This is a genomic window from Hymenobacter aerophilus DSM 13606 (assembly GCF_000382225.1).
Taxonomy (GTDB): domain Bacteria; phylum Bacteroidota; class Bacteroidia; order Cytophagales; family Hymenobacteraceae; genus Hymenobacter; species Hymenobacter aerophilus.
Map to the genome: position 1 here is coordinate 1 of NZ_KB907808.1, position 115,343 is coordinate 115,343.

The 115,343-nt window shown below is 60.5% G+C and carries 93 protein-coding genes, 2 tRNA genes and 3 pseudogenes (1 of these 98 running past the window's edge); 46 read left to right on the forward strand and 52 right to left on the reverse strand.

Annotation, left to right across the window (positions count from 1 at the left end):
* A pseudogene (locus tag H145_RS24055) lies at nucleotides 1-192 on the reverse strand (IS982 family transposase); the annotation flags it as partial.
* 175 nt (nucleotides 193-367) lie between these two features.
* On the opposite strand from H145_RS24055, the gene H145_RS20515 reads away from it, so the two are divergent.
* Nucleotides 368-1,528: an efflux RND transporter periplasmic adaptor subunit gene (locus H145_RS20515; RefSeq protein ID WP_019947666.1), complete on the forward strand. Its 1,161-nt coding sequence runs from the start codon at nucleotides 368-370 to the stop codon at nucleotides 1,526-1,528.
* Between the two features lie 131 nt (nucleotides 1,529-1,659).
* On the opposite strand, the gene H145_RS20520 is transcribed toward H145_RS20515, so the two are convergent.
* From H145_RS20520 to mltG, 7 genes are all read right to left on the reverse strand, one after another.
* Nucleotides 1,660-2,538: a PAS domain-containing protein gene (locus H145_RS20520; protein WP_019947667.1), complete on the reverse strand. Its 879-nt coding sequence runs from the start codon at nucleotides 2,536-2,538 to the stop codon at nucleotides 1,660-1,662.
* A gap of 29 nt (nucleotides 2,539-2,567) precedes the next feature.
* Nucleotides 2,568-2,927: a hypothetical protein gene (locus H145_RS0108250; RefSeq protein WP_019947668.1), complete on the reverse strand. Its 360-nt coding sequence runs from the start codon at nucleotides 2,925-2,927 to the stop codon at nucleotides 2,568-2,570.
* Between the two features lie 217 nt (nucleotides 2,928-3,144).
* Nucleotides 3,145-3,229, reverse strand: a tRNA-Ser gene (locus tag H145_RS0108255).
* A 127-nt stretch (nucleotides 3,230-3,356) separates the two neighbouring features.
* Nucleotides 3,357-3,443, reverse strand: a tRNA-Ser gene (locus H145_RS0108265).
* A 108-nt stretch (nucleotides 3,444-3,551) separates the two neighbouring features.
* The gene (locus tag H145_RS0108270) at nucleotides 3,552-4,541 is read right to left on the reverse strand and encodes a YihY/virulence factor BrkB family protein (RefSeq protein ID WP_019947669.1); all 990 of its coding nucleotides are present in this window, start codon (nucleotides 4,539-4,541) and stop codon (nucleotides 3,552-3,554) included.
* Nucleotides 4,542-4,610: 69 nt separating this feature from the next.
* Complete coding sequence (locus tag H145_RS0108275) at nucleotides 4,611-5,096, reverse strand: acyl-CoA thioesterase (protein ID WP_019947670.1); 486 nt, start codon at nucleotides 5,094-5,096, stop codon at nucleotides 4,611-4,613.
* Between the two features lie 93 nt (nucleotides 5,097-5,189).
* Nucleotides 5,190-6,275, reverse strand: a complete 1,086-nt coding sequence (mltG, locus tag H145_RS0108280) for an endolytic transglycosylase MltG (RefSeq protein WP_019947671.1) — start codon at nucleotides 6,273-6,275, stop codon at nucleotides 5,190-5,192.
* 782 nt (nucleotides 6,276-7,057) lie between these two features.
* Between mltG and H145_RS24470 the strand changes: the two genes are divergently transcribed.
* Together H145_RS24470 and H145_RS0108290 are read left to right on the forward strand one after the other, a co-directional pair.
* Nucleotides 7,058-7,402, forward strand: coding sequence for a T9SS type A sorting domain-containing protein (locus tag H145_RS24470; protein WP_169513175.1), 345 nt, complete (start codon nucleotides 7,058-7,060; stop codon nucleotides 7,400-7,402).
* Nucleotides 7,403-7,645: 243 nt separating this feature from the next.
* Entirely contained in the window at nucleotides 7,646-8,278 is a 633-nt protein-coding gene (locus H145_RS0108290) for an L-threonylcarbamoyladenylate synthase (RefSeq protein WP_019947673.1), read from the forward strand.
* An 86-nt stretch (nucleotides 8,279-8,364) separates the two neighbouring features.
* Here H145_RS0108290 and H145_RS0108295 read toward each other — a convergent pair whose 3' ends face one another.
* Nucleotides 8,365-9,258 (reverse strand): lysophospholipid acyltransferase family protein, encoded by an 894-nt coding sequence (locus H145_RS0108295; protein ID WP_051102989.1) that lies wholly within the window; start codon nucleotides 9,256-9,258, stop codon nucleotides 8,365-8,367.
* 21 nt (nucleotides 9,259-9,279) lie between these two features.
* Nucleotides 9,280-10,164 carry a hypothetical protein gene (locus tag H145_RS20525; RefSeq protein WP_019947675.1) on the reverse strand — a complete coding sequence of 295 codons (885 nt, stop codon included), beginning with the start codon at nucleotides 10,162-10,164 and terminating at the stop codon, nucleotides 9,280-9,282.
* 144 nt (nucleotides 10,165-10,308) lie between these two features.
* Here H145_RS20525 and H145_RS0108305 point away from each other — a divergent pair, with 144 nt between their 5' ends.
* The 3 genes from H145_RS0108305 (at nucleotide 10,309) to H145_RS24060 (ending at nucleotide 14,191) form a co-directional block, all read left to right on the forward strand.
* A complete protein-coding gene (locus H145_RS0108305) occupies nucleotides 10,309-10,959 on the forward strand; it encodes a WbqC family protein (protein ID WP_019947676.1) in 651 nt (216 codons plus the stop codon).
* Nucleotides 10,960-11,078: 119 nt separating this feature from the next.
* Nucleotides 11,079-13,712 (forward strand): ATP-dependent Clp protease ATP-binding subunit, encoded by a 2,634-nt coding sequence (locus H145_RS0108310; RefSeq protein ID WP_019947677.1) that lies wholly within the window; start codon nucleotides 11,079-11,081, stop codon nucleotides 13,710-13,712.
* A gap of 143 nt (nucleotides 13,713-13,855) precedes the next feature.
* On the forward strand, nucleotides 13,856-14,191 hold the full coding sequence (locus tag H145_RS24060; protein ID WP_157541379.1) for a hypothetical protein: 336 nt from the start codon (nucleotides 13,856-13,858) through the stop codon (nucleotides 14,189-14,191).
* Between the two features lie 220 nt (nucleotides 14,192-14,411).
* Here the strand turns inward: H145_RS24060 and H145_RS0108315 are convergent, their stop codons facing one another.
* From H145_RS0108315 to H145_RS22695, 4 genes are all read right to left on the reverse strand, one after another.
* Nucleotides 14,412-15,962 carry an MFS transporter gene (locus H145_RS0108315; RefSeq protein WP_019947678.1) on the reverse strand — a complete coding sequence of 517 codons (1,551 nt, stop codon included), beginning with the start codon at nucleotides 15,960-15,962 and terminating at the stop codon, nucleotides 14,412-14,414.
* A gap of 9 nt (nucleotides 15,963-15,971) precedes the next feature.
* Entirely contained in the window at nucleotides 15,972-17,147 is a 1,176-nt protein-coding gene (locus H145_RS0108320) for an HlyD family secretion protein (RefSeq protein WP_019947679.1), read from the reverse strand.
* 46 nt (nucleotides 17,148-17,193) lie between these two features.
* Nucleotides 17,194-18,474, reverse strand: a complete 1,281-nt coding sequence (locus H145_RS0108325; protein ID WP_240471674.1) for a TolC family protein — start codon at nucleotides 18,472-18,474, stop codon at nucleotides 17,194-17,196.
* 116 nt (nucleotides 18,475-18,590) lie between these two features.
* Nucleotides 18,591-19,439: a helix-turn-helix domain-containing protein gene (locus H145_RS22695; RefSeq protein WP_019947681.1), complete on the reverse strand. Its 849-nt coding sequence runs from the start codon at nucleotides 19,437-19,439 to the stop codon at nucleotides 18,591-18,593.
* Nucleotides 19,440-19,547: 108 nt separating this feature from the next.
* Here H145_RS22695 and H145_RS0108335 point away from each other — a divergent pair, with 108 nt between their 5' ends.
* Complete coding sequence (locus tag H145_RS0108335) at nucleotides 19,548-19,979, forward strand: hypothetical protein (protein WP_019947682.1); 432 nt, start codon at nucleotides 19,548-19,550, stop codon at nucleotides 19,977-19,979.
* 166 nt (nucleotides 19,980-20,145) lie between these two features.
* On the opposite strand, the gene H145_RS0108340 is transcribed toward H145_RS0108335, so the two are convergent.
* A complete protein-coding gene (locus H145_RS0108340) occupies nucleotides 20,146-20,403 on the reverse strand; it encodes a hypothetical protein (RefSeq protein WP_019947683.1) in 258 nt (85 codons plus the stop codon).
* A 255-nt stretch (nucleotides 20,404-20,658) separates the two neighbouring features.
* Here H145_RS0108340 and H145_RS0108345 point away from each other — a divergent pair, with 255 nt between their 5' ends.
* From H145_RS0108345 to H145_RS0108360, 4 genes are all read left to right on the forward strand, one after another.
* Nucleotides 20,659-22,227 carry an acyl-CoA carboxylase subunit beta gene (locus H145_RS0108345; protein WP_019947684.1) on the forward strand — a complete coding sequence of 523 codons (1,569 nt, stop codon included), beginning with the start codon at nucleotides 20,659-20,661 and terminating at the stop codon, nucleotides 22,225-22,227.
* A gap of 128 nt (nucleotides 22,228-22,355) precedes the next feature.
* Entirely contained in the window at nucleotides 22,356-23,426 is a 1,071-nt protein-coding gene (locus H145_RS0108350) for a M42 family metallopeptidase (RefSeq protein ID WP_019947685.1), read from the forward strand.
* A gap of 277 nt (nucleotides 23,427-23,703) precedes the next feature.
* Nucleotides 23,704-24,249, forward strand: coding sequence for a hypothetical protein (locus H145_RS24935; RefSeq protein WP_019947686.1), 546 nt, complete (start codon nucleotides 23,704-23,706; stop codon nucleotides 24,247-24,249).
* 61 nt (nucleotides 24,250-24,310) lie between these two features.
* Nucleotides 24,311-25,123 (forward strand): helical backbone metal receptor, encoded by an 813-nt coding sequence (locus H145_RS0108360; RefSeq protein ID WP_019947687.1) that lies wholly within the window; start codon nucleotides 24,311-24,313, stop codon nucleotides 25,121-25,123.
* Nucleotides 25,124-25,152: 29 nt separating this feature from the next.
* On the opposite strand, the gene H145_RS0108365 is transcribed toward H145_RS0108360, so the two are convergent.
* Entirely contained in the window at nucleotides 25,153-26,373 is a 1,221-nt protein-coding gene (locus tag H145_RS0108365; RefSeq protein WP_019947688.1) for a 3-phosphoshikimate 1-carboxyvinyltransferase, read from the reverse strand.
* A gap of 104 nt (nucleotides 26,374-26,477) precedes the next feature.
* Nucleotides 26,478-27,527, reverse strand: coding sequence for a 3-dehydroquinate synthase (aroB, locus tag H145_RS0108370; protein WP_019947689.1), 1,050 nt, complete (start codon nucleotides 27,525-27,527; stop codon nucleotides 26,478-26,480).
* Between the two features lie 92 nt (nucleotides 27,528-27,619).
* On the opposite strand from aroB, the gene H145_RS0108375 reads away from it, so the two are divergent.
* The 7 genes from H145_RS0108375 to lysS all read left to right on the forward strand — a co-directional run bounded on the left by H145_RS0108375 (nucleotide 27,620) and on the right by lysS (nucleotide 36,627).
* The gene (locus H145_RS0108375) at nucleotides 27,620-28,105 is read left to right on the forward strand and encodes a hypothetical protein (RefSeq protein WP_019947690.1); all 486 of its coding nucleotides are present in this window, start codon (nucleotides 27,620-27,622) and stop codon (nucleotides 28,103-28,105) included.
* Between the two features lie 262 nt (nucleotides 28,106-28,367).
* Nucleotides 28,368-29,555 (forward strand): proline dehydrogenase family protein, encoded by a 1,188-nt coding sequence (locus H145_RS0108380; RefSeq protein WP_019947691.1) that lies wholly within the window; start codon nucleotides 28,368-28,370, stop codon nucleotides 29,553-29,555.
* A gap of 36 nt (nucleotides 29,556-29,591) precedes the next feature.
* The gene (locus H145_RS0108385) at nucleotides 29,592-30,038 is read left to right on the forward strand and encodes a hypothetical protein (protein ID WP_240471675.1); all 447 of its coding nucleotides are present in this window, start codon (nucleotides 29,592-29,594) and stop codon (nucleotides 30,036-30,038) included.
* A 184-nt stretch (nucleotides 30,039-30,222) separates the two neighbouring features.
* Nucleotides 30,223-31,068, forward strand: a complete 846-nt coding sequence (locus H145_RS25025; RefSeq protein ID WP_019947693.1) for a hypothetical protein — start codon at nucleotides 30,223-30,225, stop codon at nucleotides 31,066-31,068.
* Between the two features lie 307 nt (nucleotides 31,069-31,375).
* Entirely contained in the window at nucleotides 31,376-33,520 is a 2,145-nt protein-coding gene (locus H145_RS0108395) for a carboxy terminal-processing peptidase (protein ID WP_019947694.1), read from the forward strand.
* A 237-nt stretch (nucleotides 33,521-33,757) separates the two neighbouring features.
* Nucleotides 33,758-34,798 (forward strand): hypothetical protein, encoded by a 1,041-nt coding sequence (locus H145_RS0108400; RefSeq protein WP_026351365.1) that lies wholly within the window; start codon nucleotides 33,758-33,760, stop codon nucleotides 34,796-34,798.
* Nucleotides 34,799-35,070: 272 nt separating this feature from the next.
* The gene (gene lysS / locus H145_RS20540) at nucleotides 35,071-36,627 is read left to right on the forward strand and encodes a lysine--tRNA ligase (protein WP_019947696.1); all 1,557 of its coding nucleotides are present in this window, start codon (nucleotides 35,071-35,073) and stop codon (nucleotides 36,625-36,627) included.
* A gap of 375 nt (nucleotides 36,628-37,002) precedes the next feature.
* On the opposite strand, the gene H145_RS20545 is transcribed toward lysS, so the two are convergent.
* A complete protein-coding gene (locus tag H145_RS20545) occupies nucleotides 37,003-37,296 on the reverse strand; it encodes a YtxH domain-containing protein (RefSeq protein ID WP_019947697.1) in 294 nt (97 codons plus the stop codon).
* 134 nt (nucleotides 37,297-37,430) lie between these two features.
* On the reverse strand, nucleotides 37,431-37,865 hold the full coding sequence (locus tag H145_RS23235; RefSeq protein WP_019947698.1) for a YtxH domain-containing protein: 435 nt from the start codon (nucleotides 37,863-37,865) through the stop codon (nucleotides 37,431-37,433).
* Nucleotides 37,866-38,076: 211 nt separating this feature from the next.
* On the opposite strand from H145_RS23235, the gene H145_RS0108420 reads away from it, so the two are divergent.
* Nucleotides 38,077-38,313, forward strand: a complete 237-nt coding sequence (locus H145_RS0108420; protein ID WP_019947699.1) for a Kazal-type serine protease inhibitor domain-containing protein — start codon at nucleotides 38,077-38,079, stop codon at nucleotides 38,311-38,313.
* A 26-nt stretch (nucleotides 38,314-38,339) separates the two neighbouring features.
* Nucleotides 38,340-38,711, forward strand: coding sequence for a cupin domain-containing protein (locus H145_RS0108425; RefSeq protein WP_019947700.1), 372 nt, complete (start codon nucleotides 38,340-38,342; stop codon nucleotides 38,709-38,711).
* Between the two features lie 9 nt (nucleotides 38,712-38,720).
* Here the strand turns inward: H145_RS0108425 and H145_RS0108430 are convergent, their stop codons facing one another.
* The 3 genes from H145_RS0108430 to H145_RS20555 are packed head-to-tail and all read right to left on the reverse strand — an operon-like array spanning nucleotide 38,721 to nucleotide 41,407.
* Nucleotides 38,721-39,497 (reverse strand): LytR/AlgR family response regulator transcription factor, encoded by a 777-nt coding sequence (locus H145_RS0108430; protein WP_019947701.1) that lies wholly within the window; start codon nucleotides 39,495-39,497, stop codon nucleotides 38,721-38,723.
* 36 nt (nucleotides 39,498-39,533) lie between these two features.
* On the reverse strand, nucleotides 39,534-40,598 hold the full coding sequence (locus tag H145_RS22700) for a sensor histidine kinase (RefSeq protein ID WP_019947702.1): 1,065 nt from the start codon (nucleotides 40,596-40,598) through the stop codon (nucleotides 39,534-39,536).
* 29 nt (nucleotides 40,599-40,627) lie between these two features.
* Complete coding sequence (locus H145_RS20555) at nucleotides 40,628-41,407, reverse strand: hypothetical protein (protein WP_019947703.1); 780 nt, start codon at nucleotides 41,405-41,407, stop codon at nucleotides 40,628-40,630.
* 176 nt (nucleotides 41,408-41,583) lie between these two features.
* Between H145_RS20555 and H145_RS0108445 the strand changes: the two genes are divergently transcribed.
* The 6 genes and pseudogenes from H145_RS0108445 (at nucleotide 41,584) to H145_RS0108465 (ending at nucleotide 52,418) form a co-directional block, all read left to right on the forward strand.
* The gene (locus tag H145_RS0108445) at nucleotides 41,584-42,456 is read left to right on the forward strand and encodes a dienelactone hydrolase family protein (RefSeq protein WP_019947704.1); all 873 of its coding nucleotides are present in this window, start codon (nucleotides 41,584-41,586) and stop codon (nucleotides 42,454-42,456) included.
* A gap of 412 nt (nucleotides 42,457-42,868) precedes the next feature.
* Entirely contained in the window at nucleotides 42,869-43,273 is a 405-nt protein-coding gene (locus tag H145_RS22705) for a carboxypeptidase-like regulatory domain-containing protein (RefSeq protein WP_019947705.1), read from the forward strand.
* 21 nt (nucleotides 43,274-43,294) lie between these two features.
* Nucleotides 43,295-46,054: pseudogene (locus H145_RS22235) on the forward strand (SusC/RagA family TonB-linked outer membrane protein); the annotation flags it as partial.
* Between the two features lie 32 nt (nucleotides 46,055-46,086).
* Complete coding sequence (locus tag H145_RS0108455; RefSeq protein WP_019947707.1) at nucleotides 46,087-47,460, forward strand: RagB/SusD family nutrient uptake outer membrane protein; 1,374 nt, start codon at nucleotides 46,087-46,089, stop codon at nucleotides 47,458-47,460.
* Nucleotides 47,461-47,780: 320 nt separating this feature from the next.
* Nucleotides 47,781-50,897, forward strand: a complete 3,117-nt coding sequence (locus H145_RS0108460; protein WP_240471676.1) for a SusC/RagA family TonB-linked outer membrane protein — start codon at nucleotides 47,781-47,783, stop codon at nucleotides 50,895-50,897.
* A gap of 30 nt (nucleotides 50,898-50,927) precedes the next feature.
* A complete protein-coding gene (locus H145_RS0108465; RefSeq protein WP_071595149.1) occupies nucleotides 50,928-52,418 on the forward strand; it encodes a SusD/RagB family nutrient-binding outer membrane lipoprotein in 1,491 nt (496 codons plus the stop codon).
* Nucleotides 52,419-52,510: 92 nt separating this feature from the next.
* On the opposite strand, the gene H145_RS0108470 is transcribed toward H145_RS0108465, so the two are convergent.
* The 4 genes from H145_RS0108470 to lon all read right to left on the reverse strand — a co-directional run bounded on the left by H145_RS0108470 (nucleotide 52,511) and on the right by lon (nucleotide 58,735).
* Nucleotides 52,511-53,239, reverse strand: a complete 729-nt coding sequence (locus H145_RS0108470) for an SDR family NAD(P)-dependent oxidoreductase (protein ID WP_019947710.1) — start codon at nucleotides 53,237-53,239, stop codon at nucleotides 52,511-52,513.
* Nucleotides 53,240-53,423: 184 nt separating this feature from the next.
* On the reverse strand, nucleotides 53,424-54,833 hold the full coding sequence (hslU, locus tag H145_RS0108475) for an ATP-dependent protease ATPase subunit HslU (protein WP_019947711.1): 1,410 nt from the start codon (nucleotides 54,831-54,833) through the stop codon (nucleotides 53,424-53,426).
* Nucleotides 54,834-54,967: 134 nt separating this feature from the next.
* On the reverse strand, nucleotides 54,968-56,014 hold the full coding sequence (porQ, locus tag H145_RS0108480; RefSeq protein WP_019947712.1) for a type IX secretion system protein PorQ: 1,047 nt from the start codon (nucleotides 56,012-56,014) through the stop codon (nucleotides 54,968-54,970).
* A gap of 216 nt (nucleotides 56,015-56,230) precedes the next feature.
* The gene (gene lon / locus H145_RS0108485; RefSeq protein WP_051102990.1) at nucleotides 56,231-58,735 is read right to left on the reverse strand and encodes an endopeptidase La; all 2,505 of its coding nucleotides are present in this window, start codon (nucleotides 58,733-58,735) and stop codon (nucleotides 56,231-56,233) included.
* A 471-nt stretch (nucleotides 58,736-59,206) separates the two neighbouring features.
* On the opposite strand from lon, the gene H145_RS20565 reads away from it, so the two are divergent.
* Nucleotides 59,207-61,153 carry an OmpA family protein gene (locus H145_RS20565; RefSeq protein WP_019947714.1) on the forward strand — a complete coding sequence of 649 codons (1,947 nt, stop codon included), beginning with the start codon at nucleotides 59,207-59,209 and terminating at the stop codon, nucleotides 61,151-61,153.
* A gap of 119 nt (nucleotides 61,154-61,272) precedes the next feature.
* Here the strand turns inward: H145_RS20565 and H145_RS0108495 are convergent, their stop codons facing one another.
* From H145_RS0108495 to H145_RS0108510, 3 genes are all read right to left on the reverse strand, one after another.
* On the reverse strand, nucleotides 61,273-61,770 hold the full coding sequence (locus tag H145_RS0108495; RefSeq protein WP_157541383.1) for a DUF6702 family protein: 498 nt from the start codon (nucleotides 61,768-61,770) through the stop codon (nucleotides 61,273-61,275).
* A 194-nt stretch (nucleotides 61,771-61,964) separates the two neighbouring features.
* Nucleotides 61,965-63,311: an RIP metalloprotease RseP gene (rseP, locus tag H145_RS0108505; RefSeq protein WP_026351368.1), complete on the reverse strand. Its 1,347-nt coding sequence runs from the start codon at nucleotides 63,309-63,311 to the stop codon at nucleotides 61,965-61,967.
* A 226-nt stretch (nucleotides 63,312-63,537) separates the two neighbouring features.
* On the reverse strand, nucleotides 63,538-64,716 hold the full coding sequence (locus tag H145_RS0108510; protein ID WP_019947718.1) for a 1-deoxy-D-xylulose-5-phosphate reductoisomerase: 1,179 nt from the start codon (nucleotides 64,714-64,716) through the stop codon (nucleotides 63,538-63,540).
* Nucleotides 64,717-64,940: 224 nt separating this feature from the next.
* Between H145_RS0108510 and H145_RS24070 the strand changes: the two genes are divergently transcribed.
* Nucleotides 64,941-65,423: a hypothetical protein gene (locus tag H145_RS24070; protein WP_019947719.1), complete on the forward strand. Its 483-nt coding sequence runs from the start codon at nucleotides 64,941-64,943 to the stop codon at nucleotides 65,421-65,423.
* 101 nt (nucleotides 65,424-65,524) lie between these two features.
* Here the strand turns inward: H145_RS24070 and H145_RS0108520 are convergent, their stop codons facing one another.
* Nucleotides 65,525-65,989, reverse strand: a complete 465-nt coding sequence (locus tag H145_RS0108520; RefSeq protein ID WP_019947720.1) for a hypothetical protein — start codon at nucleotides 65,987-65,989, stop codon at nucleotides 65,525-65,527.
* A 170-nt stretch (nucleotides 65,990-66,159) separates the two neighbouring features.
* On the opposite strand from H145_RS0108520, the pseudogene H145_RS22240 reads away from it, so the two are divergent.
* Nucleotides 66,160-66,972 (forward strand): annotated as a pseudogene (locus H145_RS22240) (SDR family NAD(P)-dependent oxidoreductase).
* Nucleotides 66,973-67,389: 417 nt separating this feature from the next.
* On the opposite strand, the gene H145_RS0108530 reads toward H145_RS22240, so the two are convergent.
* Nucleotides 67,390-68,973: a M28 family metallopeptidase gene (locus H145_RS0108530; RefSeq protein WP_019947723.1), complete on the reverse strand. Its 1,584-nt coding sequence runs from the start codon at nucleotides 68,971-68,973 to the stop codon at nucleotides 67,390-67,392.
* 207 nt (nucleotides 68,974-69,180) lie between these two features.
* Between H145_RS0108530 and H145_RS0108535 the strand changes: the two genes are divergently transcribed.
* Nucleotides 69,181-70,992 carry an ABC transporter ATP-binding protein gene (locus H145_RS0108535; protein ID WP_019947724.1) on the forward strand — a complete coding sequence of 604 codons (1,812 nt, stop codon included), beginning with the start codon at nucleotides 69,181-69,183 and terminating at the stop codon, nucleotides 70,990-70,992.
* Between the two features lie 120 nt (nucleotides 70,993-71,112).
* On the opposite strand, the gene H145_RS23250 is transcribed toward H145_RS0108535, so the two are convergent.
* Nucleotides 71,113-71,712, reverse strand: coding sequence for an REP-associated tyrosine transposase (locus tag H145_RS23250; RefSeq protein WP_033426044.1), 600 nt, complete (start codon nucleotides 71,710-71,712; stop codon nucleotides 71,113-71,115).
* A gap of 206 nt (nucleotides 71,713-71,918) precedes the next feature.
* Between H145_RS23250 and H145_RS20580 the strand changes: the two genes are divergently transcribed.
* Both H145_RS20580 and H145_RS0108550 read left to right on the forward strand, forming a co-directional pair.
* Nucleotides 71,919-72,182, forward strand: a complete 264-nt coding sequence (locus tag H145_RS20580; protein ID WP_019947726.1) for a barstar family protein — start codon at nucleotides 71,919-71,921, stop codon at nucleotides 72,180-72,182.
* Between the two features lie 110 nt (nucleotides 72,183-72,292).
* The gene (locus H145_RS0108550; RefSeq protein WP_019947727.1) at nucleotides 72,293-73,363 is read left to right on the forward strand and encodes an SDR family oxidoreductase; all 1,071 of its coding nucleotides are present in this window, start codon (nucleotides 72,293-72,295) and stop codon (nucleotides 73,361-73,363) included.
* 222 nt (nucleotides 73,364-73,585) lie between these two features.
* Here H145_RS0108550 and H145_RS0108555 read toward each other — a convergent pair whose 3' ends face one another.
* Together H145_RS0108555 and H145_RS0108560 are read right to left on the reverse strand one after the other, a co-directional pair.
* Nucleotides 73,586-74,536, reverse strand: coding sequence for a pectinesterase family protein (locus tag H145_RS0108555; protein ID WP_026351369.1), 951 nt, complete (start codon nucleotides 74,534-74,536; stop codon nucleotides 73,586-73,588).
* 4 nt (nucleotides 74,537-74,540) lie between these two features.
* On the reverse strand, nucleotides 74,541-75,557 hold the full coding sequence (locus tag H145_RS0108560; protein ID WP_019947729.1) for a pectinesterase family protein: 1,017 nt from the start codon (nucleotides 75,555-75,557) through the stop codon (nucleotides 74,541-74,543).
* A 261-nt stretch (nucleotides 75,558-75,818) separates the two neighbouring features.
* Here H145_RS0108560 and H145_RS0108565 point away from each other — a divergent pair, with 261 nt between their 5' ends.
* The 3 genes from H145_RS0108565 (at nucleotide 75,819) to H145_RS0108575 (ending at nucleotide 78,556) form a co-directional block, all read left to right on the forward strand.
* Entirely contained in the window at nucleotides 75,819-76,829 is a 1,011-nt protein-coding gene (locus H145_RS0108565) for a hypothetical protein (protein ID WP_019947730.1), read from the forward strand.
* Between the two features lie 51 nt (nucleotides 76,830-76,880).
* Nucleotides 76,881-77,510 (forward strand): DUF3885 domain-containing protein, encoded by a 630-nt coding sequence (locus H145_RS0108570; RefSeq protein ID WP_019947731.1) that lies wholly within the window; start codon nucleotides 76,881-76,883, stop codon nucleotides 77,508-77,510.
* Between the two features lie 128 nt (nucleotides 77,511-77,638).
* Complete coding sequence (locus tag H145_RS0108575) at nucleotides 77,639-78,556, forward strand: carboxypeptidase-like regulatory domain-containing protein (RefSeq protein ID WP_019947732.1); 918 nt, start codon at nucleotides 77,639-77,641, stop codon at nucleotides 78,554-78,556.
* A gap of 56 nt (nucleotides 78,557-78,612) precedes the next feature.
* Here H145_RS0108575 and H145_RS0108580 read toward each other — a convergent pair whose 3' ends face one another.
* The 8 genes from H145_RS0108580 to H145_RS20585 form a co-directional block, all read right to left on the reverse strand.
* Nucleotides 78,613-79,452, reverse strand: a complete 840-nt coding sequence (locus H145_RS0108580) for an enoyl-ACP reductase FabI (protein ID WP_019947733.1) — start codon at nucleotides 79,450-79,452, stop codon at nucleotides 78,613-78,615.
* A gap of 202 nt (nucleotides 79,453-79,654) precedes the next feature.
* Nucleotides 79,655-81,328: a DNA repair protein RecN gene (gene recN, locus H145_RS0108585; protein WP_019947734.1), complete on the reverse strand. Its 1,674-nt coding sequence runs from the start codon at nucleotides 81,326-81,328 to the stop codon at nucleotides 79,655-79,657.
* A 280-nt stretch (nucleotides 81,329-81,608) separates the two neighbouring features.
* Complete coding sequence (gene porD, locus H145_RS0108590) at nucleotides 81,609-82,541, reverse strand: type IX secretion system protein PorD (RefSeq protein WP_019947735.1); 933 nt, start codon at nucleotides 82,539-82,541, stop codon at nucleotides 81,609-81,611.
* Nucleotides 82,531-83,187: a phosphopantothenoylcysteine decarboxylase domain-containing protein gene (locus H145_RS24940; RefSeq protein WP_019947736.1), complete on the reverse strand. Its 657-nt coding sequence runs from the start codon at nucleotides 83,185-83,187 to the stop codon at nucleotides 82,531-82,533. The genes porD and H145_RS24940 overlap by 11 nt, the downstream gene beginning before the upstream one ends.
* An 81-nt stretch (nucleotides 83,188-83,268) precedes the next feature.
* Complete coding sequence (locus tag H145_RS24945) at nucleotides 83,269-83,817, reverse strand: flavoprotein (protein ID WP_019947737.1); 549 nt, start codon at nucleotides 83,815-83,817, stop codon at nucleotides 83,269-83,271.
* Nucleotides 83,818-83,961: 144 nt separating this feature from the next.
* Entirely contained in the window at nucleotides 83,962-84,294 is a 333-nt protein-coding gene (locus H145_RS0108605) for a DNA-directed RNA polymerase subunit omega (RefSeq protein ID WP_019947738.1), read from the reverse strand.
* A gap of 44 nt (nucleotides 84,295-84,338) precedes the next feature.
* Nucleotides 84,339-85,163, reverse strand: coding sequence for an outer membrane protein assembly factor BamD (locus H145_RS0108610; protein WP_019947739.1), 825 nt, complete (start codon nucleotides 85,161-85,163; stop codon nucleotides 84,339-84,341).
* 149 nt (nucleotides 85,164-85,312) lie between these two features.
* The gene (locus H145_RS20585) at nucleotides 85,313-86,944 is read right to left on the reverse strand and encodes an OstA-like protein (RefSeq protein ID WP_019947740.1); all 1,632 of its coding nucleotides are present in this window, start codon (nucleotides 86,942-86,944) and stop codon (nucleotides 85,313-85,315) included.
* A 227-nt stretch (nucleotides 86,945-87,171) separates the two neighbouring features.
* Here H145_RS20585 and tilS point away from each other — a divergent pair, with 227 nt between their 5' ends.
* From tilS to mdh, 5 genes are all read left to right on the forward strand, one after another.
* Nucleotides 87,172-88,500 (forward strand): tRNA lysidine(34) synthetase TilS, encoded by a 1,329-nt coding sequence (gene tilS, locus H145_RS0108620; RefSeq protein ID WP_019947741.1) that lies wholly within the window; start codon nucleotides 87,172-87,174, stop codon nucleotides 88,498-88,500.
* Nucleotides 88,501-88,984: 484 nt separating this feature from the next.
* Nucleotides 88,985-89,794 (forward strand): GLPGLI family protein, encoded by an 810-nt coding sequence (locus H145_RS23260; RefSeq protein WP_071595152.1) that lies wholly within the window; start codon nucleotides 88,985-88,987, stop codon nucleotides 89,792-89,794.
* Between the two features lie 292 nt (nucleotides 89,795-90,086).
* Nucleotides 90,087-92,537 carry a porin family protein gene (locus tag H145_RS0108625; RefSeq protein ID WP_019947742.1) on the forward strand — a complete coding sequence of 817 codons (2,451 nt, stop codon included), beginning with the start codon at nucleotides 90,087-90,089 and terminating at the stop codon, nucleotides 92,535-92,537.
* A 210-nt stretch (nucleotides 92,538-92,747) separates the two neighbouring features.
* Nucleotides 92,748-93,221, forward strand: a complete 474-nt coding sequence (locus H145_RS0108630; RefSeq protein WP_026351371.1) for a hypothetical protein — start codon at nucleotides 92,748-92,750, stop codon at nucleotides 93,219-93,221.
* 90 nt (nucleotides 93,222-93,311) lie between these two features.
* Nucleotides 93,312-94,247 (forward strand): malate dehydrogenase, encoded by a 936-nt coding sequence (gene mdh / locus H145_RS0108635; RefSeq protein ID WP_019947744.1) that lies wholly within the window; start codon nucleotides 93,312-93,314, stop codon nucleotides 94,245-94,247.
* Between the two features lie 238 nt (nucleotides 94,248-94,485).
* Here the strand turns inward: mdh and H145_RS0108640 are convergent, their stop codons facing one another.
* From H145_RS0108640 to mutL, 3 genes are all read right to left on the reverse strand, one after another.
* Nucleotides 94,486-95,406: a rhomboid family intramembrane serine protease gene (locus H145_RS0108640; RefSeq protein ID WP_019947745.1), complete on the reverse strand. Its 921-nt coding sequence runs from the start codon at nucleotides 95,404-95,406 to the stop codon at nucleotides 94,486-94,488.
* Between the two features lie 118 nt (nucleotides 95,407-95,524).
* Entirely contained in the window at nucleotides 95,525-96,319 is a 795-nt protein-coding gene (locus tag H145_RS0108645; RefSeq protein ID WP_019947746.1) for a rhomboid family intramembrane serine protease, read from the reverse strand.
* A gap of 220 nt (nucleotides 96,320-96,539) precedes the next feature.
* Nucleotides 96,540-98,633: a DNA mismatch repair endonuclease MutL gene (gene mutL / locus H145_RS0108650; RefSeq protein WP_019947747.1), complete on the reverse strand. Its 2,094-nt coding sequence runs from the start codon at nucleotides 98,631-98,633 to the stop codon at nucleotides 96,540-96,542.
* A gap of 415 nt (nucleotides 98,634-99,048) precedes the next feature.
* On the opposite strand from mutL, the gene H145_RS0108655 reads away from it, so the two are divergent.
* Both H145_RS0108655 and bshA read left to right on the forward strand, forming a co-directional pair.
* Entirely contained in the window at nucleotides 99,049-101,973 is a 2,925-nt protein-coding gene (locus H145_RS0108655) for a glycoside hydrolase family 3 N-terminal domain-containing protein (protein ID WP_240471677.1), read from the forward strand.
* A 129-nt stretch (nucleotides 101,974-102,102) separates the two neighbouring features.
* Nucleotides 102,103-103,239, forward strand: coding sequence for an N-acetyl-alpha-D-glucosaminyl L-malate synthase BshA (gene bshA / locus H145_RS0108660; protein WP_019947749.1), 1,137 nt, complete (start codon nucleotides 102,103-102,105; stop codon nucleotides 103,237-103,239).
* Nucleotides 103,240-103,754: 515 nt separating this feature from the next.
* Here bshA and H145_RS0108665 read toward each other — a convergent pair.
* Nucleotides 103,755-104,294 carry a DUF7935 family protein gene (locus tag H145_RS0108665; RefSeq protein WP_019947750.1) on the reverse strand — a complete coding sequence of 180 codons (540 nt, stop codon included), beginning with the start codon at nucleotides 104,292-104,294 and terminating at the stop codon, nucleotides 103,755-103,757.
* A gap of 220 nt (nucleotides 104,295-104,514) precedes the next feature.
* On the opposite strand from H145_RS0108665, the gene H145_RS0108670 reads away from it, so the two are divergent.
* Both H145_RS0108670 and H145_RS0108675 read left to right on the forward strand, forming a co-directional pair.
* A complete protein-coding gene (locus H145_RS0108670; RefSeq protein ID WP_019947751.1) occupies nucleotides 104,515-104,868 on the forward strand; it encodes a HesB/IscA family protein in 354 nt (117 codons plus the stop codon).
* Nucleotides 104,869-104,955: 87 nt separating this feature from the next.
* Nucleotides 104,956-105,204 carry a hypothetical protein gene (locus H145_RS0108675; protein WP_019947752.1) on the forward strand — a complete coding sequence of 83 codons (249 nt, stop codon included), beginning with the start codon at nucleotides 104,956-104,958 and terminating at the stop codon, nucleotides 105,202-105,204.
* Between the two features lie 397 nt (nucleotides 105,205-105,601).
* Here the strand turns inward: H145_RS0108675 and H145_RS0108680 are convergent, their stop codons facing one another.
* The 3 genes from H145_RS0108680 to H145_RS20590 are packed head-to-tail and all read right to left on the reverse strand — an operon-like array spanning nucleotide 105,602 to nucleotide 108,477.
* Nucleotides 105,602-106,951: a DUF2254 domain-containing protein gene (locus H145_RS0108680; protein ID WP_019947753.1), complete on the reverse strand. Its 1,350-nt coding sequence runs from the start codon at nucleotides 106,949-106,951 to the stop codon at nucleotides 105,602-105,604.
* A complete protein-coding gene (locus H145_RS0108685) occupies nucleotides 106,948-107,499 on the reverse strand; it encodes a DUF421 domain-containing protein (protein ID WP_019947754.1) in 552 nt (183 codons plus the stop codon). Before H145_RS0108685 ends, H145_RS0108680 begins: the two co-directional genes overlap by 4 nt.
* 21 nt (nucleotides 107,500-107,520) lie before the next feature.
* Nucleotides 107,521-108,477 carry a mechanosensitive ion channel family protein gene (locus tag H145_RS20590; RefSeq protein ID WP_019947755.1) on the reverse strand — a complete coding sequence of 319 codons (957 nt, stop codon included), beginning with the start codon at nucleotides 108,475-108,477 and terminating at the stop codon, nucleotides 107,521-107,523.
* A gap of 77 nt (nucleotides 108,478-108,554) precedes the next feature.
* Here H145_RS20590 and H145_RS0108695 point away from each other — a divergent pair, with 77 nt between their 5' ends.
* On the forward strand, nucleotides 108,555-110,783 hold the full coding sequence (locus H145_RS0108695; protein ID WP_019947756.1) for a penicillin acylase family protein: 2,229 nt from the start codon (nucleotides 108,555-108,557) through the stop codon (nucleotides 110,781-110,783).
* 214 nt (nucleotides 110,784-110,997) lie between these two features.
* Entirely contained in the window at nucleotides 110,998-112,566 is a 1,569-nt protein-coding gene (locus tag H145_RS0108700) for a glycerol-3-phosphate dehydrogenase/oxidase (protein WP_019947757.1), read from the forward strand.
* Between the two features lie 25 nt (nucleotides 112,567-112,591).
* Here the strand turns inward: H145_RS0108700 and H145_RS0108705 are convergent, their stop codons facing one another.
* From H145_RS0108705 to H145_RS0108715, 3 genes are all read right to left on the reverse strand, one after another.
* A complete protein-coding gene (locus tag H145_RS0108705; RefSeq protein ID WP_019947758.1) occupies nucleotides 112,592-113,230 on the reverse strand; it encodes a hypothetical protein in 639 nt (212 codons plus the stop codon).
* Between the two features lie 138 nt (nucleotides 113,231-113,368).
* A complete protein-coding gene (locus H145_RS0108710) occupies nucleotides 113,369-114,241 on the reverse strand; it encodes a ChaN family lipoprotein (protein WP_019947759.1) in 873 nt (290 codons plus the stop codon).
* Between the two features lie 126 nt (nucleotides 114,242-114,367).
* On the reverse strand, nucleotides 114,368-115,343 hold the 3' portion of the coding sequence (locus H145_RS0108715; protein ID WP_019947760.1) for an ABC transporter permease. It continues 416 nt past the right edge of the window; the window shows 976 of its 1,392 coding nt (coding positions 417-1,392); its start codon lies off the right edge, out of view — the gene reads right to left on this strand; its stop codon occupies nucleotides 114,368-114,370.

A 115,343-nucleotide genomic window follows, 5' to 3' on the forward strand; every position in this document is an offset into this window, starting at 1 on the left:
CCAATGCTGCTCCATGTAGTGCTTGGCCACCACCAGGTTGCCGCCAAAAAAGCGGGCCGCTACCAGGGCCGTGGTCAGCACCTGCGCATCGGTCAAACGGCGGCCCGAAGCCGGTAGCGGGCTGCCGGCGGGACGCGTAAAACGAATCAAATCATCGAGAACACAGTACATTGCAACGGTCTGTTCGCGCATGGTCGGCAGGGCTTGAAGGGGTCGAATACTTCAAACCTAGGCTGTTCAAGCCGAACAGACCTTTTTTTTGGCCCCGCTATACCCCGCAACTTGGGTTAGCTAATGTTACCTTCTGTATAGGTCCTTCGCTCCGCTCAGGATGACAGCCAGCATAACGACCAATACTCTGCCTCCCATGAAATACGCCCCTCTCCTACTGTTGCTGCTGCTGACTGCCTGCGGATCCAACCAACCGGCCGAGCCTGCCGAAACGGCTGCTACCGCAACGCCCGCTGCGCCAGCCAGTCCCGACGAAGTGCGCCTCAGCCCGGCCCAACAAAAGGCGGCTGGGCTCGAATCGGGCGCTTTCGTCTGGAAAAATATGACTTCCGACGTGCAGGCCAATGGCGTCATCGACGTGCCGCCCCAGAACATGGCTTCCATTTCGGCCATCATGGGCGGCTACGTGCAGCGCGTGGCCGTGCTGCCCGGCCAGCGCGTGGCCAAAGGCGGCACCGTGGCCGTGCTGCGCCACCCCGACTATATCCAGCTCCAGCAGCAGTATTTGCAGAGCAAGGCGCGGGTGCAGTTTCTCACACAGGAGCTGGAGCGGCAGAAGATTCTGGACGCCGAGGACGTGGGCGCCAAACGCAAGCTCCAGCAGGCCCGCGCCGATTACGCCGCCGAGCAGGCCACGCTGCGCGCCACCTCGGCCCAACTGCAGCTGCTGGGCGTGCCGCTGGGCCGCCTCAACCAGGGCCATATCACGCCCACCGTGGCCCTCACGTCCCCCATCGGCGGCTACGTGAAATCGGTGAGCATCAACCCCGGCCAGTACGTGAGCCCCCAGGATGTGCTGGCAGAAGTAGTGAACCGCTCCGAGCTATACCTGGAGTTGAAGGTGTTTGAGCGCGATATTGCCAAGGTGAAAGTCGGCCAGCGCGTGCTGTTCAAAATCCCCAGCCGCGGCTCCAACGAAGACCTCGCCGCGCGGGTGTTTCTGGTGGGCAAGGCCTTCAACGACGGCCCCCAGCGCACGGTGAGCGTGCACGCCCGCCTCGAACCCGAGCGCGACGACGTGCTGCCCGGCCAGTACGTTTCGGCCCACATCCAGACCGCCGGCCGCCGCCAGCCCACGCTGCCCGAAGATGCCGTGGTGCAGGCCGGCGAGTTCAGCTACATCTTCAGCCAAACCAGCCCCGGCACCTACCGCCGCCACCGCGTGCAGACCGGCCCCGCCGAAAACGGCGACGTAGCCATAACGCTACTCGACGCCAACACCGACACTACCCGTCTCATCCGCCACGGCGCGTATTTCCTGGATGCCGAGATGAAAAAGGGCCAGGAGGAAGAATAGGTGACATGAGGGCTTATGGGGCTGGCAAAACCGCTGTCATCCTGAGCCCAGCGAAGGACCTGTACAGAAGGTAACATCAAGTAATAGCCTCTGTATAGGTCCTTCGCTGGGCTCAGGATGACGGTTGATTTTTACGATTCTGCTCCCAGCTTCTGGCGTAGCTCCTGCACTTCGCGCTCCAAATCCAGGGTGCGGAACATGACTTTGGCTTCGAGGTCGGAGTAGGCGCGCTCCAGTTGCTCCTGCAGCTCTTTTTGCCCGGTAATGTCGGTGTTGGTGCCGCACCAGCGCATAATGTTGCCCGCCTCGTCGTGCACGGGCAGGGCGCGGCTCAGAAACCAGCGGTACTCGCCGTCGTGGCGGCGTAGCGGGAAGGTGCCCTCATAGAGGCGATTTTCCTCCACCGCTTGCCGGAAGCTTTCGTTTACCTCAGCCCGATAATCGGGGTGGATGGTGTGGGCGTTTCCGCTCTGCATCTGCTCAAGGGTAGTGCCGGTAAAATCGAACCAGCGCTGGTTGTACCAGAACAGGTTGCCCTTCTCATCGGCCATCCAGGCCAACTGCGGAATGGCGTTGGCCAGCGTGATAAAGTCCTGCTCGCGCTTGCGCAGGGCCAGTTCCTGCATCTTCTGGTCGTGGATATCGGTGCAGGTGCCAAACCACTTGCTGATGCTGCTGCCGGCCTCGTCGCGCACGGGCAGGGCCTGGCCCAGAAACCAGCGGTACTCGCCTTCCTTGCTCTTAAATCGGTACTCGATTTCGTAGAACTCGCCGGTTTCCAGCGAGTGGCCCCAGCGCTGCCGGGCCCGCTGCCGGTCGTCGGGGTGCAGCAGGTTGTTCCACATATCGTCGCCCACACTGTCGGCCAGCGTGTAGCCGGTGTAGTCAATCCAGCGCTGGTTGAAGTAGGTGTGGTAGCCGTTGGGGTCGGTGGTCCAGACGAGCTGCGGAATTAGTTCGGCCAGAAAGCTGAAGTCGGCGGGCGTAGGGCGAAGCGTGGTGGGAGCCATAGTCAAACGGGCGAGGACAGACAAAAAACTTAGGCCTGGGTGAGCTGCATTTCCATACCAGACTGAAAATATAGGTCCAGCTGGCTCTGCGAGCCAGTACGCGAGCGGCGCATGCGTGTTATCAGCGCCCGGGTCTGCTCGCGGCTCAGCTCCAGCGCCAGGTAGGGCCGGTTTAGCAGCGCGTCGCGCTGCACCAGCCAGTTGCCCTGGTCGTGCTGGTCGGCGCAGTCGACCCGCACCTGGCCCGGCTCCAGGGCCACTTGCTCGGCGCAGGCCAGCAGGCTGGCCGGGTCGGTTTGGTTGAGCACCCGGCTGGCCACCCGCCACACGCCCGTCAGGAACTCGTCGGGCAACTGCTGCAGGTTCACGTCGAACAGGACTTGGGACATATAAGGCAGAAAAAGTGCAGCCGGCACGCTAGCAAATAAAAGGCCGCATTAGGCCAAAAATCGGCCGTAACACAAAGATAACTTTGGATAATACCCCAATCAACCTGAGCAGTAGGCGAATGAGCCTCACACAAAAAAAGCTCCCCGGCAGTAGTTGGCCGGGGAGCTTTTCTGGAAATCTGCGACCCGACCCAGGGGCTGGCGCAGCTTTTTTCTGCAGAGGAGGAGGGATTCGAACCCCCGGAGGTTTAACCCTCAACGGTTTTCAAGACCGCCGCAATCGACCACTCTGCCACTCCTCTGGAAGAGGTGAGATAGTGAGATGGTGAAATGGTGAGTTGACGTTCCGGGGGCCTGTCGGCGCAAGCGGGCAGCGAGGTCCCTGGAACATAAAACTCACCATTTCACCATCTCACTATCTCACCTGTGCAGAGAGGGGGGGATTCGAACCCCCGATACCGTTGCCGGTATAACGGTTTTCGAAACCGTCGCATTCGACCACTCTGCCACCTCTCTGTAAAGGTTTGAGTTGAGCGGTTTGGGATGGCAAAAGTAGAGACGATTTGGAAATGAACAAGGCGTAGCGCCGTTTTTTTCTTCGCCGGGCCCCTACCCGGCTCAAAATCAAGCCCTAATTGTTTTGATGACTGGCCGGCGCCGGCGCGTAAAGAAGCCCGGCCGGCTTTCGCCGCCCGTTACGGCGTCGATGCTCACGTTCACCTCGAAGCCCAGAATCAGGGTCATGCACACGAAATCGAGCCACACCATAAAGCCCACCAGCGTGCCCACCGAGCCATAAAAATGGTTGTAGCTGTCGAAAATCTTGACGTAAAGAATGAACAGGAACGACACCAGAAAGATGAGCAGCGTGGCCACAATGGCCCCCACCGACACGAACGGCCATTTGTCGTGCACGGGCGGCACGTAGTAATAAATCAGGCTGGTGGTGAGCAGGAACAGGAACACCACCGAGCCGTAGCGGAGCAGCGTCGTGAGCTGGTCGTTGAGAGCCTCGGGCACTATCTCCTTGTATACCAGCGTGTCAATAATATAGGTACCGAAGAAAATGCCCGTCACGGCAATCAGCAGCACTACCGTAAGCACCACCGTGAGCAGCGTGGCAATTACGCGCTTGCGCAGGTAGGTGCGCTTCTTGAAGCTCGGGTACTTTTTCTCGAAGGCATCGAGCAGGGCCATGATGCCGTTGGAGCTGAGCACCAGCGCCGTAGCGAAACCGAACGAGAGCAGCCCGCCGTGCTGAATGGTCACTACATCCTCAATCGTGCCCGAAATAGCCCGGTACATCTCCTTGGGAATCAGGTCGGAAAGGAACTGCAGGATATCTTCGTCGAGGTGCGGAACCGGAATCCAGGGGATGAGCGTGAACAGGAAGATGATGGTGGGAAAGATGGCGATGGTGAAGTTGAACGCCATGTAGCTGGCCCGCTTGGCAATGCCGTCGAGCTTGATTTCCTGCATCAGCTGCACCACCACATCGTACACCGAAGCCCGGCCGCGGGCAAAGCGCAGCTTCTTGAGCCACACGATGAGGCGCCGGTATGAACGACGGCGCTGCACATCGGGCAAATGGTAGCGGCGCACGGGGAACTGCATTTTCTAAATTAGAGGGTTTGGAAGCTGGGAAGTTACGGAAACGACCTATCATGCTCCCCTCCCCGCGCTCTAGCTCAGGAACGCGGCTGGGGCGGGTGCATCGGTGGGGGCGGTGGGCGGCGTGAGGGGGCCGGCGGTTTCGTCGTCGGAGAAGTAGGGGGCCAGTTTGGCGGCAATATCGGGCGGGATGGGCACGGGGCGGCCGGTGGCCATGCTCACGAACACCATCAGCGTGTGGCCCTCGGTGAGCAGCACCTGGGCCTCGTTGTAGATTTCGTACTCGAACAGAATGCGGGTGCCCTCGGGCGGCTGGCGCAGCAACAGGCGCACGGTCAGCAGGTCGTCGTAGCGGGCGGGGCGGCGGAAGCGGGTGCGGATTTCGCCCACCGGCATCCCTACGCCCTCAGCCTCCAGATCCTTGTAGCTGATGCCCAGCTGCCGGAATGCCTCGGTGCGGCACACCTCGAAATACGCCGCGTAGTTGCCGTGGTACACGTAGCCCATCTGGTCGGTTTCGGCGTACCGCACGCGAATGTGGGTGTCGGATTGATACATGCGTTTTAGCTGTTAGCTGATGGCTGTTAGCTGTTAGCACTGTGCAAGTAAATGAAAGCTAAGAGCTAGCAGCCATCAGCTAACAGCTAAAAATCACTTCATGATTCCGGCGCGGCTCAGGGCGGCCTGGTAGCGGCGGGCGTTTACGAGGTGCTCCTGCTCGTTGCGGGCAAAGGCGTGGTAGCCGCTAAAGTCTTCCTTGGCGCAGAAATACAGGTAGTCGTGCTCCTCGGGGTTGAGCACGGCATCGATGCTGGCAATACTGGGCAGGTTGATGGGGCCGGGCGGCAGGCCGGTGTACTTGTAGGTGTTGTAGGGCGAGTCGAGGGTCAGGTGCTTGTTGAGCACGCGCTTGATGGTGAAATCCTGGTTGGCGAATACCACCGTCGGGTCGGCCTGCAGCTTCATGCCGCGCTTGAGGCGGTTGAGGTACACGCCCGCCACGCGGGGCCGCTCGTCGGCGTGCTGCTGCTGCTCGGCTTCCACAATCGAAGCCAGCACGCTAACCTGGGCCCGGCTCAGGTTCAGGCCCAGAGCCTGGCGCCTGGCGTCGCGGGCGGGCGTCCAGAACTTCTCGTACTCCTTCTTCATGCGCTGCATGAGGTTGTCGGCCGAGGTGTTCCAGGCCAGATCGTAGGTGTTCGGAATGAACATCGTCAGGACGCTCAGCGTGTCGAAGCCCAGGCTTTTGGTGTAGGCGGGCGAGCTGAGCAGCGAATCGAACTTGGCGGCCGGCGCATCAATGGCCTGCCCCAGGCGTTTGGCCAGGTCCTGGCGCAGGCGCAGGCTCTGGAAGGTGAGGCGCAGCGGCAGGCGGTTGCGGCCGGTGCGTAAGTCACCGATGAGCTGGCGGTTGGTATAGCCGTTTTTGAGCTCGTAGCGGCCGGGCTTCACCAGCTCCTGGTACTTCATCAGCCGGGCCACAAAGTGCAGGCTTAGCCGGTCGACTACCACGCCGCTGGCGTCAATCGAGTCGAGCACCTGCTTGGCCGAGTAGCCGGGGCGCACCGTCACGTAAGTCGGCCGGCCCTTGGTGTCGATGTTGGCCTCGAAGAAAACCTGGTAGAAGTAATAGGAGAACGTGATGAGCAGCAAGCCGAAAATGCCGGTCAAGTAAGCAAAACGCTTGCGGCGCCGGTCGGCGGCGGCCTTGTACTCTTCGATGCGGGAGGTAGCCATGGGGGCAGCAAAGGGGTTAATGCAACGGTAACCTAGTTAAGCCCAATTAAGTATTGGAAACTTAGGCCCTGAACTGGTATCTTTAAGGCTCAAAAGTACGCTTTCTGTCTCTTCACCCCCTAACCCAACGTTCCATGCAACACGCCTACATTTCCTCCACCAAGTTTCGCTCGCTATTGGGCCTGGCCCTGGGTCTGGCTGCCACCGCCGCCACCGCCCAAACTGTTACGCCCATCAGCTTCGACGGCAAAACCGAATACAGCCAGGATTTCGACGGCATGGGTGCCGAAGGAACCACTTACCCAGCCGGCTGGGGCGGCGTACGCATTGCAGGCAGCAAGCCTGAATCGGACCCCATCAACCAACCCCTCATCCTAAAGCCTAGCGATGGTAATGATAATTCTGGATCTGTATACAACGTAGGCAGTAGTGGCGCAACTGATCGAGCACTGGCTTCCTTGGCTTCAGGCACAACGACACCCGTACTTGGCGCGGCTTTTACAAACGCTAGTAATGCAGCAGTTACCAACCTCAGTGTTGCCTTCCGAGCTGAACAATGGCGGTCAGGCTCGTCAAGCACGGTAAAGGAAGTGCTGGCCTTTGAATATAGCCTCGATGCTACTAGCTTATACACTGGCACTTGGACGGGTGTTCCCGCGTTGAATATAAATGAACTCAACAATGATGAGACGTCCAATGGTCCTCTTGATGGCAACGCCACTGCCAATTCGGCAAGTGTCACAGGAAGCATTGCGGATTTGAACTGGGCCGCTGGCACAACGATGTGGATTCGTTTTAAGGACAACAAGGATAGCGGGTCTAACGCAATGCTGGCCGTGGATGACTTCTCGCTGCGCACCGGCACTACTACCGGTATCAAATCGGCCCTCAAGGCCGGCAACGTGCTGGTATACCCCAACCCTACCGCCGACCAGGTAACCATTAAAGTGGCTGGCCGCGCTGGTAAAACGGCCGTAACGGTAACTGACCTGCTGGGCCGCACCGTGCTGAAAGGCTCGGCCGATGCCGCCGGTAACTTCAGCCTGCGCACCCTGCCCGCCGGCAACTACGTGGTGCTCGTGCAGGATGGCGATACGCTCACTTCGCACAAGGTGAGCAAGCAGTAATTCAGCTTTGGAGGTCAGCTGACTTTGCCAGCCGAACAGCCAAATTTTCTGAACGAGTCCCGGCAGGAAGCCGGGACTCGTTTTGCTTTGTGGGCAGCGGTAAACGTAGGGAGAGGCAACCAAACCCACGCTTTTCCCGAAAACAGTAGCACCTTACCGCTTCGGCGCTTACCTTGGCGAGTCCATTTGTCCAGCCTTTGGGGCCTGCCGTCCGTTTGTTTTTCACCTCTCTACTCCCTGCCTATGTCTGCCACGCTGCTCCGTATTCATCCCGCCAACCCGCCCCTCAACCGCATTCAGCAGGCGGTGGAAGTTATTCGTAAGGGCGGCGTCATCATCTACCCTACCGATACGGTGTACGGCATTGGGTGCGACATTCACAATGCCAAAGCAGTGGAACGGGTGTGCCGCATCAAGGGGCTGAATCCCGAAAAAGCCAACCTCAGCTTTATCTGCCACGATTTATCGCACATCAGCGACTATGCTCACGGCATTACCACGCCCGTTTATAAGGTACTGAAGCGCGCGTTACCGGGGCCGTTTACGTTTCTGTTTGAAGCCAGCGCCAAAGCCCCCCGCCAGGGCGGCAAGCAGCGCAAAACCGTGGGTATCCGCATCCCCGACAGCCCCATCATTTTGCAGCTGGTACGCGAGTTGGGTAACCCTATTATGAGCACCTCGGTACGCGAAGACGAGAATACGCTGGAAGAATACGTTACTGACCCCGACCTGATTTTCGAAAAGTACCGCTCCATGGTCGATCTGGTTATTGATGGCGGGTTCGGCGGCAATACCCCCAGCACCATCATCGACTGTACCAACGACGACTTTGAACTAATTCGCCAGGGTGCCGGCGACATCGAGCAATATCTGTAGGAAAGTAGCTGCAAGCCATAAGCCGCAAGCTCCAAGCTGATGTTGAACGTCAGCTTGGAGCTTGCGGCTTATGGCTTGCAGCTTATCTACCGTTTATGCTTCCAGCGGCGGTGGCTCCAGAGGTAATCGGGGGGCGAGGCGCGCATGTCGCGCTCCAGCAGGCGGGCGAAGGCCTCGGTGAGCTGGTGCTCTTCGGGCGGCAGCGTGGTCTGGCCGTCGTGCAGTTCGGTGAGGGTGATGCGGTAGTAGCCGCGCCGCACCCGCCGGATGCCCACGTACACGGCCGCGCAGCCCAGCTGGGCGGCCAGCTTATCGGCGCCGGTATAAAAAGGCGTATCCTGGTGCAGGAAATCGGTCCAGTACGGGTGGTCTTCGGGGCCGGCGGCCTGGTCGGAAAGCAGGCTGATGGAGCGGCCCTTGCCCCGGTTGCGCAGCAGGTTGCGCAGCGTGCTGAGCATGGGCACCATCTCGGCGCCCAGGCGGCTGCGCAGCTTCAGCATAAAGGTTTCGAAGAACGGGTTGGTGAGCGGCTTGTACACCCCGGCCGCCCGCCCCGGAAACGCCACCGCCCCGGCCGACAGAATCCACTCCCAGTTGCCGGCGTGCGAACCCAGCGTGAGCACCTGCTTGTTTTGGGCAAACAGCCGCTCCACCACCTCCGGGTTCTCAATCACCATCCGCCGCTGCAGCTCGGCCGCCGAAATCGTGCGCAGCTTCAGAATCTCGACGATAACCTGGGCGAAGTGCCAGTAGAACCCTTTGGCAATCCGCTCGATTTCAGCCGCCGACTTATCGGGGAATGAGTTGCGCAGATTTCCCAGCACCACCCGCCGCCGGTAGCGCACCACGTACGCCATCAGCCAGTACAGCAGCCGGGCCAAGCCGTAGAGCACCGCCAGCGGCAGGCTGGCCAGGCCCACCAACAGCCAGTTGAGGGGACGGAAATACCAGGGGGAAGCGGGGGCAGCGGTTGTGTTCATCGGGTACTGATGAGGGGGCGCCTAGCGGGGCATTACGGCTCCTGCCGGGGCGTAATCGGCGGTATTGCGGCTAACGGGCACTGTTTGGGTGGCCAGCACGCGGTTTTTGGCGTCGCGCACTTCCAGTGTCAGCGTATAGCTGCCGGCCGGTACTTTGCTCAGGTCCAGCTCGCCGGTGAGCACCGTGGGGCGGCCCTCGGCGCCCTGGGCCAGCGCCTTGCCGCCCACCGTGCCGGTTTTGCCCGCGGCCGGTTGCAGGCGGTACAGTACCACCAGCGGCTGGCCCGCCGTAGCGTTGTAGAACTCGGCGAAGAAAAACAGCTTGTCCTGCCCACGGGCGTAGAGGCCGCCGGGCGCCCGCGTCAGGCTCAGGCCCTGGCGAATGAAGTTGTTGGCCTCACTGCTGGTGCGGCTGGCGGGTTTGGCCAGCACCACCAGGTCGCTGAGCTGGGGCTTGGCCGGGCCGAACTCCACCACCAGCGGCCGTTCCACGATAATCGTCGAGGCGGCCCGGTTTTGGTCGCGCAACTGGCCGCGCAGCGTGTAGCGGCCGGCGGGCAGCAGCAGGCGCTTCTGAAAGCTGATGGGGTTTTTGATGGCCGCCGTAGTGTCGCGCAGCACCGGCGGCTTCAGGGTAATGGTTTCCTGGTAAGCGGCCGTGCCATCGGGCCGGATGGCTTCGAGCGTCACCAGCGCGGCGGCCTGAAACACCTTCGGGGCCCGCCGCTTATAAGTCAGGTGCTGGCCCGAAACGGTGGCGTACACCTCTACCACTCCGCCCTTCACCGCCACGTCGTCGTTGCGAAAGCGGGCGGCGTCGAGCAGCAACTGGGCCGCGGCCGGCGTGGCCGCCAGGGCCAGCAGCGGCAGCAGGGTCAGCAGAAAAAGGCGGAGGCGAACGGGCATTATGTCAGTTTGGCGGTACGGGCGGCGGAGTTGGCAGTGGGTTTGCGAAGGCAAAATTGCGACTTTTCTGACTGGGAGGTCGGAGCATTGCTGACAACAGAACGATGTAGAGACGCATAGTTGCGTCTCTACATCGTTCTTTCTATGCCCGACGTCCTCTTCGAAACCCAATATAACCCGCCCATTGCCTTTTTTGGCGCGCTGATAGGTGCCGGGGCGCTGTGGGTTGAGGCGCACGACCATTACCGCAAGCAAACCTACCGCAACCGCTGCCTCATCCTCACGGCCCAGGGCGTAAAACCGCTTACCGTGCCCGTAATCGATGGCAACCGGAGCGAGAAGGTGCTTTGCTCGCTCATCGAAATCGACTATCGGCAGAACTGGCGGCACCAGCACCTGCACACGCTGCAAACCGCCTACGGGGGCACCCCGTATTTTGAATACTACATCGACTACCTGCGCGACATCTACCAGCAGAAACCCGCCCGGCTCTTCGACCTGAACCTAGAGTTGCTGCGCTTCTACTTTCGATGCCTGCGCCTGCGCCTGCCCATTCACCTCACCAGCGAGTATCAACCAACACCCAACGGTAACCCGCCAAATCACCAAATCACCGAATCACCGCTCGATTTCCGGGATGTGCTGTCGCCCAAGAATCCGGTGCCGGTTGGCGGACCTGACAGAGCGTCGGGCCGGCCGTACGGGCAGCACTTTGGTAAAGATTTTGTACCCGGACTCAGCATCTTAGACCTGCTGTTTATGCAGGGCCCGGCCGCCGGTAGTTTTCTTGCGTAGTGCCTACCAGCGCCCGAACCAACGCCCGACCCAAGCTGTTTCAGTTTATATCGGCCACATCTGCTCCGTGAACCATCTTTATTGGGCAGCAATCCGTTTTTCTTTTCTACCTTATCTGCATGGAAGCTAAATTCTCAAACAGAGTCAAGGAGGTCATCTCCCTGAGCCGGGAGGAGGCCATCCGGCTGGGGCACGACTATATCGGGACCGAACACCTGCTGCTGGGCATGATCCGCGAGGGCGAAGGCACCGCGCTGGGCCTGCTCAAAAAGCTGGGCGTGTCCATCGACGAGCTGAAGTACGCGCTGGAGCAGGCCACCCGCAACACGGCCACCCAGGGCACCAGCATCACCGGCTCGATTCCCCTGACCAAACAGACCGAAAAGGTCCTCAAGATCACCTATCTGGAGGCCAAAATCTTCAAGAGCGAAGTTATCGGCACCGAGCATTTGCTGCTCTCGATCCTGCGCGATGAGGACAACATTTCGTCCCAAATTCTGAGCAAATTCAACGTGAACTACGAATCTGTGCGCGACTCGCTCGATTACCACGGTAACGCGGCGAATAACCCTACCTCCGGCCCCGAGGCCGACGACGACGACAACGACCGCCTCTTCGGAAGCGGCGGTTCGGGCCGCGGCGGCGCGGGCGCCACGCCCAAGAAGGGCAACGACAAGTCGCGCACGCCGGTGCTCGACAACTTCGGCCGCGACCTGACCAAGATGGCCGAGGACGACAAGCTCGACCCGATTGTGGGCCGCGAGAAGGAGATTGAGCGCGTGGCCCAGATCCTGAGCCGCCGCAAGAAGAACAACCCCATCCTCATCGGTGAGCCCGGCGTGGGCAAAACCGCCATTGCCGAGGGCCTGGCCCTGCGCATCGTGCAGAAGAAGGTGTCGCGGGTGCTGTTCGGCAAGCGCGTGGTTACCCTCGACCTCGCCTCGCTGGTGGCCGGCACCAAGTACCGCGGCCAGTTCGAGGAGCGCATGAAGGCCGTGATGAACGAGCTGGAAAAGTCGCCCGACGTGATTCTGTTCATTGACGAGCTGCACACGATTGTGGGCGCCGGCGGGGCTTCGGGCTCGCTCGATGCCAGCAACATGTTCAAGCCGGCCCTTTCGCGCGGCGAAATCCAGTGCATCGGTGCCACCACGCTCGACGAGTATCGCCAATACATTGAGAAGGACGGCGCGCTGGCCCGGCGTTTCCAGATGGTGATGGTGGACCCCACCACGCCCGAGGAGACGGTGGAAATCCTGAACAACATCAAGGACAAGTACCAGGACCACCACCACGTAGTGTACACCGACAAGGCCATCGAGGCCTGCGTAAAGCTGTCGGACCGCTATATGTCCGACCGGTTCCTGCCCGACAAGGCCATCGACATTCTCGACGAGGCCGGCGCCCGCGTGCACATCAACAACATCGTGGTGCCCGAGGATATTCTCAAGCTCGAAGAGCAGATTGAGAACATCAAAGGAGAGAAAAACCGCGTGGTGAAAAGCCAGAAGTACGAGGAAGCCGCCAAGCTCCGCGACACGGAAAAGAAGCTGATTGACCAACTTGACACGGCCAAAAAGGACTGGGAAGAGGAAACCAAGAAGAAGCGCTACACCGTGAAGGAGGAGAACGTTGCCGAGGTAATTGCCATGATGACCGGCATTCCAGTCTCGCGCGTGGCCCAGAAGGAAAGCGCCAAGCTGCTCAACATGGGCGAGGAGCTCAAGGGCAAGGTGATTGGCCAGGACAAGGCCATCCAGCAGCTCGTAAAGGCCATCCAGCGCACGCGGGTGGGCCTCAAGGACCCCAAGAAGCCCATCGGCTCGTTCGTGTTCCTGGGCCCGACCGGCGTGGGCAAGACGGAGCTGGCCAAGGTGCTGGCCTCGTACCTGTTCGACAAGGAAGATTCGCTCGTGCGGATTGACATGTCGGAATACATGGAGAAGTTCAGCATCTCGCGCCTCGTGGGCGCGCCTCCCGGCTACGTGGGCTACGAGGAGGGCGGCCAGCTGACGGAGAAAATCCGCCGCAAGCCGTACTCGGTGATTCTGCTCGACGAAATCGAGAAGGCCCACCCCGACGTGTACAACATCCTGCTCCAGGTGCTCGACGACGGTATTCTCACCGATGGCCTCGGCCGCAAGGTGGACTTCCGCAACACCATCATCATCATGACCTCCAACATCGGAGCGCGTGATTTGCAGGACTTCGGCGCCGGCATTGGCTTCGGCACCAAGTCGCGGCAGGAGAACATGGACGAGCTGACCAAGGGCACCATCACCAACGCCCTGAAGAAGACCTTCTCGCCCGAGTTCCTCAACCGCCTGGATGACGTGATTGTCTTCAACTCGCTGGAGAAGAAGGATATCCACAAGATCATCGACATCAGCCTGAGCAAGCTCCTGAACCGCATCCAGACGCTGGGCTACAAGGTGGAGCTGACCGAAGCCGCCAAGGACTTCGTGGCCGAGAAGGGCTACGACCCCAAGTACGGCGCGCGTCCGCTCAACCGGGCCATCCAGAAGTACATCGAGGACCCGATTGCCGAGGAAATCCTGAAGGCCGAGGTTGCCCAGGGCGACATCATCACCGCCGACTACACCGAAGGCGCGGAGGAACTCACCTTCTCGACCAGCAAAGGCAGCGGCATCGCCATCCCCCAGGCCAGCGACGAGCGGCCCGAGGAAGCTCCGGAAGAGGCCCCCGAAGCCTCCGACGACGAGCCCACCGATGCCAAGAGCAAGGGCGAGTAAGTAGCTTTGATTGCAAATAAGAACGGCCGGCTCCCACTGTGGGGGCCGGCCGTTCTTATTTGCAATATTTCAGCACCTTCCAATTGAATGTACAGATGAGGTTAGCTCTACTACGGCATGCATTACTGCCACTTGCATTGTTTATGCAGTGCTCTACTCCGAATTATCCCTACGACCCTGAACTAATTACTACACAAACTGAAATCAATCTGGCTTTTACTGAAAACAGAGGGATTTTGTCAGCTGAAGGGACTGTCTATTTTGTTCCTGATTCTGACCCGTCAACTATTGTTGCTTACCGCAACGGCACTGTATTGTGGCAAACAAATGTATCCCAAGAGTGTGGCCCCGATGTTTTTGATCAAGCTGTGCGCTACATCAAACTGACTCCTGCTAACCTGGAGGTTATATATAGCAAGCATAGCTACTTAACTATTGCGCGTACTACTGGACAGGTTACTTGTAAAGGAAGAGACTGAAATTTTTACGGGAGCTTATAGCCGCGCATGAGTCTGGAGCGTGGCTTTTCTGGCCTTAGGCCACTACTTCCGCCGTATTGTAAGTCACCAAAGCAACCCACCGCTACATAAGCTTTTAGGATAATCGACAACCAAAATGGCCGGCTCCCTGCACAGGGGGCCGGCCATTCTTGTTGCTGTTGCCAGCAACCTCACCCGGAATTGCCGGTACTAGCGCACCCTACGCCCTCACGAAGCGGTAGCCTTTGAGGCTGTTGCCGCGCACCAGCTTGCGGAAGAACACCACCCGGCGGAAGTTGAGCTGGCCGTAGGCGTGGGTGGCCACAAACAGGGCGATGGGCACGAACAGCAGACACAGGCAGCCCAGCACCACTTTGCTGGAAGCCATGATGGCGTTCAGTTGCAGGGTTTGGTAGAGGTTGCCGCTGGCCCCGGCACCCACGTCGAGCAGGCCGGCTATGTCGGAGAGGCTTTGCCACTGGCCGGCGTAGGTGGCCCAGCCGAGGGTGACGCTGGCCAGGGCGGTGGCGAAAAACGTCCGCACGATCAGCAGGATGGACGTGACGCCCAGGCTCTGGTCGGGGCTGAGGTTGATGGCCGCGTAGTACCAGATGACGATGAAGAGCAGGCCCATGCCCAGCCCCTTCAGCAACATCGGGAAGTAGAGGTACTCGATGTTGAGCTGGGGCTGAATCAGGAAATACAGGCCGGCCGTGTGCAGGAAAAAGGCGAAGAAGCCCAACAGAATAACATATTTCAGGTTCAGCTTTTTCCTGAACCCGTAGAAGGCAATGGCGCCGCCCAGCAGAATGCCGGGAATCATCCAGAGGTTGAGCTGGGCGTTGATGAGGTTGCTGTAGCCGAGGATGGCCATCGAATACTGCACGTAGATACCCGAGCTGGCCAGGTAGATGCCCAGAAACAGCAGCAGCACCAGGCTGTGCCACACGTGGTCCTTCTTCAGAAACAGGTCGAAGTGAAACAGCTTGCGCTTTAAGAACTGCTGGCGGTAGATGGTGAGGGCCAGCAGCAGCACCCCGGCCAGCAAAGCCACCACAATGCGGGAGGATTGCAGCCAGCCCTGCTGCTTCATGAAGCTCAGGCCGTAGTTGAACGACATGGCCGAGGCGCCCAGCAGAATAAGCGAGAGCCAGTCGAGCTGGTAGAGGGGCATTTTGCGGGCGAAGCGCTGGTTGTGCTGGAACACTAGGCCCAGGGCGGCAATGCCGAGCATCGCGGCCGCCATCAGAAAGTAGGGCGCCTGGTAGTTGGTGTGGTAGATGAGGTTGGCGAAGAAGTAGCCGGCCAGCTGGCTGACCACGATGATGATGGGGTAGAACAGCGAGTAGAACTGGCCCCGCTCGCCCTGGGGCGACAGAATGAACAGCACCGGCAGAATCATTTCCATCAGCGCGAACATCTTGAAGAAGCCGATGAGCAGGCTGCCCACAATCAGCACGTGCGGGTTGTCGGTGGTGCCGTTCAGCAGCAGCAGCAGCGCCACGATGATGGAGCAGCCCACCAGAATTTCCTTCGATCGGAACCGCATCTTCACACGCATAATAATGCTGATGGCCAGGCCCATGCCGATGGTGACAGCGTTGTTGGCCGCCGCAATGTAGTCGGTGTACACGCCCAGGGCGCTGGCCGTGTCGCTGATGTTGGTGGCGTACACGCCGCTGACAATGGCCAGCGGCGGCAGAATGAGCAGAATAAGCAGCAGCATCAGGGGCTTGGGCACCCAGCTGGCAAACGGACCTTGATTGTACATAGCGGCGGGTTATTGCAGGGTAACTTCCACGTTCATGCCGGCCCGGAGCAGGGCCAGCGCGGCGGGCTGGTTGTGGTCGGTGAATTCGATGCGCACCGGCAGGCGCTGCTGCACCTTCACGAAGTTGCCGGTCGAGTTATCCACCGGAATGGCGGCGTACTTGGCCCCGGTGGCGCCCGAAATGGCCGTTACCCGGCCCTCGAACGTCTTGCCGCCCAGCGCATCAACCTGGATGGTGGCCAGGCCCCCGATTTGCACGTTGGCCAGCTGGTTTTCGCGGTAGTTGGCCGACACCCAGATGTTGCGGCTATCGACAATGGTAGCCACCTGCTGGCTGGGGCTGAGCAGCTGCCCCACGTTCACGCTCCGGCGGCCCATAATGCCGTCGTGCGGAGCCCGGATGACGGTGTACGACACGTTGAGCTTCGCCATTTGCAGGGCGTTATCGGCCCGCATAATGTCGGCGTCGTTGAGGCCCAGGCGGGCCTGCACCTCGCCCACCGACAGCACGCTGGAGCCGCCCGTGTTGGTGGCGGCCCGGTACTGCGACTGGGCAGCTTCGAGCTGGGCGCGGCTGGCCTCGTACTCGGCCTTCACCTGGTCGAACTGCTGGCGGGTTACTGCCTCGTCGCGCAACAGGTTTTTGTAGCGCCGGATGTTCTGCTCGGTGTTCAGGAAGCGGGCCCAGGCGGCGGCCACGTTGGCTTTGGCGGCGGCGGCCGTGGCCTGGGCGGTGGCCACGTTGTTGGAAACCGTTTGCACCGCGCGCTGGGTGGCCTTTTTGGAAGCCAGCGCCGACTGGTAGGCGGCCTGGGCCTGGCCCAGCTGGGTGTTCAGCTCCCGGTCGTCGAGGATGAGCAGCGTGTCGCCCTTCTTCACGTACTGGTGCTCAATAAAGCGGATTTCCTTGATGTAGGCCGACACCCGCGTGTTGATGGGGTTGATGTAGGACTCGACCTGCGCCGAGTTGGTGTACCGGTCGTTGCCCACGTTGTAGTAGGCCGTAATTACCCAGTACAGGCCGCCCAGCACCAGCGCCAGCACCAGCCAGTTCAGGAGTTTGGGGCCAGCTTTTTTGGCTGGCTTCCCGCCGCCGTTGCGGGGGGCGGGCCGGGGTTGCGGCGGGGCCTGGGGCGCGGTGGTTTCGGTGGTTGGGGCCTGAGGGGTTTCTATAGCAGTTGCCATGATGCGGTCGGATTGCGGTGGGTTGAGAAGTACTGGCGGGCGCGGCTTACAGCTGGCCGCTTTCCTTCAGGAGTTTGTAGTAGGAGAAGACGATGTTCGCCTCGGCGTTGGTGTACTGCAGCTCGGCGTCGAGCTTGGCGTTGCTGGCGTCGAGCAAATCGAGCAGAATGGCCAGCTGATTGGTGTATTTGCTTTCCATGATGCGGTAGTTTTCCGCCGCCATTTTCTTCTGCACGCCGTAGGTGTTCTTCTGCGAAATGGCCTCCCGGTACTTAATGAAGGCCGTATTCACGCCCACTTCAATCTGCTGCCCGGTCTGCACCACCTGCGCCTCGGCCTGGTCCTGCTGCAGGCGGTTGAGCTTGAGCTTCTGCGACGTTTTGTAGAGCGCGTCCACGTTGAAGTTCAGCGAAAGACCCGTGCTCCAGCCGTTGCTGTAGGCATCCACGGCGGGCACGCTCGTTGTGAGGGGCCGTTGCAGCTTGTTGCCCGAAAACACCGTCAGCGAAGGCGAGCGGTCGGCCCGGATTACCTTGGCCGACACGTCGTACAAAGCCGCGTTCTGCCGGGCCAGCTGCAGCGCCGGATTCTGCCGGCCCGCCGCCTGAAACTCCTGCACCGACGTTACTTCGGCCACCGTCGCCAGCGCCTCTTCCGGAATAATCACCACTTCCTCGGGCAGGCCCAGGGCCACCGTCAGCTGCTTGTTGAGGATGGCGCGGTTGTCCTGGTTGACTTCCAGGGCCAGGTTCAGGTTCGAGAGTTGCAGCTCGCCCCGAATCACGTCGTTGCGGGTCACCACGCCCTCCTTGTACAGGCTGCGAATGTTGGTCAGGCGCTGCTCGGCCAGGCTGATGTTCTTCTCGTACACCCGCTCCTGATTCAGCAGCTTGTACACGTCGAGGTAGTAGCCCAGCACCAGCAGCTTGATGCTCTGCTCGTTGGTTTGGTAGTTGAGCTGGGCCAGCCCTTCTTTCAGGGACTGAATCCGGATGGAGTTGCGCACCACGCCGCCCTTCCAAATCAGCCAGTTGGCTTCGGTGGAAAGGTTGCTGCCGTAGTGCGGCATGCTCACCCGCGTGGCGTCCGAGAAATCCTTGTTGAGGATGCTCACGTTGCCCAAATAGTAGCTCTGCACGCCGAGGGCCACCGAGGGCAGCCGGGCCGTTTTGGCGACTTCCGTGCCCTGGCGGGCAATGGCAATATCGGCCGCCACCACTTTCAGGTTGGGGTGGTTCTGGCGGGTCAGCTCAAACAGCTGGTCAACCGACACGCGCTGCTCCCGCACCTGGGCCCGGGCGGGCCCGGTCAGCAGCAGCAGCAGCATGGTTATCAGGCTATAAATAAGGGTCTTGGCTTTCATCGCGCTTGTACCGTTTGGTAGGGTACAAAGGTCGGCAGCCCAGGGGCCTCAGGGAAGGTTGAGAAACCCCGGAAAAAGGTTCAGATGGTATCTATGCGCTGGTTTTGCTTGCGGAAGCTCAGGGGGCTGACGCCGGTGTGCTTCTTGAAAAACTTGCCAAACGCGTACTGGTCCGAGAAGTCCAAATCGGCGGCCACCGCGTACACCGGCGCGCTGGTTGTGAGCAGCTGCTCCTTGGCCTCGTTTACCAGCGCCTCGGCCAGAAACCGGCTCGGCGGCTGGCTCGTCACCTCGCGCACGCAATTGGAGAGGTACTTGATGGACACGCACAGCGCGGCGGCGTAAAACTTCAGCTCCTTCTGCTCCTTGAAATGCTGGCTGATTAAGTCGAAGAACTGCACCGTCAGCTGCTCTTTGCGCAGGTTGCGGGGCTGGGTTTGCTGCAAGTGCGCGAATATCTCGTCGGCAATACTAAAGCCGATAACCGAGCTGAGCCCGGTCACGATTTCCTCGCTGAAGGCCGCGCCGGGCCGTTCGGCGAGGTAAAACTCCAGTTGCCGGCACAGTTCCAGCAGGTAGCCGAACTTGGGCGGCGGCAGTTCCAGCACATCCTTGTTCAGCACGCTGCCCCCGTGCATAATCCGGAACGTGTTGTAGCCGTTGAAGCTGAAATTGATGCGCTGCCGCATCTGCTTCCGGTCGAAGGAAACGATGTACAGCCGGGCATCGGGGCTCATGCCCAGCAGCGTGTACACCTTCCCGGCCGACAGCAGCAGCAAATCCTGCCGCAACTCCGGCAGCCGCCGCCCATCCACTTCTATGCGCAAACTGCCCGCATACACCACGATAAACCCCACCCCCACCGACCGAAAAGCGTAGCTTTCCTGGATATGGCTCCGCAAACCTTCCTCTCCAAATAGCTTAATCATAGTCGGGTAAGCTGACGGATGTAGAGATGCCTATTTGCGTCTCGTCGTTGAACGGCACCGTTGAACAGGGCGTCTGGTTGCGCACGTAAAATGTTGCTATATTACGTCATGAAAACAGCGCAATCCATTTTCGCCCTGCTCCTGGTTTTGTCGCTTAGCGGCACTATCTCCTGGGCACAGGCCACTGGAAAATCAGCCAAAGCCAACAGCCCCTACGATGCTAGCTTATTGCTGCCGGAACCCGACCCAGCAATTGGCAATGCATCCTTTAAGCCTTCGGCTCAGGTTCGAGGCCTGAAGGGAGAGGACGGCATTGTGTACTGGCTCTCGGCGGACCAACAATCCATTACGGCTTACAAGGGTCAGCAGACGCTATGGGCAACCAATGTCGCGTCGGCGCTGCCTAAGAGTGCTAGCGGGCCTTCTGCCATCAAGAGTATGGCTTGGTGTTCTACCGCCCTCTTCTTTTCCGTTGGTGAGTCGGGGTACGTTGAGCTAGACCGCCAAACCGGCAAGATAAATCAGGCTGGCACTGACTGAAGATGGCTCACCTGAAATTGGTTTACCAGAAAAGCCGCGCCCGAATCCTGGGCGCGGCTTTTCTGGTTTAGGCCAGCGAAGCAACTACTGCCACTGAAGAAACTAGGCGGCTTGCCTGGTTCAGCAAGCTATGTTTTCGAACCTTAGTTGACTAACGCATAATAAGTTACCCCACAGTATTGTTGCGGCCCATCGCCTCTTCACGGCTCTTGATACTTTGGGAGCTTTTGCGGCCAATGATAACGGCCGCAACCAGTAGGATACCCGTGAGAATCAGGCTTCCGTGAGTAGCCGCCCAAACGGCAATACCCACCAACACCCCGATAAACACTCCCGTCGCAAATTTTTGTGTCTTCATTTTCTTCTCTTCCGACGCCAATTCTTCCGGGGTCATCTTCACATAGTTGGTATTTGAATCCATCATGCTGAGCGGGTTAAGAAAATTATGAATACCGTTGATTGCACTGGCGCAACTTATCCGCAGCCGGTAGCAGCAACTGAGTCGCCAGGGTACTATTGCCGCTTTAAGGTAGCTATACCCAACCACCCGCGCAACTCCTAGCCACCACCGTCGCATTACCAGTTGGGCCCGAATCCTGGGCGCGGCTTTTCTGGCTTGAGACCTTACCTTTGGCTACTTAACGCTGCTTACTTCACATCCGACTATTCCCACCCCGCAATGTCCGACCCGCACGCCGACGCCCAGCTTACCCCGCTCGAAGTTCTCGCCCGCAAAAACCAGGAAGCCCTGCTCGGCGGCGGCCAGGCCCGCATCGATGCCCAGCACAAAAAGGGCAAGCTCACGGCCCGCGAGCGAATCGATTTGCTGTTCGATGAGGGCTCGTTCGAGGAAATCGGCAAGTTCGTGATGCACCGCTCCAAGGACTTCGGTCTCGACAAGGAGTACTACCTCGGCGACGGCGTGGTAACGGGCTACGGCACCGTGCAGGGCCGGCTGGTGTACGCCTTCTCCCAGGATTTCACGGTGTTCGGCGGCTCGCTGAGCGAAACCCACGCCGAGAAAATCGTGAAAATCATGGATCTGGCCATGAAAAACGGCGCCCCCGTTATCGGCCTCAACGACTCGGGCGGGGCGCGCATTCAGGAGGGCGTGGTGAGCCTGGGCGGCTACGCCGATATCTTCTACAAGAATACGCTGGCCTCGGGCGTGGTGCCCCAGCTCTCGGCCATTATGGGCCCCTGCGCGGGCGGCGCGGTGTACTCGCCCGCCATAACCGACTTCATCCTGATGGTGGAAGACACGAGCTACATGTTCGTGACCGGCCCCAACGTGGTGAAAACCGTGACCCACGAAACCGTAACCAGCGAGGAGCTGGGCGGCGCCAGTACCCACTCGGCCAAGAGCGGCGTCACGCACTTCAGCTGCGCAAACGAGGTAGCCTGCATCACCCGCGTGAAGCAGCTGCTGAGCTACATGCCCCAGAACTGCGAGGAAACCGCCCCCATGCTACCCTACGAGGCCGGCCAGGACGAAAGCCGCCCGGTTCTTGACAAAATTATTCCCGAGAACCCCAATCAGCCCTACGACATCCGCGAGGTAATCGAAGGCATCATTGACGCCGACTCGTTCCTGGAAGTACATCAGAACTTCGCCGAGAACATCGTGGTGGGTTTTGCCCGCCTTGGGGGCCGCAGCATAGGCATCGTGGGCAACCAGCCGGCCGTGCTGGCCGGCGTGCTCGATATCAACGCCAGCACCAAGGCGGCCCGGTTCGTGCGTTTCTGCGACTCATTCAACATCCCGCTGCTGGTGCTCGAAGACGTGCCCGGCTTCCTGCCCGGCACCGACCAGGAGTGGCGCGGCATCATCACCAACGGCGCCAAGCTGCTCTACGCCTTCTGCGAAGCCACCGTGCCGCGCATCACCGTCATCACCCGCAAAGCCTACGGCGGGGCGTATGATGTGATGAACTCCAAGCACATCGGGGCCGACATGAACTACGCCTGGCCCACCGCCGAAATTGCCGTAATGGGTGCCAAAGGTGCCGCCGAAATCATCTTCAAGCGCGAAATTGCCGCCGCCGAAAACCCCGAAGCCAAGCTCCAGGAAAAGGTCGACGAGTATCAGCAGAAGTTCGCCACGCCCTACCGCGCCGCCCACCGCGGTTTCGTGGACGAGGTCATCCTGCCCTCCCAGACTCGCCAGAAGCTCATCCGCGCCTTCAAGATGCTGGAGAACAAGGTGGACACGCTGCCCCGCAAAAAGCACGGCAACATTCCGCTGTAAGCAACTGTACACCTCCTGTCATCCTGAGCGGAGCGAAGGACCTATACAGAAGCTAACATTAGACTATAGCTTCTGTATAGGTCCTTCGCTCCGCTCAGGATGACAGACTTACTTGAACAACCCCAACTATGCGTCAAGAATCATTCGATTTCCTTCAGAAATACCTCAACAACCCCTCTCCTACCGGCTTCGAGAAGGAGGGCCAGCAGATTTGGCTGGAGTACCTCAAGCCCTACATCGACACCCATTTCGTGGATACTTACGGCACGGTGGTGGGCGTTATCAACCCCGAGGCCGAGTACAAGGTGGTGATTGAGGCCCACGCCGACGAAATCAGCTATTTCGTCAACTTCATCACCGAATCGGGCTTCCTGTACCTGCGCAAAAACGGCGGCTCCGACCCGCTGGTGGCCCCGAGCAAGCGCGTGAACATCCACACCAAGAAGGGCATCGTAAAAGCGGTGTTCGGCTGGCCGGCCATCCACACCCGCAAGCCCGACCAGGACAAGGCCCCCACGATGGAAACGGTGTTCCTCGACTGCGGCGCTTCCAGCAAGGAGGAAGTAGAGGAAATGGGCATCCACGTCGGCTCGGTCGTGACGTTCGAGGACGAGTTCATGGTGCTCAACGACAAGTTCTACGTGGGCCGCGCGCTCGATAACCGCATCGGCGGCTTCATGATTGCCGAGGTGGCCCGCCGCCTCAAAGAGGAAGGCAAGAAGCTACCCTTCGGCCTCTACATCGTGAATGCCGTGCAGGAGGAAATTGGCCTGCGCGGGGCCGAGATGATTGCCCACCGCATCAAACCCGACGTGGCCATCATCACCGATGTGACGCACGATACCCAGTCGCCGATGTACGAGAAGAAAACCTCGGGCGACCTGTTCTGCGGCAAAGGCCCGGTTATCACCTACGGCCCGGCCGTGCAGAACAACCTGCGCGACCTCATCATCGAAACTGCCCAAAGTGCCGAAATTCCGTTTCAGCGCGCCGCCGCCACCCGCGCCACCGGCACCGATACCGACGCCTTCGCCTACTCACACTCCGGCGTGGCCGCGGCCCTGATTTCGCTACCTCTCAAGTACATGCACACCACTGTCGAAACCGTGCACAAAGACGACGTGCAGCACGTTATCGACCTGATTTACGAAACCGTGCTCCGCATCGAAGACAAGCAGGATTTCCGCTACTTCAGCTAATCACCGATTACGCTGATTTTTCGCCGATTACACTGATTTTTTGGCCGCCAGCTCAGCACCAGCGTCTCCTTCGGGGGCGCTGGTTTTTGCTTTACAGTTCTGGCCTGCGTGTTCTGCTGAGTTATGCTCCGGCTACGGAAGGCCTACCTGTAAATCCCTTTATTTCAGATGTATATAATTCATTATTATAAAAATTATTAAGTTATACTTTGAATTACAAAGTTCTTTATATTCCTTTGATGGGTTCTTAAGTTATTCACTTTAACCCTCCTGCGTCATGACGCTGATCAAGAGCTTTACCCGCGTTTCGCTTGTAACCGGCGCTTTGCTGCTCGTGCCCTTGGTGGCCATGCAGTTTACCGGCGAAGTCAACTGGACTTTGTCTGATTTTGTCGTGGCCGGGGCGCTGCTGCTCAGCACTGGCGCGGCCCTGGAGCTGGTAGCCAGTCGCTCGGGAACCGTGGCCTACCGGGTGGCCGCCGCGGGAGCCGTCCTGACCTCTTTGCTGCTGGTGTGGGTGAATCTGGCGGTGGGTTTCGTTGGCAGCGGCCCGAACCCGGCCAACCTGCTGTGTGGCGCGGTTCCTGCCATCGGGCTGCTGGGCGCCCTGGCTGCCCGGTTTCAGCCGCGCGGCCTGGTGGCTGCAATGGTGGCCGCCGCGCTGGCGCAGGTGCTGGTGGCCGTGTTGGGCCAGTTGGCCTGGAAACTACCGGTGGCGCCGGTAGAGTGGGCAGCCAGTGCGGTATTTGCGCTGCTGTGGCTGAGCTGGGCCGGGCTCTTTCAGCGCGCCGCCGCAAACCGGGCCACCCACCAAAGCGCCTGACCAGCGGCGTCCCACCCGCCAGCCGCGTATCTTCGCCGGCTCCGCCGCCTTACGCTCACCCGTGCTAAATCTGCCGCTCACCCTGCCTCCGCTCACCGTAACCGACCAGATGGGGCGGCGGGTGGCCGTACCGTTCCCGCCGCGGCGCATTGTGTCGCTGGTGCCCTCGCAAACCGAGCTGCTGTTTGATTTGGGCCTGGGCGAGCAGGTGGTGGGCCTGACCAAGTTTTGCGTGCATCCGGCCGGGGCCCGGCAGTCGGCCACGGTAATCGGGGGCACCAAGAACTTCGATTTCGACAAGATTGAGGCCTTGCAGCCCGACCTCATCATCGGCAACAAGGAGGAGAATTATCAGGAAGGCATCGAGCAGCTGGCGGCGCGCCACCCGGTCTGGATGAGCGACATTACCACGCTGACCGAGTCGCTCGACATGATTCGGCGCGTGGGGTTGCTGACCGGCCGCAAGGAAGCGGGCGACGCACTGGCTGCCGACATTGCTGCTTCGTTTGCGGCGCTGGCCCCACCCGCCGCTGAGCTGCTGCCGGCCGCCTACTTCATCTGGCGCAAGCCCTACATGGTAGCGGCCGGCGGCACGTTTATCGATGAGATGCTGGCCCGCGCCGGCTTCCGCAACGTATTTGGCAACCTGGGACGCTACCCCGAAATCAGCCCGGAGCAGCTACGGGCCGCCGCGCCCCGGCAGATTCTGCTGTCTTCGGAGCCCTACCCCTTCGCCGAAAAGCACGTGGCCGAGTTCCAGCAACTTTGCCCCGACGCCCGCATCCGCATTGTCGATGGCGAGCTGTTCAGCTGGTACGGCAGCCGCCTGCGCCTGACGGCCGCCTACCTTCAATCACTGATTGACGCTGATTGATCGTGATTTCGCTGATTTTTTATCGGTGATTATAAGCCCGATGCCTGGGCGCTGAACCCCACCTTTTCCAGTTCCTGCCAGAATTGCGGGTAGGACTTGCGTACCACCTGCGGGGCCTCGATGTGGATTTCGCCCAGCATGGCCAGCGGCGCGAAGGCCATGGCCATGCGGTGGTCGTGGTAGGTGGCCACCGTCTGGCCGGCTACCCGGAAGTTTTCGGATGAGACTTCAAACCGGCCCTGTCCCGCATCGGTCAGGGCGCCGCCGAACTTGGCCAGCTCGGTTTGCAGGGCCGCAATCCGGTCGGTTTCCTTGATGCGCAGGCTTTCGAGGCCGGTGAAAGTGGCCGGGATGCCGAGGGCCGTGGCCACCACGGCCACGGTTTGGGCCAGGTCTGGGCAATCGGTGAAATCCTGGGTGAGCTGGGCGGCGGGCGTTGTTTTGGTGAGGCGCACAGTTTCGTCGGCCAGAAACTCGGTGTGCACGCCGAGCTGGGCCATAATGCCCGCAATGGCCACGTCGCCCTGCCACGAAAAGCAGCGTAGCGTGGGCAGCGTCAGGTACGAGCCTTCGGGGGCCAGCGCGACCAGGGCGTACCAGTAGCTGGCCGCCGACCAGTCGCCTTCCACGGTGTAATCGGTGGGCTGATAGGGCTGCGGGCGCACTTCCAGCACCGTGCCCAAATCGCGGCATACGGCCCCGAAATGCTGCATCAGCGCCTGCGTCATCCGGATATAGGGCCGCGAGCCGACTTTGCCCGTGAGCCAGATGCGCAGGCCCGCCGGCAGCGTGGGCCCTATCATCAGCAAAGCCGAAATGTACTGGCTGCTGATGTCGCCGCGCACGGTCAGTTCAATAGGTTCCGTTTCCTCGGCCGTGGCGGGCTGGGGCGTGCGGCCCAGCAGCTGCAGCGGCGGGTAACCCTCCCGGCCCGCGTACTCAATGCGGGCGCCCAGCTCGCGCAGCGCCTCCACCAGTACGCCAATGGGCCGCTCCTGCATCCGGGCCGTGCCCGTCAGCTCGGCTTGTCGGCCCGTCATGGCCAGGTAGGCCGTCAGGAAGCGCATCACAGTACCGGCGTCTTCGGCATCAAACACCGTAGCCGCGGGCTCCTGCAGCAGGCGCTGCATCAGCTGGGTGTCGTTGGCATCGGAGAGGTTGTGCAGCTGGCCGCCGCCGGCCAGCGCCTGCAGTATCAGGGCGCGGTTGCTTTCACTTTTGGAAGCCGGCACCTGGGCCGTGCCGCGCAACGGGCCGCCCGGCCAGGTAAGCGTAAGAGAGGAGTTGATAACGAAAGCAGGATGCAGAGCAAAGCGGGGCCTTACTCCTGGTAAAACAATGCCCGGCAGGGCCGCTAGCCCGGCAGCCGGTGGTAATAGCGCAGGGCTTCCACAATTTCGGCCAGCGTTACGGGCTGGTCGTACACGCCGCGGCCGAGGCCTTCGAGCAGCGTGCAGTTGATGGTGGTGCCGCTGTTCTTCTTGTCCTGGAGGGCGTAATCGGCAATGGCCTCGGTTTCGAGCAGCACAAACTGCACCTTCTCGAAGATGGAGAACAGGAACGTCTCGATTTTGTCAAGCTCGGCCGCGCTCAGCAGGCCGCGGTGGTAGCTCAGCCAGGTTTCGCACACCATCCCGGCCGCCACCGCCTCGCCGTGCAGAATCTCGCGGCCCGGCTGCTGCAACAGGTAGCTTTCCAGCGCGTGGCCCACGGTATGGCCAAAGTTGAGCAGCTTGCGCAGTCCGGATTCCAGCGGGTCCTGCGCCACGATGCGCTGCTTCAGGGCCACCGACTCCTCGATAACCGGCGTCCAGTCATCCACCATAATGCCCACGTAGCGGTTGCGCTCGAAGGCCTCGGCGTCGGCAATCAGCCAGTGCTTTACCACCTCAGCGTAGCCCGACTTGAGCTGGCGCGGGTCGAGGGTGCGCAGAAAGCGCGGCTCGATGCACACGGCCGCCGCCTGCTGAAACACGCCCAGCTGGTTTTTAAAACCCATAAAATCGACGCCGGTTTTGCCGCCCACGCTGGCATCTACTTGGGCCAGCAGCGTGGTGGGCACCTGCACGAAGCGCACGCCGCGCTTGTACACGGCCGCCGCAAAGCCGCCCAAATCCGTCACGACTCCACCGCCCAGGTTTACCACCACGGCGTAGCGGTCGGCGCGCTGTTCGGTTAGCTCGGCCCACAGCAGCTGGCAGGTTTCGAGCGTTTTGTACTCCTCGCCGGCCGGCATTTCTACCAGCCGATAAGTGGCCGGCAGGTGCGGTTCGAGCAGCGGCAGGCACTGGCGCGAAGTGTTCTCGTCGGCCAGCACCACCACCCGGCTCACGGCCGGCGTACGCAGCAGTTCCGCCAGTTTGGGCAGGGCATTTTGTCCGATATGTATTGGCTGGTCCGTCATGATATAAATTTTCGGTGATTGTTCGAAATTAAAGCGTGAATCCAAACAAATTATGCTTATTTCGATGCAAAATACATTTAGAGCGTTTAATCATGCGCCTGCAACTTACGCCCCATTTCGCCGTGCGCATATTGGCGCGTTTTGCCGGCTGCCTGCTACTGGCCGTTGGCGTCGCGCTGCTGGCTTCCTGCAGCCGCGAGCCGATGCTGCCCACCACTGCAGCCGCGCTGGTCGGCGACTGGGAGTGGACCCAGACGACCACCGGCCAGCACACCACGCTCACGCCCGACAATACCGGCCACCGCATGAGCATCCACTTCGACCGCCGGGGCCGCGCGCGCTTTTACCAGGACGGGGCGCTGGTGAGTGCGGCCAACTTCAAGGTGAGCCGCGACGGATCGGGCCTGTGGGGGCCGGAGCGCTACACCATTACCTACCACGGCTACCAGCGCCGGCAAATCTACTCGCTCGTCGGCAATGGCCTGCAGCTCGAAGACGTAGCCTCCCAGCCAGCCATCCACCGCTTCGAGCGCGCCTTGCCTCCGGTCATCACGTCGTCGGTGAAACTGGTGCACTAGCATCTGGCGCGGCGGGCCGCCCGGTTTTCCGGCTGGCGGCAAGGGTGGGCGTTGCCGGCTGTTGCGGGGTTTTGGAGCAAGGCTTTATCCATTTCGGATAGAGCCTTTTTTCGTGCAGCTAGGGGCCGGTCATCGGCCGTGGCTGCAGCGGGGCCGGGATATGCGGCGGCCCGATGCGGAGAAACTAGGCCGGCAGCTTATCTTTACTTGTTCTTATTGCAACGCGCCCGCCATATCCGGCCCCTACCACCCGCTGCCCCTTATGTCTCAACTCCAGGCTTCCCCCATTTCCTTCGACGATACGGCCGTTGCGTTTGCCTCCCGCTCCAATGGCGAGCTGCGGAAAATGTACGCGCTGTTTGCCGCCATGAACAACGCCGGGCTGGTGAAAACCGGCAGCGGGCTGATGAAAACGGCCCTCAAGTGGCACCTTCCCGGCACCAAATTCCTCATCAAGAAGTCGATTTTCGAGCAGTTCTGCGGGGGCGAAACCATTCAGGAGTGCCTGCCCGTGATTGAGGAGCTGGGCCGTTACGATATCGGTACCATCCTCGACTACTCGGTGGAAGGCGAGGGCAACGACCAGAGCTTCGACGCCACGACCACCGAAATTCTGGCCACGCTCGATCTGGCCCACCGCTCCAGGCATATCCCTTTCTCGGTATTCAAAGTAACCGGCGTGGGCGAAGCGTCCATTCTGGAGAAAATCCAGGCCGGCAAAACCTTGAGCGCGGCCGAGCAGGCCAGCTACGACAAAACCGTGTTGCGCGTGAATGCCATCTGCGCCCGCGCCCACCAGTACGGCGTGCGCGTGTTCATCGACGCCGAGGAAAGCTGGTTTCAGGATACCATCGACGAGCTGGCTTACCAGATGATGCGGCGCTACAACCACGAGTCGGCCATTGTCTGGAACACCTACCAGCTGTACCGCCACGACCGGCTGGAGGCGCTCGAAGCCGCCGCCACCGAAGCCGCCGCCGGCCATTACCACATTGGGGCCAAGCTGGTGCGCGGCGCTTATATGGAGAAGGAGGCGCGCACGGCCACGGCCCAGAGCCGCCCCACCCCCATCAACCCCAGCAAGCAGGCCACCGACGACCTCTACAACGAGGCGCTGAAGTATTGCATCGACCACATCGACCACATCAGCGTGTGCGCCGGCACCCACAACGAAGACAGCTCGCTGCTGCTAACCCAGTTGATGCAGCAGGCCGGCCTGCGCCCCAACGACCCGCGCGTGTGGTTTGCCCAGCTTTATGGGATGAGCGACAACCTGAGCTACAACCTAGCCAACGCGGACTTTAACACGGCCAAATATGTGCCCTACGGCCCCGTAGAGGCCGTAATGCCCTACCTGTTGCGCCGCGCCGACGAGAATACGGCCATTGCCGGCCAGACCAGCCGCGAGTTTCGGCTGATTCAGAAAGAGATGCGCCGCCGGAAGCTTTAAGGGCGTGTTTGCACCGTTGAGCTAAACGGCACAGTTTTGGTACTGATAGGCTATTTGCCTCTCCGCAGGCTGTATTCTATCATTCTCTTTCTCCTCCTGCCCATGATTGGCCGAGTACGCAGTCACCTTATCCGCTTTTCCCGCAACCAGATTGGCACGACCAGCTACCTGAACCTGATTCAGGAAGCGGAACTGGGTCTCAACCTGGACATCACGCACGAAAAGGCCCGGCTGAACGAAATCTTGACTGAAATTTCGGAAAGTGAGTTTAATGCGGGGCGGCCTATTCTGAGCTGCCTGGTGAAGGTGAAAGGGTCGAAGGGCCAAGGCGACAACTTTTTCAAGCTGTGCGAGCGGCTGGGGCTGGGCGAATGGCGCGGCCTCAAGCAGGACGAAACCTTTTTGAAGGATTTGCGGCAGCAATGCCGTACTTTTTGGCAGAATGATGCCAATTTTGAAAAATTTGCAAAGCCCAAAAGTTAGCTGGAAAATGGCTTTGGGAGGGCGCTAAGGCCGGATTTGAGGGGGTAAAAAGGTTGCGTACATCTTTATGACGCAACTTCGTTTTTGAGGCTGCGTTAAGAGCCTCGAAACCTCCGTTACTCTCTCCTTTCCTCTGGAGGACGGAAATCATTCCTTATTTCCATCATCTTAAAACTCCCATTCCATGAACAACGATTCGATCAACCCCACTAACTCAGGTACCGGTTCAGGCGCTAACTACGGTACGGGCAACGCCGGCACCGGCTACAGCACGGGTGCTAATACGACTTCCAGCGGCAACATGGGTAACGCCAGCACCGGCAACTCGTCGATTCCGACCAACTCTATGAACACCGGCGATAACAACCCGCATCATGACTACAGCGCTACCCAGAAGGGTGCTGCTGCAGCTGGTTCGGTAGGTGCTACGGTAGGTGCCGGCATTGATGCCACCCAGAACGCCGCTGGCGACGCCGCCCGCGCCGTAACCGGCAGCAACGAAACCTATGGTTCGGGCAACAGCTACACCGCTGGCTCGTTCCGCGACCGTGACAGCGCCGAGCGTGCCTACCAGTCGCTGGCCTCGCGTGGTTACCATAAGGATGACGTAAATCTGGTGATGTCGGAAGACGCCCGCAAGCGCCACTTCGGCGACGATACGGTTGACACCGAGCTTGGCGACAAGGCCATGGAAGGCGCCGGCGTAGGTTCGGCCATCGGTGGCACGGCTGGTGCTATCATCGGCGCTATTGCTGCCATTGGTACGTCGGTAGCACTGCCCGGCCTGGGCCTCGTAATTGCCGGCCCGATTGCCGCTGCATTGGCTGGTGCCGGTGCCGGTGGCCTGACGGGTGGCCTGGTAGGTGCCCTGGTAGGTTCGGGTATTCCTGAGGAGCACGCTGCCGAGTACGAGAACGACGTGAAGAACGGCAACATCGTAATGGGTGTGCGCCCACGCAACGAAGAAGACGCTCGTTACTTCGAAGAGGAGTTCCGTCGTCACAACGGCGACAAAGTACGTCGCTACTAGTTGCCTACGCCTCTGGCGTATAAAGCTTGAAAAGGTTCTTCCCCTGCGGGAAGAACCTTTTTTTTGTAAGCTACCCGGCAAAAAAAGCACCTTTAGAAGAGTTTTGGGCTTCTATTTGCTGAACCACTATATTCACCCTCGCCAAGTAGGCCGCGGCGCCCGAAACATATTGTTGGTTGCGGGTTTAGGTACAATAAGGCTTTAGGCACTTATTTTCCAGTTCGGTGCGTTATCTGGTTGCACTGGTCCGTCTTGTAGCTGGTGGCGGCGCTGCTGCTCGTCTTTCAAATTCCTCTTTTCCTGTTCTATGTCTGTACCCCGCATCAAAATAGGCCTCTACGTTTCGGTCCTGCTGGCCGTTTTCGTGCTGGCTTCCTACAAGCTCTACCGGCGCAACGATACACAGCCCCTCCAGAAGGATGAGGTGTTGATCAAGGCGATGGTGCAGGGGCTCTCGCAGGCGCACTACCAGCCCGAGCGCCTCGACGATGCGTTTTCCAAGCGCGTTTTCGACCTGTACCTCAAGCGCATTGATGGCAGCAAGAAATTTCTGCTGGCTACCGACGTGCAGCAGCTGCGCCAGTACCAGAACGAAATCGACAACCAGATTATCCGCGGTACCCACGAGTACCTCGATATGAGCACCAAGCTCATGGCCCAGCGCGTAAAGGATGTGCAGGGAATTTACCGCGAGGTGCTGGCCAAGCCGTTTGACTTTACGGTGCCCGAAACCTTCGAAACCGAGCCCGACAAAATCACTTTTGCCGCCACGCCGGCCGCCCAGCGCGAAGAGTGGCGCAAGTTCCTGAAGTACCAGACCATGGTGCGCCTCTCGGAAATAATGGACGAGCAGGCCAAAAAGGACAAGCCGCTGGCCTCTACCAAAGCCAAACCCTCGGAGGCTACCGTATCAAGCCCGGTGCTGACGCCCGTGCAGATGGAGGCGGAAGCCCGCAAGCGGGTGATGAAGTACTTCGACGACTACTTCCACGACCTAGAGCAGACGGAGGCGGCCGACCGGCTGGCGATGTACGCCAACGCCATTGCCAACACCTACGATCCGCACACCGAATACTTTGCGCCGCGCCAGAAAGACGATTTCGACATTGCCATGACCGGCCGTTTCGAAGGCATTGGCGCCACGCTGCAGGAGAAGGACGGCAATATTCGGGTAAACGACATCGTGCCCGGCTCGGCCTCGTACCGGCAGGGCGAGCTGAAAGCGGGCGACGTGATTCTGCGCGTGGCGCAGGGTGCCGACGAGCCCGTATCGGTGGAAGGCTGGCGTCTGGATAAGGCCATTACCCTTATCCGGGGCCGCAAGAACACCGAAGTACGCCTGACGGTGCGCAAGCCCGACAACAGCACCAAAATCATTCCCATCGTGCGCGATGTGGTAGTAATTGAGGAAACCTACGCTCAGTCGGCCACCATCAACGACAACGGCAACAAGCTAGGCTACATCAAGCTGCCCAACTTCTACGCCGACTTCAACGACAACGGCGGCCGTAGCTCGGCAGCCGACGTGAAGAAGGAGCTGGAGAAACTGAAGGCCGAGAACGTGAAGGGCATCGTGCTCGACCTGCGCTTTAATGGTGGCGGCTCGCTGCAGGACGCCGTAGAAATGGCCGGTCTGTTCATCGACAGCGGCCCGATTGTGCAAGTGCGTGGCAGCCAGGGTTCGGCTACCGTCCTCAACGACCGCGACCCGCGGGTGCAGTACAGCGGTCCGCTGATTGTGCTGGTGAACAAGTACAGCGCCTCGGCTTCCGAGATTCTGGCCGCCGCCATTCAGGATTACAAGCGCGGCGTGATTATGGGCTCGGCCAGCACCTACGGCAAGGGCACGGTGCAGCGCATCATTGATCTGGACGACGCGCTGCCCGCCGAGTTTAACAGCATCAAGCCTTTCGGCTCGCTCAAGCTCACCATCCAGAAGTTCTACCGCATCAACGGTGGCTCGACCCAGTTTAAAGGCGTAGTGCCCGACATCATCCTGCCCGACGCCTACAGCTACCTCGACCAGGGCGAGAAAAGCCAGGAGTACGCGCTGAAGTGGGACGAAATTACGCCTGCCCGCTACCGCGCCTGGGCCGGCAACCCGCCCATCGACAAGCTGCGGCAGGCCAGCCTGGCCCGCGTGAACAGCAACGCCAGCTTCAAGCAGCTCTCCGATATGGTGCAGCGCATGGTAAAGCGCAAGGACGACACCAAGATGTCGTTGCAGCTGGCCAGCTACCGCGCCGAGCAGCAGCAGGCCAAGGCTGAGGCCGACAAGTACGAGGCCATTCAGAACGCGGCCCAGCCGATGGCCATTGCGCCGCTGGCTTTCGACCTGCGCCAGATTGGAGCCGACACCATCAAGGTGAACCGGGCCTCGCGCTTTGTGAAGCCGCTGACCAAGGACATTACGCTGCGCGAAGCCGTAGCTGTGCTCCAGGACGAAATCTAAGCCTGCTAGCGGCTTCAACCGCCAACCTGCAAGCCTCCCGGACGTTGTCCGGGAGGCTTTTTTGGACCCTTACCACGCGCCCCACTACCATTAGCAAATAAGCCTTGACAAACGAAACCAACTAATACATATTTTTACTTTATAATTAACTGAAAATCAGCACTAAATCTTATAGTAATTCTTGTCAATATTTTTAGCAAATAAGAACTTATATTTGCGTCAGATGGTTTACTAAACATGACGACGACAGACATGGAAACTCCGATTATTCCCCTCATCAGCGAGGAGCAGAAGCAAGCCGAGGAAACCTGGCGCAAATCGATTCCGGCCCAGGTGTTTCTCAACTACTTCTTCGCCATCAACTACCACATTCAGCAGGCCGACGACGCGCAGGGCGGTCTGCGCCATCTGCCCTACTTCCGCGCCCACCAGGCCGAGCTTACCGAAGCCGACGTGCAGGCCGTGACTAAGCTGCTGCACGCCAGCTGGAGCACCGAGTACGCGCTGCGGGCCACGGCCGAGCTGGGCGACGAGGACTACCTGCGCAACGCCCTGCACTGGACCTTCCCGCAGGCTTACCACACCATTACGGCCGGGTTGCAGGCTTTCCTGTATACCACCGGCGTGCGCAGCAGCAATCCGGCGCTGGTACGGCGCGAAGTAGGCCGCTTGGTGGTGCGCAATGCCTACCCCCGCCCCATCTCGTTCTACGCCGCCGGGGCCTACGGCGACTTCAGCATCCACCGGCTGCCGCTGGCCGGCTACAAGGCGGGCCTGCAGATTGCGGGCAAGGAAATCGATGCGCAGGCGCAGATCGGGCAGTTCCTGCGCACCACCCGCACCATCAAGGCCAAGGCCACCCGCCAGCAGGTGCAGGCCAACCCCAACACTGCGTTGCGCAGCCAGAAAACCGGCAAGGTGCTCGATAAGTGGACGCCTTCGCACTGGCAGCAGATTACCTGGCGGCTGGGCTACACCACCCTCTTCGACCTGCTGGGCCGCCTGCGCATCTCGCAGACCAGCCGCGAGATTGAGCGCTTCGTGGAGGCCGATATCGACTTCAGCCTTTTCCACCAGTCGCTGCTCGATATTGTGAGCTACCTCAACGGCATCCACGAAACCTACGTGGCCAAGGCCCTGGGCCTGGAGCGCTATGAGCAGCTGGTCGCCGAGCTTCCCCGCCATCTGCAGAACTCGTTTGTGGAGGAGCGTCTGCGCACCCGCGTAGCCCCGCAGCTCACCGACGACGAGACGCCGGTACTGCGCATGGCCGCATAGATTCCTGAGCTATTAGCTTATAGCTGTTAGCTTTTCCTCCGGCTTAGCGCTCATCATTATAGCGTCCTTGCCCTACTCCATATATACCAAAGCGCCGGCCCACTGGGTCGGCGCTTTTTGCGTTTACTACCTGTTTTAATTAGCCCAAAAGCTAACAGCTATTAGCTAAAAGCTAATAGCCTAAATCAGCAGTTAGGTTAGGCGGGCGGGCTGCGCTATTTTTGCGGCTTGACTTCGCCCCGCCCCTCGCGGGGCCGCTACCCCCTCGCCCTATGCAGCACCTCAGCGAACAGGAGATTATCCGGCGCAATAAACTAACCGAGCTGCAGCAGCTCGGCATCGAGCCCTACCCTTCGGAGCTGTTCGATGTAAATTTTTACGCCCAGGAGATTCTCGACAACTACCACGTCGAGCTCAACAACTTCCAGGATGTGCGCCTGGCGGGCCGGCTGATGTCGGTGCGGGTGAAGGGCAAGGCCTCGTTTGCCGAGCTGCAGGACGCTTCGGGCCGCATTCAGCTGTACATTAACCGCGACGAAATCTGCCCCGGCGACGACAAGGAGCTGTACAATACAGTGTTCAAGAAGCTGCTCGATTTGGGCGACTTTATCGGCGTAACCGGCCGGGTGTTCAAAACGATGGTGGGCGAAACGTCCGTGCACGTAACGGGCCTGACGGTGCTTAGCAAGGCCCTGCGCCCGCTGCCCGTTGTAAAGGAGCGCGTTGATGAGGCGACGGGTGAGAAAATTACCTACGACGCCTTCACCGACCCCGAGCAGCGCTACCGCCAGCGCTACGTAGATCTGGTGGTGAACCCGCACGTGCGCGAAGCCTTCATCAAGCGTACCCAGCTGGTGCAGGCCATGCGCAACTACCTCAATGACAAAGGCTACCTGGAGGTGGAAACGCCGATTCTGCAGCCGCTGTACGGCGGCGCGGCGGCGCGGCCCTTCAAAACGCACCACAACACGCTCGACATGACGCTGTACCTGCGGATTGCCAACGAGCTGTACCTCAAGCGTCTGATTGTGGGCGGGTTTGATGGCGTGTACGAGTTCTCGAAGGACTTCCGCAACGAGGGCATGAGCCGCTTCCACAACCCCGAGTTCACCCAGATGGAGCTGTACGTAGCCTACAAAGACTACTACTGGATGATGGATTTGGTGGAGGAAATGGTGGAGCGCGTGGCCCTGGCACTGCACGGCAAAACCGAGGTGCAGGTGGGCGACAACCTCATCAACTTCCAGCGCCCCTGGAAGCGCTACACGATGGCCGAGTCCATCGAGCACTTCACCGGCTTCAACATTGAAGGCAAGAGTGAGGATGAGTTGCGCGCCGCCGCCAAAGACCTGAAAGTAGGCCTCGACCCAAGCATGGGCAAGGCCAAAATCATCGACGAAATCTTCGGGGAGCACGTCGAGCCCAAACTGATTCAGCCCACGTTTATCACCGATTACCCGGTGGAAATGTCGCCGCTGGCCAAAAAGCACCGCAGCAAGCCGGGCTTGGTGGAGCGGTTCGAGGCCATCTGCAACGGCAAGGAAATCTGCAACGCCTTCTCCGAGCTCAACGACCCCATCGACCAGCGCGCCCGCTTCGAGGAGCAGCTGGAGCTGGGCAAGCGCGGCGACACCGAGGCCATGGTGCTCGACGAGGACTTCCTGCGGGCCCTCGAGTACGGTATGCCACCCACAGCCGGCCTGGGCATCGGCATTGACCGGCTGAGCATGATTATGACCAACTCCAACTCGATTCAGGACGTGCTCTTCTTCCCGCAGATGAAGCCCGAATACACCAAATCGGAAAACGCGCCGCACCCCGAGCAGTAAGCCCACCCCGTTTGTCATCCTGAGCGGAGCGAAGGACCTATACAGAAGCTATTATCAAACGGTACCTTCTGTATAGGTCCTTCGCTAGGCTCAGGATAACAAATGTATTTCCACCATAAAAGCAGAAAGCCTCCCGTCAATAAGGACGAGAGGCTTTCTTTTTACAAACCACCTACCATTCAGGGCAGGACCGTAGCAGAAATGTGCGATGGGCAACGATTAATTTTACTGTCAGACTGTTTAACCAGGTCCTGCCAGAAGCTTAACGGCCGGCAATTTTGCTGCTATGGTTTCTCCGCCCCTCTTTCAGGTGGCTTGTATATGGGTTTACGGCACCGCCCAGCGTAAGGTTACACTGTTGGCGCAATTAGTAGATTAGATGTTGGCACCGGGGCCGGTGGGCTGCTTCATGGAGTTGAGCAGGTCGTCGGCGGCCGTACGGTCGGCTTGCTGATGCCCGGTGGTGGCGGGCTTGCCGGTGAAGGAATCCAGTCGGGCTTTGCCCTCCTTCAGCAGCCGGGCCAAATCCTTGTTGAATTTGCCGGCCGACTCCTTGATATCGGCGCGGGCTTCGTCGCCGGTTTCGGGGGCCAGCAGCAGGCCGGCCACGATGCCGGCCGTGGCGCCGGCCAACAGCGAGAAGATTACTTTGCCTTTCGTGTCTTGCATGAGAAAAAGGGTTTGCGGTGAGAATCGGCCACTGCGGCCGCCTGCCTGTACAACGCGGTAAACGCGGGCGGGTTTACGCAAAACGCCTCTGCCCTTCAGAAGAGCAGAGGCGTTTACTACTTAAAAAGCTCGACCTACAGGTCGTTGAGCATCTTTACTACTTCGCTCTTGGCTTTGCCGAGCTTGTTCTGCAGGCGGCCAATCAGCTCGTCGCCTTTGCCGTCGGCGTAGGTCAGGTCCTCGTCGGTGAGCTGCGCGTACTGCTGCTTCAGCTTGCCCTTGAGGTCGTCCCAGTTGCCTTTCAGCTTCAGGCTGCTGCCCGAACCAGTCAGGCCCATATCTTCGAGCTTCTCGATGTAACCCTTGAACTTGGAGTCGAGGTCTTCGCCGTACTTGGCGAGCTGGTCGCCGAGCTGGCCGCTGTACTTGGTGGCGGCGCTACCGATTTTATCGCGGGTGGCTTTGCCTTTGTCAGGGGCCATCAGCAGGCCGGCAATGATACCGGCGCCGGCACCGGCAATAGCAGCGAGGAGAATTTTACCGGAGTTGTCTTCTTCGTTATACGACATGATTTTGGGAGAGAAAGTTGGAAATAGGTTTCGGGAGGAGCGGAGCAAAGGAGCCTGTGGAGCGGCCCTGGCCTCCGGGTATGGCTCCCTATACGAAGCTAAACGGGCGGGGTTATATGGAGTCGGAAAAATCAGACGGAAAAATACCGAAACGTCTATACTGCCGTACTAATCGGTTCCGGTGTACCTCCAACCCTGCTATCTTCGCCCCATGCTAACCCGCCTCTGCTATTGCCTGCTGCTTGCGCCGGCCCTGCTGGCCTGCCAGCCCACCGCTTCCAGCACCACTGCAAAGCCGTGCATCGACCCGGCTAAAATCCGGCCCGATGCCATCTGCACCATGGAGTATATGCCGGTGTGCGGCTGCGATGGAAAAACCTACAGCAACAGCTGCGTAGCCACCAACGCCGGGGTTACCAGCTACACCGAAGGCCAGTGCGCCAACTGAGTTGTCCGCTATTACCACTTCTACCGATGTCTGAAAAACGCTATTTCCGCCAGCAGAACCCCTTTGTTGTACCGACCACCGATGGCAAGCTCATCGAGGAGCACATCGGCCAGGCCAGTACCGGCACCAGCCAGTACAGCGTGGCCCACATGGTGGCTCCGCCCCAATGGAGCGAGCCCCACCAGCGCCCCGAATTCGACGAGGTAACCATTGTGGTGCGTGGCCGCAAGCGGTTCGAAATTGACGGCGACGTGGTGGAGTTGGGCGCGGGCGAGTCGTTGCTGATTAAGGCTGGGGCGCGGGTACGCTACTCCAACCCCTTCGAGGCCGAGTGCGAGTATTGGTCCATCTGCGTGCCCGCCTTCAGCCCGGCCACGGTAAACCGTGAGGAAGAGTAGCCGCTTTTGTCACTTGAGGCCTACCCAGCGACGCAGTTCGGGCGTGCGGTGGGTGCTGGCCGTGAGGGCCACGGCGCCGGGGCCTTTCAGGTGCACTATCAGCGTGTCGTTGAAGTAAGGCTCCAGCCGCTCGATGGCGTTGAGCTGCACCATTTCGGTGCGGTTGAGCCGGAAGAACTGCGCCGGGTCGAGCTGGGTTTCGAGTTGGCTGAGGCTTTCGTTGAGCACGAAGCTCTTGTCCTGCGCATCGAAGGCGTGCGTGACGCCGTTGCGCAGCTGAAAGTACCGCAGTTCGGCCACCTCCAGTATATACAGCCCCTGGCGGGTTTTGCTCACGAGCCGCTGCTTGTAGGCCGGCCCCGCGGCGGCCGGTGCGGCCGCGCCCAGCGTGGCGGCCAGCTGCTGCAGCGCCGCCCCCTGAAACGACTGCCGCAACCGCTCGAACTTCTGCATGGCCGCCGCAAACTGCGCGTACTGCACCGGCTTGAGCACGTAGGCAATGCCGTTCTGCTCGAAGGCCTGCACCAGAAACGAGTCGTAGGCCGTGACGAAGATGACGGGGCTGCTGACCGAAACCTGCCCGAACAGCTGGAACACGTTGCCGTCGAGCAGCTCAATATCCGACAGAATCAGGTCGGGGGCCGGGTGCTGGCGCAGGAAGTCGGCGGCCTCGCCCACCTGCTGGCACTCGCCTACCACGGTAGCATCGGGGGCGTAGCGCAGGGCAAAGCGGCGGAGCTGGTCGAGGGCGGGTTCCTCGTCTTCAATGAGCAGCAGGCGGAGCATAGGCAGAAAGGAAATTTGCAGAGACGAAAGCGGCCGTTACGCCGGCGCGGAGGCAGTTGCAGGGGCCAGCCGGCCCAGCGGCAGCACCACGCTAAACCACTCGGCCGACTCCTCTACCCGCACCGGCACATCGTGTAGCAAAGCCAGCCGGGCGCGCAGGCCGGCCAGGCCGCTGCCTTCGCCGGTTGCGGGCACGGGCCGGGGTTGGCGGGCATTACGCACCTCCAGGCTGGTGGCCGTGATGATGAGCTGCACCCGCAACGGCCGGGCACGGCTGCCCAGGTTGTGCTTGAGGGCATTAGTCAGCAGCTCCTGCCCTACCCCGGGCGGAATCAGCAGCTGCGGCAGCTCGGCGGCCGGTACTAGTATGTCTTCCTCGAATATATACGCCGACCCGAACCGGCGCCGCAGCAGAAACTGGTAGTCGCGCAGGAAATCCAGCTCCTCGGTCAGCGGCACGGCATCGAGGCTGCGGGTGCGCACCAGGTAGCGGTAAAGGCTGGCCAGGTGCGTTACGTAGTCGTGGGCGGCCGCATTTTCGGGCTCGATGAGGGCGGCCAGGATGTTGAGGTTGTTGAACAGAAAGTGCGGGTCGACGTGCTGCTGCAGCGCCCGCAGCCGGGCCTCGGTGGCTTCTTTCTCCAGCTGCTCCAGCTCCAGCCGCAGCCGGGCCGCGTGCTGCTGATACAGAAACGGCAGGTAGATGCCGCCCACCATCAGGTAATAGAACAGGTCGAGAAACAGGCCCCGCACCAGCCGGTACCAGCCCCAGTCGAAGGCCCGGCCCGCCGGCAGCCAGCTGAAGCCGAAGGCAATGGTCAGACCCAGCGTCTGCATCAGCAGCGCGTAGAGCAGCCCGCCGCCCAGCAGCAGCCGCAGGTAGTAGCCGGCGCCCTCGGCGGCCACCTGCCGGCGCCGGGCCCGCCGGTCGAGCGTATCGAGCAGGTACACAATGAGCAGCGCCTGCAGAAACAGCCAGAACGGGGCATCGGGGAAGAGCTGAAAATCTTCGGCCCGGCCGGCCAGCGTCAGGCGCGTGAACACCGCCAGCAGCGTGGCCAGCCCCAGCAGAAACCCGTAAAACCAGATGGACTTGCGCATAACCGGCCGAAAAGATACGCCCCGTGCCGTTATTTGGCTGCTACCGGCTGCTTCACCTCCTGGCCCTGCTCGTCGAGGAAGCGCAGCACCGGCTGGTTGTTTTTATCGACCCCGATGCTAAGGCGGGTGCGGCCCTGGCTGTCCTTGAAATCGAGCAGCGACTGGTCGGTGTTGGCCACCAGCATCAGGCGGGTTTCGCCGCGCTGGTCGGCCATTATCATGGCGGAGGAACGGCCCATTGTGGTGCCCACGAACATGCGGGGTAGCAGGCCATATTTGCCCTCCCGGAAGGCCTTCTTCTGCTCTTGGGGCGTGGCATCTTTGTATTTGTTTTCCATGGCTGCCAACGACTCCTCAGGGGCGTCATTGAACGTGAGGCCGGCTTGGTAGCCGCTGCCTTCCTGCTGGTATTTGAGCGCAATCACCTGATCCTGCCCAAACCGGTCGAGCGACAACTGCCCGCCCGCCGACACCTTGCCGTCCTTGTCCTTTTTGCCGCCAAAAATGAGGCCGCCGCACTCCTCGCCTTTCTCATTATAGAAGAGCATACCGGGGTTGTTGCGGGCATAGTCGATGTGCTGCCCATCGATGGTGACGCCCTGCGGAAACCGCTCCTTGTTGCTCATCACCATCTTCACGGTGCCATCGCGCTCCACTAAGTTGATGCGCTCCACATTGATTTCACCGAAGCGCACGGGCTTGTCGGGCTTGCCGAAAGCGCACAGCAGGGCCACTGCCGGCACCAGGGTAGCGCCCAGGGCGTAGGTCTTGAGGAATTTCACGTCGCGGGCCAGTTTCTGGGTATCCATAGTAGTAGGGTTTGGGGTGGATGATGTTTCAAAGGTGCGGGCTGCCGGGGCCGAAAGCAGGTGTTTTCGCGCGAGTGCCGGAAAAATCGCGCGAGTGCCGGAAATCCGGCCGCGAGTGTGCGGAGCCCTGCCTTCAATTCGTTACCTTTCCCCTCACCGCCCATCTACCCACGCTCATGGACCAGCGAATCATTGCCCTCTTCGACGAGTACACCCACGCCCCGCTCAGCCGCCGCGACTTCCTCGACCGCCTCCAGCAGCTGACCGGCAGCGCCGTCCTGGCAGCCGCAGCCCTGGCCGCGCTGGAGCCCGGCTACGCCCAGGCCGCCACCACAGCCGCCCCTGCCTCCGGCGGAAAAAAGCTGCAGGAGGAAACCGTAACCTGGCCGGGCGCCGCGGGCGTTACCATGCAGGGCTACCTCGTGCAGCCGGCCGGCCACCAGCAGCACGGGGCCGTGGTTGTCATCCACGAGAACCGGGGCCTGACACCGCATATCAAGGACATTACGCGCCGCGTGGCCCAGGCCGGCTACCTGGCCCTGGGCGTCGATGGCCTCTCGGAATTCGGCGGCACACCGACCGACGAGGACGAAGGCCGCACCCTCATCGGCCAGCTCGATAAGGACCGCACCCTCACCAACTACCTCGCCGCCCTCTCCTATCTGCGCCAGCGCCCCGACTGCAACGGCCGCACCGGCTGCGTGGGTTTCTGCTGGGGCGGCGCGCTGGCCAACCGCCTCGCCGCCCACGACCCGCAGCTAAACGCCGCCGTGGCCTACTACGGCACCCAGCCCCCCGCCCCGGAAGCGGCCGCCATTAAAGCGCCTTTGCTGCTGCACTACGCCGAGCTAGACGACCGGGTGAATGCCGGCAAAGACGCCTGGGAAGCTGCGCTGAAATCGGCCGGCGCCAGGTACCAGCAGTTCGTGTACGCAGGCGTACAGCACGCCTTCAACAACGACACCTCGCCCGCCCGCTACAACGCCGAAGCCGCCGCTCTGGCCTGGGGCCGCACGCTGGACCTGTTCCGGCAGCAGCTACGGGGGTAGGCAGCGGCCTGTATGGCTTAATAGGAAAGCGAACTGGGCTACTGAAGCTGATATACTTTAGGCAGTTATCCTATCAAGTTGACAGTTGTATCCGCTGTACATTGGAATGGCATGAAGTACAGGCCATTCGTTTAGTCGCCTCCTGATATATAGCTGCACCCAAAGGTTATCTGGGTGTTTTTATCAAGGCGTTGGGAGTACAAACTTCCGAACGCCTGACACTTCTTTCGGCGCCGTAGAAATGATGTTCATTGGCCAGCAGAGTACGTTCATCTAAATGCCAGCATTTATTATCAAATAGTTTGCTAATTCAACAAACCCCTTCATATCTTAGCATAGTTTCATAAATACACCTTGTAAATTTCTTTCAACAACGCCCCTTTTCTCTTTCTTTATTAATTTCTCATTCTTCATGAAGAAAATTCTACTCTCTGTCTTACCGCTGGTAGCCTTTTCGGCTACCAGCGGTAAGACAGAGAGTAGAACAGTTTCGGGGCGGGTCACTGACCGTGACACGGGCCAGGGCCTTCCAGGGGTTACAGTTCTCCAGAAAGGCACGACCAATGGCGTATCAACCAATTCGGATGGCACCTTTACGCTGACGGTGCCAGCCAGCGGCGGTACACTCGTTTTCAGCTCGGTTGGCTTTTTGCCGGTTGAGCAGGCAATCGGCGACCAGAACCAGTTTACTATTGGCTTATCGGCCGACAGCCGTCAGTTGAGCGAGGTAGTAGTTACTGGCTACGGCCAGCAGCAGGAGCGCCGTGAGATTAGCGGCGCCATTGCAACCATTAAGTCTTCTGAGTTTAAAGATTAGCCGGTACTCGGTGTCGACCAGGCATTACAGGGTCGGGCAGCGGGCGTGCAGGTATTCCAAAACTCGGGCACGCCGGGCTCCGGTATTTCTGTCCGGATTCGTGGCGCTGCTTCTATTGGTGCCAGCAACGAGCCGTTGTACGTAGTGGATGGCTTGCCTATTAACACGGGTAATACCACGCAGCTCGGCGCGGGCAACCAGCTAACCAACGGCCTCAACGACCTCAATCCCAATGACATTGAGAGCATCGAAGTACTGAAAGATGCTGCCGCCTCGGCTATTTATGGTTCGCGCGCTTCCAACGGGGTCGTTATCATTACAACCAAGCGTGGCAAAGCAGGCAAAGCGCAGGTTGATCTGGAATACTACACCGGTACCCAGTCGGTCTGGAAAAAGCCGGATATCCTGAATGGCGAACAGCAGACATTGCTCTTTATTGATCAGGCGGTGAACCGCTATCCGGCAAATGCCAACGGGAATTACCCTTATTCCAAAACGCTCACTTTCCGGACTAAAGAAGATCTGGCAGCCTACGTATATGGTCCAGGCAATGCGTCGGTTTCCGATGGGCTGGCTTCCTATGTAGATGCCGGACCGATCCAGCCGCTGAGCCAGTTTCAGAACCCGAGCACTGCCACTTCTACCAACTGGATAGATGAAGTAACGCGCTCAGCTCCAATCAGCAATTATGGGCTGACCTTTTCGGGTGGTTCGGCGCAAAGCACGTACCGCATTAACGCCAACTACTTCGATCAGGAAGGCGTTATTGTCGGCACTGGCTTCAAACGCGCCAGCGTGCGTACGGCCCTTACCAGCAACCTGTCGGATAAAATCCGCATGGGCCTGACGCTTGGCCTGACCAGCAGCATTAACAACCGCGTCAACAACGACAACAGCATTTACGGGGTGCTTACGACGGCTCGTTTGTATGCCGCTGATTTGCCCATTTACAATGCCAACGGCACTTACTACAAAGTAGGTTCATTGGAAAACCCGGTGGCTGCAGCCAAAGAGCCCTATATCAAGAGCGTCAACAACCGGGTTATCGGCACGCAGTACACTGAGTTTGAGCTCATCAAAAACCTGAAGTACCGGGCCATGTTCGGCCTCGATTACACCTACGGCCGCGATGACCGTTTCTACTCGACGCTAACCAACGCCGGCGCCAACACCCGCGGCGAGGCCACGGTGGCAACCCTGCAAGACATCAACTACAACCACACCAGCTCGCTGAACTACAGCAAAATTTTCGCTACCGACCATTCGCTGAGTGCCCTGCTTGTTGCCGAATACCAACGCGACAACTACCAGGACACCTATGCGCAGGCAACAGGTTTCCCAAGTAATTCAATCCGTCAGCTGTCGGCCGGTGCAACCAAAACCTCGGCCACCAGCTCCGCCACGGGCAACGCGCTTTTCAGTCTACTGGGTAAAGTCGACTATTCGTTCAAGAGCCGTTACCTGTTCACGCTCTCCGTTCGCCGCGACCGTTCGTCGCGCTTCGGGGCCGACAACCAGGTGGGCTACTTCCCGGCAGTATCGGGGGCGTGGCGTGTTATCGAGGAAAGCTTCCTCAAAGACCAAACCGTGCTGAGCGAACTTAAGCTGCGGGGTAGCTACGGCGAAACCGGCAACCAGCCCACCGGCAACTTCGGCTCACGGGGTCTGATCGGTGTTGGCTACAACTACCTCGACCAAGGGGGCTTGGCCCTAAACCAGTTGGCTAACCCCGAATTGCGCTGGGAGCGGACCAAGCAGCTCAACTTCGGAGTCGACGTGGGTTTCATGAGCAACCGTTTCTACGTGTCGGCCGACGCTTACCAGCGCAAGACTGACGATCTGCTGCTAGCGCAGCAGCTGCCCTCCGATACCGGCTTCCGCAGCTACAGTGCCAACATTGGCAACATCGAGAACAAAGGTGTGGAGTTCGCCCTCACCACGCTGAACATCCAGAATGAAGGAGATGGCTTCAACTGGGATACCAACTTCAACATCAGCTTCAACCGCAACAAAGTAACCAAGCTGTCGGATGATAACCCGACCGGACAGGCTGCCGGCTTTGCCAGCCGCCTGATTGTAGGCCAGCCACTGGGTGCTTTCTACGGTTACCGGGTTGACCACATCATCCAGACGCAGGCCGAATTGGAGGCGCTGAACAGTGGTTCCAAAACCGGCGTGTACCAGTCGACCCTTACCCGGCCCGGCGATATTAAATTTGTCGACCTGAATGGCGACGGCCGCGTAACGGCTGACGACCAGGAAATTATCGGTAATGCGCAGGCCAAGTTCTACGGCGGTTTCAATAACACCTTCCGCTACAAGGGCTTCGATCTAACGGCGTTCCTGCAGTTCAACGTGGGCAACGACATTTACAACAACGCCCGCTCCAGCACCGAAGGCATGAGTACTACTTATGGCCAGGATGCGGCAGTATTGAACCGTTGGACGCCTACCAACACCAATACTGATATCCCGCGGGCAATAGCCGGCGACCCAAACAGCAACACGCGTACTTCTACCCGCTTCCTGGAAGACGGCTCGTTTGCCCGCTTTAAGAATGTAGTGCTTGGGTATACCCTTCCAAAACCCGTGGCCAGCCGATTACACCTGCGCACGGTGCGCATCTATGCCCAGTCGCAGAACCTGGTAACATTCACGAAATATTCGGGCCTGGATCCGGAGGTAAGCACGTTCAGTGGCAGCAACACATCTCCTGGCACCGACTTCTTCACCTATCCGCAGGCCCGGACCATCACGGGAGGTATCATTCTTGGCCTGTAATCCGGGCACTCATTTCCTGACTTCTTCAACCCATGTATATACCATCGCTTCGAAAATTCGCCACCCGCTCGGCTCTGCTGCTGAGCCTGGGGTTGGGCACCGTTGCCTGCGATAAAGCACTCGACGTAGAGCCGCAAAACAGTATCAGCTCTGATACCGGCTACTCAACCAAGGAAGATGCCGCCGCCGCCCTCAATGGCGTGTACGACGGCCTGCAGCTGACTGACTATTACGGAGTAGCTTTCCCAACTATTTCTGACCTCATTTCGGGTGATGAACTCCATGTAGGCACTTACACTACGACGCTGGGGCAGATTGCGCAGAATCAGACCTCTGCTGATAATATCCAAGTCCAGAACACCTGGGATGCCATTTACAATACCATCAACCGGGCCAACTACCTGCTGCAGGAAAGCGAGAAGATCAATGACCCCGCCTTCCCGAAGCTGGCTACCCAGGCGCAGGTACGGGCTATTCGCGCCTTGTGCTACATGAACCTGCTGGGCCTGTGGGGCGGCACGTCGCAGGGTTACGGTTACCCCGACGGGCTTGGTGTACCACTGCGCCTCACCCCTACCGTGTCTATCGGCCCCGATACGCAGCCCATTCCCCGCTCCTCCGAAGCTGATGTAGCGGCGGCCATCCGGACCGATCTGGACTTCGCCATCGAAAACCTTAGCGCTGGCACCGGTTCGCGGGTAACTAAAAATGCAGCCCTGGCTTTGCGGGCACGTTTTGAGTTGCGCATGCGCAATTACCCCGAAGCCCTCAAGTTTGCGGGCCAAGTACCTGCGCTGGCTGGATTCGCGGCCTCAGCACCCAGCGGCACAGCTACCGATGCGTTGTGGCAGTTGAGCTTTAGTGCTACCGACAAAAATCTGTATGCCTTCTGGTGGTTTACGACTGGGGGAAGAAACGAGCTGGACCCAGGAGCTAACCTCGCTGCCGCTCACCCATCCGGCGACAAACGGCTGCCTATCAATATAGCACCCGAAGTAGCAGCCAACGGAACGGTATCGCCTAGCAAAGTCACCCTCAAATACACGCGCACTGCTACAGGTGATGACCCATTCAATGTGGTTCGCTACGCGGAAGTTGTGCTCACTATTGCTGAGTCAGCGGCCCGCACGGGCGACCTCGCTACGGCAACCACGCAGCTTGATATCATCCGGACCCGCGCAGGCTTAGCACCCACCACCGCCACCACCGCCGAAGCACTTATCGAGGATATCTTGCTGCAACGACGCCTGGAGCTAGCTTATGAGGGCAGCTACTGGTACGACCTGCGCCGCACTAATTCTGTGCAGACGGCGCTTCCTACCTATAAGGAAACGTTCCGCAACCTGTTCCCTATTCCTATCCGGGAAGTTCGGCTGTCTAACTTGGTTCAGAATCCGAATTTCTAGTAGGGTATATAGAAAAGCAAAAAGGCTTTCCATCAGTTGATGGGAAGCCTTTTTGCTTTAACACAGGCTTTTACGTTCCCTTTCAAACGCACTACCTGTTGTGTCCCAATAGTCTTCCAAGGCCATATTTTCTAGATGATGAAGCAACTCCATTGTTCTGAGGAAAGAATAGTTTCACATCTAATCAGCTATAATTCGCTAAACAATGGATTTATGTCTATTTTGCTCACTCATAGACTATGCAAATGCCTGGTCTTTTCTTTAGTCACCCACTAATTCAATCACTCTCTCACTTTCCATTTATGAAAAAAAGCTTACTCATGGCACTACCTCTGGTAGCCTTTTCGGCTATCCAGGTAGCTGCTCAGACCAGAGCGGTTTCGGGTCGGGTTACCGACCGGAACACCGGTGAAGGTCTGCCGGGAGTTACAGTTCTTCTGAAGGGTACGAACAATGGTATTTCTACCAACTCCGATGGTTCGTTTACGCTAACCGTGCCGGCTACTGGCGGCACGCTGGTGTTCAGCTCCATCGGTTTCATTTCGGTAGAGCGGCCAATTGGCGATGACAACCAGGTTACAGTTGCGCTGTCGGCCGATTCGAAGCAGTTGAGTGAAGTAGTTGTAACCGCTTTCGGCATTGAGAAAGAAGCCAGAGAGCTTACCTACAGCGTACAGCAGCTGGAAGGCCAGAACCTTGTGAAAGCGGGCCAGCCCAACGTTACGAACGCCCTGCAGGGCCGCGTAGCGGGTGTAACGGTGCGCTCGTCGAGCGGTATGCCCGGCTCGTCTTCGCAGATTACTATCCGTGGCAGCCGCTTCCTGACCGGCAACAACCAGCCATTGTATGTGGTGGATGGTTTGCCAATTGAGAGCAACTCTGATTTCGGCGGCGAGGTATCCGGCACCGATGGTTCGAGCCGGGCCCTCGATATCAACCCTGAGGACATCGAGAGCATTTCGGTACTGAAGGGTGGTGCTTCGGCTGCATTGTATGGCAACCGTGCCGCCAACGGCGTAGTGGTTATTACCACCAAGCGGGGCCGGGGCATCGATAAACCTGCGCAGCTTTCTTACAGCACCGATTACTCGTTCGACTTTCCATCGGTACTACCCGACCTGCAGAGCACGTACGCGCAGGGCTCAGGCGGCGACTTCAACAGCAACACCTCCCTATCGTGGGGCCCGCGCCTGACGGAGCTGGACCCAACGGTGCTCGATAAAGGCGGTAAGCCTTTGGTACCGGGTAAGGCCTACGATAACATCGATCCGTTCTTCCGCACGGGCCACACCATGAACCACGCTGTGAACCTGCAGGGTAGCGGCGGTTACGGCAACTACGCTGTTGGTCTGGGCTACACCAACCAGCTGGGTATTATCCCGTCGACGGGCATGGACCGTTACACGGCTAAAGTAGCCGGCGACTTCAAGCTGACCCCCAAGCTGAATATTGGAGCCTCGATCAACTATTCGAGCCTCGATATCGACAAGCTGCCCGGTGGCTCTAATACCTCGAACCCGCTCTTTACGTTGTACTACGCTCCGCGCAGCTACGATATGTGGGGCATCCCGTACGAGAGTGAAACCAACCCTTTCTCGCAGATCAACTACCGGGGCAACATCGACAACCCACGCTGGTCGCTGGCGCACAACTACTTCAACGAGCGCACCAACCGCATATTCGGTAACGCCAACGCCAGCTACAAGTTCACCGACTGGCTGTCGCTGAACTACCGGATTGGTATCGACCAATACACTACGGAGGGCAAAGAGGTATACGACCTGGGCTCCGGCTTCACGGGTGGCCGCACCGCTACTCCTTCGGGCGGTCAGGTTAACGACTACTCCGTAATTCAGAACCAGGTTAACTCCAACGTCAACCTGGCTATCGACAAGAACATCACGGAGGACATCAACCTGAGCGTACTGCTCGGCAACGAGTTCTACGATATCCGGAACCGTTTCCAGAACATGCTGGGCCAGGGTATTACGGTAGGCGGCCTGCGTAACATCGGCTCGACCATCACTCAGACGACCAGCGAAAGCATTAGCCGGCGCCGGACGGTAGGTTTCTACGGTAACCTGACGGCTTCGTGGAAAGAAATGATTTTCGTGAACGCCTCGGGGCGCCAGGATTACATCTCCAACCTGGAGCGCGATGAGCGTAAGAAGTTTTACCCCGCAGTAGGCCTGGGCTTCGTTGTAACGGAGGCCTTCAAACTGCCCGAAAACATTGTAAGCTTCGCCAAGCTGCGGGCTTCGTATTCGGAAACCGCGCAGGCACCCGATGCTCCTTATGCTACGCGTACGGTATACAACCGGGGTGGCGCTGGCAGCGGCTTCCTCAACGATGGTATCAACTTCCCCTTCAACGGCCAGATTGGCCTGAGCCAGAGCGACATTCTCCGGACCCGCGACCTGCGGCCAGTGAACCTGCAGAACCTGGAATTTGGTGCTGACCTGCGCTTCCTCAACAACCGCGTAACGGTTGACTACTCGTACTTCAAGACGACGGCGGAAGGGCAGATTTTCGAGGCGCCCGCCGCTCCATCGACCGGTTTCACCTCGCGCTTCATCAACGCCGGCGACATCGAAATCAACGGCAACGAAATTACGCTTGGCGTAACGCCGATTCAGAGTGCCGAAGGCTTCAACTGGAACATCACGGCCAACTACACGCAGTACCGCAACCGGGTAAACCAGCTGTCGGAAGGCGTAGACAACATTTTCCTGGGTGGCTTTGTCACGCCAAACGTACGGGCTCAGGTCAACAACCTGTATCCGGTGCTGTTCGGTTCGCGCTACAAGCGCAGCCCTTCGGGAGCTATTGTTGTTGACTCGGATGGCTATCCATTGGCTGACGACGAGAACGGCGTAATCGGGCAGGTGCAGCCGAAGTTCGAGTTGGGCGTAACCAACACGTTCAGCTTCAAGGGCCTGAGCATGCTGATTCAGGTAGACACCCGCCGCGGCGCTCAGCAGTACGGTGGCAACACCCGCCTGGCCAAGCTCTACGGCGTTGATAAGGCGACTGAAGACCGCGAGTCGGATTACGTATTTGATGGCGTAACCGAAGTGACGGACAACGCGGGTAATGTGACCGGCTACGAGAAGAACACCAAAGTCATCAAGCGCGACCAGGACTTCTGGAACTTCTACATGGACGGCATTGATGAAACCAATGTCTACAAAACTGACTTTGTTCGTTTGCGGGAGGTTTCGCTGGCCTACACGCTCCCACCGGCACTGGTAGCCAAAACGGGAGTATTCAGCGCCGCCAGCATTTCGCTGATTGGTCGTAATCTGTTTTTGATTACCGATTACCCGAACTTTGACCCCGAAACCAGCGTGGGTGGTGCTACCAACTTCCAGGGCCTGGAGTATGTGAGCCTGCCGCAGCTGCGTTCCTACGGTGCTTCGCTGCGCGTTACTTTCTAATTCCTTCTCCGACTTTCGACCCTTTTATATATGAAGCGTTCAAAATTCACCCCTTATCTGATGATGCTGGGCCTGGCCATTGGCGCCAGTGCCTGCTCCGACGATAAGCTGGACGAAATCAACACCAACCCCAACTCGCCGCTGGAGTCGCCGCTGAGCCTGCTGATGCCGCAGGTAACTGTGGATGCTGCCTTCGGCGTCTGGGGAACCGACCTGGCCTGGTACTCTGCGGTATTTGTAGAGCAGACTACGGGCGTACATGCGCAGTTCGAGCAGGCCGACAAGCGTGGCAACGCTTCGTTCAACGCAACGGCCACCAGCAACAACTGGAACGACATTTACGCCAGTGAGCTTCAGGATCTGGACATCATGATTGAGCGGGGCTCAACTGGTGCCGAGGCTGGTTCGTGGCGTTATGTGGGCATTGCCAAAGTGCTGAAGGCGTACGTTATGAGCGTAACTACGGACCTTTTCGGCCGGGTGCCTTACAGCGAAGCCAATAAGGGGACGGAGGTGCTCAAGCCTGCTTACGACAAGCAGGAGGACATCTATAAGGCCCTGAACGCCCTGCTCGATGACGCCATTCTCGACCTGGCCAAGCCTTCTCCCAACGTTCCGGGCGCCGGCGACTTCTTCTATAGCGGCGATGCTGCCAAATGGACGAAGGCGGCCTACACGCTGAAGATGCGCCTGGCTAACCACTTGAGCAAGCGCGATCCACAGGGCTCGGCTGATGCTGTGCTAGCCCTGTTGCCCAACGCATTTGCCTCACCAGCCGATAACCTTACTTTCTCTAAGTACACGGCTACTGCAATTGGCGAAAACCCCTGGTACCAGGAAGAGAATGACCGGAGCCACTTCGCGGTGAGCACCACCTTCTACAACATCCTGCGCAACACCACCACGGATACCGATGCCAACATCAACGACAACGACCCGCGCATTCCATTCCTGATCGACCCGGTAGGTCGGAAAAAGGGTGGGGACCGGGTGGCAGCGCCTAATGGCACCGCTGTAAACGACCAGGGCCGGACCAACTACTCGCGTCCTTCAGAAAACCTCATCTATGCAACGGCTCCTCAGCCCCTGATGACGTACGCAGAAGTGAAGTTTATTGAGGCAGAAGCCCGTCTGCGCAAAGGCGACAAAACCGGCGCTTATGCAGCCTACACTGCTGCAGTTGATGCCGACCTGATGTCCAAAGGTGCAGCCAGCTCGGTAAGCACCAGCACGACAGCCGAATCGAAAGGCTTCCGTGACCGCGTGTTTATGGGTGCCGATAATCTGACGCTGCAGGACGTGATGCAGCAGAAGTACATTGCCTTCTTCATCTATCAGGCTATCGAGTCGTACACCGACTATCGCCGCACGGGCTTTCCGAAGCTGAACAACCCGAAGAATACGGTTTTCTTCCCTCGTCGCTTCCCATATCCACAAAGCGAAATCGATACCAATGGCGCTAATGTTCCGGATGCTACCATCCAGGACGGCGTTTGGTGGGATGATGGCACCGAAGACTAAGTTTTGCCAGGTGCTGTAACCTGATTGCTTTTACAAAGAGAGCCCCGGTCAATTTGACCGGGGCTCTTTTGTATTGTGCGAATCGGGAGTAACTACAGCAGTTCATCCACCCGCAGTACCACTTCCGGCCCCAGATCCGGCCCATTTAGCCAACGCATAATTTGCTCTGCCACCTTCTCTGGTTTGCGCAGCTGGCCCTGCTGGTGCAGGCCAACGAACTTATCGGCTTCGCTGAAGTCGCGGGCATCGGCCGAGCGGATATGTTCCTGCATGGCGGTGTCGAGGACGCCGGGCGAGAGGCTGCGGATGCGGATGCCGCTGCCGCGCAGCTGCTGCTCGTGCTGGGCGGTGCGCGAGAGGGCATCGAGGGCAGCTTTGGAGGCCGAGTAGGCGCCCCAGCCATCGATGGGGCGCAGGGCCGCGCCGCTGCTGATGTTGAGGATAGTGCGCGGCAACTCGCGGCCCTGATAGGCACTCAGGAAGGTGTTCATCAGCATGGCCGGGGCCAGCAGGTTCACATCGAACACAAATTCGTAGTGCTCGTTGGGCTGCTCGCCCAGGTAGCCGATTTCGCCCAGTACGGCCGCGTTGTTGATAAGCGTGAGGCTGCTGGCGTCGGGGAAGGCGGCGAATACCTTATGCAGGTTGTGCTGCACGGCTGCCAGGTCCGAGAGGTCGAGGGGCTGGTGCCGGTACCGCTCGTGCTCAATGGTGGCATGGCGGCAGATGCCGATAACGGTGGTATCGGGTCGGGCCAGAGCGGCCTCGGTCAGCGCCCGGCCCAGGCCCCGGCTGGCCCCGGTGATGAGGTAGTAGTGCATTGGTGAGATAGTGAGATGGTGAAATGGTGAGTGCCGTTCAACGTGCCCAGCCTCCGCTCAGGCGATATGGTGAGGTGGTGAAATGGTGAGTGCCGTTCAACGTGCCCAGCTTCCGCAATACGTACGCGGGTGCTTGGGCTGACGTTGAACGGCACTCACCATTTCACTATCTCACCAGCTCACCTCACAGAATATACTGGCTCAGGTCGCGGTTGCGGACCATGTCGGTGAGGCGCTCCTCGACCAGGGCGCGGTCGATGAGGATGCGGGCATTGGCGCCGATTTTGTCGGGCACGTCGAACAGGATGTCGTTGAGCAGGCGGCTCATGACGGTGTGCAGGCGGCGGGCGCCAATGTTTTCCACTTCGCTGTTCACCTCGAACGCAATTTCGGCCAGGCGCTCCAGGGCTTCGTCCTCGAAGGTCAGCGCCACGTCTTCAGCCTGCAAAAGCGCCTCATACTGCTTGGTGAGGGCATTTTTGGGGTCCTTTAGAATCTGGTAGAAGTCGTCCTTGCTTAGGCTTTGCAGCTCGACGCGGATGGGGAAGCGCCCCTGCAGCTCGGGAATGAGGTCGGAGGGTTTGGCCACGTGGAAGGCGCCGGCGGCAATGAACAAGATGTGGTCGGTGTGAACGATGCCGTACTTGGTGCTCACGGCCGAGCCCTCCACGATGGGCAGCAGGTCGCGTTGCACGCCCTCGCGGCTCACGTCGGGGCCGCCGCCCTTGCTGCTCCTGCTGGCCACTTTGTCAATTTCGTCGATGAAGATGATGCCCGAGTTCTCGGCGTGGCGCACGGCCTCGTCCTTCACTTCGTCCATGTCGATGAGCTTGGCGGCTTCCTCGTCGAGGAGCAGCTTGCGGGCCTCGGCCACGGTTACTTTGCGCTTGCGGGTTTTCTTGGGCAGCATCGAGCCCAGCATATCCTGGATGCCGGCCATGCTGGCCTCGTCCATGCCGCCGGGCGCGCCGCCCAGCACGCTGATGCCGCCGCCGCCCTGCTGCACCTGAATCTCAATCTTGCGGTCGTCGAGCTCGCCGTTGCGGATTTTCTCGCGGAACCGCTCGCGGGTACGCTCGTTGAGCTCCTGGTCGGAGTCGGGCACCTCGCCGGCGTTGGTGGGGAAGCCCAGAGCCGGCTTGGTCGCCGCGCCGGGCGCGCCGGTCACGGGCGGAATCAGGATATCAAGGATGGCTTCTTCGACCAGTTCGGCCGCTTTCACCTTCACTTCCTCCTTGCGGCGGGTCTTCACCATGTTCACCGATTGCTCCACCAGGTCGCGCACCATGCTCTCCACGTCGCGGCCCACGTAACCGACTTCGGTGAACTTGGAGGCCTCCACCTTCACGAAGGGCGAGCCGGAAATACCGGCCAAACGGCGGGCAATTTCGGTTTTACCCACGCCGGTCGAGCCAATCATGAGGATGTTGTTGGGCACGATTTCGTCGCGCATTTCGGGCGCGGCCCGCAGGCGGCGCCAACGGTTGCGCAGGGCAATGGCCACGTGACGCTTGGCCTCGTGCTGGCCGATGATGTACTTATCGAGTTCGGCCACAATCTGGGCCGGGGTCAGAAAATCTGCGGATTCAAGCATAAGGAGAATGTGGGTAATGTGCGGAATGTGAAAAATGTGAGAAGGCGCGGGAGCCGAATAAGTTTGCGAACTGTAATGACCATAACCGTTGAACGGCCACATTTCACACATTCTTCACATTTAGCACATGCAAGTCAAGGTTGTTTCCTGAACAGCGAGCTGAGGTTACGGGCGACGGTGAAGTAGTTGGCGCCGCCCGAGGCATGAAGGCCAGCATGGGTGTAATCGAGCTGAAACTGGCTGATGCGCAGCATAAAACCAAACGAGAAGCCGGCCCCGCCCGCGGTATTATCGAGGCGCAGCTCGCGGCGCTGGAGGTGGTTGTAGCCGACGCGCACGTTCAAATTCTTGCTCAGCAGCAGCTCGCCGCCCACCACAAAATGCCGCGCTAGCTTGTCGCCTAAGCTCTTTTTGGGCTTCACTTCGGCGCCATTCTCGTCTAGCTGGCCGCGCTGGTTGGGGTCGAGGTATACGATGTCGAGCTGCTGGAGATGGTGGGCGGCCAGCGAGAAGCGCAACGGCAGGTGCTCGGGCTTGATGGACGCACCCAGCTCCACATCGAAGGGCATGGGTTCCCGGTCGGACCCGTCGTAGGCTTTGAGCTGCACGCCGGCGTTGCGCACCACCAGGCCCACCGTGAAGTCCTGGGTGGGGTGCTTGAACAAGCCGCCCACGTCGGCCAGGGCGGCGTAGGAGTGGTTGCCGGCAATGCCCGAGCCGGCCAGCTTGAGCGTGCCGCCCAGCGTGAACACGCCCGAGGTGTAGGAATCAGACAGGCTCAGCGCGTACTCGTTCACCGAAAACCGGCCCAGCGAGTTGCCAGCCGGGTCGAACTGCTCAAAGTCGCCGTAGTTCAGGTAGGTCAGTCCTACTCCTATCCGGCCCGCCTTGGCCGTATTGAATACGTACACCGCCGTGCTCTGCTTGATATCAGCGAGATAATCCACGAAGCCCAGCGCCAGCCGGCCATCCATGTCGGCGTTCAGCAGAGCGGGGTTGGCGTAGAGCATGGTGCCATCGGCGTCGCGCGAGGAGGTGTTGACGCCGCCTAGCCCGGCCAGCTTGGCGCTGGTAGGCAGGTTCAGGAACGAGAAGGCGCGCTGGCCACCAATCTGGGCCCGCGCCGCGCCCAGCGTCAGGCCCGAAACGACAAAAACAACGGCGGTGCGGCGGAGGAGCATCTTTTTAATTAGTAATTAGGAATGAATAATTAAGAATTGCTCAAACAGAACTAAGGCGATACAGCCAAGATAAGCTATCCAGAATCAGGCTCAAGTCAGCGTTTTAGCAGTGAACTGGCTAGCGTCTGGCAAGATAACGCAATGCGAATGAACGTCCGGCCGGCTGATTTTCGCACCTTTTCAATTCTTAATTATTCATTATCAATTACTAATTAATCACTGCACTTCCACGCTCGGCCCCAGCGGCGCGGGCGTCTCGTCGCGCACCACCAGCTTCATGGGGTGGGCTACCTGCTCGTCCAGCAGGGCCACGCGCAGCACGTCGTCCACGCGGTCGGCGTAGTGGATGGTGAGGCCCTGGAGGTAGTGGGCGGGGATTTCGTCGATGTCCTTGCGGTTTTTGGGGCAGAGGATAATGTCCTTGACGCCGGCGCGGCGGGCGGCCAGGATTTTCTCCTTGATGCCGCCCACCGGCAGCACCTTACCGCGCAGGGTTATTTCGCCCGTCATGGCCAGATGGCTGCGGATTTTGCGCTGGGTGAACACCGAGGCAATGCTGGTGAAGATGGCAATGCCGGCGCTGGGGCCGTCTTTGGGCACGGCGCCCTCGGGGAAGTGGATGTGCAGGTCGTACTGGTCGAAGAGGCGGTAGTCGATGCCCAGCTCGTCGGCGCGGCTCCGGAGGTAGCTCAGCGCCGTTACGGCCGATTCCTTCATCACGTCGCCGAGCTGGCCGGAGAGCGTCAGCTTGCCCCGGCCCCGGCTCAGCAGGCTTTCAATGAACAGAATGTCGCCGCCCACGCTGGTCCAGGCCAGGCCGGTTACCACGCCGGCGGTTTCGTTGTCCTGGTACTGGTCGCGGTCGAAGATGGGCGCGCCGAGGATGCGCTGCACGTCGGCCGGCTGCAGGGTGGCGGGGTAGCTTTCGTCCATGGCTTTGCTTTTGGCCACGTTGCGCACCAGCCCGCCGAGCTTGCGCTCCAGGCTGCGCACGCCGCTTTCGCGGGTGTAGTCGTCAATCACGCGCTGCAGGGCGGCGGTGCTCACGCTGGCATCTTTGGGGCCGAGGCCATGCTCTTCGAGCAGCTTGGGCCAGAGGTGCTTTTTGGCAATCTGGCTTTTCTCCTCCAGCGTGTAGCCGGTCAGATCAATGATTTCCATCCGGTCGCGCAGGGCGGGCTGGATGGTGTCGAGCGAGTTGGCGGTGGCAATGAACAGCACCCGGCTCAGGTCGTACTCCACCTCCAGGTAATTGTCGGTGAAGGTCGAGTTCTGTTCGGGGTCGAGCACTTCGAGCAGCGCCGAGCTGGGGTCGCCGCGGAAGTCGGAGGCCAGCTTGTCGATTTCGTCGAGCACGATAACCGGGTTGGCGGCGCCGGCCTTTTTAATCTGGGCGATGATGCGGCCGGGCATGGCCCCCACGTAGGTTTTGCGGTGGCCGCGGATTTCGGCCTCGTCGCGCACCCCGCCCAGACTCAGGCGGGCGTACTTGCGGCCCAGCGCCTTGGCAATCGAGCGGCCCAGACTGGTTTTGCCCACGCCGGGCGGGCCGTACAGGCACAAAATCGGCGCTTTCAGGTCGTTTTTCAGCTTAAGCACCGCGAGGTACTCAATGATGCGCGCCTTCACCTTTTCCATGCCGTAGTGGTCCTGGTCGAGGATGCGCTGGGTGCGTTTCAGGTTGAAGTTGTCCTTGGTATACTCGCCCCAGGGCAAATCGAGCAGGTACTCCACGTAGTTGACGCTGATGGGGTACTCGGCGGCCTGCGGGTTGAGGCGCGTGAGTTTGTCGAGCTCCTTCTCGAAGTGCCTGGCCATGGCTTCGGGCCACTTTTTGCCCTTGGCCCGCTGGCGCAGCTTGTCGGCGTCCTGCTCGGGCCCATCGAAGCCCAGCTCGTCCTGGAGCACTTTTATCTGCTGGCGCAGGAAGTAGTCGCGCTGCTGCTGGTCGATGTCAGTGTGGACCTTGGTGTGAATTTCGCGCTTGATTTCCAGCAGCTGGATTTCCTTGAGCATCAGCTCCAGCAGCTTGGTGCCACGCTCCACGCCGTCGTTGGTTTCGAGCAGCTGCTGCTTCACGCTCACCTCCACGTTGAGGTTGGACGACAGAAAGTGCGTCAGGAAAGCCGGCGACTCGATATTATCCAGCGCCACCTGGGCTTCCTGCGGGATTTCGGGGTTGAGCTTGAGCATGCGCGAGGCCGCCTCCTTGAGCGACGACACCAGCGCCTTGAGGCCCCGGGAGCCTTTGCCCGGAAAATCCTCGGGCGTGTAGCTGACGCGGGCCGTGAGATAGGGCGTTTCCTGCACCTGCTCCTCAATCCGGAAGCGCGACTGGCCCTGGATGATGATGGTGGTGTTGCCGTCGGGCAGCACCAGCATTTTGAGAATGCGGGCCAGCGTGCCCACCTGGTACATATCGGCCAGCGCGGGGTCGTCGGATTCGCCGTTTTTCTGCGCGATGACGCCCACCAGCTTGTTGCCCTTGTAGGCTTTACGCACCAGCCGGATGCTCTTTTTGCGCGTTACGGTAACCGGCAGCACCACGCCCGGAAACAGCACCGTGTTGCGCACCGGCAGCAGTGGCAGCACGTCGGGCTGCTCGCCGGGGGGCAGCGGCTGGTCGGGGTCGGCGGCCACAATGGACACCATCTCGGTGGAATCGTCGGTCATCAGCAGCAGCGAAGAAAGCGCAGGATTAGGCGGGGTATAGGAACTCATGCGGGGCAGATAGTCGGGCAAAAAAGGAGGTCCGGGTGCCACAATGACAGGCCAGGGCCCCGGACCAGTGCTCCTTTACGGCGGAGCAGCACCAATGGTAGAGGCCCGGCAAGCGCCGTGCCACGGCCGCCCTTTGCCACATCGGCAGGGCGGCAAGAGATGGAGGGACCAGGTTGAAGTCCTGTCATCCTGAGCGGCGCGAAGGACCTATACAGAAGCTATTGTTTGATGCTAGCTTCTATATAGGTCCTTCGCGCCGCTCAGGATGACAGCGGTAGTTTCATTCAACAACCAAGCAACCACATCAAAATTTTCCTATTTTTGACGCCGGCCCGCTGACTATTGCCGGACGCTACACTTCATATGCTTCGATTTGCCCTTCTATCCTTATTCAGCGGGTTACTGCTGCTGTTAGGCCAGCCACTACCGGCATCCGCCCAGCAGAAAACACCAACTTATGCCCAGCGGCCGTTGTCGGCCAAAGTTATCCGCCAGCTGCGGGCCCGCCCCGACGCCACGCCGCTGTTTCCGAACGTGAACCGGCTGACCTATTTCCGCGACAAAAAGGCCCTGCGCGCCATTCAGCAGGCTGAAAAGCGCAAGAACTGGGCGGCGGCCCGCAACCTGCTCGAAACCTACGTGGGCCAGTTCGGCACCGAAAACTTCTACCGCGACACGGAGCTGCTGTGGCGGCTGGGCCAGCTCTGGGAGCGGGCCGGCGACGAGCAGCGGGCCCGCGCCTACTTCCGGCTGGCCCTCAAGCACCGCCGCCAGAGCCTGACCAAAGTCCAGCAGTACTACGACTCGCTCGAACAGAAGGAAACGGAGCTGTACGTGCCCCTCAAAAAGTACTACGAGCTGGTGGAGTACCGCAAGAGCATTGCCACGTTCCGGCCGCCCAAGGGCGTGTACACCAGCATGGGCGAGGCCATCAACTCCGATAAGGAGGACTACGGCCCCACGCTCAACGCCGACGCCAACCTGCTTTATTTCACCTCGAAGCGCAAAACCCGCGGCCGGCTAAAGGAAGTTTCCGACGAGGACATCTACCAGTCGCGCTACGAAAACGGGCTCTGGACCGAGGCCGAACCGTTGCCCAAACCCATCAACTCGCCCTACAACGAGGGCTCGGCCTGCATCACCAAAGACGGCAAAACGCTGTACTTTGCACGTTGCGAGTGTCCCACCTGCCAGGGCAACTGTGATTTGTACGAGGCCACGCTGCAGGACGGCAAGTGGAGCATGCCCAAAAGCCTGGGGCCTAACGTGAACTCGCCGGCCTGGGACTCGCAACCGACCCTCTCGCCGGGCGAGGACACGCTTTACTTCGCCTCCGACCGGCTCGGCGGCTTCGGGCTGTCGGACATCTGGTTTACGGTGAAAAACAAGGCCGGGCAGTGGACGCCGGCCCAGAATATGGGGCCGGTGGTAAACACCCGCGAGAGTGAGGTGAGCCCGTTTTACCACCCGCTTTACCACGTGCTCTACTTCAGCTCGCGGGGGCAGTTGCTGAACTTTGGCGACTTCGACATCTACAAAACCTACCGCACGCGGGGCCGCTGGCAGGAGCCCATCAACATCGGGCCGCTGGTGAACGGCAAGGGCTCGGAGTACTACTTCACCATCGACGCCGACTCGAAAAACCTGTACTACGCCCGTTCCGAGCAGCCGGACATGAAAAACCTGGACCTCTACTCCTTCCCGCTGCCGATGGAGGCCCAGCCTACCGCCACCACCCACGTCGAGGGCTCGCTCATCGATTCGGTGAGCCGCAAACCGCTCAACGGCCTGGTCAGCATCATCGACACCGACAACGGCATCGAGGTGGCCAGCAAGTACCTGCGCGACGACGGCTCCTTCGATTTCGACCTCATGGAGGGCTCGCACTACGTGATGCTGATTCAGAGTCCCGACTTTTTCAGCGTCGAAAAAAGCTTCGCTCTCAAGGGCGACACGGTGTTTAAGCTCATGACCAACGCCATCGACTACCAGCTGCCCATGGTGTTCCAGAACATCGAATTCGACCAGGATAAGGCCACCATCCGGCCGGCTATGCACCCCATTCTCGACCGGATTGCCACGTTTATGGTCGACCACCCCACGTTCCGGCTCAACATTGCGGGCCACACCGACAGCCGCGGCGACCTGGATTTCAACCTGAAACTGTCGCAGGACCGCGCCGAGGCTATCCGCCGCTACATCGAGCAGAAGGGCAAGCTGCCGCCCAACCGCGTGGAAAGCATGGGCTACGGCAGCGAAAAGCCCCTCAAGGAAGAAAGAACCCGCGAAGACGCCCGCACCAACCGCCGCGTGGAGTTCCGCATCGTTAAGCCCGCCGGCGACGAGGAATTCCGGGCCGACCCCGCCCCCACCGGCCAACCCGCGCCTAAACCAGCTGGCGGGGATGATGGGTGGTAGCGGTGAAATGGTGAGGTGGTGAAATGGTGAGTTGACGTTTCGGGAGCCTGATTGCGCCGCTTGCGCCGACAGGACTGTTGAACATCAACTCACCATTTCACCACCTCACCATTTCACCTTTACCACTTCAACTCCTGCACCTCGTTGCCGCTACGAAACAGGAAGCTTTCCTTCTGCTTGCCCGCGGTGAGGTTGACGAGGTTCATCTGATCGGGGAATACGTTGAGCAGCAGGCCCTGGCGGAGCGTGACGCGGGTGGCCGTGGCCGGTAGCGGGGCCGTGAAGAACAGCCAGTGCGAGTCGGTTTCCTTTTGCAGGCCCACCAGCGTGAGCGGCAGCGGCCGGCCGGGCTGGGCGCTGAGCTGCACTTCGCGCCGCAACAAATTCAGCAGCAGCGGGTCGAGCTGGGCGCGGGTGAGGCGGTCGATGACGTGGGGCGCGGGCTGGCCCTGGGAAAGCGCGTTTTCCAGGTCGTCGGTGAAGACTTTGAGGGCTATTTCGAGCCGCTGCTTGTCGGGGTTGAAGCGCACCTCCATCAGGCTGGCATGGTAGGTGTGCGCCCAGGCCGCGAGGCTGACAAGGAGCAGAAGCGGCAGGATTCGGAGGAGTTTGGGCATTTTTTTTTCCAGAGGGATTTCCCGCAGAGGGACGCAGAGGTCAAACCGCAGAGGCCCGCAGAGCTGTTCCGGAACGACTCCGCGAACCTCTGCGAAAACCTCTGCGCTCCTCTGCGGGAAAGATACGGCGCAAGAAAAAGCCGTGCCACCTAAACAGGCAGCACGGCTTTTTTAATTCACAGCAACCACTTCACTTAGTGCCCGAAGGCTTTGATGAGCGGATTGATAATGAGCGTGAAGGCCATCAGACCCAGGATAATCATCATGCCCACTTTCTGGGCGTTTTCCATGAAGGCGTCGGAGGGCTTGCGGCCAGCTACCATTTCGTAGAGCAGGAACACCACATGGCCGCCGTCGAGGGCCGGGATGGGCAGCAGGTTCATGAAGGCCAGCACCATCGAGAGCAGGCCCGTGAGCGTCCAGAACCGGAGCCAGTCCCAGGTGCCGCCGTACTGCTGGGCAATTTCAATCGGCCCGCCCACCGACTTGCGGAACGAAGCCTCACCGCGGAAAATCTTGCCGAACGCCTTCATCTGGGTCGTTACGACGCCAAAGGCCTGCTTGGTGCCTACTGGCACGGCTTCCAGCAGCCCGTAGTTGCGGGTTTCAAACTTGAGCAGCGACTTGGGCAGGAAACCGATTTTGCCGTCGTCGTCCACGTTCACGTTCAGGGCTACGGGCTGACCGGCGCGCTCCACGCGCACGGCTATCGGCTTGCCGGCCTGGTCTTTCAGGGCTTTCTGCAGCTCGGGAAAGAAACGGATGGCGGTGCTGCCCACGGTCAGGATACGGTCCTGGGGCTGCAGGCCGGCTTTGGCGGCCGGGCTGCCGGGCACTACCCGGTCCACCACAAACGGGTCGAGGGGCTGCACGAAACGCTCTTCGCCCTGCTCGGAGAGACGGTCCATAAAGTTGTCGGGCACGGGCACGTCCACCAGCTGGCCGGCGCGGTCGACGGTGTAGTAGGCGCTGGAGCCCAGAATCACGTCGGGGCTGTACACGTCGCTGAAATCGTCGAAGGGGCGGCCGTTGATTTTCACGATTTTGTCGCCCTCACGGAAGCCCATTTCCTTGCCCAGCTCGCTCGGCACGATGCCGTAGCGGACCTCCGAAGCCGGCAAATAGCTCTGGCCGTAGTTGAAGGTGAGCAGCGTGAAAATGACGATGCCGGTTATCACGTTCATAATAATGCCGCCCAGCATTACAATCAGGCGCTGCCAGGCCGGCTTCGAGCGGAACTCGTCGGGGGCGGGCTCGGCGGCGAGGCTGGCCGCGTCCTGGGTTTCATCGACCATGCCGTGGATGGCCACGTAGCCGCCCAGCGGGAACCAGCCCAAGCCGTACTCCGTCTCGCCGATTTTCTTTTTGAACAGGGCGAAGTTCATCACCCCCGGCAGTGGGAACAGGAAGTCGAAGAAGATGTAAAACTTATCGACCCGGATTTTAAAGTATTTGGCGGCCGCAAAGTGTCCGAACTCGTGCAGGCCAACTAGCAGCGAAAGGCCCAGCAGCAGGTTGCCGGCCATGATTAATCCTTCCAAAAGAGCGGGGTGATTTAGGTGATGAGGTGAAAGGTGATGGGGCGGAGAGGCTGGCCGGCCCGCCTGTCATCCTGAGCGGAGCGAAGGACCTATAAAGAAGGTATTATCAGATATTACCTTCTTTATAGGTCCTTCGCTCCGCTCAGGATGACAAGTAGTTCTATCTATCCATGGCCCAACAAACAACGCGCCGCGGCCTGTGGTTCGCCGGGTTCCGGCCAGCCTGTCAGGCGCGAAGAGTTGGGAGTAGTTCGGTGGCCACGCGGCGCGTTTCCTGGTCGGTGGCTACGTAGTCGGCCAGGGTTGGAGCGGCAAGGTACGAAACCCGCGCGAGGCTGGTTTCTACCACGTCCGACATCTGCAGGAAGCCGATTTCATCGCGCAGAAAGGCGGCTACGGCTATTTCGTTGGCGGCGTTGAGAATGCAGGGCGCGTTGCCGCCGCGGCGCATGGCCTCGAAAGCCAGCCCCAGGTTGCGGAAAGCGGTGGTATCAGCCGGCTCGAACGTGAGTTGCGGATAATCCAGAAAGTTGAAGCGCGGGAAGTCGTTGGGCAGCCGTTGCGGGTAGCCCAGCGCGTACTGAATGGGCAGCTTCATGTCGGGCAGGCCGAGTTGGGCCTTGAGCGAGCCATCCTCGAACTGCACCAGCGAGTGGACGATGCTTTGCGGATGCACAATGACTTCCACCTGCTCGTCGCGCAGGCCGAACAGCCATTTGGCTTCGATGACTTCGAGGCCCTTGTTCATGAGCGAGGCCGAGTCGATGGTGATTTTGGCGCCCATGTCCCAGTTGGGGTGCTTGAGGGCCTGGGCGCGGGTTACCTGGGCCAGCTGCGCGCGGCTCCGGCCCCGGAACGGCCCGCCCGAGGCCGTGAGGATGATTTTCTCAATCGGGTTCTGCTCCTCCCCCACCAGGCACTGGAAAATGGCCGAGTGCTCCGAATCGACGGGCAGCAGCTTCACGTTGTGCTCGCGCACCAGCTCGGTTATCAGCTGGCCGGCCACTACCAGGGTTTCCTTGTTGGCCAGCGCAATATCGTGGCCGGCTTTGATGGCGGCCACCGTGGGCAGCAGCCCGGCGTAGCCCACCATGGCCGTCAGCACCACGTCGGTAGCGGGCCGGCCGGCTACTTCGGCCAGGGCGTCGGCCCCCGCCAGCACCTCCGTTTCGGGCTGACTGGCCAGTGCCTCGCGCACCTGGGCGTAGCGGCTTTCGTCGCCAATAACCACGGCGGCGGGCCGGAACTCGCGGGCCTGGGCCACCAGCAACTCGGCATTCGACTGGGCCGACAGCGCCGACACGACGAACCGGCCGGGCTGGGCGCGGAGCACGTCGAGAGCCTGGGTACCAATAGAGCCGGTGGAGCCGAGCAGGGCGACGCGCTTGGGGGTTTGGGGGGACATGGGGCGGGATTGGATTCGGACAACCCACCTGTCATCCTGAGCGGAGCGAAGGACCTATACAGAAGCTAACTTCTGAGATTAGTATTGCTGTATAGGTCCTTCGCTCCGCTCAGCATGACAGGCGGGTTCAGCAAAACTACGGCTTCCGGCGGCTTATCGGCTTCGGGTTAACCTCCGCGGCCCAAAAGCGCGTACTTTGGGCTTCCACCAGCCTTTCTCCCGCCGTGAGCACCTCCGCCGCCCCCGATTCTGCCGCCTTCGATAAAGCCCGCACCGGCCTCTGGGCCAGCCTGCAGAAGCACCTGGCTTCCATCTACGCCGCCGAAACCGACTACCGCGCCGCCACCCGCTTCACCGACACGTTTCCGTTTTCGGCCTCCGCCGCCACGCCCCAGCAGCTGCTCGACTATCAGCACCAACGGGCGGTCCTGCGCGACCTGTTCGTGGACGAAACCACCCAGCTCGATACGCTGGTAAAAGCCATCCGCGCCAAAGGTTACGCCGAGTCCGACCAGAAGCTGCTGCTGCTCATGCTACTGGGCTACCTCGATCTGGCCGAAACCGTTTTCGCCCTGCTCGACACCCACCGCCCCAGCCAGCTCGAACCCGACGAGGAACTCGACGAAGCCCGCGGCCGCTTCGAGCGTATCCGCAACTTCATCCGCCTCAACATCCGGGGTGTAGCGGGCCTGCTGAAGGGTATTTAGTAAACGTCATTCAGAGCGAAGCGAAGAATCTCGCGTGCTATTGTTGGGACTGCTAACTCAACGTCAGCACGCGAGATTCTTTGCTTCGCTCTGAAGGACGTTCAGCTGACCGCTAAAACCTGCACTGATTTTCCGTTGAAGCTCACCGATTCGCCGGCCCGCTTACCGCCCAGGGCGGCGGCTACCGGCGCGGCGGCCGATACGGCGAAGTAATCGGTGCCATCGAGCGGGAGCTTGCCGGCGCTGATGCCGAGGTAGAACCAGCCCATCGAGGTGTGTACCAGCGCGCCGGGGCGCACAGCGTCGCAGGGCAGCTCGGGGTTGATGCGCTGGATTTCGGCCAGCAGTTGGCGGGCCTGCTGGAGCTGCACCAGGTTTCGGTCGCGCTCATTCTGGGCCATGGCGCGGCCGGTTTCGTACTTGTCGCCGGCGCTGCTCTTGGTTTCGGAGTTGGCCGATTCCTGAGCCGCGTTGATGGCCGCCTGGATGGCGGCCAGCCGCTCGTGCACGTAGGCCAGGCACAGGGCGTGCAGGCGGGGTTTGATTAGCTGGTTTGAGCTTGCCATAGAAGTTGGGGAGTGTCGTTCGGGCCGCTGCAAAGCTGCTGTTTTTCTGCCAGGTCGGCCGCGCGGGCTTTTTCTGCCGGCCCCACAGCAGCCCTGCCCCCAAACCCGACAATAACCGCCTTTGCGGCCCCTGCGTTAGGAAACAACGAACCTAACCAACCTTTTCACGCATGGCAAACGCACCCAAAACGGCCCTGATTACGGGCGGCACCAGCGGCATCGGCCGCGAGCTGGCCAACTGCTTCGCCCAGGATAAGTACAACCTCATCATCGTGGCCCGCAGCCAGCAGGAACTCGACCAGACAGCCCAGGAAATCAGGCAGCAGCACGGCGTCGAGGTCCTGACTATTGCCAAAGACCTGTTTTAGCCCCGGGCCCCGTTCGAGGTCTACGACGAAATAAAGGCGCAGGGCCGGCAGGTAGATGTGCTGGTCAACGACGCCGGCCAGGGTCAGTACGGCACCTTCGATACCACCGACATCGAGCGGGAGCTGGCCATTATTCAGCTCAACATCGGGGCCTGCGTGGTGTTCACCAAGCTGTATCTGCGCGAGATGCTGGCCCGCGACGAAGGCAAAATTCTGCTCGTGGGCAGCATTGCCGGCGAGCTGCCGGGGCCGTTGCAGGCCGTTTACCACGGCACCAAGGCCTTCGTCAACTCCTTCGCCGAGTCGATTCAGGAAGAAAACAAGGACCGCAACGTCACCATCACGGCCCTGCTGCCGGGCCTGACCGACACCGACTTCTTCGACAAAGCCGACATGACCCGCGCCAAGAACGTGGTGGAGAAAAGCGGCATGGCCGAGCCGGCCGACGTGGCCAAAGATGGCTACCAGGCCCTGATGAACGGCGAAAACCGGGTCATCTCCGGCCTCATGAACAAAGTGCAGGTATCGGCCAGCAACGTCATCCCCAACGAGCTGGTGGCCGCTAACGTCCACAGTCAGAGCAAGCCCGTTGATGGCGACGAAAGTGCCAAATAGCGGGCCGGGCCGATGCGGCGCGGACGGTTAATGTTCCCGAATGCATTCCGACATGCCTGGGATGCCCTTCTACATCCTTCGGAACCGTTTCCATACCCCTCGAATGCGTTTCCACACCCTTCGGATGCATTTCCGCAGTCCTCGAATGCACTTCCACATCCTTCGAAACCGTTTCCACACCCTCCGGAACCGTTTCCCCACCCTTCGGATGCGTTTCCACACCCCTCGGATTCGTTTTCACATGCCTCGAATGCCTTTCGACATCCTTCGGATGCGTTTCCACATGCCTCGGATGCGTTGGGAGGCGGGTCGAGGGGCAGATAAATGGCTGGAGCGGAGCGCGGGGGGCAGCTAAAAAAAGCCGGGCTTCCGCGCGTGCGGAAGCCCGGCTTACGGGCGCAACCGGCCGGCGGCCCCTTATCGGTTGTCAGCCTTGACAACGGGTAGGGCTTTACGGGGCAGTTTCTGGTCGCGCATGGCGGCCTGGTACACGAACGAGGCTACTACCACGGCGGCCTGCTTGAGGTCGTCGGCGGGCAGACGCTCGTAGGTGTCCATGTTGGTGTGGTGGGTGCGGGTGCCGTAATCGAGCGGGTCCTGGATGAACTGGAAGCCCGGCAGGCCCACCGCGTCGAAGGCCAGGTGGTCGGTGCCGCCGGTGTTGCGCAGCGTGACGGTGGTGGCGCCCATATCGGCGAAGGGCTTCAGCCAATCGGCAAAAATGGGGGCGGCGGCCTCGTTGCCCTGGGCGTAGATGCCGCGGATTTTACCGGCGCCGTTGTCGAGGTTGAAGTAAGCGGCCAGCTTCTCGTGGGCTGGCAGCAGCTTCATGGTGGCGGGGTCGGCGAAGTGGTTTTTCACGTAGTTGCGCGAGCCGAACAGGCCCTGCTCCTCCTCGCCCCAGAGCGCGATGCGGATGGTGCGGCGCGGCTGCACACCGGCGGCTTTCAGCAGGCGCACGGCTTCCATCATCACGGCCACGCCGGCCGCGTTGTCGGTGGCCCCGGTGGCGGCATGCCACGAGTCGATGTGGGCGCCGAGCATCACTACTTCACTCTTGAGCTTGCGGTCGGTGCCGGCAATTTCGGCCACCACGTTGTAGCCCTTCAGGTCCTGGTCCTGGAAGCGGGTGCGGGTTTCCATCTCCACTTCCACCGGCAGGCCGGCATCGGCGAGGCGGATGAGGCGGAGCAGGTCTTCGGGGGCCATTTCTATTTCGGGCAGCACGGGCTTGGCGTCGGCGGCGTAGGGGGCGCCGTTGGAGGTAAAGAACGTGCCATCGGAGCCGCCGCGGGTGCTCAGGATGGCGGCGGCGCCTTCGGCCTGCACCATGTCGAGCAGCTTGGTGCGCAGGGCGAACATAGCGCGACGGTTTTTCAGCTGCTCATCGGCCTTGGGGTCGGCGGGCCGGGGCGCAGCGTTGGGGGCGGGCAATTGGTAGTCGGCCATTTTCTGCAGCTCCTCGGCCGTGTAGCGCCTGGCGTCGGGCTCGAAGGAGGGCGTAGGCGGGTTGGCCACGTCGAGCAGCACGATTTTGTCGCGCAGCTGGCCCTGGTACTTCGCCAGGTCGGCTTCGGAAGCGGCGCGCACCACCATCACCCGCTTTTTCAGCGCGCCGTTGGTGCCGGGCGTCCAGGCCTTGGGGGCCCCGATGAGGGCGTGGTAGTAGGGCGCCGTCATGGCCAGGTACGACTTATCGATGTTCCAGCCACGGCCGAACGTGCCCCAGGGCTCGATGCTGGCCTTGGTCAGACCCCAATCGGCGAGCTGCTTGCGGCTCCACTCGTTGGCGCGGGCCAGGCCCTCGGAGCCAGCCAGGCGCGGGCCGCTCACATCGGTCAGGTAAAAGGCTGTTTCCATCACTTTGGAGCGGTTCAGGCCTTCGTCTTTAATCTTGGCGAGCATGGCCGGGTCGGCCTTGGTGCCGCCCGACTGGGCCAGCGCGGGGGCGGAAAAGGCCAGCGAGCCGGCCAGCACGAGGAAGCGGAAAGTGTGCATCATATGAAATGAGGGAGAGGATGGACTGCCACCGGGGCAGCCCAAATACCCCGAAATGGCCTTCCGGTTGCATCCGGCACCAGCCAATCGGCCAGGCATCTCGCTTTCGCCCCGGCTTTGCGCCCCATCAGCAGCCGCGCCCATCTTCTGCCAGCCTAACCCCGGCAAGGCCCTGCTCGTCTAAAGGGGTTCACCCTTACACGCGACTGAATGAGCCTCTGGCAGATTATTCAACGCCTTTTCCCGTACGTGCGGCCCTACCGCGGGCTGGTGCTGGGCACGCTGCTGCTCACGCTGGTTGGCTCGCTGGCGGCGCAGGTCAACCCGTTCGTGCTGCGCTACACCGTGGACACGGTGCAGGGGCTGCTCAACCAGAACAAGGGCCTGGCGCAGGGCATGGATTTGCTGCTGCTGGTGAGCGGGCTGCTGCTGGGCAAGGAAATCATCTACACCTTCATCCAGTTCGGGCAACGGTATTTCGGCGAGAAAATCCGCATCAGCGTGTCGGGCAGCCTGATGCACGAGGCGGTGCAGCGGGTGGTGGGCTACCAGCTGGGCTTTTATGCCGACACCGGCAACCAGACCGGCAAGCTCCAGACCCGCATCGATCGGGGCGTGGAAAGCCTGATGAAGCTGGTGCAGAACTTCTTTATTGATATTCTGCCGCTGTTTGCCAACTCGGTGGTGGCGCTGGTGGTGATGTTTGCGGCCAACCTGTACGTGGGGCTGGTGGCGGTGGCGGTGCTGCCGGTGTACTTCTGGCTGAGCTTCCGGCAGGCCGACCGCCTCAATGGCACCCGCCGGGCGTTGCGGGGCCTGCGCGAGGCGCGCAGCCAGGGCCTGGTCAATTTGATTGATTCGGCGGTGGTTATCAAGAGCTTCGTGCGCGAAGACTACGAGGCCACCAAGCAGAACCAGCTGCAGGACGATTTGCAGGCCGCCCAGCTCCAGACGCGCCGCATCAGCTTCCGCTACGACGGCCTGAAAACCTTCACCGAGCAGATTGGCGTGGTGCTCATCATCGTGCTCACGGCCTACCTCGTGCTCGATGGGCAAATCAGCATCGGGGCCATCATGTTCCACATCCTGCTGTTCAACAACGTGTCGGCGCCCATCCGGCAGCTGCACCGCATCTACGACGAGATGAACGATGCTCTCACCTACTCCGAGGGCTTCTTCGACATTCTGGATGCCCGCAACGCCGTGGAGCCCACCGGCCAGCTCCGGCCCGACCACCTGCGCGGCACCTTCGACATCTGCCACGTTGATTTCACTTACCCCAGCGGCACCCAGGCCCTGCACGATGTGTGCCTGACGATTGAGGCCGGCAAAACCACCGCCCTGGTGGGCCTGAGCGGGGCTGGCAAGAGCACCATCATCAACCTGCTCTGCAAGTTCTACGCCCCCGACCGCGGCCAGATGCTGCTCGACGGCCAGCCGCTGGCCGACTACGACACCCACGCGCTACGCCGGCAAATCGGACTGGTGCTGCAGAAAAACCACATTTTCAAGGGCACTATTGAGGAGAACATCCGCTACGGCGTGATGGACGCCACCCTCGACCAGATAAAGCAGGCGGCCCGGCAGGCCTACCTACACGAGCAGATTATGGAGCTGCCCAAGGGCTACCAGAGTGATGCCCAGCAACTCTCGGGCGGGCAGCAGCAGCGCATCGCCATTGCCCGGCTGTTTCTCAAAGACCCGCCCATCATCTTCCTCGACGAGCCCACCGCCTCGCTCGATGCCATTGCCACCGAGCAAATCAAGAACTCGCTCGACGCCATCAAGCAGGGCCGCACCGTGGTCATCATCTCCCACAGCCTGGCCCAGATTGTCGATGCCGACTGCATTTACGTGATGAAGCAGGGCCGCATGGTGGAAAGTGGCACCCACGAGCACCTCTACGACCTGCGCGGCACCTACCGCGAAATTTTCGACGCCTCGGCCCGCAGCCTCAACATCGAAAAGCTGGCCCGCGTGCTGGTGGACGACGGCGACGAGGTGAGCGACACGGCGGGGTAGCCGGGCAGTAACGCGAACTTTGCAGTTCGCGACCCGGAACGGCAACAATAAGCGAGCGGCGCGAAAAATGGATTCATGCTATCGGGTTATTCATAGCCGCGAACTACAAAGTTCGCGTTACTACCCTAACGTATCCGGCCAGTATGTGTAGGGCCATTGTTCCCAACTTTCGGCCAGGCCGGCTTTCACCGGGTTATTTACCACGTAGGCAACTACGCGCTGCATCTCTTCACCGCTGCGCACGATATGATCGTAGGTTTCGCGCTGCCAGAACTGCCCGGTTCGGTTCAGCAGCTTATTGGCTTGCAGCGCCGTGTAGCCCTTGAGGCGTTGCAGCGTATCAGCCAGCAAAGGCGCATCTTCTGCCAAGGAAACAACAGCATGCACGTGGTTAGGCATAATGCAGTAGCAAACCAGGTGGTATGCTTTCCCATGAAAATGGCGTAGCGAAGCAGCTACCAATTCGGCTACGGCCGGCTCGCGTAGCCACACCGGCCCCTGGGCTGCGCCGTCCAATAGCGTATCGAAGCGGCCGAAATACCGGCGCTGCTGGGCGTAAGTCAGCTCGGCGCTATCTGCTTCGCTGCTCCGAAACTGATTCTGCAATCGGGCTACTACGCTGCTGGGCAGAGAGCCAGCCAGGCGGAACGTCAAGAACAGATCAGAGCCCGGTGGCAGACGGTGCGGAAGGTTGCGCTCATAATACAGCGGCTGTCTCATACAATTAAGATAGGACAGCAATGTGAACTTTGTAAGCGCCGACGAACGACCGACACCGGGCTAATAGAGCGATAGTAGCGCGAACTTTGTAGTTCGCGACCCCGAACGATCGGCACCGGGCAAAATCGAATTCCTGCTACCCGCTACCCGGTCGTTCCGGGTCGCGAACTACAAAGTTCGCGCTACTACCGCTCTATTAGTTCACCATGACCCTTGACCTCACCGGTATTACTACTAAAGCCGCCATTCACCAGCTGTTCAAGGAGCAGCTGGGCTTTGAGGAATGGTATGGCCCGAGCTGGGACGCTTTCTGGGATTCCATAGTAGCCATCGTGGAAATGCCGCTGGTACTCACGCTCACCAACTGGCAGGAATTCGCCCAACATTGCCCCCACGACATGCAGATTCTGCGGCAGGTAATGCAGGACTACGCCGAGGAAATGGCTCCTAAGCGTATCGTGCTGGCGTAGCACGCGGGCATCATTTGCTTTCTGGTGGGCCGATTGGTGGTTTCGGCTGTTGTAGCCCCTCCCGCCGCGGGTGCGGTGGGGAAACTTATCTGAATCTGAAACCTAAAAACATGAACTACCGTGCTTTAGTAGTTGGTGCCAGCGGCATCATCGGCAGCAACCTGGCCCGCGAGCTGCTGGCCCACGACTGGCCCACCTACGGCCTCTCCCGCTCGCCCCGCCCTGACGACGTGCCCGGTCTGCAGCCCGTAGCCGCCGACCTGCTCGACCCTGCCAGCCTGCAAACGGCCCTCGCCGGCCTCGCTCCCACCCACGTATTCATCACCACCTGGATGCGCCAGGACACCGAGGCCGAGAACATCCGCGTTAATGCCCTGATGGTGCGCAACCTGCTCGACGCGCTGGCCCCGCAACAATCGGTGCAGCATGTGGCGCTGGTTACCGGCCTCAAGCACTACCTGGGGCCGTTCGAGGCCTACGTGAACGGGGGCACTCCGCCGCCCACGCCCCTGCGCGAGGAGCAGCCGCGCCTGCCGCTCGACAACTTTTACTACGCCCAGGAAGACGAGGTGTACGCCGCCGCTGCCCGCAACGGGTTTACGTGGAGCGTCCACCGGCCCCATACCATCATCGGCAAGGCCGTGGGCAACCTCATGAACCTGGGCACCACGCTGGCCGTGTACGCCTCCATCTGCCGCGAAACCGGCCGCCCCTTCCGCTGGCCCGGCTCGGAAGCCCAGTGGAATGGCCTCTCCGACGTAACTGATGCCCGCATCATCGCCCAACAGCTGCGCTGGGCCGCTACCGCCGAAACGGCCCGCAACGAAGCCTTCAACATCGTGAACGGCGACGTATTCCGCTGGAGCTGGCTGTGGCCCCGCCTGGCCGCCTGGTTTGGGGTGGAAGGCGTGGGGTTCGATGGCACTATTCACCCATTGGAAGCCGAGATGAGCGCCGACGCCCCCGTATGGCGCGCAATAGCCGACCGCCACCACCTCGCCGAGGCCGACCTCAGCCGCCTGGCTTCGCCCTGGCACACCGACCTCGACCTGGGCCGCCCCATTGAGGTGATGACCGACATGAGCAAGAGCCGCCGACACGGTTTCCTGGCCTACCAGACCACCGAAGACTCGTTCTTCGACCTGTTCGCCCAGCTCCGCACCGACCGCCTGATTCCGTAGGTGAGAAGTGAGATATGAGAGCTGAGATATGAGAGCTGAGAAATGAGTCCCTGATACATTTGGAGTACTACATATCACGGTCTTCTTTCTCACTTCTCATATCTCAGTTCTCATATCTCAGTTCTCATATCTCACTTCTCATATCTCACTTCTCATAACTCAGTTCTCATATCTCGGTTCTCATATCTCGGTTCTCATATCTCACTTCTCATAACTCAGTTCTCAAAGCGGCTGCCAGGGCTGGGGGCCGCCGAAAATGCGCCGCAGGGTGTAACGTGTGGCTTCTTTGTGGCTGAGCTGCCGGCTCCAGGTTACGCGCCGGGCGGGCTGCGCGCCAGGGCCACGGCTCCTGTATTCGGCGTAGCGGGCGGTTTTCTCATTTTCCGGATTTTTCCAGTTGTCCCAGCCGGCGGGGCGGATGTGCGGGCCCAGCTCGCAGCGCAGGTAGGCCACGCTGGCGGCGGGTCGCCAGGGCCGCCCCAACGACACGTTGGTGGCCAGCGCCGAATCGGCCGACAGCCGGCAATCCAGGAAAACGAAGCCGTAGGGCTGCTCCGGGGGCGTGGAGGCGGCCGTGATGTGCGAGTTCTTCTTGCTGACAATGGTGCACCGGTCGAATACGGCCGTGCTGGCGCCGAAAATAAAGTCGGTGGTGCCTTCGATGTGGCAGTTGATAAAGTACTGCCGGGTGTGGGCGCTGGCCAGAAACAGCGTATCCTGGTCGCCAACAATGCGGCAGTTACGGAACGTGGCGCGGTCGGCCTCGATGTGCAGGGCTACGGCCTGGCCGGCGGTGCGACCCGCCGTGTTGCGGAACGTGAGGTTTTCGGCCCGAAAGTCGTTGCCCTGTACCAGCACCGAGTGCGACGAGTACGTATCGATGCCGTTGGCGCCGCTGTGGTCGTCGTAGGTGATAATCGTCTGGTCGCGGTCTTCGCCAATAAGCGTGACGAGGGTTTTGCGCACCGGTATCACCAGCTTTTCGCGGTATACGCCCTTCTTGATGCGGATGACGGCAGACGCGGCCGAGTGGTCGGGCACCGCATCTACGGCGGCCTGCACCGTGCGGAAGTCGCCGGAGCCATCCGGGGCCACTACCAGCCCGGCAACCGGGCGGGCCGCTGCCAGCAGGGCCAGCAACAGCAGACATACAGTCAGCAGGGCAGTTTTCATCGTGCTAGTCTTGGGTGGGGTCCCAACCGCGCAACACCACGGGCAGCGTGTACTGGCGGGCTTCGGCGGCGCTTAGCTGGCGGCTCCAGGGCACGCGCCGGGCCGGGGCGGCGCCGGGGCCGCGGCTCTGGTACTCGGCGTAGCGGGCAGTTTGCTGGTTGCTTTCGTTGCCCCAGGGGTCCCAGCCGGCGGGCGCTATCTGCGGGCCCAGCTCGCAGCCGATAAACACGGTTTTGGCGTATGGGCGCCAGGGTCGGCCCAGGTAAACGCTACCGGCGGGCGCGCTGCCGATAATTTTGCACTGGTTGAACACGTAGCCGTAGCGGGTGCTGTCGGGCGTGGAAGCGGCCGTGATGAAGCCCTTGGTTTTGCAGAAAATAATGCAGCCTTCGAACCACGCCGTGCTGCTGCCAAAGATGAAATCAACGGTGCCCTCGATGTAGCAGTTCTCGTAGTACTGGCGGCTGCCGTAGCCGTAGGTGTAGAGCGTGTCCTGAAAGCCCAGAAAGCGGCAGTTTTTAAACCGGGTCCGGTCGCCGGCCACCCACAGGGCCACCGCCTGCCCCACGGGCCCCGAGGAGTTCTGGAACGTAAGGTTTTCGGCCGTGAAGTCGGCGCCGTAGAGGTAGCAGCTGGCCGAGCCGGAGGTGCCCTTGTCTTCGCCGAAAATGTTCTTTTTCTGGTTGTAGTCGTCGTAGGTGAGAATGGTTTTCTCGCGGTCCTCGCCCATCAGCTTCACGAAGTTCTTCGAGCCGGCCAGCAGCAGCTTCTCCTTGTAAATACCGTTTTTGATGAAGATAGTGGTGACTTTCTTGCGGAAATCGGGCACGGCGTTGAAGGCCTCCTGCACTGTGCGGAACTGCCCGCTGCCATCCTGGGCCACCACAAAATCATAGGCCGGAGCCGGGACTGCCTTGGCTTGGCCCGGTAGCAGCCCGGCCAGTAACAGCAGCCAAAAAAGGTAGCAGCCAAAACCCGGGGCCAGGCTTCTGGGCGGCGTTGCTTTAAAGGATTGGATCATGGCAGGCAGGCAGGAAAACAGAACAGCGGCAATCAGCTGGCGGGACGGCCGGAATATGCCCTGACTTTTCTGGCACCGCCCCCGACGCCCATATTACCGCGCCAGACCGGCATATAACAGTAATGGCCGCGTTATTTTGCCGCAAACGATACCGGGAACGTTGCCGCCTTCGGCCATGAGCTTTCGCCACTCCGGCCACCTACCTTTGTCGGTATTTCGGTTTTGGCAGTTCCAAAGCCGCCCTCTCCCCTGCTGCCGCTCATGAACCGGTTTTTAGCTTTCTCCACATTCCTGCTGACGCTGGTCCCTGGCTGGGCCAGCCATGCCCAGGGCCCCTCCCCGCTCCTGGCACGCACCATTCAACTGCCCGCCGAGCTGGCCGAGCGCGAAAATCAGTTCTCCGGCCTCTGCACCTACCGCGGCCAATTGCTGCTGCTCTCCGAAAGCCGCCTCCAGGAGCAAGCCGAAGCCAAAGTGTACAGCCTGACCCTCTCCGACCTTGACCAGCAACTCGCCGGTCGGCCCGTGCAATTGCCCTTCCGCAGATACGCCATCCGGGGCCTCGATAGAGCCAGAGCGCGGATTGACGCTGGCAGCCCCATTTACGAAGGACTGGAAGGCCTGACGGTGCTGCGCGACACGGCCTATTTCTCCATCGAAACCGTAACGGCAGCGGCCAACTGCTACTTGGTGCGGGGCGTGCTGGATGAGGCCCGAAATGTCATTCAGCTCGACAGCAGCTACCTGGTGGCCCTGCCCAAGCCGCTGCTGCCCGATGGCACCCACGCCTACAATGCGGGTTTCGAGGCGCTGGCCACCTACCGCCACCGCGAGCTGCTGGCCCTGTTCGAGTACAACTACCTGCCCCGCGGCAACGCGGCCGTAGCTCTGCGCAGCGGCCGGCAGCGGCCCGTGGCCCTGCCCCCGTTGCCCTTCCGCGTAACCGATCTGGAGCCCGCCGGTGGCCGGCGCTTCACGGCCATCAACTATTTCTTCAATGGCGCTTCCGATGCCGTGTACCGCATGGCCCCGCCCGACCCCAACACCCGCCTGATTCAGGACAGCGCCGGCCGCTACCAGAACTACTCTCGCCTCATCAGCCTCCGCTACAAGCGCCACCGCCTCAGCTGGAAGCCGCTGCTGACGCTGCCCGCCGAATATCAAACCTACAACTGGGAAGGGCTGGCCGCCTACAAGCGCGGCTTTTTCCTCATCAACGACAAGTACGGCCCCTCGGGTAAGTCGACGCTGCTGTACCTGCGGCGGCGGTAGGCTTAGTGATGCCTTAGTGTTTTATGTTACGCTTTCCGTTTGGCTTTACTTATGGCGAGAGAAACTGCCCGCTTTTTACAGCAGTATTACCCTTTTTTGGTCCTGGGGCCAGGGTTATTTTATTCCTGGCCTATCGGACTCAGGTTTGATTTGCAGATGGAGGGTGCTGCTTCGGATGAGGCCTATTTTGCAGAAGTGCTGCGCCGTGCTTCCGTAATATTTGAGGCAGTGTTTGCACCCGACGATGAAGTGCTGGTAGTAGTACAGCGCCAACGCTGGAAGGGTCGGTTCCGACGTTGGCGGTTTCGGGCAAATCACTTTGTGCTCCGCCAATTGAAATCGTCCAAACAGGAAGCAGAGTTCCAATGGTTGGCTAACCGTACCCGCTTCGCTGATACTCGCCAACTCATCCGATTCACGGTGCAACGCACGGCCGCGCATATTCCGTACCGGCAGATTCTGCAAGCCATTAGTCATCAGTATTTTCCTCCCCGCCGCCCGCAATTGAGTGATGATGTGTTCTTCATCAATCTACGATCTAAGTTAATTTTGCACATGTACGATGATCGGGGACTGGATGTCATCAGCCCCGACGTTGAAACCCTACGCCCGCTTTATGTTGAGCTGCAGCCGCTTCTGCTGGATTACGACCGGGAACAGATGGCCGCTACATTTGCTTGAACAGCTGAATTAGCTGCTGTTATGCAGCAGTTGCGCGAGAGCTAGAGAAGCTACTACGCTATTTATAAGCGCCGTATGTGGAATACGCGGGTGGCTGGCATCTGCCTGGGACACTTCAGCTCCCATTTATGAAACCAATCCTACTCTACCTAGTCTTACTGCTGACCACCACATCAGCCCTGGCCCAGCAGCGCATCGTGGCTGGGCGCGTCACCGACCGTTCAACCGGGCGGCCGCTTCAGGGGTGTGTTGTTTTGCAGCTCGGCACTACCAATGGCGTCAGCACCGGGGCCAATGGCGCTTTTTCGTTGTCGGTCGCTCCAGCCGCATCCGATACGCTGAGCTTGGTGGTTTCCATGATTGGCTATTTAAGCCAGCGGCGCCAGGTACAGTTCTACGACAGCGCTAATTTCGGACTGTCACCAGCCAGTAAGGAGCTCTGTGATTTATCAATTAACTGGGGTTCCGAGGCCGGATTGCTCTCCGGCACGCGCTACGCACCTGTTGGAGCCTTCGTCCGGGTGTATCACAGCAGGTACATACCATTGGTTTCCCAGCTACAAGCCAGCTACCAGACCAATCTCCATAGAAACAGCGCTGCTTTCGTTCAGGTTGGCTTACCCACCCTGCGCCCTAGTTATGGGCTGACGCTCAATGAACAGCTGAGCTACCAGTGGCTGCGGGCCGCGCCCCGAAATATGCGTTTTCAATCCTACTCGGCCAATGTTAGAGCGAGTGTCTATCGCCTCGGCCCGGTCCGAGTGCCCGGTTTAATTGTAGGCGGCGGCTACGCGAACCTGAGAGAATCGCGCAACGGCGAACAGGTAGAAATCACCGGATTTGGCTACACAGTTGGTTTACAACACGCAGTCCCTTACCCGATTGGTTTGTGGGTGAACGTGACGGCCACGCGCTGGTCCGGCTACTGGCAGCTACAAGGCAGCGCCAAACGCAGTTTGTTCGGCAGGTTTGGCGCTGGAATCAACTACAATCAGTTCCGGAAGTATCGGGAAGTTTCCTTCGCTCTGTTCCGTTATTTCTATTAACCTCAGAGTTACCCCAAAACCAAACGCCCGACCATATTGGCCGGGCGTTTGGTTTATCAGAATGTGAACTGACCTACTGCTTTACCAGCCGTTACCAGTTCCACGATTTCCTCCGAGATGCCGGTAGTGCTGAAGCCACCGTCGTGCATGAGGTTTTGCATGGTTACGTAGCGGGTCAGGTCCGAAAACAGGCTCACCACGTAGTCGGCGCAGGCTTCGGCCGGGGCGTTACCCAGGGGCGAGAGACGGTCGGCGTACTCGTAGAACGCGTCGAAGCCGCTGATGCCGGTGCCGGCCGTGGTTTTGGTGGGCGACTGCGAGATGGTGTTCACGCGCACTTTCTTGAGCTTACCCAGGCGCTGGCCGTAGCTGCGGGCAATGCTTTCGAGCATGGCTTTGGCTTGGCTCATATCGGTGTAGTCGAGGAAGGCGCGCTGGGCGGCAATGTAGCTCAGGGCCACGGCCGAGCCCCACTCGTTGAAGGCGTCCTGCTTTTCGGCCACAGCCAGCATCTTATGAAACGAGAGGGCCGACACGTCGAGCGTCTTCTGGTACCACTCGTAGTTCAGCTCGCCGTAGTGCTTGCCCTTGCGGATGTTGGCGCTCATGCCAATGCTGTGCAGCACGAAGTCGAGCTTGCCGCCGAGCTGCTCCTGGGCCCCCGAGAACAGGTTTTCCAGGTCCTCCATTGAGGTAGCATCGGCCGGGATGATGGGCGCGTTGCACTGCTCCGAAAGCTTGTTGATTTCGCCCATGCGCATGGCCAGCGGGGCGTTGGTGAGCACGAAGCGGGCACCCTCGGCGTGGCACTTCAGCGCCACTTTCCAGGCAATGGATTCTTCATTGAGCGCGCCGGAAATGATACCGACTTTGCCCGCGAGTAGGTTACTGGCCATATAAGGAGGTGAGTTGGGTTGTAGATTGAAGCTACAAAAGAGGCGAAAAAATAAAGAACGTCATGCAGAGCGAAGCGAAGCATCTCGCGTGCTAATGTTGCAATGGCGACTTTCTACGTCTGGTTACCACTGCAACATCAGCACGCGAGATGCTTCGCTTCGCTCTGCATGACGTTCTTTTATCCTCACTATCCTCTCACCACTACCCCGCCATTTCCACGCCGCGCAGGGCCAGCAGCTCGCGGGCGCTCTGGGTGGCGTGCAGCGTAGGGTTGGCGCCGGAAATCATCTGGGCTATTTCGTGGATGCGCTCCTCCTGGTTGAGTTGGCGGATGCGGCTTACGGTGCGGTCGGCGCGGTCTTCCTTGTACACGAAGTAGTGGGCGTCGCCGGCGGCGGCCATCTGGGGCAGGTGGCTGATGGCGATAAGCTGGTGCTTCTTAGCCATCTGCTGCATCATGCGGCCTACTTTCAGGGCAATTTCGCCGCTGATGCCCGTGTCGATTTCGTCGAACACGATGGTCGGCAACGCGGTTTTGTCGGCCAGCATGTACTTGATGCACAGCATGAGGCGCGAGAACTCACCGCCCGAAGCGGCCTTGCTCAGCGTCTGGGGCTCGGCGCCCTTGTTGGCCGTGAACAGGATGCTCACCACATCGATGCCGCTAACGGCCGGGGCGCCGGCCTCGTGGCCCACCACGATGCGGGCGTGGGGCATGCCCAGGTCGGTGAGCAGCGCGGCCAGCTCTTTCTCAAACTTCGGGAACGTTTTGCGGCGGGCTTCCGACAGGCGCAGGGCTTGCTTCTGCACGGTGGCCAAGGTGGCTTCCACGTCGCGGCGCAGGCGGCTGATTTGCTTGTCGAGGTTGAGCACCGAGCTAACCTTGTCGCGCAAATCGGCCCGCACGGCCAGCAGGTCCACCACGTCGCGCACCTGGTGCTTGCGTTGCAGGCTGTAGAGCACGTTCAGGCGGCTTTGCAACTCATCGATGCGGGCCGGGTCGCCCTCGGTGCGGCGCTCCACCTGTTCAATTTCGTCGGTGATGTCGCGCAGCTCAATCAGGCAGCTGTCGAGGCGGTGGCGCAGGTCTTTCACGGGCTCCGAGTAGGGCGCAATCTGGCCCAGCAGCACTACGGCATCCTTCAGGGCGCCGGTGGCGCAGTATTCGCCCTCGCTCAGGCTTTGCAGGGCGTGGGTGAGCTTGTACTTGATTTCCTCGGCGTGCTCCAGCTCCTTCACTTCCTGCTCCAGCTCGTCCTGGCGCTCATTGTCGAGGCTGGCTTCCTCCAGCTCATTCAGCAGAAAGCTGTGGTAGTCGAGCTCTTTATTGGCCTGGGCTACCTGGCTTTCGAGGGCCTGCAGGTCGGTTTCGAGCTTGCGGTACTGGCGGAAGGCGTTGCTGTATTGGGTGCGCGTGGGCACCAGGTTGGCGTACAAATCCAGCAGGTTCAGCTGAAACACGGCGTCGCTTAGCAGCAGCGTATCGTGCTGCGAGTGGATGTCCATGAGGTTGGCGCCGATGTGGCGCAGGGTTTCCAGCGTCACGGGCGTATCGTTCACGAAGGCCCGGCTCTTGCCGTTGGGGCTCAGCTCGCGCCGCAGAATGCACTGCTGGTCGTAGTCGACGTCCTCGGCCTCGAAAATGTCGCGCAGCTGGTAGCTGCTGATGTCGAAGTGGCCTTCCAGCACGCACTTTTTGCTCGTGTCGAAGAGCATGCGCGAGTCGGCGCGGTTGCCCAGCAGCAGCCCAATGGCGCCCAGCATAATGGACTTGCCGGCGCCCGTTTCGCCGGTAATGATGTTGAGCAGGGCCGAGGGCTTAAGCTCCAGCTTCTCAATCAGGGCGTAATTCTGAATCCGTAAATCAACCAGCATACCGAAAAAGCGTGAGGGCCGGAGCGCCGGCCGTGGCTACCAAGAGTGCAGCTACGGCCCCGTATCAAACGGCCGGGCCTAGCAGCATTAGCAAAGCTACTAGTTCGGTTAGTCAAATGCCAGTTATTTTCGCAAGAAAGGTTTTTTGAGCTGCAAGCTTCAGGCGACAAGCCGCAAGCTGATGTGCAAAGGCCCTTTTTGAGCTTCAAGCTGCAAGCCGCAAGCTGCAAGCTGACGTTGAACATCAGCTTGCAGCTTGAAGCTTGCGGCTTGCAGCTCCTTAGGGTTGGCGCAGAATCGTTTCGTACTTGGCCGAGTTGGTGGGGTCGGTTTCGGAGAGCAGCGTCACGAGGCCGACTTTCTGCTGCTGGTCGGGGCTGGTGCGGAAGATGTTGGCAATTTCGTCGGCCTTAGTTTGGAAGAACGAGCGGGCGAACAGGGTGCCGGGGCGGCGCTGCACGGCTTTCTGCACGTCCTGCAGGGCCGTGTACATGTTGGTGCGGGCCTCCTCGGGCTGGGTGATGAAGATGTCGAGGCCCTGGCGGTAGTAGGCGTACATGCCGCTGCGGAAGGCCTGCAGCTGCGGGTCCTGCAGGTTGTTGAGCAGCCAGTAGCGGTTGCCACTGTTCTCATCCTTCCAGCCCGAGTCCGACTCGTTGGTGATATTCTGGGAGGCGGCCGTGTTCAGAATCTGCCGGGCCCGGTCGTAGTACGGGCCGCCGCTCAGGGGGGCAAAGCTGTCCTGGTCCAGTCCAATCATCATGTAGGCATAAAAGGAGAGCAGCGACGAGAGGTTGCCGACGAACGTGTTTTCGGAGTATTCGAGCGGGCTCTGGGGCGAGTAGTTGAAAATCCAGCCCCGGTCGGCGAAGCTCAGCACGTTGCTCTCGTAGCCGGTGCCGTACACCGGCCGGGTGCTCACGATGCGCACCGTGGCGCGGTAGGTACCGTTCTGCGGAATCTCGGTGATGCCCACAAACAGCCGGCAGCGGATGCGCTCCTCGGGCCGGTACGCCCGGTTGGTAAAGGCCCTACTATTGAGGAAGTTCTGCATGTCGTTGCGCAGATTCTGCACCAGCTGCGGGTCCGAAATCGTCACGTTTTCGGTCGAAACCGTGACTTCGGCCTGCAACTCCTGGGCCCGGGCGGGCCGCAGCAGCGCCAGGAGTGGCAGCAGCAACAGCAGGGACAGCGTCGAAAGCTTAGTCGTCATGGCGGGCAGCTAAACGGGCGAGCACGACGCCCACAATGTCGTGGGCAACGGCGGTTTTGGATTTCAGCCCGAAGGCCGTCGCGCGGCCGTCGGCTTCGAGCAAAGTTACCTGATTGGTGTCGTGGCGGAAGCCGGCGCCGGCATCGCGCAGCGAGTTGAGCACAATCAGGTCGAAGTTTTTGCGTTCGAGCTTGCCCAGCGCGTGCGCCTGCTCGTTCTCGGTTTCCAACGCAAAGCCCACCGAAAATTGTTCGGGCTGCTTGGTTTTTCCGAGTTCAAAGGCAATATCCACGTTTTTCACCAGCTCCAGCGTCAGCCGCTCGCCACTTTTCTTGATTTTCTGCGCGGCCACCTCGGCGGGCCGGTAATCGGCTACGGCGGCGGCAAACACCCACACATCGGCCAGCCGCGCCGCGTGGGCGGCGGCCTCGTACATTTCGGCCGCCGTCTGCACGCGGGTCGTCAGAATGTGTGATGAGGCCGGGTCGGGGAGGTTGGTGGGGCCGCTGATGAGGGCCACTTCGGCCCCAGCGGCAGCAAAGGCTTCGGCCAGCGCGTAGCCCATTTTGCCGGTGCTGTGGTTGCCCAGAAACCGCACTGGGTCGAGCGGTTCATACGTCGGGCCGGCCGTTATCAGTACGCGCATTCTTTTGAATTATAAATTTTAAATTATGGATTTTGAATTGCTTCAAGAACCGAAAATAGGGTACTGGTGCTGATTCAGAATTTAAAACTCGTAATTCATAATTCTAAGTAGAATGTCCTCGGGTTCCAGCATGCGGCCGGGACCACTCAGGCCACTGGCCAGCTCGCCGGCCGGCGACTCCCACACGGTATTGCCGTAGCTGCGCAGGCGCGCCAGATTGGCTTGGGTGGCGGGGTGCTGGTACATGTCTAGGTCCATGGCCGGGGCCACGAACACGGGGCAACGGGCCGAGAGGTACACGGCGTCGAGCAGCGTGTCGCAGAGGCCTTGGGCCAAGTGGGCCAGCGTGTTGGCTGAGGCCGGAGCCACCACCAGCGCATCGGCCCACAACCCCAGCTCCACGTGGTTGTGCCACTCGCCGGCCCGCTCATCCTTGAGAAAACCCTGCAAAACCGGGTTCTTAGACAGCGTGGCCAGGGTGAGCGGCGTGACAAACGCCGTGGCGGCGGGCGTGAGGATAACGCGCACCTCGGCGCCGGCCTTCACCAGCAGGCGCACCAGCGGCGCGGCTTTGTAGGCGGCAATGCTGCCACTCACGCCCAGCAGAATTTTTCGGCCCAGTAGTGCCATACGCGAAGTTGAGCGAGGCCCCAAACGGCCTGCGGGTAAACATTCCGGCCGGTGGCGCCGGGCCATGCGGCCTTATACGCCAAAGCCTCCCCGCCGCCCGGATACGTCCGGATGGCGGGGAGGCTTCGGGCCGGGAGGCCGAATTTACGCGTTCTTCTCGGCTTCCTGCTCGGGCGTGCTGAAATACACCTTGCCCTCCAGGAACTCATCCACGGCCATGTTGGTGGGCTTGGGCAGGCGCTCGTAGTGCTTGGAAATCTCGATTTGCTCGCGGTTTTCGAACACCTCCTCCAGGTTGTCGACGGTAGTAGCAAACTCGGCCAGCTTGCCGTTGAGCTCCTCTTTCAGCTTGATGGCCAGCTGATTGGCGCGCTTCGAAATGATGGCGATGCTCTCGTACACGTTGCCGGTTTCGGGGGTGAAATCCGACATGTTGCGCGTCACGATGGAGGCGGAAGTGTTAGTGGGCGTCTTCATATAATGAGTTTTCGGGGTTCGTAGGTGAGGCCGCGCAAGCGGCGCTATTTGGCGGCAGTTTCGGCCGCTTTCAACTTGTCGGCGGCGGTGCGGGCGGTGTCGTACATTTTTTCGGCGTCCTTCAGCTGCTTGCTCTGCGGGAAGGTATCGATGAAGCTCTGGTAAAACGCCAGCGTCTCGTTGTAGCGTTCCAATTGTTTTTCGGCCACCGATTCGTTGGCCAGATCAAACTGGGCGCTCAGCTTCAGGAAAGCGGCCTGCTCGGCGTAGGCCGAAGCCGGATACTGCTGCTGGAACACGGTCAGGGCCGTTACGGCCGACTGGTAGTACCGCAGATCGTAGTAGAGCTTGGCCGACAGAAACGCCTTGTTCTCCAGCTTCTTCTGCAACTCCTGCGACATGCCCTCGGTTTCGGCCCGGAACCGGCTTTCGGGGTAGCGGTTCAGAAACTCCTGAATGACCTCCAGGGCCGTGTAGGTGTTGGTCTGGTCGAGCTGGAACTCAGGCGAGTCCTTGAACAGCGACTTGGCCTGCATGAAATAGGCCTCCTGCGCGTACTCCGAGTTGGGATACGTGTCGTGGAAAGTCTTGAAATAATACGCGGCCAGCGTGTAGTTACGCTGGCGGTAGTTGGTATTGGCGAAGTAGAACTGCGCCTTCTCGGCCTCGGGGCGGCCTTTCAGCAGCGGAATCAGTTCTTCGAGCAGGGTACCGGCCTTGAAGAAATCCTCCTTCTGGTAGTACTCCAGGGCGGCTTCGTACTTCTTGTTTACATCGGTACTCTTGAGCAGCTTCTGGTAGCCGGTACAGGCGCCCAGCAGCAGCGTGCTGAGGAGCAGAACAAAAAGGGCGGGACGGAAAGACAGCATAAGGGGCGCAAAGGTACAAATAATCAGTTGGCGGCGGTTGCACGGTCGTCCTGGTTTCCCAGGGCTGAAGCCCTGGGCTAGTCAGCACCCCGGCCGGGCTTGCTCCGTAGCCCAGGGCTTCAGCCCTGGGAAACCAGAACGTGTGGGGCTTACTTCTTTACCGGCGTTTTTTTTCGGGATTTAACCGCTGGTTTTTTAGGCGTTGGCGGGGCTTTCTTCTTGGCCTTAACCGGCGCCGCCGCGAAGTGCTTGCCCAGCGTCTGACGGCGGGTGGGCCGGTCTTCGGGGCGCCAGCGGAAATCCTTGAGCCGGGCTTCCTCGGGCTTTAACTCGTTGGGCGGAATGAACTTGGCTTCGGGGTTGGTGATGAAACTGATGGTTTGCAGTTCGTCGTCGGCGAAGCGCAGGGCCATAGTGGCCGAGAGCGACTTATTGACGCCCGAAACGGCCGTGTCGCCCTCAAGAGCATAGTAGAGGCTCTCGGCGTTGCCAACCACGTTAATTTTTTTTATGGTTTTCTCCCCGAAGTAGGCCACCATCGTGCGGCCTTTCACCTGGTTGTAGTTGCCCAGCGTGTCGAGCCCGATGCTGAAGGCGTGGCCGTAGAGGCGCATCTGGTCGATTTTGCCCTTGCGCTGCCGGATTTCCATCGAGTCGGCCGTGAGTTGGTTGTTCTTGTTCCACAGCACCGGGTCGTGGCTGAGGTAGATGATGGAATCCTGCCGGTCGTAGGTCAGCGAGTCGGCGCGGCCCTGCAAATCGGCGCGGAAGATGCGGGCCTTTTTGTAGGCGTAAATCACGGCGCCCTTGTTCAGCGGCGGCTTGCCCTCGATGCTGACCAGCGTATCGGCCGTCAGATACAGCGTGTCCTTGCCCGAAATATTGCGCATCACGGGCCGCGAGCCGTACACCTTGGCGCGGCCCTGGGCCCGCCAATAGCGCCCCACGTCGCCCCTTATCTCCAGGTTGTCCTTCTTGGAAATCATCGACACCCGGCCCGTCGCCAAACCGTACTCGGTCAGCTCGTTATAGAACAGCTTATCGCCACCGAGCAGGTAGTTGGGCGTCTCGATTTTGGCGTTGCGGCCGAAGTTGGCTTCTTTGGTGATGGTGTTGTAAGTGCCGTTTTCGGCGTACAGGTTCTTGTCTTTGCCCGTGATGCGGGTGGGACCGTAGAAATAGGCCACCTTGCTGATGGTATTGTACTGCAGCGTATCGGTGAGGATGGTGTTTTCGGGCGTTACCAGCTTCACGTTGTGCTTGAAGCTGAACACTTTGCTGCCGGTGTTATAGTAGCCGAACTGGCTGTCGAGCGTGTTTTTGGGGTCCTGGAGGTGGCCGCCGGTGCTGTAGTAAGCCAGGTTGTTGGCCAGGTCGTAGTCGAGCAGCTGGGTGGTGAGGGTCATGCGCGGGTCGCGCAGCGTTACGTTGCCGCTCATGCGGGCCTTGCGGGTGTCGCCGTCGTAGGTGCCCCGGTCGCCGGTGGTCGTGATGGTGTCGTTCTGGATGATGCGCACGTTGCTGAACGCCTCAATGGCGTTGCGGTCCAGGTACTGGTACATCGAGTCGGCGTAGAGCAGCGTGGTGCCCTGGCGCAAGCTCACGTTGCCCAGCAGCTTGCGGATTTCCACGCCGTTGAAGTCGCCACCTTCAAACGAGTTGGCGGTCAGCAGCTCGATGGGCTGGCCCTTGCCAGGCTTGGCGGCAGGTTTGGCTTGCGACCAGCCGAGCAGCGGCAATACCAGCAGGAAAACGAGAAAAACAGACTTGGACAACGACATTTCGGCGCAAAGGTAGGCAAGCAGCGTGGCTAACGTGTTTCTTTGCGGCGTAGTACCCCACCCTCTAGCCCCCTCCCCTCCGGGAGAGGGGGAACAAGCGCTAAAAATAGTTTCTAACTCGTTTTCTTACCTCACTTTCTACTTATCCTTATCTAGACTAAAAAGCTAGAAACTAGTTCCCCCTCTCCCGGAGGGGAGGGGGCTAGGGGGTGGGGTACCCGACTGCCATGCTCGACCAGATTCAACAGTTCATCCAGGAACACGCCCTTTTCTCCCCCACCGATACGCTGCTGGTTGCCGTCAGTGGCGGGCTCGATTCGGTGGTGCTGGCCGACGTGCTCCACCGGCTGGGGCAGCCGTTTGCCATGGCCCACTGCCATTTCGGGCTGCGCGGCGAGGAGGCCGATGCCGACGAGGAGTTCGTGCGCAAACTGGCCCAGCAGTACAAGGTGCCCTACTTCGCCGAGTTCTTCCAGACCAAAAAATTCGCCGATCAGGAAGGCATCTCGACCCAGATGGCGGCCCGGGCGCTGCGCTACGAGTGGTTCGAGCGGGTGCGCCAGCAGCAGGACTATGCCGCCATTGCCACCGCCCACCACCAGCGCGACACGGCCGAAACCATGCTGCTCAACCTCACCCACGGCACCGGGCTGGCCGGGCTGCACGGCATCCGGGCCAAAACCGGCCACCTCGTGCGCCCGCTGCTGGGCTTGAGCAAGCCCGATTTGTTCGACTACGTGGTGGAAAACCGCCTGGTGTGGCGCGAGGATGCCAGCAACGACTCGCCGGTGTACCAGCGCAACCGCCTGCGCCTGGAAGTGCTGCCGGTGCTACGCGACCTCAACCCCAGCCTCGACCAGACCATGAGCACCACGGCCGAGCGGGTGGGCGGGGCCGAGGAAATCGTGCGCCGCTACGTGCAGGACACCGCCGCCCAGGCCCAGCGCACCGAGCCCGAAGCCACCTACCTCGATATCCGGCTGCTGCAGAACACTGCCGCCACCGCCCTGGTGCTGCACGAGCTGCTGCGGCCCTTCGGCTTCGCGTATCCGGTGGTAAAGGATATCGTGCGCAGCTTCGGGGCCGAGCCGGGTCGCCGCTTCGAGTCGCCGACGCACCTGCTGGTGAAGGACCGCGAGCAGCTCGTCATCACGCCGCGCCGGCTCAGCCAGTTCGGCACCCACCAGCTGCAGGCGGGCCAGGAGGCGCTTAAAATTGATGGGCTGCACCTGCGCACCGAGCTGCTCGAAGTGCCCGAAGACTACGCCCCGCCCCGCGGCAAAGCCTTGGCCGCCCTCGATGCCGACAAGCTGCGCTTCCCGCTCACGGTGCGCCCCTGGCAGGAAGGCGACTGGTTTATGCCCATCGGCATGAAGGGCAAAAAGCTGCTCTCCGACTTTCTCATCGACCAGAAAGTGCCCCTCAACCTCAAAGACAGCGTGTGGGTGCTGGCCACCGCCGACGGCAAAATCGCCTGGGTTATCGGCATGCGACCGGATGAGCGGTTCAAGGTAACGGAGGAAACCGAACGGGTGCTACTGGTGCGGCGGATGTGAAACTAAACGGTTGATGTGTATGATTTTGTCTTCATGAAAAATAGATGAAGTAAGGCTTGCTTTTCTCGCCCCCCCTATACATTTATTTCATTCATTAACCAAACCCCATTTATTATGAAAAGGCTTACATTGTTGGCTGCACTGGTGTGCGGCGTATCGTTGGGATCTGCCAAAGCGGAATCATTGACCGAAGTTTCGATTCTGACAGAGAAGACGGAAGTCGCCTCTGCGAAATTCAATAATCCGAATGTTATCCAACCATTTTTCCAACTCGACACTTATCAGTTAGAAGCATGCGGGCATAAGGAAACACTATATATGGCCACTAAAGAAGACGCAGCTGAATATCAGAGTTGGATGATATTAACTTACTGCTAGCAAATTCTGTTGCAGATACAGTTGCAGATACAATAGAATTTACTAACTGACAATTAGCCTATCTCACTGGCTGATTGTCAGTTGCTTTTTAACCAGCATTCATAACATGAAAAGATCTACATTAATATTCGTCCTCACCTTTGTAGTTATTCCCTTTTCTTTCGCCCAAATTAAACCGTTTGAGGAAAAAAACACATTCATTACGTGCACTTATAGACTAACTTATAAGCCAGACTCCTTAAGTAAGGATAAAAAGTCGGAACTAATGATCCTTACTATTGGGAATAATTTATCAAAATTTGAAAGTCAATATTCTCAAAAATCAGATTCTATAATAGCAAGCCCCTCATTCAATCAATCTTCAATAGATCTATTATCCACTTATATTAAAACTGATTTTACATATCAAATATATAAATTATATCCACAAAAGGTTATAAAATATTATGATAAGTTGGGTCAAAAATTATATCAGGTAAATCAAAATTATAATAGCACAACATGGCAGCTTACCGCTACTACTAAGCCATTTGCTGGTTATACCTGTCGAAAAGCAACTACTTTATTTGCAGGCAGAAAGTGGGAGGCCTGGTTTACAACCGAAGTTCCTGTTTCGGATGGCCCTTATAAGTTCATGGGCCTACCCGGATTGATTATAGAAATATATGATATTGACAAAGATTATAACTTTTCCTTACTCCAACTAAAGAAGACCACTAGTCTAAATACCATAAAATTACCAAATAATACTCCAACAACTGATCAAAGTAGCTACAACAAGGGCAAAGCTGATTACAGACTCCAAGGAGTGACTAAAGTAGCTACTAATGGCAACTCACCTGAAGTTGCTCGCCAGCTTATTGAAAACTATAAGTTAAAACAGCTACATAAGAATAACCCCTTAGAGATTAAATAGCCATATTTTTTTACTAAATATTTCAATATCATTTTTCACATTCTTTATATATATATCATATGCAATAATGAAGCGGCGAGCTATCGGTTTTTTACCCCTTTTCTTGGCACTGTACCACTTGTCCGTTGCTCAAACTACCTTAATCGGGCAGGTTCGCACGGACCAAAATGAGGCGTTGCCTGGTGCGTTAATTGAGGTGCAGGCTGCCCAACAACCGGACATCTCATCTATAGCGGTGGCCGATGAGAATGGTCGGTTTTCTCTGCAACTGACATGGCCAGTAGATTCGCTCGTGCTCAGCGCCCGCGCCCTGGGCTTTAGCGAGCAGGTGCGCCGGCTGGCCAACCGCAGCCAGAGCGTGCGCCTGACGCTGGCCGTGAGCCTGACCCCGCTCAAGGAAGTCACCATCAAGTCCCCGCCCATCCGGCGCGAGGGCGATACGCTGAGCTACCGCGTCTCGGCCTTCACCGACAAAAAGGACCGCGTGATTGCCGACGTGCTGCGCAAGCTGCCTGGTGTGGAGGTAGAGGCCGACGGGCGCATTCTCTACGAGGGCCGGCCCATCCAGAAGTTCTACATCAACGGGGCCGACCTGCTGGAAAACCGCTACAACCTGGCCAGCAGCAACCTGCCCGCCGATGCCGTGCGCGATGTGCAGGTGCTCAAGCGCCACCAGCCCGTGAAGGCCCTGCGGGGCGTGCAGCCCACCGAGCAGGCCTCGCTGAACCTGGAGCTGAAGAAGAAGGTAACCGCCACCGGCCAGGCCCGGCTGGGCGCGGGCGGCACCCCGGCGCTGTGGAACGCCAACCTCACGCCCATGCTCTTCACGCCCCGCCAGCAGCTCATCGACAGCTACCAGACCAACAACACCGGCCAGGACGTGGCCGCCGAGCTGAAACCGCTGGGCCTGGGCGACTTCCAGCGGCTGCAGGAGCCCGCTACCAAGCCCGAGCTTACCGGAATTCAGGGCCTGGGCGCGCCGCCGCTGGCCGCCGGGCGCTACCTCTTCAACCGGGCCCACCTGCTGAGCGCCAACCACCTGCTGCCCTTCAGCAAAGAGGCCCAGCTGCGCATCAACGCCTCGTTTCTGCACGACCGCCAGACCTACACCGGCCGCACCCGCACCCGCTTCACGCTGCCTGATGCCCCAGCCGTGACTCTGCTCGAAGAAAAAAATAACACGCTCTATATAAACCAGCTGACCACCGACCTGGCCTACGTGCGCAACGTGAAGCGCTACTACCTCAAAAACACGCTCAGCGCCGCCGGTAGCTGGGAGGCTCAGGACGGGCGCATCCAGCGCAATAGCGTCCCCGAGCAGCCGGTGGTGCAGCGGGCCACCAACCCGGCCTATTCGCTCACGAACCGCCTGGGGCTGGTGCGGCCCGCCGGGGGGCAGCGGGTGGTGCAAGTGAATTCGGTGCTTACGCTCGCGGCCACGCCCCAGCAGCTGAGCGTGAGCCCCGGCCCGCTGCCGGCGCTGCTGGGGCGTGGTGGGCTGGGCTCCTACGACCAGGCCCGCCAGCAGGCCCGCGCCGAAAGCTTCTACACGGCCAACTCGGTGGCCTACATCACGGGCCGCCAGCACTGGCACTACACCTACTCGGCCGGTTTCAGCCTGCAAACCCAGGGCCTCCGCTCGGAACTCACACCGCTGCCGGTCGGCCCCGCGCCCGAGGGGGCCGATACGCTGCGCAACCGCCTGCGGGCCGCCCAGGGCCGCTACTACGTGCAGGCCGGTATCGACTATAAAACCGACCGCTGGCACCTGGAGCTGGAGGCCCCGCTAAGCTACCGCACCTTTTCGGCCACCGATACGCCCCTGGGGGCCCGCCAGCAGCGGCGCTACCTCACGCCCGAGCCCCAGCTGTCGGGCCGGTACGAGCTGAGCGGGCTGTGGCACGCCACGGCCGGGGCGGGCTTCCGCAACGAGCTGGGCAACGTGCAGCAGCTTTACTATGGCTACCTGCTGCGCGATTACCGCACCTTGCAGCGCAACGCGGCCCCCCTCACGCAAACCCGCACCTGGAGCGCCAATGGCGGGCTGGTGTACGAAAACCCGCTCACCGCCTGGTTCTACCGGGCCAGCTACAGCTTCAGCACCGCCGCCCGCAACCAGCTGGCCAGCACCCGCGTGCGGCCCGATGGCACCCTGACCACCGTGGCCGTGGCCGAGTTCAACCGCGGCCAGAACCAGTCGGTAAACCTCAATGCCAGCAAGTTCGTGAGTGACTGGAAGTTGAGCCTGGGCCTGCAGCTCAATGGCAGTTTCAGCCGCCAGCCGCTGCTGCTCAACCAAACCCTCACCACGGCCCGCAACCAAACCGGCACGGCCCGCCTCAAGGCCAACCTGAACCCGTTTGACTGGGGCGGACTGGAATACTCGGCGGCCCTTACGGCGCTCCGCAGCCGGGTAGGAGCCGATAGCTATTCTCCTGCCACCACATTGCAGGAGCAGCGGCTGGCCCTGGCCTGGTACCCCGCCGAGCGCCACACAGTGCAGCTCTCGGCCGATTATTACCGCAACGCCGGCTTGGGCCGGGCCGTCAGCAGCACGTTTGTCGATGCCACCTACCGCTACACGCTGCCCACGGCCCGCAAAATCGACGTAGAGTTCAAAGCAATCAACTTACTAGACACCCGGCGTTACCAGACCGCTTTCCTGAACGGCTTCGTGCTGGTGCAGAACGAGTACGAGCTGCGCCCCCGGCAGGCGCTGGTGTCGGTGCGGATGTCGTTTTGAGCAACGTTGAGGCCACCGAGCGGGTGCTGGTAGTGCGGCAGATGTGAGGTTGGAGAAGTAAATCACGTCATACTTGAGTCCGTAACGGAGCAGCCGGAGTTTGTAAGTTGCCACACAAGACACTTGTTGCCCGGAGGCTGGCTCTATGCAACTACCTAAGGTGTTAGAGTCTCTTGGTCATCAACAAGCTCTCACCCAACCTAAATGCTGATGCGGAAATTATTGATCCTGCTAGCTGGCAGCTCAGTGATGTGCGGTTGCGGAGAAAAATGCGAAGGGCCGCCCAATGCCTACGAAACGGGCGTCACGCTTCGCCTCTTACGTTCTGCCGATAACAGCTCCTTGTTTCTGCCGGGTACCGGCTACTATCCTGACTCATTGCAGCTAACCGACCAGAATGGGCAAGTCTTGCCCCTGGCTCTCCCTTCGTTTCCGCGCGCCGCGGAGGTAAATTTTTTGCTGCTTCAGACGAGTGACAGGTCGGCGCTTTCTCAGCGTCTCAGCCGCACGTATTACCTACGGTTTTCTGCCACCGACCAAGACACCATCCAGTCGGAATACGAGTTATTTAACAATGACTGCAACCGGCCAGAGTTTAGCACACTAAAAGTCTTTTATAACGGCCGCCTGCTATATGAAGGTGGCCATTCTTATGGCCTGGAAGCCATAATTTATAAGCCGTAACCTTGATTACTACGGTTTCTCTTACCGGGTCTCGCATCTAAGCCGTAGCTTTACGCGCATCCCAATATTCACACCCAATTCCACCAATCCATGAAAGTTACCGTAGTTGGAGCCGGCAATGTCGGCGCGACCTGCGCCGATGTACTGGCCACCCGCGAAATTGCCAACGAGATTGTACTGGTTGACATCAAGGAAGGCTTTGCCGAAGGCAAAGCCCTCGATATCTGGCAGAAAGCCCCCATTATCGGCTACGATTCGCGCACCGTGGGCGTAACCAACGACTACGCCCGCACGGCCGGTTCGGAGGTCGTGGTGATTACCTCGGGCCTGCCCCGCAAGCCCGGCATGAGCCGCGACGACCTGATTTCGACCAACGCCGGCATCGTGAAATCGGTGACCGAGCAGGTGGTGAAGCACTCGCCCGACGCCATCATCATCATCGTCAGCAACCCGCTCGACGTGATGACCTACCAGGCGCACCTGACCTCCGGCCTCGACCGCACCAAGGTGTTCGGCATGGCCGGTATCCTCGACACGGCCCGCTACCGCGCTTTCCTGGCTGAGGCGCTCAACGTGAGCCCCAAAGACATTCAGGCGGTGCTCATGGGCGGCCACGGCGACACCATGGTGCCCCTGCCCCGCTACACCACCGTGGGCGGCATTCCGGTAACCGAGCTTATCGGTAAAGAGGAGCTTGATGCCATCGTGCAGCGCACCGCCGTCGGTGGTGGCGAGCTGGTAAAGCTGATGGGTACCTCGGCCTGGTACGCGCCCGGCGCGGCCGCGGCCCAGATGGTGGAAGCCATTGTGCGCGACCAGCGCCGCGTGTTCCCCGTGTGCGTGAAGCTCGAAGGCGAGTACGGCATGGACGGCGTTTACCTCGGCGCCCCCGTTATCCTGGGTAAAAACGGCATCGAGAAAGTCATCGAACTCCAGCTCAACGACGACGAGAAGGCCCTGCTCGAAACCTCGCGCGGCCACGTGAAAGAGGTAATGGACGCCCTCGACAAGATGAACAACGCTTAGAGCTTAGAGCTTAGAGCTTAGAAGTGTATTGGATTGTTGACTATCCTGTTAAGCCAAACGGCCGCCCTGCACGATGCAGGGCGGCCGTTTGGCTTTTTCAGTGCGGGGTCGGCGGCAGTTGTTTTCAACTAAAACCGGGGCTGCTGTCAACCCAGAAACCTATGAGTGTACAGCCAATCAGTCCAAATCCGCTGCCAGAACGAATCTGGGTTATCCAATCATCTGCAACATCTGTGATTTATTGCTGACTGGCTTTGAAGAGCTTCTGCTTTTCCTCCTTGGAAAGGCTTTCGTAGCCGGAGTGGGAGATTTTATCGAGGATGAGGTCGATTTCGTCTTCGCCGGGCAGGGCGGTGCTGGCTTTACGGCTGGCGGTGGCAGATGAACCTTTCGTGGAGGAAACGGAGGCCGGGGCCGGATTGCGGTGCGTAACGCGCAGGTTGGAGCGGCGGGCGAACACCCGGCTCACCCAGTCGCCGACGGCCTGCACGGGGCGGCCCAGGTCGCGGCCGGCGCGCAGCTGCTTGATGAAGATGTAGCCCAACAGCGCCCCGCCAATGTGGGCAATGCCGCCGCCGGGGTTGCCCTGGTTGATGGCCAGTACCGACAGCACAATAACCACGGCGGCAATGTACTTGATGCGCACCGGCCCCAGTAGAATCAGGTTGAACTGGTACTCGGGCATGAGCGTGGCAGCGGCCATAATGATGGCCGTAACGCCCGCCGAGGCGCCCACCAGCGGAATGCCCAGCGCCGGCCGCAACGCCGGAATCAGATTGTAGGAAAGAATAAAGAACAGCGCCCCGGCCAGCGCGCCCAGAATATACACGCTCACCAGGCGCCGGTCGCCGAGGTACTCGCGCACCAGCGCTCCGAACCAGTACAGGTTTATCAGGTTGAAGAGGATGTGCAGAAAGCCTTCGTGGGTGAAGGCGTAGGTGAGCACCGTCCAGGGGTGGCGCAGCAGGCCCGGCAGGTCGGAGGGCAGCTGGAACTGGCGTATGAGGTTGGGGTAGTACTGCGCGTAAGTGCCCGTCAGCTTCATAATGGCCTCCGTGAACACCAGAAACACGAACACCAGCACGTTGATGAGCAGGAGTTGATTCAGGGCATTGTCGCGGCGGCTGAACGCGGTGCGGATATCGTTGAAAACACTCATTTCGTCGTTCGTTTCTCGTGGTTCGTTTCCCGCTGCCGGTGGCGCGTTGGTGGTTGCTGCTTTATGCTGAATCCTCTAAACAACGAAAAGCAGAAAACGAGCACCGGAAAGCGAAATACTAGTAAAACTCCTTACGGCCCCGCTCCCAGAACATCACCAGCACGAAGCCCACAAATAGCCCGGCCACGTGGGCAAAGTGGGCCACATTGTCGCCGGGCGTCTGATTCACGCCGCTGTACAGCTCGTAGAGGCCATAAAGCGGCACCAGGTACTTGGCTTTGATGGGCACGGGCAACGGAAATATAAAGAGCGTGGTGTTCGGGAACAGGTAGGCAAAGGCGAACAGCACCCCGAACAGCGCCCCTGACGCGCCGACCATGGGCACATTGAGGCTGCGCTCATACAACTCCTGCATGGTATTCAGAATACCCTGCACCAAACCGGAGTCGTTGGGCGTGGCGTGCAGCTGGCGCACCACGGCATCGAAGGCGCCCTCATTGAACTGCTGGGCATGCGCTTCCGCAAAATCCTGCAAATGCACGTCCGAAGGGTCTTGCTGGAAAACCTCGATGTTGTGCCGCATTTTACTGATTTCGTAATAGCGCAGGCCCGAGTAGAGCATCCCCGAGCCGAGCCCGCAGATAAGCCAGAACGTGAGGAACCGCTGTCCGCCCCAGCGCTGCTCCAGTAGCGGCCCGAACACCATCAGGCCAAACATGTTGGAGAAGATGTGCATGATATCCTGAGTAGAATGCATGAACATATACGTCAGGAACTGCCAGGGCTGGAAAAACTGGGAACCTACTGGATACAGAGCCAGCAGCCCCAGCCCACCCGGCAGGTTGGTAGCGAGCAAGTAGATTACCACGTTGGCGATGAGCAGGTTGCGGACCGTCGGCGTGAGGTTAAACATAGAGGAGGAGCTAGGAGCGGGAAATAAGGAACTGCGAGCGGTAAACGGAGAGCGAGCAGCAGAGAGTAAGAATACAAAGGAACGTCATGCTGAGCGAAGCGGAGCGGAGTCGAAGCATCTCTACCGCTTCGTTGCAGCCACTGGGGTTAGCATAGCACACGAGATGCTTCGACTACGTCTCCGCCTTGGCTCAGCATGACCGTTCTTTCAACCCTCGCCCCTACCCAAACAGCTCGCGCAGCTGGCCCAGCTCCAGCATTACGATGGTGCGGCGGCCGTCGGGGGTGTAGTTGGGCACGGTGCAGGCGAACAGCTTATCGACGATGGTGGTCATTTCGCGCTCCGAGAGGCGGGCGCCGGCGGCGCTGGCCGCTACCCGGCGGGCCAGGGCGCGGGCCATCTGCTCGCGCCGGTCGAGCTTGACTTGGCCGCCGCCGCTGCGGAACTGCTCAATCAGGCCTTCCAGCAGCTCCTTTTCGTCGCGGGCCGGCACATCGGCCGGAATGCCCTCGACGGCAATGGTATGGCGGCCGAAGTCGGTGAAGCGGAAGCCCAGGGCCCGCAGCGCGTCCTCCACTTCGCGCAGAATGGCGAAATCCTGGGGCGTGAAGGTGATGGTGCGCGGGAACAGCAGCGTCTGGGAGGCACTCACGTCGCGCTCCAGGGCCTGGGCATACTGCTCGAACAGGATCCGCTCGCGGGCCGCCACCTGATCAATCAGCATCACGCCCGATTTCACCGGCACCAGCAAATACTGCTGGTGCAGCTGCAACACCTTGTTGCCCGGCCCGGTACTCGACTCGCGCAGCGGCAGCTCGGGCGCGGCGGCCGTGCCCGGCAGCACTTCCACCTGCGGCGCAGCGGTTGCAGCGCTGGCCGGGGTTTCGGCAGCCGGCGCGACGGGCAGCACTTCGCCCGTTTCGGGGTCCACGTTTTCGGGGGCGGCCGGCGGCGTCTCGGGCGTAGCAGCGGGGGCGGGCGGGGCCACGGGCACTTTGGGCACGGGCACGCCGGCGGCGGTGGCCTCGTGCTCCACGTCGGGCAGGTTTACGCGGCTCAGGCTGCGGTAGAAATCCTCCAGCTCCTGCTTGGCCTGCTCGGTGGGCCGGGGCGTGAGGGGCCGCTCGAAGGCGCTGGCGCCGCTGGCCCGGCCCGAAGAGCGCGGGTTGGCCAGCTGGTTGGCGGCGCTGGCGGCGGCGGCCAGCGCGTCGGGCCGGCCGCTGCCGGTGCCGTCGTCGAAGGGGTTTTTCTCGTTGCCCGACAGTTGCAGCGGCCGGATGGCGCCGAAGTTCACATCGCCCGCGAAATCGAGTGAGGGGGCCATGTTGTGCAGGCCCAGGCTCTGCTTCACGGCCGAGCGCACGATGGCGTACACCGTTTTCTCGTCCTCGAACTTGATTTCGGTTTTGGTGGGGTGCACGTTGATATCGATGCTCTTAGGGTCGAGGTCGAGAAACAGCACGTAGAACGGGTGGGTATCCTTGGGCAGCAGGCCTTCGTAGGCCGTGAGCACGGCGTGGTTGAGGTAGGCCGAACGAATGAAACGGTTGTTGACGAAGAAAAACTGGTCGCCCCGGCTTTTCTTGGCCGACTCGGGCTTGCCGATGAAGCCGCGCACCGTCAGAAACGGTGTTTCCTCCTCCACCTGGGCCAGCTGCTCCTTATAGCCGTTGCCCAGCAGGGCCACAATGCGCTGGCCCAGCTTGCCGGCCGGCAGGTTGAAGACCTCCAGATCGTTCTGAAACAGCGAAAACGCAATGCCCGGGTTGGCCAGCGCCACGTGCTGGAACTCGTCGAGGATATGGCGCATTTCCACGGCATTGCTTTTGAGGAAGTTGCGGCGGGCGGGCACATTGAAAAACAGGTTTTTCATGCTGATGCTCGTGCCGTCGGGGCAGGCGACGGGCTGCTGGCTCGTAATCTGCGAGCCTTCCACCAGCAGCAGCGTGCCGGTGTCCTGGTCGCGGGTTTTGGTGCGCAGCTCCAGCTGGGCCACGGCGGCAATGGAGGCCAGCGCCTCGCCCCGGAACCCCAGCGTACGGATGCGAAACAGGTCGTCGGTGGTGCGGATTTTACTCGTGGCGTGGCGCTCCAGGCTCATGCGCGCGTCGGTCGGGCTCATGCCGGCCCCGTTGTCGACCACCTGCACCAGCTGCTTGCCGGCTTCTTTCACGATGAGCTGCACCTGCGTAGCACCGGCGTCGACGGCGTTTTCGAGCAGCTCCTTCACGGCCGAAGCCGGGCGCTGCACCACTTCGCCGGCCGCAATCTGGTTGGCCAAGTACTCGGGCAGCAGTTGAATGATATCGGGCATTTTATTTAGGGAGAGGCGAGGAGTTGGGAGCTAGCGGATAGAATAGGAGATGAAAGAACAAAGGCCGGCTGTCATGCTGAGCGCAGCGCAGCGGAGTCGAAGCATAACAGCCTTTTTACCCGCTTTTTTCCAACCGCTATTCACGAGTTATCCGCCTGATAACAACCGACGTCGGGAATTTCTCCGTAAGTTTGTAGCCAACTTTGGCCGGCCGTGCCGACACGAATCGGTTAGCTTCGGCGTTGGGCGAGGTGAGTGGCCGGGTTGGAAGGGCGGCAGCGCAACCCGCGGCCGACTTTTGCCCAGAACTTGATTGAAAGAGCAAAATTACTGTTTTTCGGCTCGTCATCCGCTAGTACCAATTTAGTCAGAATCACCGGGGCCGATGCGCAAAGAATTTAGGATTGGGCTTTTTTTGCTGGTCCTGGCCCTCACCGGCCTGTTTGTTTCCTCCTCCGCCCCCCCGGCGGCTGATATGGGCCGGCCCATGACCGCGGCCGAGCAGCAGTGGGTCGACAGCGTGTTTGCGGGCCTCACGCCCGAACAGCGCCTGGGCCAGCTGTTTATGGTGGCCGCCTACTCCAACAAAGACCGCAAGCACGTTCAGTACACCGAGTTTCTGGTCAAGAACTATGGCATTGGCGGGCTGATGTTCCTGCAGGGTGGCCCGCGCCGGCAGGCCCACCTCACCAACCGCTACCAGGCCGCCTCCAAGGTGCCGCTGCTCATTGCCATGGATGCCGAATGGGGCCTCGATATGCGCCTCGATTCGAGCATGCACTTCGCCAAGGGCATGACCCTGGGCGCTATGGACGACGACGAGTACGTGTACCAGATGGGCCGCGAAATTGCGCTCAACCTTAAAACGCTGGGCGTGCACGTGAGCTTCTCGCCCGTCATCGACGTCAACTCCAACCCCAGCAACCCGGTTATCGGCAACCGCTCGTTTGGCGAAGACAAGGAGCAGGTAGCGGCCCGCGGCGTGCGCTACATTAGTGGCCTGCAGGACCACGGCGTGATGGCCGTGGTCAAGCACTTCCCCGGCCACGGCGACACCGACGTGGACTCGCACGTGGCCCTGCCAGTTATCAACTCCGACCTGGCCCGGCTCACCAACATCGACCTCTACCCCTTCCGCAAGGCCATCGACCAGGGCGTGATGGGCGTGATGGTGGGCCACCTCTACGTGCCGCTGCTCGACACCAGCCGTACGCTGTCGGCCACCATTTCGCCCAACCTCGTTACCGGGCTGCTCAAGGAGAAAATGGGCTTCCGGGGCCTCGTGTTTACCGACGCGCTCAACATGAAGAGCGTGTCGAACCTCTACAAAGCCGGCGAGCTGGACGCGCTGGCTTTGCTGGCCGGCAACGATGTGCTGCTGTTTTCGGAGGATGTGCCCATGGCCATTCAGAAAATCAAGGACGCCATTGCCAGCGGTAAAATTGCCCAGGCCGACGTGGATGCGCGGGTGCGCAAGATGCTGCGGGCCAAGTTCTGGGCCGGCCTCAACCGCTACCGCCCCATCGACGTGCCCCACCTGATGCAGAACCTGAACCGGCCCCTGAGCCGCATGGTGCAGCAGCAGATTTACGAGCACGCCGTAACGGTAGTCAAGAACGAGGACGACATTCTGCCCTTCCAGCGCCTCGATACGCTGCGCATTGCCTCCATCACCATTGGCTCGCAGGCCGACACCTACCGCGAAACGATGGGCAAGTACCAGAGCGGGCCGGTGTACGCCGTGCCCAACCGCTACGCCCCCGACTCGACCTTCAACCGCATTGGCCGGCAGCTGGCGCCCTACAACGTGGTGGTGGTCAGCCTGCACAACATGAACAACACGCCGGTCCACAACTACGGGCTCGGCGACGGCGCGCTCCGGTTCCTGAAAACGCTGCAGGCCAACCCGCGCCTGAAAACGGTGGTGGTGGTATTCGGCAACGCCTACGCGCTGAAAAACGTGGAAACCGCCCGCAACCTGGTGTGCGGCTACGAAGACAACTTTGCCTCGCAGCTGGTGGTGCCGCAGGTGCTGTTCGGGGCGCTGCCCGCCCGGGGCCGCCTGCCGGTTACGGTATCGGAAACCCTGAAAGCCGGCCAGGGCCTGCCCACCCCCGATTTCCGCCGCCTGCGCTACGGCACGCCCGAGGAAGTAGGCCTCGACTCGCGCATTCTGGCCCAGATTGACAACGTGGCCCTGGAGGCCGTGGCCTACGCCGCCGCCCCCGGCTGCCAGGTGCTGGTGGCCAAGGATGGCATGGTGGTGTTCGACAAAAGCTACGGCTTCTACACCTACGATAAGGAGCAGGCCGTCAACAACGGCACGCTCTACGACCTGGCTTCGGTAACCAAAGTGGCCGGCACGCTGCAGGCCATTATGTGGCTCAAGGATGAAGGCCGCCTCAACCTCGACGACAAGGTTTCGAGCTACCTGACCGAGCTGAAAACGACGAACAAAAAGGACATGACGGTGCGCGAGGTGCTCATGCACCACGCCGGCCTCAAGCCCGGCATCCCCACCTGGGAGCGGACAATCACCAGCACCGGCGTCAAGCCCGAGTTCTACGCCAGCACCGAGTCGCCGCAGTTTTCGCGCGAAGTGACGCCCAACCTGTTCAGCGCCAGCTCCTCCGACGACACCGTCTGGAACTGGGTGCAGGAGTCGGCGCTGCTGCCTAAAATCAAGGGCAAGTACCCGGTCGAGTATTCCGACCTGAGCTTTATCGTGATGAAGCGGCTGGCCGAAAAGCTGCTCAAGCAGCCGCTGGAGCAGTTTCTGGCCAAGCAGTTCTACCAGCCATTGGGCCTGGGCTCGATGACTTACAACCCGCTCGACAAGTTTCCGAAGTCGTGCATCGCGCCCACCGAAAACGACACCTACTACCGCCGCACCCTGCTGCAGGGCAGCGTGCACGACCAGACGGCGGCCCTGGTGGGCGGCGTGGGCGGGCACGCCGGCCTGTTTGCCAACGCCAACGACCTGGCCGTGCTCATGCAGATGAACCTGCAGAACGGCCGCTACGGCGGGCAGCGCTTCTTCCAGACCCCCGTGGTGGCCGAGTTTGCCCGTGGCACCGAGGCCGGCAGCCGCCGCGGCCTGGGCTGGGACCGGGGCGACCCCACTAAGCCCTCGGGCCCCACCAGCAACCTGTCGCCGGCCAGCACGTTTGGCCACACCGGCTTCACCGGCACCTGCGTCTGGATGGACCCGGAAAACAAAATCCTCTACATCTTTCTTTCTAACCGCGTCTACCCCGACGCCAACAACAAGAAGCTGGTGCAGTACAACATTCGCACCCGCATTCACGACGTGATTTACAAGGCGCTGCAAAAGTCATGACCTGTTGCCCGGCTTTTCCGTTTCTTTGATTCCGCAACCGGCGGCGAGGCGCTCTACCTACTGAGCGCAACTCGCCGCCGGTTTTTTTGTCCTTGCGCGCAGCGCTACGCTCCTTTTGCCCTCTCTTCTATGAACATTGGTATCGTTTGTTACCCCACTTTCGGCGGCTCGGGCGTCGTGGCCACCGAGCTGGGCAAGGCCCTGGCGCAGCGGGGGCACCGCGTCCATTTCATCACCTACAGCCAGCCGGTGCGGCTCGACTTCTTCAACGAGAACCTGTTCTACCACGAGGTCTATATTCCGCCCTATCCGCTGTTCCAGTTTCCGCCCTACGAGCTGGCACTGGCCAGCAAAATGGTCGACATCACCCAGAACGAGAAGCTCGACGTGCTGCACGTGCACTACGCCATTCCGCACGCCTCGGCCGCCTTCATGGCCAAGCAGATTCTGCTCACCCGCGGCATCCGCATCCCGGTAGTTACCACGCTGCACGGCACCGATATTACGCTGGTGGGCAAGGATGCCAGCTACGAGCCGGTCGTCACGTTCAGCATCAACCAGAGCGATGGCGTAACGGCCGTGTCGGCTGATCTGCGGCGCGAAACCTACGAGCATTTCGCCATCGAGAAGGAGATTGAGGTGATTCCCAACTTCATCAACCTGGAGCGCTTTCAGAAGCAGGCTAAAAACCACTTCCGGGCCGCCATTGCCCCCGAGGGCGAAAAGCTGCTGGTGCACACCAGCAACTTCCGCTCGGTGAAGCGGGTGGACGACGTGGTGAAGATTTTTGCCGGCGTGCGCGCCCAGATGCCCGCCAAGCTGCTGCTGGTCGGCGACGGCCCCGACCGCCCGCGCATCGAAAAGCTCTGCCGCGACATCGGCCTGTGCCAGGACGTGCGCTTTCTGGGCAAGTTGGAGGCCGTGGAAGAAGTGCTCAGCATTGCCGACCTGTTCCTGATGCCTTCCGAGAAGGAAAGCTTCGGTCTGGCCGCCCTGGAGGCCATGGCCTGCGAAGTGCCCGTTATCAGCACCAACGCCGGCGGCATTCCCGAACTCAATGAGCACGGCGTAACCGGCATGGTCAGCAACGTAGGCGACGTGGCCGACATGGTAAAAAACGCCCTCTACGTGCTCGACGATGAGAACCTGCCCCGTTTCAAAGCCGCCGCCCACGCCCGCGCCGAAACTTTCGCCCTCGACACCGTAGTGCCCCTCTACGAAGCCTGCTACCGCCGCGCCATTGAAGCGGTGGCAGTGGGGGTATAACCTGAACTGTCATTGCGAGCAGCGCGAAGCAATCCGTTCAAGCAATGCTCCAAGCCCTAATGAAACGCAAAGCCCCTGACGTCCGTGCTGGCGTCAGGGGCTTTTTCATTTGCAACGAATTTTTCCGGGCACTGGCTACATGGCTGCGCCCTACAATTCCTCATGCGGAGGCGCGGGGCTGGCACTTAGGTAAGCCATACCGGCCGTTACTGCCAGCGTAACTAGAAACAGTAGCAGCGGCGTAGTGCCCGAGTTGCTTCCCATAGCTAGGTATATTCCTAGCCACCAACTGATAAAGGCCGTGAGCAGGGTGGAAACACGACTGGGACGCTTATTGGTTGCTTTAGCTACCACTACCGGCACCAGCAGTCCTATTCCAAGCGGAACACCCACCGCCAGCAGAATAACGGTCCATAATATTGAGCCCATTGACTGCCCCTTAAGCATTTCAGCATGTGCGGGGCCACTCATCAGTACCCATGCCATGACGGCTACTACGCGGTTGCGCATCCGCATTAAAACATAGCCACCGCCTCGCGCTTTATGGCCAGAATGGCGGCGGCGGTGGGGTCGGGCAGCTCGTCGTTCATCATCGTTTCGAGGATGCGGCGGGCCAGTTCGGAGCCGCGGGCCTCGGCCGGGTTGGGCAGCTTCTGAAACTGGGAGCTGATGAGGTTGCTGACGCTGTTCTGGGCCTGCCGCACCGCGTCCCAGGTTTCGGGCTGCATGTAGAGCTGCTGGCTGAGGTTGTGCTCCACTTCGGCCCGAATTTCCTGCAGCAGCAGCCGGTGGTAGTCGGCCGCCGACTGGTTGGCGCTGCTTACGCGCACCAGCAGATTCTGGGGGCTCAGGCGCTCCAGTAGCAGCGTGATGCGCTCCAGGGCCTGCAGGCGCAGCGGCAGCGTGGTTTTGCTGGCTTCCAGGCGCATCTCAATCAGGCGGCGCTGCTGCTCGCGCTCCAGAAACTGCTGGAACAGGAAGTAGATGGCCCCGGCCACAATGAGGGCCGGCAGAATGATTTTGAGCAGATCGAAAATGTAGGCGGTCGTATCCATGCGGGCAGTTGGGTGGAGCGGGCGCGGGTGGTGGCAGGCTTGGAAACCCGGCGCGGCAGCGTAAAGATAGAACGTGAACCGCCGGGGCCAAGCCGTTGTTGTAGCCTCAAACGCCGTTGCCCGGCTCCTTAGTGCGCCGGGCGGCCAGACAGCGGGGCGGGGCCCCGACTCCGGCCGGCGTTGTATCTTTGCTCCCTACTTCTCCTAAACCGACTTTACTATGGCAACGGCCGTTTCCACCAAGCTTGCTCCCATCAGCCTTACTCCCCGCGCCCTGCAGGAGGTTCGCAATATCCTCGTCGAAAAAGCCGTACCCGGCGAATATGGCCTGCGCGTGGGCGTGCAGGGCGGCGGCTGCTCGGGCATGAGCTACCTGCTGGGCTTCGACAAACCCAAGGAGCAGGACGAAACCTTCGACGTTGATGGCGTGCTGCTTATCATGGATAAAAAGCACGCCATGTACGTGCTGGGCATGGAGGTTGACTTCCAGGACGGCCTCAACGCCCGCGGCTTCGTTTTCAATAACCCCCAGGCCAAAAGCACCTGCGGCTGCGGCTCCTCGTTCTCGGCCTAAGCTGCGAGCGACAAACTGACGGCTCTTTCTCAGCCCCATCGGCCTGCCCTTAGACCTGTATTCCCACTGAATTCAACTTATCACGTTATGGATTCCTTTTTGGTTACGCCGGCTTCGGAAGCAGAGTTCAATCTGCTGGCGGCACTTTTTGCCAAGATGCAGGTGCGGGTTCGGTCCGTTTCTGATGCCGATTTAGTAGGGGCCACTGCCTTTATACCTGGTAACCGCGCCGAAGAAGCGCTGGTGGAAGGCATCCGGGAATTGCGCGAGATTCGGGCGGGCCGGCATCAGGCTCAGACTGTGGAAGAATTCTGGCAGGAAGTGGCGGGTGAGTAAGGTCGTCTTTGTGCCAGCCTTTACCCGTGAGGCTAAACGGTTGCTGAAAAAGTATCCTTCCTTGGCTGCCGATTTGCAGACACTCTTTCAACGCTTGGTAACAGACCCAACGTACGGTATAAGCCTAGGGCGAAACTGTTATAAAATCAGGCTTAAAATTGCCAGTAAAAGCACCGGTAGTCGGGGTGGAGCTAGGGTCGTAACTTGCGTAATGGCCGTCGAGGATACCGTTTACCTACTCTCTATTTTCGACAAGTCAGAACAGGACACCATTTCCGACCGACGATTAAAAGAGCTTTTACAACTGTTACCTTCCGAGGGCTCTCTTTAAGAAGATGAAGATTCGAAAAGTCGTTTTGCGAAAGCAAAACGACTTTTTCATTTCACTCCCTGTTAGCTACGAAACCTGCGGCACGGCCGGCAGCAGCGGTTTGGCCAGGAAAGCCCGCACCTGATCCAGACGGTGCCGTACCTGATGCTGTTCGTACTCGCGGGTGAGCGTGGTATCGGTGGCTTTTTCGATCAGGTCGCACTGCTGGCGCAGAGTTTGGCGGCGGGTGAAGGAGCCCGTGCGGCGGGCAATGGTTTCGAGGGCCGAGAGCTGGCGCAGCAGGATGGCTACGTTGTCGTCGCCGCTGCTCCTGATCTGGTCGAAAGCCAGGCACACGAAGTCGTTGAAGTCGCGGGTGCGGGCAATGGCGCGCACCTGACCATCCCTGGCCCGCAGGGGCTGGTGCAGCTCGCGGCTGGCCAGAAACGCCACCATCGCCCCCAGCCGGTCGATGCACATCACGGCCGTGGTCGTGTCGTTGATGCCCGGCGAGAGGGCCTTGAGGGCAATGTCCACAATCTGGCGGAAGCCGAACGCCACGTCCTGCTGGTCGATGCTGCGCTGGGTGTCGATGGTGAAATAGCCGTTGAGCTGGCGCTGCTCCTGGTCGGTGGGCGAGCGGTGGGCGGCGTAGTAGGCCACCGACAGCAGCGGCGTATCCAGCGTTACGAAGTCGCCGAGGCGGTGTTCGAGGCGCACTACGGCGTTTTGCTGGCTGGCGAAATCGAGCAGTTCCTCGCTGGCCACGCCCTGCACGTAGCCGGAAGTGGTGGCCCCCACCGGGTGCCAGCTCAGGTCGGCGGTGCGCAGGTCCTCCTTCGCTTCGGCATCCGCCTCCTCCCCTACCTGCTTGGGGAAAATGCGCGTCATGCTTTCGATAGTTTCCTCGGCGGCCTCGGCAATAATGTTGGCCGCCTGAATGGAGGTGGCAATGTGGTGGATAAAGAAAATCAGCATCCCAATGCTCACCAACGCCATCAGGAGGGCAAACGACACGGCCAGCGGCGGGATGAAGCCGCCCTCGTCGCCGCCCCGGATGGTACGCAGCACCACCAGGCAGTACACGAAAATGCTCACGAAGAAGCCCATGACCACCTGGTTGGCCCGGTCGCGCATGAAGTTGCGCAGGATGCGCGAGGTGTACTGCCCCGACACGGTGGCCAGCGTGGAGAGCGTGAGCGAGAAAATCAGGGCGGCCACCGTAATGGCCGAGCTGGCAATGGCCGAGAGCATGCCGCGCGCGCCATCGGCCCCGGCCCCGAACAGCAGCGGATAGTCGCGGGTCCACTTGTTGCTGGTGCCCGCATCGAGAATTACCAGCGCGTAGGCCAGCAGCAGCGAGGCCACTACCATCAGCGTGGGCACAAACCACAGGCTGGCATTCAGGTTGAGCCACCAACTTTTGAGTTTGTTCATGCGCGGTCCGGGCTTTGGGTAGTGGCCGGCCGGTGGCCGGCTACATTGCTCAGGGCCGACTGCGGGCCGTGGCCGGTGTCTTTCAGGGCCGTGAGCGAGCCGTCGTTTTCGAGCACCACGGCGGCGGCCTTATCAAGCGAGTCGACGCCCTTTTCGCGCAGGGCAGCCATGATTTCGCCCTCCGTGATACGCTGTCGGCGCATGGCATCGGGCAGCAGCTTGCCCTGGTACACGAGCAGCGAGGGTTCGGCTTTGACCAGCTTATCGACTGCCTTGAAGCGTACCGAGAGCCAGGTGATGACGAACTGCAGGCCGATGAGCAGGGCCAGACCCAGCAGCCCATCTACCAGGGGCACGCTTTTGTTGAGGATGGTGGAGGCCAGCGTCGAGCCCAGGGCCACGGTTACAATCAGGTCGAAGGCGTTCATTTTCGACAGCGTGCGCTTGCCCGAAATGCGCAGCATCAGCACCAAGCCCACGTAGGCCAGCACGCCGATAATGAGCAGCCGAAAGATGCTTTCCCAGCCCGAAAAGAATATTTTTTCCATAGTAAACGGCTTACGGATGTCTTAGCCGGGGCCGAGGCCGGCATTGGCGTTGGGCGGCGACGGCAACGGCTTCTTGGGGTCGTCGGGCGGGTCGGCGAGGGTGCCGGGCTCGGCCATGGCCACCTGCACGGGCACGGCCGGCATTTTGGTGGGCAGGCGCAGCTCCAGGATATCGGGCGGCAGCGCGTAGCCGCCGGCCATGAGGGCGATTTTCACCCGGTTCATCACCCGGCTGCGCAACTCCAGCGTGCCGCGGCGGTAGTCGTCGGTGTTGGTCCAGAAATACACCTTGATGTTCACGGTACTCGTCGCCAGCTCATCGACCACGGCAAACGGCTCGCGCTGCGTCAGCACTTCCGATTCCTTTTTTACCTGCTCCAGAATCAGGGCAATGGCGGCGGCCACGTCGTCGTCGTAATCCACGCCCACCGTGAAATCCTGGCGGATGTAGCCGTCGCGGGTGAAGTTGACGAGCGGCTGCTTTAGCACGATGGAATTGGGGATGGAAATGTCGCGGCCGTCGAAGGTGCCCATTTCGGTGGTGCGCAGGTTGAGCTTGGTAATCTGCCCGAACATGTCCTGAATCTGCACCGTGTCGTTCACGCCAAAGGGCCGGTTGAAGGCCAGGATGATACCGGCCAGGAAGTTCTCGGCAATATCCTTGAAAGCAAAGCCCACCACGAAAGCCGACAAGCCCGCCGCGCCCAGAATGCCGCCCACCACGCCCGAAAAGCCCAGAATATTGAGGGCCAGCACAATACCCAGCAGCACCAGCACCCAACGGCCAATCTGGGTCAGGAAATCGGTCAGCAGCGGGTCGTCGGAGTGGGCGCTGAGCTTGGCCGCCAGCCAGCCCCGCAGCCGGCTGGCCCCCACCCACACCACGCCCATCACCACGGCGGCAATCAGCAGCCGCGGCAGCATATACAGCAGCTTTTCCCAGTAAGCATGGAGCACCTGATTGAAATCGTCGAGCATATAGTAGGACTAAATGGGCAGTGCAGGTTGTACGGCCGGGTAGGGTAGCAGTTGCCGACGGCCGCTTATCTTGCGCTATGCGCCGTCTTCTGCTTCCCTCGCTGTTACTGCTGAGCGCCTTCGGGGCGCGGGCCCAGGCTTTCCAACCCGCCGAACTGGCCCGCTGGCAGCGGCAGGCCCGGCAGGTCACCATCACCCGCGACACCTGGGGCGTACCCCACGTGAGCGGCAAAACCGACGCCGATGCCGTGTTCGGGCTGCTGTACGCGCAGTGCGAAGACGACTTTGCGCGGGTGGAAGCCAACTACCTCGATGCGCTGGGCCGCCGGGCCGAGGTGGAAGGCGAAGGCGCCCTCTACCACGACCTGCGCGCCCGCCTGTTCATGGACAGCACCCAGGCCATTGCCGAGTACGGTCGCAGCCCCGCTTGGCTGCGGCAGCTGCTGCAGGCCTTCGCCGACGGCACCAACTATTACCTGGCCACTCACCCCCAAACCAAGCCGTTGCTGCTGCGCCGCTTTCAGCCCTGGATGCCGCTGCTGTTCTCGGAAGGCAGCATTGGCGGTAACATCAGCGTGGTGCCGGTTGGGCGGCTGAAGGCGTTTTACAGCCGCCAGGTGGCGCCCGGCACCGGCTGGCAGCCGCCGCAACTGCCGGCCAGGGAAGATTTGCTCGACCGTTCCTCATTGGGCTCCAACGGCTTTGCCATCGGGCCGCAGCTGAGCGCCAGCGGCCACCCGCTGCTGCTCATCAACCCGCACACTTCGTTCTACTTCCGGCCCGAAGTGCAGATGACCAGCCAGGCCGGCCTGAACGCTTACGGGGCCGTTACCTGGGGGCAGTTCTTTATTTACCAGGGTTTCAACGAGCATTGCGGCTGGATGCACACTTCCAGCTACGCCGACTCGATGGATGAGTACCTCGAAACCGTGGCCCCGCAACCCGACGGCCGCTACACCTACCGCACCGGCACCGAACAGTGCCCCGTGCGCCAGCAGCCCGTGCGCGTGAAGTATCGGGCCGCCGATGGCAGCACCAAGTTCCGCGAGTTCACGGCTTACTACACCCACCACGGCCCGGTGGTGGGCGAGCAGGACGGCCGGTGGCTGACGGTGCGCATGATGGACACACCCGTGGCGGCCCTGGAGCAGTCGTATCTGCGCACCAAGGCCACCGACTACGCCAGCTTTCGGGAGGTGATGAAGCTCAACGGCAACGCTTCCAACAACACGGTGTTTGCCGATAGCAAGGGCACTATTGCCTACTGGCACGGCAACTTCATGCCGAAGCGCGACCCGCAGTTCGACTGGAGCCGGCCGGTGGACGGCAGCGACCCGCGCACCGAGTGGCAGGGCCTGCACAAAGTAGAGGAGATTGTGCAGGTGAAGAACCCGGCCAGCGGCTGGCTCCAGAACTGCAACGCCACGCCCTTCACGGTGGCCGGTCCCGGCAGCTCGCCCACTCCCGCCGCCTACCCCGCCTACATGGCCCCCGACGCCGAAAACTACCGCGGCCTGAACGCCGTGCGCGTCCTCAGCCAGAAGGCCCGCTCGAAATTCACGCTCGATACGCTGCTGGCCGCCGCCCGCGACCCGCACCTGACGGCCTTCGACGAGTTGCTGCCGGCCCTGGCCGACGCCTACCAGACCGTAGCCGACGGCCCCGACGCACCCCAGGGCGACATCCGGGAGGCCATGACGCTGCTCAAAGCCTGGAACCACAACTACGCCACCACCTCGGTGGCTCAAACGGTGGCCACCTACTGGGCCGAGCGGCTGTTGCGCCTGGCCCGCCCCCGCGCCCGGCCCGGCCAGCCCCTCGACCAACTGGCGCTGATTCGCTTCGCCATCAAGAGCACTACGGCTCCCCAAAAGGTAAACGCCCTGCAGGAAACCCTCGATGAGCTGACGGCCTCCTTCGGCAACTGGCGCCAGCCCTGGGGCGACATCAACCGCTTCCAGCGCCTCACCGGCCGCATCGAGGAGGTGTACGACGATAAAAAGCCCAGCCGGCCGGTGGCCTTCACCTCGTCGGCCTGGGGCTCGCTCGCCGCCTTTGGCTCGCGGGCCCGCGCCGGCACCCAGAAACGCTACGGCGACGTGGGCAACAGCTTCGTGGCCGTGGTCGAGTTTGGTCCCCGCGTGCGGGCGCGTTCGGTGCTGGCCGGCGGCGTCAGTGGCCACCCCGCCTCGTCCCACTTCCGCGACCAGGCCCCGCTCTACGTCGAGCAGCAGTTCAAGGACATCTGGTTTTACCCCGAAGACATCAAGCAGCACGCCGAACGCATCTACTCGCCGGGGCAGTAAGGGGAGTGTGTGGGTGAAGGATGAGTTCGGGATAAAAGAACTGTCATGCTGAGCGCAGCCGGAGGCGAAGTCGAAGCATCTCTACAGCTTCGTTGCAGTCGACAGGGTTAGCATTGCATGCGAGATGTTTCGACTTCGCCTCCGGCTGCGCTCAACATGACACGACTTTTACCTTCCCTCTCCCCTGCCCCCCTCTTTTTCCTACTTTCTGCCTATGTCTCCTTTCCACCGCTCTACCCTGCTGGACCGGCTGGCTAGCCAGCCCGAGTGGGACGTGCTCGTTATCGGGGGCGGGGCTACGGGGCTGGGCGTGGCGCTCGATGCCCTGAGCCGGGGATACCGCACGCTGCTGCTGGAGCGCGACGATTTTGCCAAGGGCACCAGCAGCCGCAGCACCAAGCTGGTGCACGGCGGCGTACGCTACCTGGCCCAGGGCGACGTGGGGCTGGTGCGCGAGGCTCTGCACGAGCGCGGCCTGCTACTGCAGAATGCGCCGCATCTCGTCAGAAACCTAGATTTTATCATTCCCAACTACCGCTGGTGGGGCGGCCCGTTCTACACCATCGGCCTGAAGCTGTACGACTGGCTGGCCGGCCGCCGCAGCTTCGGCGACTCGCGGCACCTGAGCCGCACCGAAACGCTGCGCCGCCTCGGCAACCTGCGCCCGGAAGGGCTGCGCGGCGGCGTGCTCTACCACGACGGTCAGTTTGATGATGCCCGCCTGGCCATCAACCTGGCCCAAACGGCCCTCGAAGCCGGCGGCACCGTGCTCAACCACTGCGCCGTAACCGGCCTGCGCAAAGACGCCGCCGGCCGCCTGTGCGGCGTGCAGGCCCACGACCAGGAAACCGGCCGCACCTACGAGCTGCGGGCCAGGGTAATAGTGAATGCCACCGGCGTGTTCGTAGATGAGCTGCTACGCCTCGATGAGCCCGCTGCCCGCCCGCTGGTGCAGCCCAGCCAGGGCGTGCATCTGGTAGTGAGTCAGGACTTTCTACCCGGCAACTGCGCGCTGATGATTCCGAAAACCGACGACGGCCGGGTGCTGTTCGCCGTGCCCTGGCAGGGCCGCCTGCTGCTGGGCACCACCGATACGCCGCTGCCCGCCGCCAGCCCCGAACCCCGGGCCCAGGAGGAGGAAATTGACTTCATTCTGCGCACCGCCGGCCGCTACCTGAGCCGCGCCCCCACCCGCGCCGACGTGCTGAGCGTGTTTGCCGGCCTGCGTCCCCTGGCTGCTCCCACTGACGGCGCCACCAGCACCAAGGAAATTTCGCGCAGCCACAAGATTATCGTATCCAAAAGTGGCTTGCTTACCATTACGGGGGGCAAATGGACAACCTACCGCCGCATGGGCGAAGACGTGGTGGACCGCGCCCTGAAGCTGGGCGGGCTGCCGCCTGCCCCCAGCCGTACCGCCCGGCTGCCCATCCACGGCGCCCAGCCCACCCCCGACCACCATGCGCCGCTGGCCGCCTACGGCACCGATGCGCCGGCGCTGCGCCAGCTCATGCGCGAGCAGCCCGCCCTGGCCGAAAAGCTAGTGCCGGGCTTCGATTTTACGAAGGCCGAAGTGGTATGGGGCGCCCGCTACGAGCTGGCCCGCACCGTGGAGGATGTGCTGGCCCGCCGGGTGCGGCTGCTGTTTCTGGATGCCCGGACCGCCAGCCAAGCCGCGCCGACAGTAGCCGAGTTGCTGGCCCACGAATTGGGCCACGATGCAACCTGGCAGCAGCAACAGGTGGCCGAATTCACGGAACTGGCGCGCGGGTACGTGCTCTAGCGCGCAGCCACTGCAGCCCCGCCCGCTACGCCAGTTGGTGCGGGTAGCCGATAATTTCGGCTTCGGCGGCCAGCTGGGCCCAGTCGGTTAGTTCGGCGTTTAGGGCCTGCGCGGTGGCCTGGGTGAGCGGCTCGTGGCGGTAGAAGCGGGCGACGTCGGCGGCTTCGAGGGGTTCGCGCTCGGTTTCGTCGAGGTAGTAGCCGTTGGCCCAGTCGGCGTAGGTTTCGGGGTTCTGGTCGAAGATGGCCAGCAGATCCTCCGAGCCGTCGTCCTCCGCCTCATCCACTACGCCGGTTTGCCAGCCGTGGGCGGGCGTGTACCACAGGCAGAACGTGGTGCCGATGGAAGCCACCGGCTCGCCGAACATAAACTCCTCGAAGGCGGCGGGCAGGCCCCGGGTAAGCTGCCCCTTATCGGCCGCCTCATAGCCCGAAAGCGCGCCGTTGATGCAGCAGCCCTCCGGCCGGAACAGCACCAGCAGCTGGTCGCCCTCGCCGTCGTTCATCTCCAGCAGCTGTTCGTCGGTGTCCCACTCGGGGTCGTAGGTGTAGTAGCGGTACTCGGGGTCGGGCGAGTTGATGGCGTCGAGCATGGCCAGGGCCTGGCCGAGGCGTTGCAAATCGGCAGCGGGCGGCAGGCCGGCGGGGTTGTGAGTGGAAAGCATTTTGGGAGGCTTTTAGCCGACAGCTCTTAGCCGTTAGCTGATGGTCTACTAAAACAGAATGTACGTTCGCACCGGGCATTTACCCACAGCCGAAACGAATGTTTCGGCCCGCAGGCTATGATAACACCCACCGGCTGCTCAATACGTCTTCGTCATATCGGCCGGCACGACCAGCACGAAATCGGCCTTCTGCTGATTATCCTTATCCAGCTTGCCCAACTGCTCCTGCGAAACCGTGCTGATGGTGAGCACCTTCAGCTGCGGGTTTTGCTGGCGCAGGTAGGCCAGGATGCCGTCGTGGTTGTCGGAGTGGTAACTGCCGTTGAGGTGCAGCAGCAAGTGGCCGGGCGGCCGGGCCTGGTTGAGGAAGTAGGCCATGGTGGCATCCTTGAGGGCCTGGGCCTGGATGATGTTCTGCACGCCAGCGGCGTGGGCCGCGTCGCCGCCGAACATTTTCACCATGTTCTTATAGCCGGGCAGTTCGTAATCCACCGCCATAGGCAGCGGGGGCAGCCAGACTTTGGTGGTGGGGCTCAGCGTGTCGAGGGCGGCGAGGCTGCCTTTGGCTACCAGCGAGGCGTAGCGGCGCGGTACGTTGGTGCCCACCACCCGGAATTTCTGCTGCCGCGCCAGCTGCAGCAGCGGCTTGTAGTCGGTGCCGTAGTTGGGCCAGGGGCGGCTGCCGGCTTCGAAGGCCCGGTCGTCCAGCTCGCCGGTCGTGTACGCATCGACCAGCGGCTGCACGTCGCGCTCGAACATTTCGAGGCCCAGCACCAACTGGCCCTGCTTCAGGCGCAGCAAATCTTTGGTGAGCTGGAGTTGCAGCCAGTGCGCGATGGGGTCGTTGTGCTGCTCGCCGAAGAACACCACGTCGGCCGTAGCCAGCTTTTTCAGCATGGCCTCGTAGCCCACCGGCTTGCCGCCGGCCGCAAACAGGCGGTAGGCCGGCCGGTCCTGGGCCTGGGCCAGAGTGGGCCCGATAAGCAGTAGCAGAAAGAGGAGAATACGCATACCTCAAAGATACGTCTGCCACTGCGCCTTCTGCGAAAACACTGCGTCCTCTGCGGGCTAAGTCGTTGTTACGATTTTAGCCCGCAGAGGACGCAGTGTTTTCGCAGAAGGCGCAGTGCTGTTCGGTTAGCCTTTATAAAACAGCCACTTCGATAGCTCGCCGTAGGTGATTTTCTTGCCGTACATGAGCACGCCCACGCGGTAGATGCGCGCCGCTATCCAGACGGTGAAGATGAAACCCGCAATCAGCAGCACAATGGAGAGGGCCAGCTGCCACACCGGCACCCCGAACGGCAGCCGGATAACCATGGCAATGGGCGAGGTAAACGGAATCATCGACATCCAGAAAGCCACCGGCCCGTCGGGGTTGCGCAGAATCACGCTCACGCCGATAATGTAGCTTAGAATCAGCGGCATGGTAATCGGAAACATGAACTGCTGGGTGTCGGTCTGGTCGTCGACGGCCGCCCCGATGGCCCCGAACAGCGCCCCGTAGAGCAGGTAGCCGCCCAAAAAGTAAATCACGAAGCCGACGGCAATCATGCCCAGCGGCAGCCCGCGCAGGGCTTTGAATACGCTGAACCGCTCCGATACGGCGGCGGCCGGGTCGGCAGAAGTCGCGGCGGCGTTGTCGGCGCTGGCTACTTCGGCGCCGCCCATCACTTTGGCGGCCCGCTCGGTGCCGCCGGGGTTGGCGGCGGTTTCGGTTTTGGCCGTGGCGGCCAGCTTGTCGGCAAACACGGCCGTAACCACCGAGGTGGCTCCTACCGACAGGATGCCCCAGAGCAGGAACTGGGTCAGGCCCACGGCCGCAATGCCCACAATCTTGCCCATCATCATCTCAAACGGCTTCACCGACGAGAGCATCACCTCCATAATCCGGCTCGACTTCTCCTCGCCCACGCCGCGCATAATCTGCACGCCGTACATGAAAATGAACAGGTAAATCAGCAGCGCCAGCGCGTAGGCAATGCCCGAGGTGGCCAGGGCGTTGCTGTTTTTCTCCTTGCCGCTTTCGTCGAGGTTGATGCTGTCCACGTCGATGTTGGTTTTCAGCGCATCCAGCTTTTCCTGCGACAAGCCCGAAGCGCGCATCTTGTCC

Coding starts and splice junctions, on each gene's coding strand:
- H145_RS20515 (WP_019947666.1), top strand. CDS start 368: ATGAAATACGCCCCTCTCCTACTGTTGCTGCTGCTGACTGCCTGCGGA.
- H145_RS20520 (WP_019947667.1), bottom strand. CDS start 2,538: ATGGCTCCCACCACGCTTCGCCCTACGCCCGCCGACTTCAGCTTTCTG.
- H145_RS0108250 (WP_019947668.1), bottom strand. CDS start 2,927: ATGTCCCAAGTCCTGTTCGACGTGAACCTGCAGCAGTTGCCCGACGAG.
- H145_RS0108270 (WP_019947669.1), bottom strand. CDS start 4,541: ATGCAGTTCCCCGTGCGCCGCTACCATTTGCCCGATGTGCAGCGCCGT.
- H145_RS0108275 (WP_019947670.1), bottom strand. CDS start 5,096: ATGTATCAATCCGACACCCACATTCGCGTGCGGTACGCCGAAACCGAC.
- mltG (WP_019947671.1), bottom strand. CDS start 6,275: ATGGCTACCTCCCGCATCGAAGAGTACAAGGCCGCCGCCGACCGGCGC.
- H145_RS24470 (WP_169513175.1), top strand. CDS start 7,058: ATGTGGATTCGTTTTAAGGACAACAAGGATAGCGGGTCTAACGCAATG.
- H145_RS0108290 (WP_019947673.1), top strand. CDS start 7,646: ATGTCTGCCACGCTGCTCCGTATTCATCCCGCCAACCCGCCCCTCAAC.
- H145_RS0108295 (WP_051102989.1), bottom strand. CDS start 9,258: ATGAACACAACCGCTGCCCCCGCTTCCCCCTGGTATTTCCGTCCCCTC.
- H145_RS20525 (WP_019947675.1), bottom strand. CDS start 10,164: ATGCCCGTTCGCCTCCGCCTTTTTCTGCTGACCCTGCTGCCGCTGCTG.
- H145_RS0108305 (WP_019947676.1), top strand. CDS start 10,309: ATGCCCGACGTCCTCTTCGAAACCCAATATAACCCGCCCATTGCCTTT.
- H145_RS0108310 (WP_019947677.1), top strand. CDS start 11,079: ATGGAAGCTAAATTCTCAAACAGAGTCAAGGAGGTCATCTCCCTGAGC.
- H145_RS24060 (WP_157541379.1), top strand. CDS start 13,856: ATGCAGTGCTCTACTCCGAATTATCCCTACGACCCTGAACTAATTACT.
- H145_RS0108315 (WP_019947678.1), bottom strand. CDS start 15,962: ATGTACAATCAAGGTCCGTTTGCCAGCTGGGTGCCCAAGCCCCTGATG.
- H145_RS0108320 (WP_019947679.1), bottom strand. CDS start 17,147: ATGGCAACTGCTATAGAAACCCCTCAGGCCCCAACCACCGAAACCACC.
- H145_RS0108325 (WP_240471674.1), bottom strand. CDS start 18,474: ATGCTGCTGCTGCTGCTGACCGGGCCCGCCCGGGCCCAGGTGCGGGAG.
- H145_RS22695 (WP_019947681.1), bottom strand. CDS start 19,439: ATGATTAAGCTATTTGGAGAGGAAGGTTTGCGGAGCCATATCCAGGAA.
- H145_RS0108335 (WP_019947682.1), top strand. CDS start 19,548: ATGAAAACAGCGCAATCCATTTTCGCCCTGCTCCTGGTTTTGTCGCTT.
- H145_RS0108340 (WP_019947683.1), bottom strand. CDS start 20,403: ATGATGGATTCAAATACCAACTATGTGAAGATGACCCCGGAAGAATTG.
- H145_RS0108345 (WP_019947684.1), top strand. CDS start 20,659: ATGTCCGACCCGCACGCCGACGCCCAGCTTACCCCGCTCGAAGTTCTC.
- H145_RS0108350 (WP_019947685.1), top strand. CDS start 22,356: ATGCGTCAAGAATCATTCGATTTCCTTCAGAAATACCTCAACAACCCC.
- H145_RS24935 (WP_019947686.1), top strand. CDS start 23,704: ATGACGCTGATCAAGAGCTTTACCCGCGTTTCGCTTGTAACCGGCGCT.
- aroB (WP_019947689.1), bottom strand. CDS start 27,527: ATGACGGACCAGCCAATACATATCGGACAAAATGCCCTGCCCAAACTG.
- H145_RS0108375 (WP_019947690.1), top strand. CDS start 27,620: ATGCGCCTGCAACTTACGCCCCATTTCGCCGTGCGCATATTGGCGCGT.
- H145_RS0108380 (WP_019947691.1), top strand. CDS start 28,368: ATGTCTCAACTCCAGGCTTCCCCCATTTCCTTCGACGATACGGCCGTT.
- H145_RS25025 (WP_019947693.1), top strand. CDS start 30,223: ATGAACAACGATTCGATCAACCCCACTAACTCAGGTACCGGTTCAGGC.
- H145_RS0108395 (WP_019947694.1), top strand. CDS start 31,376: ATGTCTGTACCCCGCATCAAAATAGGCCTCTACGTTTCGGTCCTGCTG.
- H145_RS0108400 (WP_026351365.1), top strand. CDS start 33,758: ATGACGACGACAGACATGGAAACTCCGATTATTCCCCTCATCAGCGAG.
- lysS (WP_019947696.1), top strand. CDS start 35,071: ATGCAGCACCTCAGCGAACAGGAGATTATCCGGCGCAATAAACTAACC.
- H145_RS20545 (WP_019947697.1), bottom strand. CDS start 37,296: ATGCAAGACACGAAAGGCAAAGTAATCTTCTCGCTGTTGGCCGGCGCC.
- H145_RS23235 (WP_019947698.1), bottom strand. CDS start 37,865: ATGTCGTATAACGAAGAAGACAACTCCGGTAAAATTCTCCTCGCTGCT.
- H145_RS0108420 (WP_019947699.1), top strand. CDS start 38,077: ATGCTAACCCGCCTCTGCTATTGCCTGCTGCTTGCGCCGGCCCTGCTG.
- H145_RS0108425 (WP_019947700.1), top strand. CDS start 38,340: ATGTCTGAAAAACGCTATTTCCGCCAGCAGAACCCCTTTGTTGTACCG.
- H145_RS0108430 (WP_019947701.1), bottom strand. CDS start 39,497: ATGCTCCGCCTGCTGCTCATTGAAGACGAGGAACCCGCCCTCGACCAG.
- H145_RS22700 (WP_019947702.1), bottom strand. CDS start 40,598: ATGCGCAAGTCCATCTGGTTTTACGGGTTTCTGCTGGGGCTGGCCACG.
- H145_RS20555 (WP_019947703.1), bottom strand. CDS start 41,407: ATGGATACCCAGAAACTGGCCCGCGACGTGAAATTCCTCAAGACCTAC.
- H145_RS0108445 (WP_019947704.1), top strand. CDS start 41,584: ATGGACCAGCGAATCATTGCCCTCTTCGACGAGTACACCCACGCCCCG.
- H145_RS22705 (WP_019947705.1), top strand. CDS start 42,869: ATGAAGAAAATTCTACTCTCTGTCTTACCGCTGGTAGCCTTTTCGGCT.
- H145_RS0108455 (WP_019947707.1), top strand. CDS start 46,087: ATGTATATACCATCGCTTCGAAAATTCGCCACCCGCTCGGCTCTGCTG.
- H145_RS0108460 (WP_240471676.1), top strand. CDS start 47,781: ATGGCACTACCTCTGGTAGCCTTTTCGGCTATCCAGGTAGCTGCTCAG.
- H145_RS0108465 (WP_071595149.1), top strand. CDS start 50,928: ATGAAGCGTTCAAAATTCACCCCTTATCTGATGATGCTGGGCCTGGCC.
- H145_RS0108470 (WP_019947710.1), bottom strand. CDS start 53,239: ATGCACTACTACCTCATCACCGGGGCCAGCCGGGGCCTGGGCCGGGCG.
- hslU (WP_019947711.1), bottom strand. CDS start 54,833: ATGCTTGAATCCGCAGATTTTCTGACCCCGGCCCAGATTGTGGCCGAA.
- porQ (WP_019947712.1), bottom strand. CDS start 56,014: ATGCTCCTCCGCCGCACCGCCGTTGTTTTTGTCGTTTCGGGCCTGACG.
- lon (WP_051102990.1), bottom strand. CDS start 58,735: ATGAGTTCCTATACCCCGCCTAATCCTGCGCTTTCTTCGCTGCTGCTG.
- H145_RS0108495 (WP_157541383.1), bottom strand. CDS start 61,770: ATGCCCAAACTCCTCCGAATCCTGCCGCTTCTGCTCCTTGTCAGCCTC.
- H145_RS0108510 (WP_019947718.1), bottom strand. CDS start 64,716: ATGTCCCCCCAAACCCCCAAGCGCGTCGCCCTGCTCGGCTCCACCGGC.
- H145_RS0108520 (WP_019947720.1), bottom strand. CDS start 65,989: ATGGCAAGCTCAAACCAGCTAATCAAACCCCGCCTGCACGCCCTGTGC.
- H145_RS0108530 (WP_019947723.1), bottom strand. CDS start 68,973: ATGATGCACACTTTCCGCTTCCTCGTGCTGGCCGGCTCGCTGGCCTTT.
- H145_RS0108535 (WP_019947724.1), top strand. CDS start 69,181: ATGAGCCTCTGGCAGATTATTCAACGCCTTTTCCCGTACGTGCGGCCC.
- H145_RS23250 (WP_033426044.1), bottom strand. CDS start 71,712: ATGAGACAGCCGCTGTATTATGAGCGCAACCTTCCGCACCGTCTGCCA.
- H145_RS20580 (WP_019947726.1), top strand. CDS start 71,919: ATGACCCTTGACCTCACCGGTATTACTACTAAAGCCGCCATTCACCAG.
- H145_RS0108550 (WP_019947727.1), top strand. CDS start 72,293: ATGAACTACCGTGCTTTAGTAGTTGGTGCCAGCGGCATCATCGGCAGC.
- H145_RS0108555 (WP_026351369.1), bottom strand. CDS start 74,536: ATGAAAACTGCCCTGCTGACTGTATGTCTGCTGTTGCTGGCCCTGCTG.
- H145_RS0108560 (WP_019947729.1), bottom strand. CDS start 75,557: ATGATCCAATCCTTTAAAGCAACGCCGCCCAGAAGCCTGGCCCCGGGT.
- H145_RS0108565 (WP_019947730.1), top strand. CDS start 75,819: ATGAACCGGTTTTTAGCTTTCTCCACATTCCTGCTGACGCTGGTCCCT.
- H145_RS0108570 (WP_019947731.1), top strand. CDS start 76,881: ATGGCGAGAGAAACTGCCCGCTTTTTACAGCAGTATTACCCTTTTTTG.
- H145_RS0108575 (WP_019947732.1), top strand. CDS start 77,639: ATGAAACCAATCCTACTCTACCTAGTCTTACTGCTGACCACCACATCA.
- H145_RS0108580 (WP_019947733.1), bottom strand. CDS start 79,452: ATGGCCAGTAACCTACTCGCGGGCAAAGTCGGTATCATTTCCGGCGCG.
- recN (WP_019947734.1), bottom strand. CDS start 81,328: ATGCTGGTTGATTTACGGATTCAGAATTACGCCCTGATTGAGAAGCTG.
- porD (WP_019947735.1), bottom strand. CDS start 82,541: ATGACGACTAAGCTTTCGACGCTGTCCCTGCTGTTGCTGCTGCCACTC.
- H145_RS24940 (WP_019947736.1), bottom strand. CDS start 83,187: ATGCGCGTACTGATAACGGCCGGCCCGACGTATGAACCGCTCGACCCA.
- H145_RS24945 (WP_019947737.1), bottom strand. CDS start 83,817: ATGGCACTACTGGGCCGAAAAATTCTGCTGGGCGTGAGTGGCAGCATT.
- H145_RS0108605 (WP_019947738.1), bottom strand. CDS start 84,294: ATGAAGACGCCCACTAACACTTCCGCCTCCATCGTGACGCGCAACATG.
- H145_RS0108610 (WP_019947739.1), bottom strand. CDS start 85,163: ATGCTGTCTTTCCGTCCCGCCCTTTTTGTTCTGCTCCTCAGCACGCTG.
- H145_RS20585 (WP_019947740.1), bottom strand. CDS start 86,944: ATGTCGTTGTCCAAGTCTGTTTTTCTCGTTTTCCTGCTGGTATTGCCG.
- tilS (WP_019947741.1), top strand. CDS start 87,172: ATGCTCGACCAGATTCAACAGTTCATCCAGGAACACGCCCTTTTCTCC.
- H145_RS23260 (WP_071595152.1), top strand. CDS start 88,985: ATGAAAAGATCTACATTAATATTCGTCCTCACCTTTGTAGTTATTCCC.
- H145_RS0108630 (WP_026351371.1), top strand. CDS start 92,748: ATGCGGAAATTATTGATCCTGCTAGCTGGCAGCTCAGTGATGTGCGGT.
- mdh (WP_019947744.1), top strand. CDS start 93,312: ATGAAAGTTACCGTAGTTGGAGCCGGCAATGTCGGCGCGACCTGCGCC.
- H145_RS0108640 (WP_019947745.1), bottom strand. CDS start 95,406: ATGAGTGTTTTCAACGATATCCGCACCGCGTTCAGCCGCCGCGACAAT.
- H145_RS0108645 (WP_019947746.1), bottom strand. CDS start 96,319: ATGTTTAACCTCACGCCGACGGTCCGCAACCTGCTCATCGCCAACGTG.
- mutL (WP_019947747.1), bottom strand. CDS start 98,633: ATGCCCGATATCATTCAACTGCTGCCCGAGTACTTGGCCAACCAGATT.
- bshA (WP_019947749.1), top strand. CDS start 102,103: ATGAACATTGGTATCGTTTGTTACCCCACTTTCGGCGGCTCGGGCGTC.
- H145_RS0108665 (WP_019947750.1), bottom strand. CDS start 104,294: ATGGATACGACCGCCTACATTTTCGATCTGCTCAAAATCATTCTGCCG.
- H145_RS0108670 (WP_019947751.1), top strand. CDS start 104,515: ATGGCAACGGCCGTTTCCACCAAGCTTGCTCCCATCAGCCTTACTCCC.
- H145_RS0108675 (WP_019947752.1), top strand. CDS start 104,956: ATGGATTCCTTTTTGGTTACGCCGGCTTCGGAAGCAGAGTTCAATCTG.
- H145_RS0108680 (WP_019947753.1), bottom strand. CDS start 106,951: ATGAACAAACTCAAAAGTTGGTGGCTCAACCTGAATGCCAGCCTGTGG.
- H145_RS0108685 (WP_019947754.1), bottom strand. CDS start 107,499: ATGGAAAAAATATTCTTTTCGGGCTGGGAAAGCATCTTTCGGCTGCTC.
- H145_RS20590 (WP_019947755.1), bottom strand. CDS start 108,477: ATGCTCGACGATTTCAATCAGGTGCTCCATGCTTACTGGGAAAAGCTG.
- H145_RS0108695 (WP_019947756.1), top strand. CDS start 108,555: ATGCGCCGTCTTCTGCTTCCCTCGCTGTTACTGCTGAGCGCCTTCGGG.
- H145_RS0108700 (WP_019947757.1), top strand. CDS start 110,998: ATGTCTCCTTTCCACCGCTCTACCCTGCTGGACCGGCTGGCTAGCCAG.
- H145_RS0108705 (WP_019947758.1), bottom strand. CDS start 113,230: ATGCTTTCCACTCACAACCCCGCCGGCCTGCCGCCCGCTGCCGATTTG.
- H145_RS0108710 (WP_019947759.1), bottom strand. CDS start 114,241: ATGCGTATTCTCCTCTTTCTGCTACTGCTTATCGGGCCCACTCTGGCC.